This is a genomic window from Pedomonas sp. V897 (assembly GCF_051304405.1).
GTDB lineage: Bacteria > Pseudomonadota > Alphaproteobacteria > Sphingomonadales > Sphingomonadaceae > Pedomonas.
Map to the genome: position 1 here is coordinate 230,134 of NZ_JBPPGG010000003.1, position 115,343 is coordinate 345,476.

Here is a 115,343-nt window from a genome sequence, read left to right on the forward strand (position 1 = left end):
GCACCCAGCGTGGTCGGCGTCTTCAGCGGCGCGAGGTAGAGGTTGCTGTTGGTGTCGATGCCCGGCTCGCGCTGCGCCCAGCAGATGTAGCGGACGCCGTTGTGCACGAACACGGTGGAGTCCAGGTTGAAGCTGTCCCAAGGGGTCTCAAGCTGACCCAGCACCGACCACTCGCCCTTGAACACATCGCCCGAGGGGCCCTGCAGCACGTAGGTGCGGATTTCGAACACGTCGCCGGGGCGCTGACCCGCGTTGCCCGCCGCGAAGTACATGTACCAGCGGCCGTCGATCTCGTGCAGCTCCGGCGCCCAGATGTGGCCGCCCATCTTGCCTTCCGTCGGGCGGCGCCAGATCACCACCTCCTCGGCCGTGCTCAGCCCGGCGAGCGTGGGCGCACGGCGCAGGATGAGCCGGTCGTACTCCGGCACGGAGGCCGTCATGTAATAGTTGCCGTCGGTGTGGCGGAAGATCTGCGCGTCGGCGCGCTGCTTGACCAGCGGGTTCAGGGGCGCGAAGCCGCCCGCCGCAGACCCCTCGCCGGCCTTGTCGCCGGCAGATGTGGAAGAGCCCCGGCCGCCGCAGGCTGCCAGGGTTGTCGCGGCCGCAGCCGCCACAAAGGTCCGTCGTGACATTCGAAGTTTCGCAATCATGTACCGTCCCCTTTGCCGAGCACGCGGGCTGATCGCCCGGTCGTGTTATTTACTCAGACAATTACAGAGCCACTCCGGCAGTGCAAGCCGAAATTGCTCGGCCGCCCGAAGCGGCGGGGAGACAGGACTGCGAAGAAGGTGACCGGCCCGCACGAGGCGGGCCGGTCGATCAGGCCGTTCTTAGAACTCGGCGGTCAGACCGATGAAGATGGTCCGGCCGAGCGGATCGTAGACGCCCGGGTAGGTGTTGCCGTTGCCGAACGACGACAGCAGGTTCTGGGCGATGGCCGGCGGAGCCTTGTCGAACAGGTTGTTGATACCTGCCCGCATCACCATGCCCTGCCACACCTCAACCGTGCCGCTCAGGTCAAAGTAGTTGTAGGCCTTGAGCTTGCGGTTGAACTCGTGCGGCGTGCCCTTCAGGTACTCGTTGTCCTGATTGACGGACAGCTTGGTGCCGCCGAAGTAGCGCCAGTTGAGCGACAGGGTCGCATTGGACCACGGCATCTCCCAGGTGGTGCGGAGATTGTGGCGCCAGTGCGGGGTCGGCTGGCCGCAGGTCGGGCCGAACAGGCCGGCGCAATCAAACGTGCCGAGGCCCGGCAGCTGCTTGGTGACCGACTTGTCGAGGTAGGTGCCGACCAGGTCGATGTTCACGCGGCCCGCGTTCTTGAAGCCGACATCTTCCAGCTCGAAGCGGTAGTTGGCGCTCACGTCGATACCGGAGGTCTTGAGGTAGCCGGTGTTGAGCGTGGTGCCAATCACGTAGCCATCGGTGCCGAACAGCACGCCCGACTTCGGATCGCGGTGGAAGAGGCTGCAGAAGTACGGGTTGCCCGTCTCGACGCACTGGTTGATCGTCAGGTACGGATCAACCGAGCTGATGTAGCCGTCGACCTTGATGTTGTAGTAGTCGAGCGACAGCGACAGGTTCGGCACGAACGTCGGGGTCAGCACCACACCGAAGGTGTAGGTGTCGGCCTCTTCCGGCTTCAGCAGCGGGTTGCCGCCGCTCTGGGCGACGCACATCGCGGCCGGGCATTCCGGAATCTTGCCGTAGCGCTCCGGCGTGACGCCGGTCAGGCGGCACTGCTCCAGGCTGGCAACCGGCGAGGAACCGGCGCACGGGTCGGTCGCCTGCACGTTGCCCAGGCCCTGCGACGCGAACAGCTCGTTGATGTTCGGGGCGCGGATGGCGTGGTTGTAGCTGGCGCGGAAGCGCACGTCACGCGACGGCGCGTAGTCCAGTTCGCCCTTGTAGGTGGACGCGCTGTACTTGGTGACCGTGCCGGTCTGGCTGTCGTTGGTGTACTCCGAGTAACGGAAACCGCCGTTGATGCTCAGCGAGCGGGCGAACGGCATGTTCTCGAGGATCGGCAGGCCGATTTCGGCGTAGAACTCGTTGACCTTGATCTCGCCCTGCGACTCCAGGGTGCCCTTGGCCTGAGCCAGGGCGTCCGCCTCGAAACGGAGGGTTTCGCGGCGGTGTTCGAAGCCGATCGCGAAGCCGACGCCGTTGGAGGCCCACGGGCTGATCAGGCCGTAGTTGCCCAGATCGCCGCTGATCGTCGCGTTGGCGACGGTCATCTTCTGCACGCCGTGGGTGAAGGTCGGCGCGTAGATGTAGTTCAGAGCCTCGGCGGTGGTCCGGTTGTAGCCGAACAGGTCGAGCGGCACGCACTTGGGGTCGGTGCCGTTGACGACCGACATACAGGTCGGCACGCCGTCAACGTCGACCACGAGCAGGGCGTTGCGCGCCTTGGCCGGGTCGATGTCGTTCTTGTAGCTCTCGTCGAAGATCACGGTCGTGTGGACGACGCCGACATCGTAGGAGATGCTGTCGGTGATGTCGCCGCGCACGCCGCCGGTGAAGCGGTAGTTGGTGTGGCGCAGCGAGTCACGACGCGGCGCGGCACCCTCGCCGTCCGGACGGAAGCCGACGAACACGCTGCGGACGTCATCCGTACCGGCAGCGGCGCCGCAGAGCAGGTTGGCCTGCTGCGAGCTCATCAGCGGGTTGTTGCAGTTGATGGCGTAGTTGTCGCCCTGCCACAGACCCGAGTAGGCCGCCTGCGACCAGGTGTGGTCGTCCATGAACATGAAGCTGCCGTACAGCTCGGTCGACGGCGTCAGTTCATAGTGAGCGAACGCACCGGCGGTGTAGCGGACGTCCGAACGCTGGATGTAGTTTTCCGGCGCGTAGTTGAACAGGAACGAGCTGTCGTACGGAACCCAGGTCTTGTCGCCCGACTTCACGTTGTTCCAGGTAACAGCGCCGCCGGTGATCGGGTCATCCAGAACGGTGATGAGACCCCACGGGTTGTTGCTCGAACCACCGCACGCCACGGTCTCGCGGTTGGCACCGGCCGGATCAAGGGCGCAGGCCGAGTAGTCGCGGGACTTCTGGAGCACCGGGCGAACCTTGCGGTAGCCGGCGTACATGGTGACGTTGCCCTTGCCGTCGGCGAAGTTGGTGCCGGCAGCGATCGAGATGTCGTACTTGCTGCCGTCGGTCACCGAGCCCGGGGCGGTCTCGTAACCGTGCGAACGCACCAGGTTCCGCAGGAACTTGTTGTCGTTCTCGTGCTGGTGGAAGCTGTACTGGGCGTCGACGCGGATGCCGTCCAGCTTCTTGCGGGTGATGAAGTTCACGACGCCCGAGATGGCGTCCGAACCGTAAACCGCGGACGCGCCGCCGGTCACGACGTCGATGCGCTCAACCAGGCTGGCCGGAATGAAGTTCACGTCCATCGCCTGGGCCGGCATCACGCGCTGACCGTCGAGGAGGACGAGCACGCGGTTGGAGCCGAGGTCGCGCAGGTTGATCTGGGCGGTACCGTCAGCGCCGTTCGACACGTTCTCGTTGGCGTCCGGCGTGAACTGCGGCATGCGGTTCAGCACGGACTCGACGCCGGTCGCGCCCTGGTACTTGATCTCCGCGTCGTTGACCACGGTGAGCGGGCTGTTGCTCTCCAGATTCGGACGACGGATGCGCGTACCCGTCACCACGATCTGATCCATGGAGATCGCGGCATCATCCCCCACCTGCGCCATTGCAGCGGGAATCGCCAGCGGCGCGACGACCGCCACCAGCGCGCTGCCAGCCAGGCAGCGTAGACGAATAGAGCTTTTTTTCATGATTCCTCCCTGACTCGCGTGCGTGTACGCGAATGGCTCCCCATAGAACAAATCAGACAATATGTTCCAGATAAATTATACGGTTTTTGATCCAAGCGCCTCTGGAGCGGTCAGAGTGAGGCTTGTCTGCCACAGTTGGCGGCAATTTCCGGCAAAAAATGGTGTGTCGCGGCCACACGGCAGGCCGCCTGGCCCGGCTTCCCGGGGGTTTTGGGCCGGAGTGATTCTTAATTAATCAGAGTATAATAGGCCTATATTAGTCCTGAAGGACGGCAGGCGGACGAGGCGCCGGAGCCAGCCTCCCTGGCCCCGTGCGGGGGATAGACTGCCGGGCGCGACCGATCAAGCGTCAGTCGGCCCGGCAGCCCTCCAGGGGCAAATAAAAATTGTGGCCGACCCTCCGCCTCAGTTGGCCGCCTCCGCCGCAACCGGCGTCAGCTCGACAACCGTCGGCCTGGTCGACAGGTCATAGACATAGCTGCCCCGCACCTCCGCGTCGTAGCTCGCCGGCCGGTAGGCAGGCTTGCCCGCCACCGTCGTCTGCACGTTGAGGTAGGCCTTGGGGGCGTGGCGAGTCGCCGAATCGAGGAACACGCGCACCCGCCCGCTGGCGGCGTCATACTCCGCCCGCTGGAACTTGCCCGCATCCAGCGTCAGCCACAGCCCCGCCGGCGCGATGAACAGGCGATTGCGGAAGCTGTCCTTCGGCGTGATGGCAACCGTCGCGCCGCTCTGGTCAACGAGGCCGCCATAGCCCAGCCAGCCGAAGGTGGCATCCTTCACCAGATAGGCGGCGGTCGTATAGGCATGGGCGAAAAAGCTGGTGCCGTAGTCGCCGGTGTAGGGGTCGAACTTCAGCAGGTCCGGATTGGCGTGGAAGGCCGCCGAGCCGAAGCCCTTCTGGTCGATGTTGGTGATCGAGCCGAGGAGGCCGCCGTAGGCGACCCGCAGGAGATAGGTGTCCTCCGGGTTGCGGCGGAAGGCGTCGAACAGCGGAATCGCGTTGTTGGACGAGCCATAGTGATGGAGCTGGCGCTCGATCTGCCGGATCTTGCCGCCGTAGAGGAAGTCCCAGTACCGGCGCGCGTTGCCATTGTACCCCCAGTGCGGGATCGTCGGATCATAGCCGAGGATGACCTCCCGGGTCTGCTCCGCCTTCTCGTCGTGGCCGAAGTAGCGCATCCAGGCATAGACTTCCGGCTGGCCGGTCGAATCCCACGGCATCTCGCTGCCGAAGGGATAGGCGTCCTCGGCCCAGTGCTGGGCGCGCCCGCGCATCACCGCCTCCAGCGCCCGCGCTTCCGCGTTGAATCCCTCGCGCTTCAGGTCATTGAGGATGTCGATGTAGACGTCGCCCTCCATCTGCCCGAACTTGGAATAGTACGGGTCGTGACGGACCATGGCGATGGAGGTCTCGTAGGCGCGGTTCAGGTACCAGCGCCAGTCGTGCGCCTTCACCAGCCCCTCGTGGTAACGGGCCAGGCGATAGAGCACCCACTGGGCGGCCGCCACGTGCACATAGTTGAACGAGCGCGCGAACGAATGGGACTTCTTCTTGTCCCAGGACGCCCAGGTGCTCCAGTCGATGTTCGGGTCGTACGGGAAATCCGGCAGAGCCTCGCGGTCGTGGAAGAACAGGCTCTTGCGGACACCGAAGGCCTCCGGGCCCTGGTTGGCCTGCAGGTGGCCGTCGAGGGTTTCGGTGACGAAGCGCTCGAACTTGGCGACCTCGCCTTCCTCCGGCGCGCCCAGCTGCTTCATGATGGCCGCAAGCCATGCGCCGGCGCCGCCCTCGTCGCTGAGCCCTGCGATCCAGACGCGCCCGTCCTGCAACACCAGGTCGCCGGTCTCGTCGTCGTAGCTCAGGATCGAGGGGCCGCGCTTGAACGGATCATTCGGATCGTCGAACCACTGCCGGGTGGTGAGGAAGCGGCCCATGTCGGCCACCGCCTCCGCCGTCGGCTTGGTGACGAAATAGTGCACCGACTGCACCGAGTTGTCGGCATAGGTGATATCGAGGCGCGCCCGGCCCCAGCTGCGGCCTTCCACCTTGTAGCGGGCCCAGCCCTTGACCGCGCCGGACCGGGTGACCTTCAGCGAACCGGCGGGGTAGGCCGAGACGGATTTCACCTTCTGCGGCGCCTTCAGGAACAGATCGGCCGGCATGTCCATCGGCACCACATAGCCGGGGATGCCCACCGCAACCGGGCGGTCATTGGCCGCGAGGGTCTGCTCGATGTCGCGGATGGCGGGCGACAGCGCGAAGCGGACGCCGATCTCCCGCGTCTCGCCCGGGGCCAGCTGCAGGCTGGTCGGCGGGTTCCACTGCTCGGCCCCGGCCCACTCCTTCTCGGCAAAGCCCTTGCTCGCCACCATCCAGTCGTAGAAGCCCTCGAAGGTCTGCCCGCGCCTGGTGCCGTCATGGAACAGCTTCGGGCGGCCGGTCTCGTCCCGCTCGTCGAGAATCGGCTTGTAGGCCTCGAAGGGGGTGCCCTTCTCCGGCAGCACCAGCAGGGTCGGGCCCTTCCCGTTCAGGCGGGTGACCTGAATGTAGCCGGCGTCGCGGCCGATGTAGGGATCGGCGAAGCTCGCCTGCTCATGCGCCTCTTCAAGCGAGCGGCCGGAGAGGATGTTGTCGAACACCATCGCCAGCCCCAGGCCGCCGATCTCTACCGCGCGGCCGGTCGGGTTGGAAATGCGGAACCGCAGCACCAGCTGGCCCTTGTCCGCAACCCAGCGGCGCTCGATCCTGAGGGGCATGTCGCCGGGCAGCGCCGGGGTGAGGTCGGCCGCCGCCAGCACCGCACCGCCCGCCGCCAGCGGCGCGACCGGTCGGCGCTGATGGGCGGTCGAGAAGTCCCGCCAGGCGTCCTCCCCGGCAAAGCGCAGGCGCAGGTCGATGTCGCCGATGTGATAGAAGCCGTCGCCCTGCCGCTCCGCCAGCCGGCCCGACGGCACGAAGTCAAATCCCGCGGCGCTCCTGGGGGACAGGGAGACCAGCGTGTGGGAGGACCGGTCGAGCACCAGATCGAAATCCTGCGTGCTCAGGCGAAGCTGGCTGTCGGCCGCGCTCACCTCTTGCCCGGCGGAGGCTGCCATCACAGGCATGGCCCCACCCATGGCCGCCGCAACCAGAACGGCCGCAATGCCGGTGCGTACCCAATGCGTGTGCTTCATGCTGACCCCCCCTATGCAAAATCAGACCGGCTTTGGCAGGGCCGGTCTGTATCCAAACTCATTTGTCTGAGTGTATACTGTATTACATTATGGTCAACCCACTCTCGCCGCTTCGGGGATTCGCCCCGGGCAGGGCCGCAAATCGGTCCTTGTCCGGCGCCGGACAGTGGTTCTAAACCGCACCCCGGACATGAAATCCCGTTTGCCGCCCACCTGCAAGAGAGACGATATCGTGAGCACGCCTGCCTTCATCGCCGGGGACTGGGGCACCACCCACGCCCGCCTGTGGTTATGCGCGGCCGACGGCAGCATCTGTGAGGCCCGCAGCGCGCCCGGCGTCAGCCAGCTGGAGGGGCCGGAGGCGGTGGCGGCGGCTTTCGCGGCGGCGGTTGAAGGGTGGAGCCCGGCCCTGCCGGCCGTGCTGTGCGGCATGGTCGGCTCGACCATCGGCTGGGTGGATGCGGGCTATCAGGACTGCCCCTGCCCGCTGGAGCGCATCGGCGGCAAGGCCGTGCGCCTTGAGGCGCAGGGCCGCGCGGTCGCCATTCTCCCGGGCCTGCGCGTCCGCAACGGCTTTGGCCTCACCGATGTGATGCGGGGCGAAGAGACCCAGGTGTTCGGCGCGGCCGCCCTCACCGGCGAGCACCGCTTCGTCGCCGCCCTGCCCGGCACGCACAACAAATGGGTGGTGGTGGACGATGGCGTCGTCACCAACTTTCACACGGCCCTGACCGGCGAGCTGTACCAGGCGATCTCCCGCCACACCGTGCTGCTGGGCGGCGACCCGGCCCCGGTGACGCCGGGGCCCGCCTTCGATGCCGGCATCGAAGCCGTGCGCCGCAACCCGGATGCGGGGGTCGAATCCCTCGTCTTTTCCGTGCGCGCACGGCAGGTGACAGGCGATCTGCCGAAAGCGGAGGCCGCCAGCTACCTGAGCGGCCTGTTGATCGGGGCGGACATCCGCAGCGCCCTCGGCGCGCTCGGCCCGGAGCGCGAGAACGTCCCCATCCGCCTCATTTGCGCGGAGCCGCTGGCGGTGCTCTATGGCCGGGGCCTTGCCGCTTTCGGCCTTGAGGCCCAGGCCCTCTCCGGGGCGGAGACGGTCCGCGCCGGGTTGCACGCCGCCTTCCGCGCCCTCGCGTGACAGCGCCGCCCGGGCAGCGCTGCTGTCCGCCCCGTGCTATCCCTGCACCGCGGCCATGATGGCCCGGGCCTTGGCCCGCACCACCTCCGGCGTGTCGCCGGGGCGGAACAGATCCGTGCCGATGCCAAGGCCGGCGACGCCCGCGTCCATCCACTCCCGCGCGTTGGCGGGGCCAACACCGCCCACCGCCAGCACCCCGGCTGACGCCGGCAGCACGGCCTTGATGGCCTTGTAGTAGCCAAGACCCAGCGAGCCGGCCGGGAACAGCTTGATGTACCGCGCGCCCGCCGCCAGCGCCGCAAAGGCTTCGGTCGGGGTGAGGAAGCCCGGCATGGGCACGAGGCCCCGCTCCAGCGCCCGCGAGATGACGGCGGCATTGGTGTTGGGCGTGACGATGATCTGCCCGCCCGCATCGGCCACGCGGTCCACGTCGGCCGGCTCCAGCACCGTGCCCGCGCCAACCACCGCCGCGTCGCCCACATGCCGGGCCAGCAGGCGGATGCTCTCCAGCGGCTCGGGCGAATTGAGCGGCACCTCGATCAGCCTCACGCCTTCCGCCACCAGCGCCTCGGCCACGGCCGCCACCTCCGCGGGGCGCACGCCCCGCAGGATGGCCACCACCGGCGCCTGTGCCATGGCGTCCGCCACCCGCTTCTCGTTCGTCATTGCTGTCACCACTTGAGCCATGTGCCTGTGTCTGCGGGCTCCCTTACCGCCGTCCGGGCGGCCGGGCCAGCCCCCTGGCGCTGCCGAATGTGCCGCGGCCGAACGACCCGGCCCTGCAATGCGTTGTTCAGCACAGCCGTCTCGCGCTGCCAATCAGGAAAGGTCTGAGCCATGAGCGACACCCACTGGTCCCGCACCACCTGGAAGGACATCCAGCTGCTGATCCGAACCGCCCGCCCGGATGACGCGCCCATTCTGGAAGACCTGTTCCACAACGTGAACCCGGAGGAGCTGCGCTTCCGTTTTCTCACCAGCCTGAGCAAGGTCCAGCCGGAGGAAATCCGCCGAATGACGCACGTGGACCATCAATCGGCCGAAACCTACATCGCCTTCACGGCGGACACCCGCCTGCCCGTCGCGACCGCCATGCTGGCGACCGACACGGAAGGCAAGCGCGGGGAGGTGGCGATTTCCGTGCGCTCCGACCATCGCGATCTCGGCATCGGGCGGGAGCTGCTGGCCTTCGTTGCCGAGCAGGCGGAAGCGCGCGGCCTCGACGTGATCGAATCCATCGAGAGCCGGGCCAACCGGGACGCGCTGGCGGTGGAGCGGGACATGGCGTTCACCATGATCGACATTCCCGGCGACCCGAGCGCCGTGCTGGTCCGCAAGGAACTGGGCGGCCGCCGCACGGGATGAAAACGGGAAAGGGCGAGGCCCTTTCGGAACCTCGCCCTTCCCAGACATGCACTGAATTCAAGGGACGCGACGCAACAACCCGTCAACGCGACCTGCAACGCAACAACGCAACGCGACACAAGGGCTGTGGGGGGCTCGCCTTACTTCCGCACGCGCTGGGGCCGCTCGGCCTTCATGGCCTCCCGCGCCGCCTGACGCTCGGCGGCGGTCAGCACGCCGTCGCGGTCCGTGTCCATCTTGTCGAAGCGGGCAAGGGCGGGCGCCATGAACTCCTCCTTGGTGATAACGCCATCCTTGTTGGCGTCCATCTTGCCCAGCATACCGCCGCGGGCGCCGAAGCCATGGCCGTGCGCCTTGGCGGGGCGGAACTTGCGCTCGCCGTCCTTCATCCTGGCGGCATCCGGGCGCTTGTCGTGCGACGCCTGCATCTCCTCAAGGGTGACCGCGCCGTTGCCATCCGCGTCGAGGCGCTTGAAGCGCTCCGCAATGCGCCCATCCCGCAGCGCCTTGCGCTCCTCCGCCGTCACCTTGCCGTCGCCATTGGTGTCGAGCTTGGCAAAGGCGGCTTCCATGCGGGCGACCAGTTCGGTGCGCTTGAAGTCGGCCTTCGGGTCCGGACGGGCGTCGCCCTGCTGGGCGAAGGCGCTCCCGGCGGCAATCAGGGTGAAGGCAGAAAGGCTGGCAGCGAGGATGGTCTTCTTCATGATGTGATCCTTCCGTGTTGGGACGCTACGGGGGGCGTCGTCAGGATCGGTTATCGCCCGGGGGTGTCGCGAGAGTTTGTCAGGACGCGCCCGAAATTGTCGCAAATTGTCGCAAACGCGGGCGCGGCGTCAGCGGTCGGCGGGCAGGCGCAGGGTCGCGGCGAGGCCGCCTTCCGCCCGGTTTGCCAGATGGAGCGAGCCGCCATGGCTTTCGGCAATCGCCTTGGCGATGGCCAGCCCGAGGCCGCTGCCGCCGGTCTCCCGGTTGCGCGAGGCCTCGACCCGGTAGAAGGGCTCCAGCACCCGGTCCAGCTCGTCCGGCGGCAATCCGGGACCGGAGTCGAGCACGGCGATTTCCACCGCCCCGCCCGCGCGGCGCACCTGAACCTGCGCCGCCCCGGCATATTTCAGCGCATTGTCGATGAGGTTGCGGACGGCGCGGCGGAGGAGAGTCGCCTGCACCGGCGCCACCACCCGCGCCGAGTCCAGCAGGGCCACGTCATGGCCAAGCTCCGCATAGTCCTCGCACAGGGCATCGCACAGCGCCGTCACATCCATGTCGCGCGCCTGCTCCCGCGCCCGGCCCGAGCGGGCCAGCACGAGAATGTCCTCCAGCATCGCGGTCATTTCCTCGATGCTGGCGATCATCCGGGCGCGGTCTTCCTCCGGCTCCATGGATTCGAGGCGAATCCGCATGGAGGCAAGCGGCGTTCGCAGATCATGGCCGATGGCGCCGAGCATCCGGTCCTTTTCGTCCAGCAGCGCGAGGACGCGATGGTTCATGGCATTGAACGCCTCGATCGCCCGGCGCAGATCCTGCGGCCCGCGCGGGGCGACCGGCGCGGGCGCGGTCCGGCCGCCGAACTGCTCGGCGGCCCGGGTCAGGTCTTGCAGGGGCCGGGAGAGCCGGCGGGCGATGAACAGCGCCGCCCCCAGCACGATGAGGTAAAGAACGACGGTCGCCAGCACCAGACGCACGGTGAGCAGCGGGTCGCGCGGCGGCAGGAAGACGCGGGCGTTCAGCCACGCGCCGTCCTCCAGCCGGGCCGACAGGAACAGCACCTCGATCTGGAATTCCGGGCCGGGACCGGAGCCGCGCCGGGCAATCCGGCGGACCGCCGCCCGCACGTCCGCGACCGGCACCTCGACGGCCGTCAACTCCCGCCGCAGCCGCTCCTCCGCCGAGGCGCGGCGCTCGGCCTCCGGCCCGACGCGGGGCAGCGGATCGACCGTGAACCGGGCGCCCCGTCGGGAGGCGTCCTCCAGCACCAGCCGCCGGAATTCGGGCGCGGCCTGCACATAGTCCGCCACCGTGCCGGCAAACCGGGTGATCGCCGGCCCCTCGTTGCGCGCGAGGCCCAGCTTCTGCCGCTCATTGAGAATGAGGCCGAAATTGAACAGCTGGGCAATGAGCAAGGCGCCCCCGATGAGGAGCGCCATCTGTCCGGCAAGGCTCTGGGGCAGGAACCGCTTCATAGGCGCCGCACGTCCACCGCGAGGGTATAGCCGCCGCCCCAGACGGTCTTGATGAACCTGGGGTCTTTCGGGTCTTCCTCGATCTTGCGGCGCAACCGGCTGATGTGATTGTCGATGCTGCGCTCGAACGCGGCCAGCTCCCGCCCCTGGGTGAGGTCGAGCAGCTGGTCACGGGTCAGCACCCGCTTCGGGTGGGTGACGAAGGCCAGCAGCAGATTGTACTCGCCCGTCGAAAGCGGCACGGCAACGCCATCGGCGCCCACCAGTTCGCGCTCACCCGTCTTGAGCACCCACGGGCCGAACGCATAGCCCTCCGCATCGGGCGCGTGGACCGGCGCGCCGCCATTGCCCGCCGTGCGCCGCAGCACCGCCTTGATGCGGGCCAGCAGCTCGCGCGGCGAGAAGGGCTTGGTCACATAGTCGTCCGCGCCGATCTCGAGGCCGACGATGCGGTCGGTCTCCTCCGTCTTGGCGGTGAGCAGGATCACCGGCGTCGCGGAGGTGGCGCGGATGAAGCTGGTCAGCGCCAGCCCGTCCTCGCCCGGCATCATGATGTCGAGCAGCACCAGGTCGATGGCGTGGGCCGCGAGCACCTGGCGGGCGACGGCCGCATTCTCGGCCCGGGAGACCCGTAGCCCGTTGCGCGAAAGATAGGTGGCCAGAGGCTCGCGGATATCCCGCTCGTCATCGACGATGAGGATATGGGGCTCCTTGGTCATGCACCGTCCTTGCGACTGGCAACAGAAAAAGGCTCCGGCGGTTGTCTGCCGGAGCCTTCTCTCCTTAGTTGATCAGAATGCTGGTCACAACGGCGGCGACAATGCCGCTGGCGATGCCGACGAGAACCGCGTCGTTGCCGGAGCGGACCCAGCGATTGCCGCGGGGCGCCTCGTGCAGATGGTAATGGCGCGGATTGTCGATGACCACATAGCGGGGCGCGCGGCGGTGATCGAAGCGGTCGCCCTTGTGCCAGACCGGGCCATGCGCCCTGTGGGGGGCCGGCGCGGGCTTGTAAACCACCCTCTCCTTCACCACGACGGGGCCGCGGCCCCGGTTGTCATGCCGCTCCACATGGGCGGGCCGGCCGGGGCGATGGTCCGGGCCGGGCGCGGCCATGACCGGCGCCGAGGTGGCCAGCAGGGAAACGGCAACGGCGGCAATGACAAACCTCTTCATGGGAACTCTCCTCTCACGCCGTTCAACGCATCGGCGATGAGGGAAGAGTCCCCGGAACCTGTCGCAGGATTTTCCCGGCCAAGCTTCGAATGTGTCGCAAATTGTATCAGCGGTTCGAGCAGCCGGGCCGTCCCTCCCCTCAGCTCGACAGCACGCTGCGGATGGCAAGGCTGGAGTTGATGCGTTTGACGCCCGGCAGGCGGGAGAGGATTTCCTTGTGGATCACCTCATAGGCGGCCGGGCTTTCCGCCACGGTGCGCAGAATATAGTCCTCGTCGCCGGTCATCAGGAAACACTCGACGATCTCGGGATGCCGCCGCACGGCCGCCTCGAAACGGTTGAGATAATCCTCGGTCTGCTTCTCCAGCGTGATCCGCACGATGGCGGTCAGGGTGGTGGGCTCCTCCGGCGCGGACACAAGCGCCGTATAGCCCAGAATGACCCCGGCCTGCTCCATCAGCCGCACCCGCCGGAGGCAGGCCGAGGCGGACAGCCCCACCGCCGCTGCCAGCTCGCTGTTGGGCATGCGCGCATTGCCCCGCAGGAGGCCCAGAATCTTCCGGTCGATCGCGTCCAGCTTCATCGCACAGTCTTCCGCAAGGTTCGCATGATCTGCGATTCCGGTCGCAGAATTCGCATCCTATAGCGTCGTTTGGCAGGCTATTCTAAGAATTTTCATTTATTCTCTGGCGTCTCCGGTCAAGTTGAGTCTGGATCATGCAGGACATCAGTAACGAAGGTGCGGCCGCCCGTCTGACCATCGACCTGCGGGCCCTGTGCGCCAATTATCGCACCATCGCCCGGCACGTGGCCCCGGCGCGGGCGGCGGCGGTGGTGAAGGCGGACGCCTATGGCCTGGGGGCGGCGCGGGTTGCCCCGGCCCTGGCCGCCGAAGGGTGCCGGGACTTTTTCGTGGCGCACCTGTCCGAGGCCGCGGCGCTGCGCCCCCTGCTGCCTGCGGATGCCCGCCTGTTCATTCTCAACGGCCTTCTGCCTGGCGGCGAGAGCGCCTGTGCGGCGCTGGGCGCGATCCCGGTGCTGAACGGGCTTGAGCAGGTTCGCGCCTGGGTCGCCTGCGGCAAGGCGCTGGGCCGGCGGCTTCCGGCGGTGTTGCAGGTGGACAGCGGCATGTCCCGCCTTGGCCTCGCGCCGGAGGATATCGACACGCTCCTCGCCGAAATCGACATGGCGCGGGATCTCGACCTCCAGCTGGTGATGAGCCACCTCGCCTGCGGCGACGAGCCGGAGAACGGCGCCAACCCGGACCAGCTCGCCCGGTTCGAGGCGCTGACGGCGCGGCTGCCCCCCGTTCCGCGCTCCCTCGCCAATTCGGGCGGTTGCTTCCTCACCCCCGGCTTTCACTTCGATCTGGTGCGCCCGGGCATCGCGCTGTACGGCGCTGCGCCCCATCCGGGCCACCCGTCCCCGATCCAGCCGGTGGTGCGGCTGGAGGCGCGCATCATTCAGGTGCGTACCATTCCGGCCGGTCAGGGCGTCGGCTACGGCCTCACCTACGCGCCGGACAAACCCGCCCGCATCGCCACCATCGGCGTCGGCTATGCGGACGGCTGGCCCCGGCACCTCAGCAACAAGGGCGCGGCCTGGTTCGGCGACACCCGCCTGCCGATCGCCGGCCGCGTCTCCATGGACAGCATGACGCTCGACGTCTCGGCCCTGCCGGACGGCACGCTGCACTACGGCGACGTGGTGGAGCTGATCGGCCCGCACCAGCCGCTGGAGGTTGTGGCGGCGGATGCGGGGACCATCCCCTACGAAATCCTGACCAGCCTGGGCCGGCGCTACGCCCGGGTGTGGATCACCGAATAATCCGATCTGGATCCGACTGCAGGACATCCCACAATGCATGTTGCAATTCTCGGCAGCGGCGTCATTGGCGTCACCACCGCCTGGTATCTGGCGAAGGCGGGACACACGGTCACGGTGATCGACCGCCAGCCCGACCCGGCCAGCGAGACCAGCTTCGCCAACGCCGGTCAGGTCTCTCCCGGCTATTCCGCGCCCTGGGCCGCGCCCGGCATTCCGCTCAAGGCGATCAAATGGCTGATGATGGAGCATGCGCCGCTCATCCTCCGCCCGGCTGCCGACCCGGCCATGTACACCTGGCTGTTCGCCATGCTGCGCAACTGCACCTCGGCCCGCTATGCGGTCAACAAGGCGCGGATGGTGCGCCTTGCCGAATACAGCCGCGACCAGCTGATGGCGCTGCGGGCGGAGACCGGCATCCAGTATGACCAGCGCATGCAGGGCACGCTCCAGCTGTTCCGCACCGAGGCGCAGCTGGATGGCATCGGCAAGGACGTGGAAGTGCTGCGCCAGGGCGGCGTGCCGTTCGAGGTGCTGGACCGCGCGGGCTGCATCGCCGTCGAGCCGGGCCTTGCCCATGCGCGCGACCCGTTCGTCGGCGGCCTGCGCCTGCCCAATGACGAAACCGGGGACTGCTTCAAGTTCACCAATGCGCTTGCCGCACTGGCGGCGGAGCGGGGCGTCACCTTCCAGTACGACACCCGCATTCACCGGCTGGTGACGTCCGGCGGCAAGGTCGAGGCGGTGGAGACCAGCCGCGGCGTGGTGAAGGCGGACGCCTACGTGGTGGCGCTGGGCAGCTATTCGCCGTTTCTGGTCAAGCCGCTGGGCCTGCGCCTGCCGGTCTACCCGGTGAAGGGATATTCCATCACCGCGCCGATCCGGGACGCCAGCCGCGCGCCCGAATCGACGCTATTGGACGAGAGCTTCAAGATCGCCATCACCCGGCTGGGCGACCGCATCCGCGTGGGCGGCATGGCCGAAATCTCCGGCTTCACCCACGATCTGCCCGAGCGGCGCCGCAAGACGCTGGAGATGTCGGTGGACAGCCTGTTCCCCGGCGCGGGCGATCTGGCTGCCGCCACCTACTGGACGGGCCTGCGGCCGATGACGCCGGACGGCACGCCGGTCGTGGGCGCGACCGCCCTGCCCAACCTCTACCTCAACACCGGCCACGGCACCCTGGGGTGGACCATGGCCTGCGGTTCGGGCAGCGTTCTGGCCGATCTCATCTCCGGCCGAACGCCGCCCATCGAAACTGCGGACCTCGGGATTTCCCGCTACGCCTGATCGTCAGCCGCGGCGGCGGGTGCGGATCTGCGGCGTCGCGCCAGCGCGATGCCGCCGAGCCCCAGACCCAGGATCGCAATGGCCGCCGGCTCCGGCACCTCGACGATCCTCAGCACCTGTCCACCCCCGGCAAGGATGCTCATGTTGATGACATAGAGCGCGCCGTCAGGCCCGATCTTCAGCCCGCTGGGGAAGAACAGGTCGCTGAAGACGGTCTGGCGTCCGCCGTCCGTCCCGACGCGGATGATCGAGCCGACGCCGCCCTCGACGGCCAGGCCGTTGCTGTCCAGTTGCAGCACGTAGAGATTGCCCAGATCGTCAAAGGCCAGGTCGACGATGGTGGTGAAGCCGTCGAACGCCACCGTCACCTCGCCCGTCGGCGTCACCCGATAGATGCGCGCCTCGCCTTCGGTGAAGGGGAAGCCGGTCAGCTCCGCCACATAATAGTTTCCGTCAGGCCCGACCACCACGCCGGTCGGCACGGAGTCGCTGGGTCCGGGCCCGCCGATGTCCCGCTGCGGGAAGACCGCGTGCACCGACAGGGTGCCGCCCTCGTCCAGAAACAGCAGGGAATTGCCGCCCGCATCGGTGATGAGCAGGTTGTTGCCCACCGATGCCATGTGGAAGGGATTGCTGTCGAGCAACCCGCCGTCCGGGTTCTGGACCGCCTCGAGCCCCGCCGGATCGGCGACCGGGGTCGTGGTGCCGCTGTTGTCGAAGCGGTAGACCGTGCCAAGGCCCTGCCCCTCCGGCCCGAGGGCGTCGCGCACAGCGGGGGGCGAGCCGAGGCCGACCACCACATAGCCGTTGCCGCTGGCGTCGAAGACAACGTCCTGCGCGCCGATCACGTCGTTTCTTGGCGTGTACAACGACGGCAGGCCGGTGACGACGCGGGTGGACGTGCCGCCTTCATAGCGGGTGATGGAGCCCGTGGTATTGTAGCGGTAGGTGCCGCCGTCGATGACCACGGACGGGCTGTCATCCGCCAGGTAACCGGCCTCGGCGATGTAGAGCGCGCCGTCCGGACCGAAGGCAAGGCCGTGAGGGCTGTTCAGCCCGCTGACAATGACCGTACCCACATAGGCAGCCGAGGCAGGACCGGCAGCAGCGATGGCAGCCCCGGCAATACCCAACAACAAGAGGCGCATAACCTTTGCATGGCGCATTGGCTTTCTCCGTCGATCGAAAATGAAAATGGGAGTGTCGACGCAGAACGATACGTCCACGCAACAGAACGGGATGAACCGGGCAAGGGGGAAAATTGGCGAAATAAAAGCAAAATTTGTGCCAGCGATATTTTTCAAATGTATAGCTTAAAGACCTCAGAGCGATTGTAAATTTCGCCGACAGATCGAACAGGTTGCGGAACGGTTGCAAGGCAGGACGGGGTGCGGCAGCGCCCCCCGCGAGAGGCCGCGACACAGGAAATCCGGGACGCGCCGTCAGTGGGCCAGCAGCAGCGGCACCGGGCTGCTCTTGAGCATTTCCCGGGTCACGCCCCCCAGCAGCAATTCGCGCGCCCGGCCCCGGCCATAGGCCCCCATGACCACATAGGCGGCGCGGCGGTCCTCCACGGCCTCGATGAGCGCCGCGCTCACCGACCGGCCCGCGGCGGGCACCGAGACGATCGCGGACGCCAGGTCATGGTGCGCCAGATATTGGGCGGCCTGCTCCGCCGTGATTTCGGTTTTCTCGCCTTCGACGGTCAGAACGAGAATTGACGACGCGCAGCGCAGCGGCTCAAGCGCGCTGTGCAGGGCGAACGCACATTGCGGGCTGCCGTCCCACGCGACGATGACCAGCCCGGCCGGGGTAAACGCCCCCGCCCGCGCGGGCACGGCGAAAACGGGCACCCGCACGCGCGGCAGCAGTTCCCCGGCGGACGGGATGACATTGTTGAGCGGGGACAGCTGGCGCTCGGCGCTGAACACGATCGCATCCACCAGCCGGGACTGCTCGATGACGCACTGGCCGACGTCGCCGTCAAAGGCGCGATAATCCCAGCTGATGCCGGTTGCGGCCATGCGGGTGCGCGTCTCCGCCTCCAGCGCCCGCTTGCGGTGTTCCACCTCCTCCGCCCGCTCCGCCAGCATCTTGGCGGTGCCGAAGGAGCCGGAGGCAATCAGGGCATTGGGCGACGTGGCTTGCAGGCAATGCACGTGCCCGCCGCAGGCGCGGACCAGCGCCACCGCCACCGCGTTGCGGATGGCAAAAGCAGGATCCTCGTCGACATAGAGCAGTATGTTCACGCCTCCCGGCTCCACATTCGGCGACAGGCCCGACGCCCCGAGGGGCGGCTCAAGGCTCAGCGCCGGAACGGGGGTATGGTTCCAGCCGGGCCGGTGCGGCGGCCAGTGCGGCGGCGGGCGCGCTGCGCGGGGCTCAGAGGCTGTCGTCGGCGACGGTCTTGCCGAAGCGGGCGACGATTTTCTCGATGCGCTCGATCCGCAGCGGCCGGGAGTCGCCCAGCGGCTCAAGCGCCGCCTCGGCCCGCTCGAACAACGCGATACAGGGCTGGTTGGAAAAACGGGACGGGTAGAGAATGCCGTCAAGACGCCGCGCGTCGGCATGAATTTTCGCGCCAAGCGCCTGGGTGACGGCATAGTCGCTGGCGGTGAGATCGGTCAGCGAGACGCCCCAGCTGCTCATGCGCTCGTCGTGCAGGGCGGCCAGCACCACGTCGCGCCCCAGCCGGAAGGTCGCCGACGCCAGGGCGTCGATCTCGCTCATCATCACATAGCGCCGCGCCGGGTTGCGCACGAGCACCTCGCCCACCGCGCCGCGCAGGCTGAAGGCGGCGTAGAAAATCTTGTAGCCGCCATCGGGCGAGTCATAGCGGTTGCGCGGCTCCGTACCGGCCGGCCCGAAAAAACGGGCGTCGTACTGCTTCGGATGGAGCCGGGCGAGCCGCTGCCCCGCCGGGACGCGGATGACCTGATTCTGCACCCCCAAGACGGAATTACCCCTGCGCGCCGGGCACTTCGAGCGCGGCGCGGCGGCGCAGCGCGGCGATCACCGCCTTGTCGCCCCCGGCTTCGGCCAGAACCGCAAAGGGCGTGCGGTTGCCGAACTCCGCCAGCGGGGTTGTCAGAAATTCGAGCACAAGCCAGGGCGTCGCCCCGGCCATGGCGGCCAGCACGTCGCGCAGACCGGGCACCACCGCGTTCTGGCGGAACTGGTCCTGCGGGTAGACATAATGCCGCCCCATGGGGACGGCGAACACGTAGCCGCGCTCCCGCCGCCGGTCGAGCGCCGTCGGGGTCGTGCCGAGCAGCGCCGCCGCCTCCTGGCGGGTGAGCACACCCGCCAGACGGTCGATCAGCTCCTGCCGCATCTCCACCCCGGCGAGCTGGGCGCGCCGGATGGCTTCCGCCCGCTCGGGCGGAGGCGGCACCAGATCGCGCCGGGCCAGCGTCAGCGCCTCCAGCGGATCCCGCGCGCCCAGAATCAGCTCAAGCGTATGCGGAGACGCCGACGAGACGGCCTTGGAGACCGCGTCGGTCAGCCGCTCGAAGGCGCGCCGGGCCAGATCGCTCTGGCCGGAGCGCGACCCGCCTGCGCGCGACAGAAAGGATGCGGAAGCCGTTCTGGACATGCCTGCCTCACGATGTTGTACTTGGCAGGATATAGCACTTGGCCGCCAAGTTCAACAGGCCGGGTTCAACAGGAGGGCTCCCGCCCACCCTGGTCCTGCGGCGTGGCCAGCGGCAGCACATGCTGCAACAGGGCGGCAAACACGCGGCCCGGTTCCTCCACCATCGGCAGGTGGGCCGAATGTTCGAACCACACTGTCTGCTTTTTCGGCGCGTCCAGCTGCTCCATCCACTGCGCCGTGATCGACGACGGGGTGGTATAGTCGTGCCGCCCCAGGAACATGATGACCGGCACCTCCATCTTGTGGAGGGTCCTGAAGGACATGTCGGCCAGACGCGGCCACAGGGTCACGACGCTGAAGGCGCTGCCGTCCGCCCAGGCCTTGCGGTCGGCCGGTGTATATTCGGGCGAGAGGCGCGGCGCGCGCAGGTAGAAATTGGCGTTGGCGCGATAGGCCGCGAGCGAGCCGTACTGGATGGCCCATTTGCGCCAGCCGTCCGCATGATCGATGGTGAAGGGGCCGGAGTCGGGATAGGGGCGCAGCGCCTCGATCTCCCGCACCGCCTCCGTGTTGCCGGCCGCGCGGGCGCGCTCCAGCGCCCAGGCCATGCCCACCCGCTCGTTTTCCCGCACGTCCATGAACTGGCCCATGCCCACATAAGCATGGAGCAGGTCGGGCCGGCTGGCCGCCACCGACAGACCCACCGCCGAGCCCCAGCTGTGGCCGAGCACGAAGACCTTGCACTTGCCGTAGCGCTTGCGCAGCAGCTCGATCAGTTCGATGGCATCGTCGCGGTAGCGCTCGGGCGTCAGGGTTGGGGCAATCTCCTTCGGGTCGTTCAGCGCGTAGGATTTGCCGGCGCCGCGCTGATCCCACTGCACCACGGTGAAATAATCCTCCCACGGGCGCTGAAAACTCCAGGCGATGGGCATCTCGACCGCGCCCGGCCCGCCGTGGATGAACAGGAGGATCGGATTGTTGCGGTCCGCGCCGCGCACGCTGACAGCCTGCCGCGCGCCGCCCAGCGTCGCCACGAATTCTTCCTGAATGCCGTTCGGTGTCACGATTTGGGTGAGGTCGCGGATAATTTCCCGCCCCGGTGCGTAAGGGTCGGTCTCGGGAGGGGTTTCGGCCGCCACAACGCCGGGCGCCGCAATCCCGGGCGCCGCCAGGCCGAGGGTCATCAAAACGATACGGAAAAATTGCATGTCGCCTCCCCGCTTGCCGGCCGTTGTTCTGCCGCGCTCCCGAACGGGGGCAAGGGTAGGCGTAAAATTATAGCATTAGAAGATGCGGATCCGGGGAGGCGCACGGCGTGATCCGTTGCCGTGCGCCACGCCGGTTCAGTGCGCGCAGAGCGAGCGCTCGGGAAGCGCCTCGCCCGCCGCGATGGCCTCCAGCCGCTCGGGGTCGAGAATTTCGACCCGCTGGGTGCTGACCAGGCGGATCAGCCCCTGCGCCTTCATGGCGCTGAATTCGCGGCTGATCGTCTCGATGCGCAGGCCGAGATAATCGCCGATGTCTGTGCGGGACATGGGCAGAACCACCATCAGCCTGCCCTCCGGCGACACCGGGACGTCCCGGTCGCGATTGGCCAGCATCATGAGGAAGGAGGCGATCCGCTCCATGGCCGACTTGCGGCCAAGCCGCAGCACCTGCTGGCGGGTTGCCGCCAGCTCGTGCGCCGCGAGGGCGAACAGCCGCCGCTCCAGCTGCGGATGGGTCGTGGCGAAGGCCTGGAAGCGCGCCGTCGAGAACTGGCAGACTTCCACTTCCGTCACAGCCTCGGCCGAGAAGCTGTGCCCTTCCTCAAGGGTCAGGCCCAGAAAATCGCCGGGGAACAGAAAATCCGCGATCTGGCGCCGGCCGTCGGGGAGAATTTTCGTCAGGCGGAGCATGCCGCGCGTCAGGCTGTAGACGCTGCGGGCCGGGTCATCCTCGTAAAACAGGGTTTCACCGGGCGCCAGACGGATCGTTGCGCCGGTGCGGCGAAACGCCTTCAGCTCGTCGCTGTCCAGCACGCTGCAAATGGCTTTGCAGCGCACGATGCAATCACCGCAGGGATGATTCGCCTCCAGAACGGGAGCCGGCTGATCGAACTGGGTGGGGGGGTGCATGATGGACACGGTAAACCGCTGCCTCAACTGATTCGCCGTACGGCCCGAAGGCCTTGGGCGCAGGAACACATAACCTGGGCTTTTTCTGCTCTTATTCAAAAAAAAAGAAAACGGTTCGAAGTGACGCAGCCCCCCTTGGCCGGAAAAGGCCCGCGCCATGATCCAGATCAAGGCAAGCGACCAAGGCCCACCCTATCCAGACCGTGTCATAGGCGAGGAGAATAAGGCCCCATGACCCCCGATGTTGTGTTGCGCTACGCGGATCGCTTGCTTCCCCGCTATACCAGCTACCCCACTGCCCCCCATTTCACGCCGGCCATTACGGCCGACGACTATGCGGGCTGGCTGGCGGCCGTGCCGGATGAGTCCAGACTTTCGCTCTATTTCCATGTGCCGTTCTGCCGGTCGATGTGCTGGTATTGCGGTTGCCACACCACCGTCACCGGCCGGGACGACCCCATCGCCCGCTATGTGGCGACGCTGCGTCAGGAGGTCGCGCTGGTGGCCCGGCATCTGGGCGGCCGCCGCACGGTCACCCACATTCATTTCGGCGGCGGCACGCCGACCCTGATGCAGCCGGACGATTTCCTCGCCCTGATGGAGGACGTGCGGCGTCACTTCGCGGTCGCGAGCGATGCGGAAATCGCCATCGAGATCGACCCCCGCACCCTGACGCAGGACATGGCCGTCGCGCTGAGCGCGGGCGGCGTCACCCGCGCCAGCCTCGGCGTGCAGAGCTTCGACGGCAAGGTGCAGCGGATCATCAACCGGGTGCAGCCCTTCGAGCAGACCCGGAACGCTGTCCGCATGCTGCGCGCCGCCGGCATCCGGTCGATCAACATGGACCTGCTTTATGGCCTGCCGGGGCAGACCCTCACCTCCTGCATCGACACCGCCCAGCGGGTGCTGGAGCTGATGCCCGACCGGCTGGCGGTGTTCGGCTACGCCCACGTGCCCAACTTCAAGCCGCACCAGCGCAAGTTCATGACCGAGGCGCTGCCGGACGGCAAGCAGCGCCACGCCCAGGCCGAATATATCGCCGCCACGCTGGAGGACGCGGGCTACCAGCGGGTCGGGCTCGACCACTATGCCCGCCCGGACGATCCCCTCGCGGTGGCCGCGCGCAACTGCACGCTGCACCGCAATTTCCAGGGCTACACCACCGACAGCGCCGACACGCTCATCGGCCTTGGCGCGTCCTCCATCGGCCGCCTGCCGGGCGGATTCGTGCAGAATACGGTGGTCATCCGCGAATATCTGCAGGCCATCGAGGCCGGTCAACTGGCGACGGTCAAGGGCTATCGCCTCACCGCCGAGGACAGGCTGCGCGCCGCCGTCATCGAGACGGTGATGTGCGACTATGCGGTGGACCTGGATGCGGTGTGCCGGAAATTCGGCGCGGACCCCAATGCGCTGCTGGCGACCGCCGGACCGGTTCTCGACACGCTGGTCACCGACGGTATCGCCGAGCGGCGGCAGCACACCATCCGGGTGCGGCCCGACGCCCGGCCGCTGGTGCGGGCGGTGGCCGCGGCCTTCGATCAATTTCTTGGCAAGGGGCAGGCCCAGCACGCACGCGCGGTGTAGGGCCGTGTCCCTTCGCCGCGCGTTTTCCAGACCCGATTGAAACATCAGAAAATCAGTCAGCGTCCTCAGCCGCGACGTCGGTCCCTCGTCAGGCAGGCATGGGCGCACCCCGGGGCCCCGTCGTCGCGGCGGGGCCCATTTTCGTCGAGCGGCACCTGACGGGCCCCGTCAGCCGTGCAGAGGGTGGTCATGATCCCGCCCTGCGCGGGCGCCGGCCCCAGCGCCAGCATGAGCACGGCCGCGAAGGCGGCAAGGAGCGTGGGGCGCGCTTCCAGCGCGTCGAGCACCGAGGCAGGGGCGCCTCCCGCCCCCGGCAGGCAGCAGGGCGGCAGCAGGGTGGCGCGCTCGGCGACCGGCATGGCCCGCCGCCGCCGCGCCTGTCCCGGTGCTGGTTTTGCTGCGCCCATGGCGACCACTCCCCGCCTCCCGCTCTGTCTACGCGCGCGGCGCGGGGGTGTCGTCGTCCGGCGCCAGAATCCGCAGGGCCGCGCCCTCGGGATCGTCGTACTGGTGCGAGCGCAGGGTCCACATGAACAGGCCGAGCCAGGCAAGGCCCATGGCCAGGGCAAGGATGATGAGCAGCGGAAGCCCGGTCATGCGTTTTCTCCTTTCACCAGCCAGTTGAGGCGCAACGCATTGCTGATCACGAGGATCGATGACCCCGACATGGCGACCGCCGCGATGAGCGGCGTGACCATGCCGAGCATGGCGAGCGGCACGGCAATGACGTTGTAGGCAATGGCAAGGCCGATGTTCTGCCGCACCAGCCGCCGCGCCTGCCGGGCGACGGCCAGCGTCGCCGGCACCGCCGAGAGGCCCTCGCCCAGGAACACGAAATCCGCCGCCGCCTGCCCCACGTCGCTGGCGCTGGAGGGCGCCATGGAGACATGGCCTGCGGCGAGCGCCGGGCCGTCATTGAGACCATCCCCCACCACCAGCACCTTGTGGCCGCGCTCCTGCCGCTGGCGAATGGCCGCCACCTTGCCGGCGGGGCTGCATCTGGCCTGCCAGTCGGCGATGCCGACCGCGCGCGCCACCCTGTCCACCACGTGGGCGTGATCACCGGAGAGGATCGACACGCCCAGCCCCATCTTCATGAGCCGCTGGACGGCAGCCGCCGCATCCGCGCGCGGCTGGTCGTGAAAGTGGATGGAGACCGGCGCCCGCCCCGGCCGCGCGAAGGCGATGACCGGCCCGTTGGCACCGACGGGCGCCGCGCCAGCCCCCGCCCAGTCCGGCCGGCCGAGGCGGATGACGCCGTCCGCGCCGTCCGCTTCCAGCCCCGCCCCCGCCACTTCCCGCACGGCGGACACGTCGGCGGGCGCAACGCCCCGCTTGCGCAATTCCGCCGCGAGCGCGCGGGAGAGCGGATGGGTGCTGCGCTCGGCCAGCGCAAGCGCAAGCGCGCAATCCTCCGGCGCGAGGGCGATGTCGCCGTCGATCTGCGGTCGGCCGAGGGTGATGGTGCCGGTCTTGTCCAGAACCGCGATGTCGGCCTCCGCCATGCGCTCCAGCGCCGAGCCGTCCTTCACCAGCACGCCCCGGCGCATAAGCAGCGTCGAGGCCAGCACCTGCACGGCCGGCACCGCCAGCCCCAGCGCGCACGGGCAGGTGATGATGAGCACGGCAACGGCGGTGAGCATGGCCGCGTGCCAGTCGCCCCCCGCCAGCCACCAGGCAAGGCCGGTGACGGCCGCAAGCGAATGGACCACCGGCGCGTAGTAGCGCGACACCCGGTCGGCGAGGCGCACATAGGAGGCCCGGCCCTGCTCCGCCGCTTCCATGAGGCGGACGAGATCGGCCATGAAGGTGTTCTGCCCGGCGGCGGTGACGCGCACGGTAAGCGCCGCATCGAGCGCCATGGTGCCCGCCAGCACCTTGTCGCCCGCGCCCGCTGTCTCGGGCACGCTCTCGCCGGTGACGAGGGAGCGGTCCACCATGGCCGAGCCGGTGAGCACGACGCCATCGACCGGCACCCGCTCGCCCGCCGCCACCACGATGGACAGGCCCGGCCTGATCTCGGCGATGGGGTGGTATTCGGTCCGGCCGTCCTCCATGAGCACGGTGGCGCCGCGCGGCATCTGCTTCAGGAGCTGGGCGACGCTCGCCCGGGCGCGGTCGCGCATCACGCTGTCGAGCGTGCGGCCGATGAGCAGGAAAAACAGCAGCGACACCGCGCCGTCGAAATAGGCGTGCGGCCCGCTGTTGAGGGTTTCGTAGAGGCTCATCGCCGTCACCAGCAGCACGCCGACCGCGATGGGCACGTCCATGTTGGCGCGGCCGTGGCGCAGCGCGTTCCAGGCGGAGCGGAAGAACGGCCGGCCCGCGTAGGCGACGGTGGGCAGGGCGATAATGGCGGAGATGGCGTGGAACAGGTCGCGCGTCGCCGCCTCCGCCCCCGACCAGACGGAGACGGACAGCAGCATGATGTTCATGGAGGCAAAGCCCGCCACCGCCATGCAGCGGATCAGCTCGCGGGTCGCCTTCCGGCCTTCCGTGGCGCTCACGTCCTCGGGCGCGAAGGGCCGCACCTCGAAGCCGAGATCCTCGACGGTTGCGACGATGCGCGCCGCCTCGAGCGCGCCGTCCTCCCAGTCGACCGAGAGGCGGCGGGTGGAGAAATTCACCCGCGCCGTCCTGACGCCCGGCAGCTTGCGCACCGCGCCTTCGATGCGGCTGATGCAATTGGCGCAGTGGATGGTCGGCACATGTAGGTCAATGTGGCGCAGGCCGTCCCGTTCGGTGGTCCAGAGATCGAGCGCCCCGGCCGTGGTCGCGGTGCTGGTCATGACGCCTGCTCCTGGCTGACAAAGAGGCGCTGGCGCAGCATCACCACCTCGCCCTCCCGTTCGAGGCGGATGTTCGCCTCCCACTGGCCGCGGGTCAGGGAATGGGCCGCCACATAGGTGCCCGGCTCCGCCTCGACGGGATAGATCCAGCGCGTCTCGCCGGCGCGGAACGGATGGATGAGGTGCACGCTCACCGTCGCGCCCGTCAGCGGCGCGCCTGTCCGGTCGGTGGCGACAATCGACAGGCTGTCCGCCTTCACCTCGGCGCGGGCGGCCCAGCCGATTTGCGCCTGCCGTTTGCCGCGCTCGATCCAGGCGTTGAAATCCTGATTGGCCACGTAGCCGTTCTGCACCACCGCGCCGGAGAAGGTTCTGCTCGCCAGCGTCGCCATGGTGAAATTGACCGCCATCACCACCGCGAACATCGCGCAGAGGATGGTTGCGAACTGGCGTCCGGTGAACGGGCGGGGTTGGCGCGTGGTCATGCCATCACCTCTCGGGACCATCGAAGCGGGTTTCCTGTTCAACTGCGAGCCCTTCGGCGGTGCGGGCGACGAAGCGGATCGTCGCGCCGCTGCCGCTCAGGGCCTCGGGCGTTGCCCGCACGTAGATCTGGCGGGCTTCCAGCTGGTCGGGGCCGACCGTGATCGTCAGCGTGCGGGCGGCGGCGCTTTCGGTGGCGTGGCTGTCCCACATCACCGCGCCGTCCAGCCCTTCGAGCGACAGGGTGAAATCGCGGGGGCGCGGCTCCATGTTGAGCAGCTTGATCGTGTAGCCGTTGCGGATCGAGCCGTCCGACAGCTGCACGTAGAGCGGGTTGCGCTGGCGGCTGACGGAGAGGTCCACCCGGTCGCGCATCAGGAGCGCGGTCAGCATGGCGAGGCCAATGATCGCCCAGACGCTGAAATAGAGGAAGGTGCGCGGCCGCACGACCGATTTCCATTTGGGCGGCAGCGCCGCGCCCGCCGCCTCTGCCCGGTCGCGCTTCTCGGTGGTGTAGTCGATGAGGCCGCGCGGGCGGCCCACCTTGTCCATCATGGAGTCGCAGGCGTCGATGCACAGGGCGCAGGTGATGCACTCCAGCTGCGGGCCGTTGCGGATGTCGATGCCGGTGGGGCACACGGCAACACAGGCGTTGCAGTCGATGCAGTCGCCCGCCTTCACCCCTTCCTGCGCCGCCTTCTTGAGGCCGCGCGTGCGCGGCTCGCCGCGCCAGGCCTTGTAGGTGACGATGAGGGAATTCTCGTCCAGCATGGCGGACTGGATGCGCGGCCACGGGCACATGTAGGTGCACACCTGTTCGCGCAGCAGACCGCCGAACACGTAGGTAGTCGCCGTCAGCACGCCGATGGTGGCGTAGGCGACGCTGGGTGCCTCGCCCGTGATGACGTTCCGCACCAGCGAGGGCGCGTCGGCGAAGTAGAGAATGAAAAAGCCGCCCGTTGCCACCGCGATCAGCAGCCAGATGCCATGCACAGCCACGCGCTTGAAGATCTTCTCCGCGCTCCAGGGGGCGCGGTCCAGCTTCATCCGCGCGTTGCGGTCGCCCTCGATCAGGCGCTCGACCGCCATGAACAGGTCCGTCCACACGGTTTGCGGGCAGGCATAGCCGCACCAGGCCCGCCCCACGGTGGAGGTGATGAGAAACAGGCCGATGCCCGCCATGACGAGCAGGCCCGCCACATAATAGAATTCCTGCGGCCAGATCTCGATGGCCGCCAGATAGAAGCGCCGGTTGGCCAGGTCGATGAGCAGGAACTGGTCCGGCGCGTAGGGGCCGCGATCCCAGCGCAGCCACGGCAGCAGGTAGTAGACCCCGAGCGCGATCGCCAGAAGGGTCCACTTCAGGCGGCGGAACCGGCCATGAACGGACTGCGGAAACACCTTCGCCCGCCCCTTGAAGAGGCGGGCTTCGGGTTGCGCGGCTGGGACGGGGGACTGTGGCATTGAACCAGGCCTTGACGCTGCTACTCGGGGGGACACTGCTACGCTAGGGCCGATCGTCGGGATGGCTGCGGCGGGCCGGCCCTCCTGCCCGCCGCTGCGTGCGGCCGCGTTATTCGCCGCCGCCCAGACTGTGGACGTAAACCGCCAGCTGCTTCACCGTGACCGGCTCCAGCCGCCCGCCCCACGCCGGCATGACGCCGAAGCGGGAATTGGTGACGGTCTCGAGGATGCTCTCGGTGTCGCCGCCGTAGAGCCAGATGGCGTCCGTCAGGTTGGGCGCGCCCTGGGTGCGGTCGCCCTGGCCGGTCTCGCCATGGCAGCTCACGCAGTTGTCCGCGAACACCTTGGCGCCGCGCCGGCTGGCGGCCGAGGGCGCATCCTGCTTCGAGATGACGCGCACGTAGGCGGTTACGTCGCGCAGCTGCTGCGCATCCAGCAGCCCGTCGCGCCCGAAGGCGGGCATCATGGACAGGCGGGTGTTCTCGTCCGCCTCGAAGCGGATGCCGTGCTGGATGGTCTGGTGGATGGTGGCCAGATCGCCGCCCCACAGCCAGTCGTCGTCATTGAGGTTGGGGTAGCCCTTGCCGCCCTGCGCGCCGGAGCCGTGGCACTGGGCGCAGTAGACCTTGAACGCCGAGCGGCCGCCCTCGATCGCGAAGCTCATCAGCTTCTCGTTCTGCGGGATCTGCTCCACCGGCGTCGCCTCGATGGCGGCGAGGATGTCGGCCCGCCGGGCGTCCACCGCCTTCATCTCGGCGGCCAGCTGGCCACGGCTGGACCAGCCGGAGGTGCCGCGGGTTGCCCCCTGCCAGAGCGGGATCGCCGGGTAGACGATGCAGTAGCCGATCGCCCAGACGATCGTGCCGAACAGCAGGTACAGCCACCAGCGCGGCAACGGCTTGTCATACTCACGGATGCCGTCCCACTCGTGCCCGGTGGTGGGCACCCCGTCGACATCGAACTTGGGATCCTGTTTCGGGTTGCTCATGGAAATCAGTCCTCGTCACGCAGAGGCAGGTGCCGCAGGGTTTCGTGGGTGCGCTTCGCGCCCGGCCGGAAGGTCCAGCCCACGGCGGCGACGAAGAAAATCACCAGCCCCAGCAGACCCCAGCTGTCGGCGAAGTGGCGGAAGGCTTCGTAGCTCATCGCGCACCCCGCTCGTTTTCCTCGGCCTGCACGTAGGTGGAGAAGTCCACCAGCGTGCCGAGCATCTGGAGATAGGCCACCAGCGCATCCATCTCGGTGAGTTTGGTCGGGTCGCCGTCGAAGGCGCGCACCTGGGCCTTGGGATAGCGGCGCAGCAGATCCTCCGTGTCCGCGTTCGGGTCGGCCTGGATGCGGATGTCGACCGCCGCCTTCTCGATATCCTCGTCGGTATAGGGCACGCCCGCCGCCCGGTTGGCCTTCAGGCTGGCGGCGATATTCCTGGTGTTCAGCTCCTTCTCCGCGAGGAAGGCATAGGCCGGCATGATGGACTCCGGCACCACCGAGCGCGGGTCCTTCAGGTGCTGGACGTGCCACTCATCCGAGTAGCGGCCGCCGACGCGGGCAAGGTCCGGCCCGGTGCGCTTGGAGCCCCACTGGAACGGATGGTCGTACATGGACTCCGCCGCCAGGCTGTAGTGGCCGTAGCGTTCGATCTCGTCGCGGAAGGGGCGGATCATCTGGGAGTGGCAGGCATAGCAGCCCTCCCGGATGTAGATATCGCGCCCGGCCAGTTCGAGCGGGGTGTAGGGGCGAACCCCGTCCACCTTCTCGATGGTGTTCTGCACGTAGAACAGCGGTGCGATCTCGACGATGCCGCCGACCGTGACCACCAGCAGCGACAGCACGAACAGCAGCGTGACGTTCCGCTCGATGGTGCCGTGATTGAATTTCTTGAAACGCATGTCTTGTGTCTCCAATCACTCGGCCGGAGCAGGCCGGGGCTGTGCGGCCGTGGGGCCGAGCGGCACGTCCTTCCGGGCGTCGTACTCGGGCATCCGGGCGAGCGGCTCCTCGTTGCGCAGGTCGCCGCAAATGGTGCGCCACACGTTGATGACCATCATCACGCCGCCGGCGAGGTAGAGCACGCCGCCCAGAGCGCGGATCAGGTAGAAGATCCACATGGCGTCGATGACTTCGGCGAAGCCGTAGACCAGGAAGCCGTCCGCATTGTACTCGCGCCACATCAGGCCCTGCATGATGCCCGCCACCCACATGGAGGAGACGTAGAGCACGATGCCGAGGGTCGCGGCCCAGAAGTGCCAGTTGACCATGCGGATCGAGTACAGCCGCTCGCGGCCCCACAGGCGCGGCACCAGGAAGTAGACCGCCGCGAAGATGATCATGCCGTTCCAGCCCAGCGCGCCGCCATGGACGTGGCCCACGGTCCAGTCCGTGTAGTGGCTGAGGGAGTTGACGGTCTTGATGGACATCATCGGCCCCTCGAAGGTGGCCATGCCGTAGAAGGCCAGCGCCAGCACCATCATACGGATGATGGGGTCGGTGCGGATCTTGTCCCACGCGCCCTCGAGGGTCATCAGCAGGTTGACCATGCCGCCCCAGCTCGGCACCCACAGCATGACGGAGAACACCATGCCCAGCGTCTGCGCCCAGTCGGGCAGCGCGGTGTAGTGCAGGTGGTGCGGACCCGCCCAGATGTACATGAAGGCGAGCGCCCAGAAGTGGATGATGGACAGGCGGTAGGAGTAGACCGGCCGCTCCGCCTGCTTCGGCACGAAGTAGTAGGCCATACCGAGGAAGCTGACGGTGAGGAAGAAGCCCACCGCGTTGTGGCCGTACCACCACTGGGTCAGCGCGTCCTGCACGCCCGCGAACAGCGCGTAGCTCTTGCCCGACCAGCCCGCCGGAATGGCCAGGTTGTTCACGATGTGCAGCATCGCGATGGTGATCATGAACGAGAGGTAGAACCAGTTGGCCACATAGATGTGCGGCTCGGACCGGCGCAGGATGGTGCCGAGGTAGACCGCGATGTAGGCCACCCACACCACCGTCAGCCACAGGTCGGCGTACCACTCGGGCTCGGCGTATTCCTTCGACTGGGTGATGCCGAGGATGTACCCGCTCGCCGCCAGGATGAGGAAGAGCTGGTAGCCCCAGAACACGAACCAGGCGAGGCCGCCGAAGGCGAGCCGGGCGCGGCAGGTGCGCTGCACCACGTAGAAGGAAGTGGCGATGAGGGCGTTGCCGCAGAAGGCGAAGATCACCGCCGAGGTGTGCACAGGCCGCAGGCGGCCGAAGGTGCCGTATTCCCCGATGTTCAGCGCCGGAAACGCCATCTGCAGGGCGACATAGAGCCCGGCGGCGAAGCCGACCACCGCCCAGAAGACGGTGGCGATGACGCCGGCCCGGACCACGTCGTCCTGGTAGCGGCCGTCATCGGTCTTCGGCCGGAGCAGCGTGCCGTCGCTCGCGAACTTCATCGACCGGATGGTGAGCGCAATGGCCCCGAAGCAGGCGGCCATGACGATGAAGGCATGGACCGCATAGGCGGGCTCCACCGCCTTGGCGGCGGCGACCAGCGCCGCCAGCGCCACCAGCAGATAAATTGGAATTGTTATTGCAGAACTCATTGGGTGACATCCCTTGCCCGAACTACCCCGCGCATACGGAGCCGCTATCGGCGGGGGGACCGGACGGGGCATTGATCGAGATCAATCCGGGCCGGGGGCGCGTCGCCCTGTCGCGGCCATGGCTGGCCGGGCTCGGGGCGCGCCTGCGGGGCAGGCCGGGTTCAGGGCAGGCGAATCAATCGCCAGCGCAGACGGGACGCGCGCGGCGGACTCAGGAAGACCGAGAACGCCGCGATCAACGCGGCGGGGGGGCCGGGCGGCTTGCCCCGTCGGCCAGCGCGGCGTCCCGCGCCGCCGCAGGCGCCTCCGCCGGGTCGGGTCGGCCGGCCTCGCTCAGCAGATTCTGGAGGCTGTCCGGCAAAGGGACGGAGGCCAGCGTCGCCCGCTTCGGCGCGGCCAGGGTCACGCAGGCCGTGATGCCTCCGGCGATGGCGCAGAGAATGGCCAGGGCGGGCACGAGGCGCACTTTGATCATGGGGCCTGGTCTCCTGTGCTGACGAGAAGGGGCAAGAAAAATGGGCAAGAAGCGGACGCCCGGTTCGGGGCGAGTCAGGCCTGAAACCGCCGCTGTCAGCGCGGATGCGGCCGCCCGTGCAGCCGGCGCAGCAGCGAGGATTGTCTTCGGCATCAGGCACCCTCAGCAATAAAATTGCTGCACCACGAGCAGCAGACAGAGTGCAGAATATCAACGTGCGTCGCATTTGTGAAATGATGAAATGCAATGACTTTAATCGAAAACAACGATTATATTTTTTGACGTTCTTTTATTACTTAGACGACAGAGTTTATCGGGAATCTATTCAATCGGTGCGGACGGCGGCATCCTCCGCACCGCGTGGCGGAAAAATTTTCGGCCTCCCCGCTCCTTTTGCGCCGGATCAATTCGTTGCGCTTACGCGCCGCCTACAACGCCCCCATCAGGTTTGTGGGAGCGAAAGACCATGACAATGAAACACGCCCTTTGCGCAGCGCTGCTCGGACTGGCGGCGGCCGCCCCGGCCCATGCCGAGGCGGGAGACTGGCTGGTGCGGGCCCGCGCCATCTGGGTCAGCCCGACCGAAAGCTCCTCCGGCATCGAGCCCGCCTTCCCCAACGACCGGGTCGGCGTTGGCGGCGACGTGATGCCCGAGCTGGACTTCACCTATTTCGTCACCAGGAACGTCGGCGTCGAGCTGATCCTCGGCACCACCAAGCATAACGTGACCGGGCGGCGCGGCCTCGCCGGCCTCGGCGAACTGGCGGACACCTGGGTGCTGCCGCCGACGCTGACGGCGCAATACCACTTCGTCCCGGACGGCAAGGTGCGCCCCTACGTCGGCGTGGGCGTGAACTACACCACCTTCTACAACGAGGACGCCAGCAAGTCGCTGAACGCGGCCATCGGCAAGACCCGCGTCTCGCTGAAGGACAGCTGGGGCCTGGCGCTTCAGGCGGGCGTGGACATCGACCTGACCCAGAAGGTGTTCTTCAACCTCGACGTCAAGTACATCGATATGGACACCACCGCCAAGCTGCGGACCGGAAACATGATCAACAAGGTGGATGTGAGCATCGACCCGATCGTCGCGGGCATTGGCCTTGGCATGCGCTTCTAGCGCCAGCGCCCGGCACCACCCGGATTTCCGTCTCGAGCCTCCGCGGCGCTGCTGCGGGGGCTCGAGTTCGTATTCGGCCTCTGCCCCGCGCGCTCCATGACTCCGCACGATGAACAGGACTCGGGCGTTCCACCAACCGGCTTGATAACCGACACAATTTTCTGCTGTTCTCGACCCATGTTCCCGTTGAGGTCATCGCTGCCATGAAATCCGCCGCAACGACACCCCGGACGGCCGACCGTCCCACCTTCGCCGAACTGTTCACGCCCAAGCTGGTGACGGTCCTGCGTGAAGGCTACAGGCTGGCGCACCTGCGCTCCGACGCCATCGCCGGACTGACCGTCGCCATCGTTGCCCTGCCGCTTTCCATGGCCATCGCCATCGCCTCCGGCGCAACCCCGGCGCAGGGGCTCTACACGGCGATCATCGGCGGCTTTCTGGTCTCGGCCCTCGGCGGCAGCCGCTTCCAGATCGGCGGGCCGGCCGGCGCCTTCATCGTGCTGGTGGCGGCAACCGTCGCCCAGCACGGCATGGAGGGGCTGCTGCTGGCGACCATCCTCTCGGGCATCATTTTGCTCGCCATCGGCTTCTTGCGGCTGGGCACCTACATCAAGTTCATCCCCTACCCCGTGACCGTGGGGTTCACGGCAGGCATTGCCGTCATCATCTTCTCCAGCCAGATCAAGGAGCTGCTGGGCCTCACCCTCGCCCGGCCCGAGCCCGGCCCCCTGCTCGAGAAGCTGCCCGTGCTGTGGGAGAGCCTGCCCACGGCCAACCCCGCCGCCCTCGCCCTCTCCGCCGGGACCATCGCCGTCATCGTCGGGCTGAAGCGCCTGCGCCCCACCTGGCCGGGCATGTTGATCGCGGTGGCCGCCGCCTCGGCAGCGGCAGCGCTCCTCGACCTTCCGGTCGCCACCATCGGCTCGGCCTATGGCGGCATCCCCGCAACCCTGCCGACGCCGCGCCTGCCGGACCTCTCCTTCGAGCGGGTGATGGCCGTGCTGCCCAACGCCGTCTCGTTCGCGCTGCTCGGGTCCATCGAGTCCCTGCTCTCGGCCGTGGTGGCCGACGGCATGACCGGCCGCCGCCACCGCTCCAACTGCGAACTGGTGGCGCAGGGCGTCGCCAACATCGGCTCGGGCCTGTTCGGCGGCATCTGCGTGACCGGCACCATCGCCCGCACCGCCACCAACGTGCGCGCCGGGGCGCACGGCCCGGTGGCCGGGATGCTCCATGCGGTGTTCCTGCTGCTGTTCATCCTGGTGGCGGCGCCGCTCGCCCGCTTCATCCCGCTGGCGAGCCTCGCCGGAGTGCTCGCCGTGGTGGCCTGGAACATGGCCGAGAAGCACGCCTTCGCCACGCTCCTGCGCGCCTCGCGCGGGGCGGCGGTGGTGCTCCTTGCCACCTTCCTGCTCACCATCTTCCGCGATCTCACCGAGGCCATCGTCGTGGGCTTTGCGCTGGGCTCGGTCATGTTCATCCACCGCATGTCGGAGGCAGCGGCCGTCGAGACCCGCACCCCCTTCGTGCCGGAGGACCGGGCCGACACCGCCGACGGCGAGCGCACGCCCTACGACGAAACTGCGGCGGCCAACCCGGACGTGGTGATCTACCGCATCTCGGGTGCCTTCTTCTTCGGCTCCGCCGCCAGCATCGGCTCGGTGCTGGACCGCATCTCGGGCCGCCACCGGGCGCTCATCATCGACCTCGCCGCCGTGCCGTTCCTCGATTCCACCGCCGCCCACACGCTGGAGAGCCTGGCGCGCAAGGCCGGGCAGCGCCACGTGCGGGTCTATGTGACCGGCGCGTCCCACGACATCCTCAAGGCGCTGTTCGCCCACGAGATCAAGCCGCCGCTGGTGCACATCGAGCGCACGCCCGAGGATGCCCTGCGCAAGCTGCGCCGCGCGGCATCGGGCGGCTGACCGCCGGACCGGTTGACAGATTGTTGCGCGGACTTCTAGGGGTAAGCCGATCAAGGTTTAAACCACGAGGCCGAGATGCAAAATAATTCCAAGTATCGCCCCGAGACGCTGGCCGTGCATGCCGGCTGGCGCGCCGACCCGGCAACGGGCGCTGTTGCGGTGCCGATCTACCAGACCACCTCCTACCAGTTCCGCGATACCGAACATGCCGCCAACCTGTTCGCGCTGAAGGAGCTGGGCAACATCTACACCCGTCTCGGCAACCCCACGGTGGATGTGCTGGAGCAGCGCGTCGCGGCGCTGGAGGGCGGCGTCGCCGCCGCGGCGACCGCCTCGGGACAGGCGGCCTCCACCTATGCGGTGCTGAACCTGGCCAAGGCGGGCGACAACATCGTCTCCTCCACCGATCTCTATGGCGGCACCTGGAACCTGTGGGCCAACACACTGAAGGATCTGGGCATCGAGGTGCGCTTCGCCGACCCGTCCGACCCGGAGAACTTCCGCCGCCTGACCGATGACCGCACCCGCGCCTACTATGCGGAGTCGCTCCCGAACCCCAAGCTGAACGTGTTCCCGATTGCGGAAGTGGCCGCCATCGGCCGCGAATACGGCATTCCGCTGATCGTGGACAACACCGCCGCCCCGGTGCTGCTGCGCCCGCTGGAGCACGGCGCGGCGATCGTGGTCTACTCCGCCACCAAGTTCATCGGTGGCCACGGCACCTCCATCGGCGGCCTGATCGTGGACGGCGGCAACTTTGACTGGGCGGCCCACAAGGAGCGCCAGCCCATGCTCAACACGCCCGACCCCAGCTACCACGGCGCCATCTGGACCGAGGCCACCAGGGAAATGGGGCCGGTCGCCTACATCATCCGCGTCCGCACCAACCTGCTGCGCGACATCGGCGCGGCCCTCTCGCCCTTCAACGCCTTCCAGCTGATCCAGGGCGTCGAGACCCTGCCGCTGCGGATGAAGCAGCACTGCGAGAACGCAGCCGCCGTCGCCGCCTGGCTGGCGAAACACCCCAAGGTGACCAAGGTCATCCACCCGTCCCTCCAGACCGGCCAGGCTCGCGAACGCGCCGACAAATACCTGAAGGGCAGCTACGGCAGCCTGCTCGGCTTCGAGCTGGAAGGCGGACTGGAAGCAGGCCGCCGCTTCATCGACGCGCTCAAGCTGTTCTACCACGTGGCCAACATCGGCGACGCCCGCAGCCTCGCCATCCACCCGGCCTCGACCACCCACTCCCAGCTGAGCCCGGAAGAACAGCTGGCAACCGGCGTGACGCCGGGCTACGTGCGCCTCTCCATCGGCATCGAGCACATCGACGATATCCTCGCCGATCTGGAACAGGCCCTCGCCGCCGCCTGAGGCGGGAGGTTATGGGTCTCGGGTTTTTGCAGGAGGGGCTTGCCCCTCCTGCACCTCCCGTTCGATTTAAAGGGACGTGCGCGTGATGACGGGCGCGGCCCTTTTTTTATGCCAGGGATTATGCGGCCGTGTTTCCCGTGCGCATCGGAAACGCGGCCCGAAAAACGAAGGGAGTGCAGAGGGTCCGAGACCCTCTGCAAAAAATCCCGAAAACGAAAATCTGAAACCCGGCGTTACATGCAGAACGCCACGATGGCGTTCCATGCCACCAGGAACCCATGTTCCAGCCACAGCCATATGCCGAACAGGACCAGCGCCAGTCCGGCGAGGAGCACGAGCAGGTGGCCGCGCGCGCTCATCCCGCGGTCCCCGGTCCGGCGGCCGCCCGGCGCGCCACCGGCGTCTCGCGGATCGGCAGGTGGAGCACCGTTGCGAAGAGGCCCAACAGGATCGCGCTGATCCAGGCGGCGTCGTAGGAGCCGCGCAGGTCGTAGGCGTAGCCTGCCGCCCACGCGCCGAAGAAGCTGCCCACCTGATGGCTGAGAAAGACGATGCCGAACAGGGTGGAGAGGTAGCGCGTGCCGAACATGGACCCGACGATGCCGCTGGTGAGCGGCACGGTGCCCAGCCACAGGAAGCCCATGACGGAGGCGAAGATGAGCGCGGACGCGGCGGAGATGGGCGCGAGCAAAAAGGCGACGGTGGCAACCGTGCGGGCGAAATAGATGCCCGCCAGCAGCAGGTTCTTCGGCCAGCGCCCGCCCCATACGCCGAACAGGTAGGAGCCGAAGATGTTGAACAGGCCGACCAGCGCCAGCGACATCGCGCCGACGCCCGGCGGCAGGCCCTTGTCCGCCAGATACGCCGGCAGGTGCGTGGCGATGAAGGCGAGGTGCAGGCCGCAGACGAAGAACCCGACGACGAGCAGCAGGTAATCCCGGTGGCCGCCCGCCTCCCTTAGCGCCTCGGTCATGGACTGGGGCATGGCGCCGGCCTGTTCCTGCGGCTTGCCGGCGACGCCCGCCGCCAGCGCGACGGCGACGGCGAGAACGGCCGCCAGCACCATGAGGGCCACGCGCCAGCCCAGCTCCCCGATCAGCGCCTGCGCGCCCGGCACCACCAGGAACTGGCCGAGCGAGCCGCCCGCTGTGGTGATACCGAAGGCGAGGCTGCGCTGGTGCTCCGGCACCACGCGGCCGACCGCGCCGAGCAGCACCACGAAGGTGGTGGAGGAGAGCGCAAGGCCGATCATCACCCCGAGCGACAGGTGCAGGCCTAAGGTGCCGCCGATGTGGGCGGCGAGGAACAGCCCCGCCCCGTAGAGCGCCGCGCCAAACGCGACGAGGCGGCCCGCGCCGTGCCGGTCCGCCAGCGCGCCGACGAACGGCTGGGCCAGCCCCCACAGCAGGTTCTGAAGGGCGATGGCCATGCCGAAGGCCTCGCGCCCGCTGCCCAGATCCAGGCTGATTGGTTGCAGGAACAGGCCGAAGCTTTGCCGCACGCCCATGCTGAGCGTCACGATGATGGCGGCGCAGGCAACGGTGATCCAGGCCGTGCGTGCCGGGGATGCGGAGGGGCTCGTCTGGCGCATGGGGGGTCTCGCTTCGGTTACGGCAGGCGCCGCATTGTATACTCTTACACGGTCGAGAAAAATGCGGCGCACGCGCGGAAAACGGCAACGGACCGTTCACCGCGCGGAAACTCCTCACTCGAAGCGGTACGGCACCACGGCGCGGTTGTGCAGGTCGATGAGGGTGCGGCGGTCGGCGGGCGGGAAGGCGCGCTGGGCGCAGCGCTCGCGCGGGCAGATGCGGCACGAGGCCCCGATGGGCGTGGGCGCGGCGGTGCTGCCCTCCAGTCGGGCGGCGTAGATGAACTGGGAGGCGTAGGTCACCTCGCAGCCCAGCGCCACCGCGTAGCGGCGCGCAGGCTTCAGGAAGCTGCCGGACTGCTTGATGATCCCCCGGGCCATGCAGACGTAGCGCACACCGTCGGGCATCTCCAGCGCCTGCACCTTGATCTCGCCCGGCAGCGCCACCGCCTCGTGCACCACCCACAGCGGGCAGGTGCCGCCGTAGCGGGCGAACTGGAGGCGCGTTGCCGAGTGGCGCTTGGTGATGTTTCCCGCCATGTCCACCCGCACGAAGAAGAACGGCACGCCGCGCGCCCCCGGCCGTTGCAGGTTGGACAGCCGGTGGCACACCTGCTCGAAGCTGGTGCCGAACTGCTGCTGGAGCTGCTCCACATCGTGCCGCAGCGCCCGCGCCGCCTCGATGAAGCGGCCGTAGGGCATGAGCAGCGCGCCCGCCGCATAGTTGGCCAGGCCGACGCGCAGGATCTGGCGGGCATCCTCCGTGCGCAGCGGCGCGGCGGCTGCGATGGCGTCGATGAGCGGCGCGAACTCCACCAGCGCCAGCTGGTGGGCGACGAGGAAGGCCCGGCTGTCCGGGCTGAGGTGGGCGTCGATGATGACCTCGCGGCGCTGGGGGTCATACCGCCGCATGGTGAAGTCGTCCGGCGCGGCCGCGCGCAGCCGCACCGCGATGCCGTGGCGCTCCTGCAGCAGGGTTTCCAGCTGGGGGCCGATCACGCCCTCCGGGTTGGCCAGTGTCTGCACCAGGCTCTCGGCCGCCTCGTCCAGCTCGCCCACATAGTTGTCGCGGTAGTGGAAGTAGTCCCGCACCTCCTCCCACGGCAGCAGGTGGCCATCGGGACGGTTGGCGCTGATCGCCTCGTCCATGGTTTGCAGCCGCTCGTTCAGCTGGCGGTAGGCCTGGTGCAGGGCGGTGAAGCTGCGGGCCAGGTTGGGGGCCTGGCTGACCATGCGCTTGATTTCCTGCACGCCCGGCGCGTGCCCGGCGAACAGGGGGTCGGCCAGGGCCTCGCGCAGGTCGGCGGCCAGCCGCGAGGCATCGTCCTGCGCGAACTCGGACAGATCGACCGCGAACTCCCGCCCCAGCGCCAGCAGCACCGAGACGGTGATCGGGCGCACGTCCGTTTCCATCTGGCTGAGATAGCTCACGGAGACGCCGAGCCGGGCGGCGAATGCCCCTTGTGAAAGTCCGTGACGTTCGCGTACCGCTCTCAGGCGGTTTCCCGCAAAGATCTTGTCTGCCCGCGCCAATGGTGCCACCCTTCGCAAAGCCACTGTTTGCGAAATAGCATAGAGCCGTTTTCACAACTTGGCCAGTTTTTGCGTGCCAGGCGCACGGCAGTGACGCTATCGGATGACAGATTTCGCGCAGACTGTTTCCAAAGCGGCGAGATGGTACCATTTCCCGCGGCGGGAACAGACAGTTCAAAGTTCAAGAGGCCGGATTTAGCCATGCCAGAGATCATCGAGGAACTGGAACGCCGCCGCGCCGCCGCCCGCCTGGGTGGTGGCCAGAAGCGCATCGACGCCCAGCACGCCAAGGGTCGCCTGACAGCGCGGGAGCGCATCGACCTGCTGCTGGACCCCGGCACGTTCGAAGAAATCGACATGTACGTCGAGCACAACTGCATCGACTTCGGCATGGCCGACCAGAAGATCCCCGGTGACGGCGTCGTCACCGGCTCGGGCACCATCAACGGCCGTCTGGTCTATGTGTTCAGCCAGGACTTCACCGTGTTCGGCGGCTCGCTCTCCGAGCGCCACGCGCAGAAGATCTGCAAGATCATGGACATGGCGATGAAGGTGGGCGCACCGGTCATCGGCCTCAACGACTCCGGCGGCGCGCGCATCCAGGAGGGCGTCGCCTCCCTCGCCGGCTACGCCGAGGTGTTCCAGCGCAACGTGCTGGCCTCGGGCGTCATTCCGCAGCTTTCGGTCATCATGGGCCCGTGCGCGGGCGGCGCGGTCTACTCGCCGGCCATGACCGACTTCATCTTCATGGTGAAGGACAGCTCCTACATGTTCGTCACCGGCCCGGACGTGGTGAAGACCGTGACCGCCGAGGTGGTGACGCAGGAGGAGCTGGGCGGCGCCTCCACCCACACGGTGAAGTCGGGCGTTGCCGACCTCGCCTTCGAGAACGACGTGGAAGCCATCGCCCAGGTGCGCCGCTTCTTCGACTTCCTGCCGCTCAACAACCGCGAGGAAGTGCCGTTCCGCCCGACCCGGGACGACGGCGAGCGCATCGAGATGAGCCTCGACACCCTGGTGCCGCCGAACCCGAACAAGCCCTACGACATCAAGGAGCTGATCACCAAGGTCTGCGACGAGGGCGACTTCTTCGAGCTTCAGCCGAACCACGCCGCCAACATTGTCATCGGCTTCGGCCGCATCGAGGGGCGGACCGTGGGCTTTGTCGCCAACCAGCCGATGGTGCTGGCCGGCTGCCTTGACATCAACTCGTCCAAGAAGGCCGCCCGCTTCGTGCGCTTCTGCGACGCCTTCAACATTCCCATCGTCACGTTCGTGGACGTGCCGGGCTTCCTGCCGGGCGTCGCCCAGGAGCACAACGGCATCATCAAGCACGGCGCGAAGCTGCTGTTCGCCTATGCGGAGGCGACCGTGCCGAAGATCACCGTCATCACCCGCAAGGCCTATGGCGGCGCCTATGACGTGATGGCCTCCAAGCACCTGCGCGGCGACCTGAACTACGCCTGGCCCACCGCCGAAATCGCGGTGATGGGCGCCAAGGGCGCGGTGGAGATCATCTTCCGCAAGGACATCGGCGATGCGGAGAAGATCGCCGAGCGCACGAAGGAGTACGAGGAGCGTTTCGCCAACCCGTTCGTCGCGGCCTCCAAGGGCTTCATCGACGAGGTGATCATGCCGCATTCCACGCGCCGCCGCATCGCCATCGGCCTGCGCAAGCTGCGGAACAAGCAGCTCGAGAACCCGTGGAAGAAGCACGACAACATTCCGCTGTAAGCTGGGGAGGCGGAGGAGAGCAACGATGATTGGCCGTTTGAACCACGTCGGCATCGCCACGCCCTCGATCGAGGAGAGCGTGAAGATCTATCGCGATCTCTTGGGCGCGACGAAAATTCACGAGAAGTTCGCCATGCCCGAGCAGGGCGTTTGGGTGTGCTTCGTCGATACGCCCAACAGCCAGATCGAGCTGATCGAGCCCTATGGCGAGACGTCGCCGATCCGCAAGTTCCTTGAGAAGAACCCGCTCGGCGGTCAGCACCACGTGTGCTTCGAGGTGGAGGACATCCACGCCGCCGCTGCCGACATGAAGGCGAAGGGCGCAACCGTGCTGGGCGAGCCGCGCATCGGCGCGCACGGCACGCCGGTGATCTTCGTGCACCCGAAGAACATGGGCGGCGTGCTCGTCGAGCTGATGGAAACGCCGAAGTCGGGGGGAGCCCACTGATGAGCCGCAAGACCGTGAAAGACTGGGAAGAGCTTGCCCAGAAGGAGCTGAAGGACAAGCCGCTCGCCGACCTGACCTGGCAGACGCCCGAAGGCATCGCGGTGAAGCCGCTGTACACCAGCGAGGACACGGCGGACATCGAGGAAACCCTGCCCGGCTTCTTCCCCTTCACCCGCGGCGTGCGCGCGACCATGTACGCCAACCGGCCGTGGACGGTGCGCCAGTACGCGGGCTTCTCGACGGCGGAGGAATCCAACGCCTTCTACAAGCGCAACCTGGCGGCGGGTCAGATGGGCCTGTCGGTGGCGTTCGACCTGGCGACCCATCGCGGCTATGACTCCGACCACCCGCGCGTCGTCGGCGACGTGGGCAAGGCGGGCGTCGCCATCGATTCCGTCGAGGACATGAAGATCCTGTTCGACGGCATCCCGCTCGACAAGATGTCCGTCTCCATGACCATGAACGGCGCGGTCATTCCGTGCCTTGCGTTCTACATCGTGGCGGCGGAAGAACAGGGCGTCTCCCAGGATCAGCTCTCGGGCACCATCCAGAACGACATCCTGAAGGAGTTCATGGTCCGCAACACCTACATCTATCCGCCCGAGCCCTCGATGCGGATCATTGCGGACATCATCGCCTACACTTCGGGCAACATGCCGAAGTTCAACTCCATCTCCATCTCCGGCTACCACATGCAGGAAGCCGGCGCGACGCAGGTGCAGGAGCTGGCCTTCACCCTCGCCGACGGCATGGAGTATGTGCGCGCGGCCCTCGCCAAGGGTCTCGACGTGGACGCCTTCGCCGGCCGCCTGTCGTTCTTCTTCGCCATCGGCATGAACTTCTTCATGGAAGTGGCGAAGCTGCGCGCTGCCCGCCAGCTGTGGGCGCGGATCATGAAGGATTTCGGCGCGAAGAAGCCGTCCTCCCTCATGCTGCGGACCCACTGCCAGACCTCCGGCGTCTCGCTGACGGAAAAGGACCCCTACAACAACGTCATCCGCACCACGCTGGAGGCGCTGGCGGCGGCGCTGGGCGGCACCCAGTCGCTGCACACCAACGCGCTGGACGAGGCCATCGCCCTGCCGACCGACTTCTCGGCGCGCATCGCCCGCAACACCCAGCTCATCCTTCAGGAAGAGACGGGCATCACCAGGGTGGTCGATCCCCTGGGCGGCTCCTACTACGTGGAGGCGCTCACCAAGGAGCTGGCGGACAAGGCCTGGGCCCTCATCCAGGAAGTCGAAGCGATGGGCGGCATGACCAAGGCGGTCGAGGCCGGCCTGCCCAAGCTGAAGATCGAGGAAGCCTCCGCCGCCCGTCAGGCCCGCATCGACCGGGGCGAGGAAGTGGTCGTCGGCGTCAACAAGTACAAGCTGGCGCAGGAAGACCCGATCGAAATCCTGGAGGTGGACAACACCAAGGTCCGCGAAGCCCAGATCGCGCGCATCAACGCCGTCAAGGCGTCGCGTGACGAGGCGCGCGCCCAGGCGGCGCTCGACGCCATCCGCAAGGGCGCGGCGGGCGATGCGAACCTGCTGGCGCTGGCGGTGGAAGCGGCCCGCGCCCGCTGCACGCTGGGCGAGATCTCCAGCGCGATGGAAGACGTGTTCGGCCGCCATGCCGCCGAGGTGAAGTCGGTCACCGGCGTCTACAGCGCGGTCTACGGTCAGGACAGCGCCTTCCTGCGCGTGAAGGACGGCATCGAGGCCTTCGCCCGCCGCAAGGGCCGGCCGCCGCGCATCCTCATCGCCAAGATGGGCCAGGACGGCCACGATCGCGGCGCCAAGGTGGTGGGCAGCGCCTTCACCGACCTCGGCTTCGAGGTCACCGTCGGCCCGCTGTTCCAGACGCCGCAGGAAGCGGCCAAGCTGGCCCTCGAGAAGGACGTGGACGTGGTCGGCGCCTCGTCGCTGGCGGCCGGTCACAAGACGCTGATCCCCGAGCTGGTGCGCGAGCTGAAGGCCGCCGGACGCCCGGACATCAAGGTGGTGGCGGGCGGCGTCATCCCGCCGCAGGATTACGACTTCCTGCGCGAGCATGGCGTGCAGGCCATTTTCGGCCCCGGCACCAACATTCTGGACTCGGCGGCCGAGACCCTGCGTCTGCTCGGCCACAACATGCCGCCGCTGGGTGAGGAGGAAGCCGGTGACTGACGGCTTCTCCCTTCCGCCCCACAGCCTTAACGCCAATTCGTGAGCGCTTTTATGTTCAAGAAAATCCTGATTGCGAACCGTGGTGAGATCGCCTGCCGCGTCATCAAGACCGCGCGGCGCATGGGCATCAAGACGGTGGCGGTGTATTCGGACGCGGACGCCGGCGCGCTGCACGTGGAAATGGCGGACGAAGCCTTCCACCTCGGCCCGCCGCCCGCCGCCCAGTCCTACCTGCTCGGCGAGAAGATCGTCGAGATCTGCAAGCAGACCGGGGCCGAAGCGGTGCACCCGGGCTACGGCTTCCTCTCCGAGCGCGAGTGGTTCGCCAAGGCGCTGGCGGATGCGGGCATAGCCTTCATCGGCCCGAACCCCAACGCCATCGCCGCCATGGGCGACAAGATCGAGTCCAAGAAGCTGGCCAAGGCCGCGGGCGTCTCCGTGGTGCCGGGCTTCGTCGGCGAGATCGAGGACGCCGACCACGCCGTGCGCATCGCCGACGAGATCGGCTACCCGGTGATGATCAAGGCCTCCGCCGGCGGCGGCGGCAAGGGCATGCGCATCGCCTACAACCAGCAGGAAGTGCGCGAGGGCTTCCAGTCCGCCCGCAACGAGGCCAAGTCGTCGTTCGGCGATGACCGCGTGTTCATCGAGAAGTTCGTCGAGGAGCCGCGCCACATCGAAATCCAGGTGATCGGCGACAACCACGGCAACGTGATTTACCTGGGCGAGCGCGAGTGCTCCATTCAGCGCCGCCACCAGAAGGTGGTGGAGGAGGCCCCCTCGCCGTTCGTCACACCGGAAATGCGCAAGGCGATGGGCGAGCAGGCGGTGCAGCTGGCCAAGGCGGTCGGCTACAACTCCGCCGGTACGGTGGAGTTCATCGCGGGCAAGGACCGCAGCTTCTACTTCCTCGAGATGAACACCCGTCTCCAGGTGGAGCACCCGGTCACCGAGCAGATCACCGGCCTTGACCTTGTGGAGCTGATGATCCGCTCCGCCGCGGGCGAGCCGCTGCCGCTGCGTCAGGAAGACGTGAAGCTGAACGGCTGGGCGATCGAGACCCGCGTCTACGCGGAAGACCCCTACCGCAGCTTCCTGCCCTCCATCGGCCGCCTGGCCCGCTACCGGCAGCCGGAGGAGCGCGAAGGCGTGCGCGTCGACACGGGCGTGGTCGAGGGCTCGGAAATTTCCATGTTCTACGACCCGATGATCGCCAAGCTCATCACCTACGGCGCGACCCGCGACGAGGCGATCCGGCTCCAGATCGAGGCGCTGGACGAGTATTACATTCGCGGCATCGGCCATAACATCCACTTCCTCTCCTCGGTGATGCAGCACCCGCGCTTCCAGGAAGGCCGCCTCACCACCGGCTTCATCGCGGAGGAATATCCCGAAGGCTTCGCCGGCAGCCCGCTGACGCCGGAGAAGCGCGAGCGCCTGATCGTGGCGGCCGCCGTGATGAACGTCATCGAGAAGGAGCGCGAGGGGCTGATCGACAACCAGCTGAGCGGCCATGGCGCGGTCTATGGCGAGGACTGGGTCATCAGCATCGACAAGGAACAGGTGCCGGTGCGCGTCGAGGACCTGGGCGGCCAGTACACCGTCCATGTGAACGGCCGGGCCGTCAGCGTCGATACGGACTGGACCCCGGCGGAGCCGGTGTTCCACGCGTCGCTCGGCGGCCAGAAGGTCGCCATCGAGGTGGACCGCCGCGCCCTCGGCTATGCCCTCTCCCACATGGGCTCCAGCCACCACGTCATCGCCTACACGCCGCGCGCGGCGGAGCTGGCGGGTTACATGATCGAGAAGGAAGCGCCGGACCTCTCCCGCTTCCTGCTCTGCCCGATGCCGGGCCTCGTCGTCTCCATCGACGTGGAGGTCGGCCAGAAGGTGGAAGCGGGCCAGCCGCTCGCCGTCATCGAGGCGATGAAGATGGAAAACATCCTGCGCGCCGAAAAGGCGGCGGTGGTGAAGTCCATCAACGCCAAGAAGGGCGACTCCCTGGCGGTGGACGCAGTCATCCTCGAATTCGAGTGATTGTTTGGAAGGGATTTTTGCCAGGAGGGTCGCGGACCCTCCTGGCAACCTCCCTTTCGATTTAAAGGGACGTGCGCGTGATGACGGGCACGTCCCTTTTTATATGCCGGGGATTCTGCGGCCGTGTTTCCCGTGCGCGCCGGAAACGCGGCCCGAAAAACGAAAGGGGCGCAGGGGTCCGAGACCCCTGCAAAAAAATCCCCCCAATTCTCCCTGAAGCGAACCCACTCAGTCCGGCTGGCCCAGCGTCTGCATCAGCGTCAGCATGTTCTTGATGTAGCCGGAGATGGAGATGCCCATCACCGGGGTGTCGGTGATGTAGGGCGAGGTATCGGTTTCGTCTCCCACGCGGGTGGTGGCGTAGTCGCCCGGCCTGGGCGTGGCGCTGCCCGGCCCGCGGTAGGGATTGCTGGTCGCCACCAGCGGCGTCGGCCACCAGCCCTCCGGCGTCAGGCTGGCGAGCACCGCCTGCGGGTCGGTGGGCAGGCTGCGGCTGTTGAGGTCGGAGCCGTCGATGTTCGCGCCGACGAAGAAGCGCGGCAGCGGTTTGGGATCGGGCGAGAGCAGCGGCGAGTCCTTCGTCGCCTCCTCCACCGGCAACTTGATCAGCGCTTCATACTCCCGCCGGATCGCCGCCACGTCGATGGCGCGGGTGGAGGAATAGTGGCCGATGGTTTTCTCCGAGTTGTAATCCACGTAGTAGCGGCCGTTGACCACGTTGGAGCCGTGCCGGTGCACGAACAGCGGCCGGTTGGTGCCGATCTCGACAAACGTGGGATAGGGCCTGTCGCTGCGCCCGAGCGCGCCCTTGAGGCGGGTGGACTCGATCCAGTCCAGCGCTTCGGGGATGCGGGCGAGGAAGCGCCGGTCGCCGGTCAGGCGGTAGAAGGTCATCAGGTTGCGCACGTTGGCGGCGGTCACCTCCGGCGACAGCGACGCCGGCTCGTAGGTGCGCGCGGCGGCGGGCTTCAGGTCATCGGGCGTGTATTGCAGCCCCCACCCCGCCTGCGGCGCGGCCTGCTGGGTGGCGAGCACCATGTTCATCGCCCGGCGGATGGCGTCCAGCACGCGGGTGTCGCCGAGCGTCTGGTAGCACATCAGCAGGAAGCGGATATTCTCCGCCGCCACGTCGTCGTTGAAGGTGATGTAGGACGTGTAGTCGGCCTGGCCGTGGTGCACGAACTCGTGGCGCAGCGGATAGCGCTGCGGCCAGCCGCCGTTGGGATACTGGCTCTCCAGCACGAAGTTGATCGCCTTGTCGAGCGCCGGGCGGTATTTGGGGTCGAGCTTTTCCAGATAGAGCCGCAGCAGGAACTGGGCGGCCTCGGAGGTGACACTGTCATCGAAGGTGGCGTTGCCCCAGTAGTGCTGGAACTCCTCCATCCGCCAGGCATTGGCGCCGATGGTCTCGTACCAGTGCCGGGTCGAGGCCTCGCCCGCGAAGTCGATGAAATAATGCCAGCCGCCGCTGGGGTGCTGGCCCCAGATGAGCGCGGCCCCCACCTTCTCGGCGGCCTCGTAGTAGTACTCGTCGCCGGTGGCGTGATAGGCGTCGAGGAACAGGTGGCCCATGGTGGACGTGCCCGGCGACTGCACCCAGATCATGGACGGCCGCGCCTCCAGCTCGCCCCAGCGGCGGGACATGTCCGGGAGGTACGACCAGACATAGCCGCCGTTGGTGGAGACCTTCTCCACCATGAACCGGGTGGCCCGCTTCATCGCCGCGAGCACCGCCTCGCGCGACGGCTGCGCCGCTGCGGAGGCAGACGCCGGATCAGCCTCCGCCGCCGCCGCGCCCGCCGGCAGCATCACGGTCAACGCCAGCGCCAGCGCCGTGCCCGCCGCCGCACGCAACAGAATACCCCGTTCTCCGCTCATCGCGCCGTCCCTTTACCGGTGAGGGGATAGGCAATGGCCAGCACCAGATCATCCGATCCCGCCTGACGGATGCCCACATTGTTCCCCGTGTAGATGTAAACCGCCGTGCCCTGGGCGATGCGCGTGACCACGCCGTCGGCGATGAGGTCGCCCTCGCCGGAGAGCACGTAATAAATCTCGTCGTGGCTGAGCACATGCTCGCCGATGGACGCGCCCGGATGGAGCGCCCGCACCCGGAACTCCATGGACCGCCCCGCGACGCCGTCCGAATAGCGATAGGCCGTGCTCGTGCCCGTGCCGTTGTGGGGCGGCGTCTCCCGCGCCACGACCGCCTGCTGCGGCACGATCACCACCGGTCGCGCCGGCGCGGCCCCGGCGGCCATCGCCGCGCCGGATGCACCGGTGCCAGTGCCCACACCCACGACGGCGACTCCGGCGGCAAGCGCCCGCAGCGCCGCAATTCTGGCGGATTCCTTCATTCTCGCCTCCCCGGTTTCCGGCCGTTCTGTCAGGCCTGTTTCCCTGCCCGCGTCGTTTTTGCGTGGGCCTGTGTTGTCAATGACACCGGTTTCCTTTAGAGAAGTCAAGAATAGACATAAAAAACCAGACGGGGAGGAAACCAATGGCGGAGGCAAGCCTGGAGCGCGCCGCAACAGAGGCGTCCACCGGTGCGCACAGTGCGCCCAAACCTGGCGGCCGGCTGCGGTGGACCATCTGCGGCCTGCTGTTTTTCGCAACCACCATCAACTACATCGACCGCCAGATGATCAGCGTGCTCAAGCCCACGCTGACCGCGGAATTCGGCTGGAGCGAGACCACCTACGCCGACATCGTCTTCTGGTTTCAGACCGCCTATGCGCTTGGCTATTTCGTGTTCGGCCGCCTGATGGACCGGCTGGGCGCGCGCTTCGGCTATTCGCTGGCGGCGTGCATCTGGGGTCTGGCCGCCATGGGCACCGGCCTTGCCCGCTCGGCCGTGGATTTCATGTTCGCCCGCGCCGTGCTGGGCCTGGGCGAGTCGGGCAACTTCCCGGCCGGCATCAAGGCGGTGGCGGAGTGGTTCCCCAAGAAGGAGCGGGCCTTCGCCATCGGCATCTTCAACGCCGGGGCCAACGTGGGCGCCATCCTCACGCCGATCATCGCCCCGTTCCTCGTCTATCACTTCGGCTGGCAGACCGCGTTCTATGTCTCCGGCGCGCTGGTGCTGGTGTGGCTGGCGACCTGGCTCGGCATCTACCGCCGCCCGCGCGAGCACAAACGGCTCACGGCCTCCGAGCTGGCCTATATCGAGAGTGACCCGGCCGACACGCCCGGCCGCACGCCGTGGCTGGCGCTGCTCCGCCATCGCCAGACCTGGGCCTACGCCATCGGCAAGTTCCTCACCGACCCCATCTGGTGGATGTTCCTGTTCTGGCTGCCGGACTTCTTCGCCAAACAGTATGGGCTCGACCTGATGAGCTTCGGCCCGCCGCTGGTGGCCATCTACGTGCTCTCCGATCTGGGCAGCATCGCAGGCGGCTGGCTCTCCTCCCGCCTCATCAAGCGGGGCTGGAGCGTCAACGCAGGCCGCAAGACCGCCATGCTCACCTGCGCCCTGTGCGTGCTGCCGGTGTGCCTTGCCATCGGTGCGGACAGCCTGTGGCTGGCGGTCGCCATCATCGGCCTTGCCACCGCCGCGCATCAGGGCTGGTCCGCCAACCTCTACACCCTGCCGTCCGACCTGTTCCCGCGCCGCGCCGTCGGCTCGATCGTGGGCATCGGCGGCACGCTCGGCGCGGTGGGCGGCATGTGCATGGCCAAGTTCGCGGGCTGGATCCTGGAGACCACCGGCAGCTACATGCCCATGTTCATTCTGGCCGGGTCCACCTATCTGCTGGCGCTCGCCATCATCCACCTGCTGGTGCCCGATATGCGCCAGGCGGCGCTGGAGTAGCCGCCGCGCACCACGCCCCTGTTTCCGCACCCGCTGAAATGACACCGGTTTACTTCACCCAAGGTATCAGGACGTAACATGACAGTCACCGAGGCGTTTTCTCCCTCCTCCTCCAGCCGATCCGCCATCGCCCGGGCCTTTACCGACGCGCGGCGGGACGGGGCTGCCCTGCCGGGCTTCCCGGGCGGCCGCCTGCCCGACTCCCTTGCCGAGGCCTACGCGGTGCAGGATGCCGCCATTGCGCTGTGGCCGCACCGGATCGTCGGCTGGAAGGTGGGGCGCATCGTCGAGCCCGCCGCCAGCCAGGTGGGCGCGGACCGGCTGATGGGCCCGATCTTCGCCCCCCGCCTGTGGCAGGCCGGGGCCGCGCCCACGGCGGTGCCCGTGTTTGCGGGCGGCTTCGCGGCGGTGGAGGCGGAGTTCGTGATCCGCATCGGCCAGGACGCCGATCCCGCCAGGACCGCCTACACGCTGGAGGAGGCGGCGGCCCTCGTCGGCGGCTTCCATGTGGGCATTGAAATGGCGGGCAGCCCGCTCGCCACCATCAATGCGCTGGGGCCGATTGCCGTTGTCTCCGACTTCGGCAACAACAACGGCCTCATCCTCGGCCCGGAACTGATGGGCTGGCAGGAGCGCCCGTGGGAGACGCTGCGCTGCGAGACCTTCGTCGAGGGCGTCTCCGTCGGCACCGGCACCGCGGCCGACCTGCCGGGCGGGCCCATCTCCGCCCTGCGCTTTGCGCTGGAGACCGGAGCCCGGCGCGGCCGCCCCTTGCGCGCGGGCGACCTCATCTCGACCGGCGCCGTCACCGGCATCCACGACATCACGGCAGGCCAGCGCGCCCGTGTGACCTTCCCGAACGGGCACGAAATCCACTGCGTCACCGAGCCCGCCGCGGGGATGGTTTGATTTTCTGATTTTGTTTTCATTTTGCAGGAGGGTCTCGGACCCTCCTGCACCCTTCCCTTCTTTCAAAACGATCGCACCCGGCCCTGCCCGCACCCCCCGCTGGCGAAAGGGCGCGGCCCGATAAATAACGTCCAGCGGAGCGCCGGAAACACGGCCCGAAAAACGAATGGGGGTGCAGGGGGTCCGCGACCCCCTGCTTTTTTTTAAAATCCAGTCAAATACTCAACCCCGCCCTCACAGCGCCTGATAGGTGAAGTTGGCGAAGCAGGCCTCGCCCGTACCGGCGGCGTAAAGCGCCGGGCGCAGGCTGAGAAAATCCCCGGCGACGTTGTGGTGGTAGCCGGAGACTTCCATCTGCACGCCGAATTTCCGCCACGTGGCGCCGCCGTCGTGGCTGGTGTGGATGGTGAGGATGTTGCGGTCGTTGGTGAGGCGCAGGCGGCAGATGCGGCCCATCCCTTGGGGCTTGGCGGCTTTGCGCCCGAGCCCCGCGCGGTGCATCACGAAATTGCCGGCCGCCAGCCCCAGCCCGGCGTAGAGGCGGCGGTTGTAGAACAGCAGCAGCCCCGCCTCCGCCCCTTCGTCGATCGCCACGTCGCACTCGATGCGGTAGGCGAGATCCCCCGCGATGCAGGTGAGGGGCACGCTGTCGGCGGGGCTGGTGCCCAGGGCTTTCAGGTGCAGCACGCCGCCCGCGCGGCGCACCCGTGCGGCTTCGCCGGGCGCGGGATCATGGAACGCCCACTGGAGGCCGAGGCGGTCGGTGGAAAAATCGTCGCTCAGCGCCAGGCCGTGGGGCTGCTCGCCGAGATCGACCGGCTTGGTGATGGGCGCGGAGAGGTCGCCGCCCAGCGGCCGGAACCAGCCGTCCGGCGTCCACTCGATCGGCTCCAGCAGGGTCTGGCGGCCGAGCGTCCAGAAGCCGTTCTCGTAGCCGTGGTAGACCATCCACCACCGGCCGTCCGGCCCCTCGAACGGGGTGGCGTGGCCCCGCGACCACCATTTCTCGGAGACCGACCAGGTTCTGACTATGGGGTTGCCGGGATCATGCTCCCACGGCCCGTCGAGGGAGCGGGCGCGGGCAACGATCACCATATGCCCGGTGGGCGGGCCCGCCGTGCCGCCCACAGCGGTGATCATGTAGAACCACTTGCCCCGGCGCACGATCTTGGGCCCCTCCGGCGAGAAGGACTCCACCACCCAGTCCTCCGGGTAGCGCCAGGGGTCATAGACATGCTCCACCGCCCCGGCGCGGGCGAGGCCGTCCGGCGTCAGCCGCACCCGGTCGCCGCCGCTGAGAAAGAGGTAGCGCGTGCCGTCTTCCGCCACCGCGTGGCCGGGGTCGATGTGGTCCGGCAGATCGAGGTCGATGGGCGCGCTCCACGGCCCTTCGATGGACGGGGCGTGGAGGACGTAAATCGACCGGCGGCCCGGGCGGCGCGCGTGAAAATACAGGAAGTAGCGCCCGCCGTGCCGGGTGAGTTCGGGCGCCCACACCGAGCCGACGGGCGTGTGCAGCGCCGCCGTCACCGGCCGCCAGTTCACCAGATCGCGCGAGTGCCAGAGAAGCAGTCCCGGGTAGGCGTCGAAGCTGCTGTGGGTCATGTAATAGTCGTCGCCATCGCGCAGGAGGGTGGGGTCCGGCCGGTCGCCCGCCAGAATGGGGTTGAGGTAGGTGCCGTCGCCCAGGTCCGCGCGGCGCTGGCCGTCGAGGCCGGGCCGCCAGCGCAGGTCCGCCCGGTTTGCGCAGGCGCTGCTGGCGCGGGCGGGCGGCGGCAGAGCGGCGGACGCGGTGCCCGCGGCAAGGGCGGCGATGAACCGGCGGCGGCTGACATCGATCATGACCGGGCTCCCTCTGTTTTTTTCGGCGGCCTTTTTCCGGGCGGCCTTTTTTTTTGCATGGGACGCAGGGGCAAAAAAAATGGGCGGGCAACCGTGTGATTGCCCGCCCGAGGGACTGTGAGACGCAGTTACATCTTGTACCGGGCGCCGAAAATGATCGTGCGGCCGAAGTGGTTGTACTCGTAGTTCCGGTCCGCGAAGATATCGACAAACCGGTCGCGGTAATCGTCGGTGAGGTTGATGCCCTCCAGCGACAGCTCGAGGTTTTCGGTGACCTTGTAGCGCATGGAGGCGTCCACGTTCACCGAGCTGTTGTAGCCCTCGAAGATGTTGCCGGTGGCGCTGTTGCCGTCGATGAAGCCGCTGCGGTAGCTGACCGACGCGCGGGCGCTGAACCGGCTGTCCTCGTAGTAGAGGGTGGCGTTGTAGGCCCGCTTGGAGAGGTTGTTCAGCCGCTCCTTGTAGATGATCGGCTTGTCCTCCGTGCCGAAGTTGTACTTCACGTCGGAGTCGACGAAGGTGGCGTTGACGATGCCGCCGAAGTTGGACCAGAAGCCCGGCAGGAAGCGGAACGGCCCCTGCAGCGAGATTTCCATGCCCTTCAGCTTGCCGCCCTTGCCGTTGCCGATGCTGCGGATCTCCCACTCCCGGCCTTCGGGATTGCTGGCCGCCGGCGAGCTCGGCAGGATGACCGAGAGCGGCAGGCCGGTGGAGGCGAAGGTGCCGGTGGTGATGGTGTTGATCGGGAAGCTGGCGATGTCCTTGGCGAACAGGGCCACCGAGAAGATCGACTGCGGCGCGAAATACCACTCGAACGCCAGGTCGTAGGCCGTGGCCTTGAACGGCTCCAGGTTCGGGTTGCCGAAGTTGATGCGGTAGTTGAAGCCGTCCACCGAGCCGCCCGGCGTCAGGTTGCCGAGGCTCGGGCGCGTCATCACCTTGGCGACCGCGCCGCGGATGATGATGTCATCCGTCGGGAACAGCGCCAGGTTGGCCGAAGGCAGCCAGTTGTTGTAGTCGCGCTTGGCGGTCAGCGCGACGCCGCTGGTCAGGCCCACCGACTTCTGGTCGGTGTGCATGTAGCGCAGGCCGAAATTGGCGGCATAGCCCATGCCGAAAATCTCGCTGCGGATGTTGGCCTGGAGGTAACCGCCGGTTGCCTCCTCCACCACCGAGCGGGTGTTGCCCGCATCCAGCGTCAGCTCGCGGTCGTAGAGGCCGGTGTAGGCGGCCGCCGCGTCGATATTGGGCACCAGCCAGTCGGTGGTGGTGCCGGCGGGCTGACCGGCCTTGCGCAGGTGGAACAGGTTGGCCAGCGAGCTGTTGACCGGCAGGCCGTAGACGGCGCCCGGCCCGGTGACGTTGGACGGCGTGCAGGTAACCTCGCCCAGCACCGCGTCCGGCCGCGCCACGTTGCTGGTGGGGCACACCACCGCGTCGCGGGTGTAGGCCTCGCTCGCGAAGCTGAAGCGGCGGTAGACCGCGCCCGCTTCCAGCTGGATGGCGTCGGTCACGTCCCACTCGGTCTTGAGCGAGAGGGTGCGGAACTTGTTGACCACGCTCGACGGGCGGTCACGAATTTCCGCGAGCTGGAAGTTGGCCGGATCGGTGACGCTGGTGCCGAAGGTCAGCACCGGGTGGCGCGAGTCCGTGTAGTCGTAGCTGTAGCCCATCGCGTCGCGATCATCGAAGATCATCGTGGTCTCGCGCGAGATGCTGGCGTCGGACTTGGAGAAGCCGCCCAGAAGCTCGACCCGGAACACGTCCGAGAACTCGTGCTTCAGGTTGGCGCTCAGCTGGTAGAACTCGGTCTTGGAGTCGCGCTCGTAGCTTTCCGTGCGGACCCAGGCGTTGTCGAAGGTGCCCTTGATGAGGTTGTTCTTGTCGTCGATCACGTAATCGACGACATCCATGCCCTTCTCGTTGCTGCGGAACAGCACCTCGCCCCAGGACTCCGAGCGGGTTTCCTTGAAGTTGGAATAGAGGCCGTCGATCGACAGCACGGTGCTGTCGGTGGGCGCCCACTGAATGCTGCCGGTGAGGCCGAGGCGCTTGCGGTCGTGCCCCACCTCGCCATAGCGCGGAATGCGCGGGTGGAAGGCGTTGGCCACTTCCTTGCACGCGGCGGATTCGCCCGCGCCGCCGCAGGGCTGCCCGCGCACCGAGCGGAACGGCGCCTGCGCCCAGCGCACCGTGTTGTTGCCCAGCTCATCCGTGTTGGACGCCTGGTAGGCCGCCGAGAACGACACGCCGAACGTGCCCTCGTCGTTCTTCCAGGAAACGAGGCCCGCGAGGCGCGGCCCCAGGTCCTTGCTGAGCGTGTTGTACTGCCCCTGCACCGAGGCGACGGCGGTAAGGCCGGTCTTGCCCGCGAGCGGGTTGCCGGTGTTCAGGTCCACCACCGCGCCGAGCGAGCCTTCGTCCAGCGAGGCTTCCGCCGTCTTGTGCACGACGATGGAGTTGAACAGCTCGGAGGCGAACACGTTGAAGTCGAACGCGCGGTCGCGGTTGGGGCTGGCGCCGTCGGTGGAGGTGGTGATGGTCTCCATGCCGTTGACGCGCACGCGCGTGAACTGGGAGCCAAGGCCGCGCACCGTGATGGAGCGGCCCTCGCCGCCGTCGCGCAGGATCGAGATGCCCGGAATGCGTTGCAGCGATTCCGCCAGGTTCTGATCCGGGAACTTGGCGATGTCTTCCGCGACGATCACATCAACGGAGGAGACCGCATTGCGCTTCGCATCCAGCGCCACTTCCAGAGACTGGCGGAAGCCGGTGACGACGATTTCATCGAGCGGAATTTCCCCGGCCCCGCCGGCCGTGGTCGCCGTCTCTTCCGAGGCCGCGAAACCGTCCCCGGTGGTGGCGGCCGTCTGGGCGAACGTCGGCGTTGCCGTCAACAGCGCCAGGGCCAGCGCCCGGGTCGAGATGCCGCACGGCGATGGGCGGCCGGCAACACCGACCTTCCTGTATTTGATCATTTCATCCTCCCCTCACGGCCCTGCACGTGTTCCCGGGCCGCAGACACACTTCCCCGGCTTTTCTGATGATACCGGTGGACAGAACGCGACGCTAAAACCGGTGCCTGTGCAGCACCACGCACAAAAAAGCAGGGAAAGGAGCCAGGTCTCAGGCCGCGGTCGCGCGGCACGGCGATGGGTCCCCCTCCCGGCGCAGGCCTGTTCTCGTTCTGGTGCCCGCCCCCACCGGCTCTGGTTCTTCGGCAAGTAACCGGTGTCATTTATTAGAATGACAAGATTATACGGAACTGTCAATGCGCGCCGTGCGGCCTGCCGCTGCGGCCGGCAAGCCCCTGTCAGGTGCCTGGCTGCACGTAGGGCACCTTGGCAAACAGGCGGCGTTCCGCAGCGCGCGGGTCGTTTTCGACGCGCGGGTTGGCGTCGAAAATCAGGGTGGCCCGCTCAGGCAGGCGATAAGGGGGCCACATCCCCCCCGTCGCGCCGTTGGGGTCACCGTGGCGGGCGAAGTCGACAAACGCCCGCTGCATGGCGTCGCTGACAGCCCGCGCCTCCGGCCCGGTGCCGGTGCGCGAGTCCCTTGCCTCCAGCGTGCCGAAGACGAGGCCGATGTCGAGGCTGTGGAACGCGCCCCAGCGGCCGCCGTCCACCGGCGAGCGGTAGTTGAGCTGGTAGACCCAGGTGGGCGCGGGCACCGCGTCCCGCATCTCCGCCTCGATCACCTGCCCGCGCCAGGAGCGCCCCGCCGTGGTGGCGGCGAAGTAGATGTCGCTCGGCCCGTAGGCGGGGAACAGGCGGCGGTATTCGGCGATCACATGCTCGGGCAGGATGTCCACCACCAGCCCCTTGGCCAGCGCCTCGGGCAGCTGCTCCCAGGTGAGGGAGAAGCGCGGGTCGTCCGGCCCGCGCACGAAGGCGCGGGTTTCGTCCAGCGTGTTGCCGAGGATCATGGGGATGTGGGCGGAGAGCGGGTTGGCATCCGGCCAGAAGGGGTGGCGCGTCAGCCAGGTCTCGTCGAGCACCGGGCCGAAGTAGACCGGCCCGTCCAGCACCGGGTCGGCCGCCGAGAGGCCCTCGACCAGCGCCTCCGCCGGCAGCTCCAGCAGCCGCTCGGGCGCGGTCTCCGGCACCTTCAGCGCCGCCAGCCAGGCGCGCGCCCGGGCCGTGGCGTGGAGCGGGCCGGATGCGGTCACCTGCTGGCCGCTCATGGTGGCGGCGCGGTGGAACAGGCCCTGTGCCGCCGGCATCCCCATGAGCGTTGCGATCTTGGCCCCGCCGCCCGACTGGCCGAACAGCATCACCCGGTCCGGGTCGCCGCCGAAGGCGGCGATGTTGTCCCGCACCCACCGGAGCGCGAGCACGATGTCCAGCATTCCGGCGTTGCCCGAGTCGGGGAAGCGGGGCGAGAGGCGGGCGAGGTAGGCATAACCGAAGGCGTTCAGCCGGTGGTTGACCGTCACCACCACCACGTCGCCGCTGGCGGCGAGCCGCGCGCCGTCGGTGAGCGGATGGGCGCCCGAGCCCGAGGCGTAGGCGCCGCCGTGGAGGTAGACCATCACCGGGCGGCGCGCCCCGTCCAGACCCGGCGTCCAGACGTTGAGGAACAGGCAGTCCTCGCTGGTGGGCTCGTCGATGCGGGTCTGCGGGCAGGCGGGGCCGAAGGCCAGCGCGTCGCGCACGTCCGTCCACGGCGCGGGCGGGCGCGGTGCCTGGAAGCGGGCGGGGCGCGTGTCCGCCCCGTAGCGGATGCCCTTGAACACGCAAAGGCCGTCCTGCCGCAGGCCGCGCACCCGGCCATGGCGCGTGGCGGCCACGGGATCGCCGCCCGCGCGGGCGAGCGCCGGTGCGGCGGCAAGCGATAGCCCCGCGCCCAGCACGGCGCGGCGGGTCAGGTACAGGTCTGCCATGTCCTCTCCCCCTCCCCCGGTCTTGCGATGGATGACCTTCCGATGGCTGGCCCGTCAGCGGCGCACGTCGAACGCGCCGCCCTCCAGAAACCCTTCCATGTCCCCCGCGCTCACCAGCGCCAGATCCCCCGGCACGCCGTGCTTCAGCGCGGCGGCGGCGAGGCCGAGGCGCACCACGTCCCGCTCGGGGCGGCCGGTGAGCAGCCCGTGCAGGATGCCCGCCGCGAAGGCGTCCCCGCCGCCGATGCGGTCAACGATGGGGGCCACGTGCACCGGGTCGGCGATGTGGCTGGCGTCGCGCGTGAACAGGCGGGCGGAGAGAATGTGGTGATCGACCGTCACCTGCTCGCGGGTGGTGCTGGCGATCCAGCGCGCCTGCGGGAAGGCCGCGAAGGCGGCGTCCGCTGCCGCGCGCGGCGAGTCCGGGCCCTCGAAGGTCCGGCCGAGCACCAGGCCGAAGTCGCGCCGCCCGCCGAAGATCACGTCCGCGTGGGAGAGCAGCGCGCCGATGATGGCGGGCGCGTCGCCGCCCCATTCGGCCCACAGCTTGGCGCGGTAGTTGCAGTCGAAGGAGACGGCAATGCCCTTCGCCCTGGCCGCCTGCACCGCCCGCAGGGCGGCCTTCGCGCCGTTCTCGCCCAGCGCCGCGTTGATGCCCGAGAGATGGAGCAGCGTTGCGCCCGCCAGCGCCGTGTCCCAGTCCACCGCCTCCGGCTCGGCGAGGGCGAAGGTGGAGCCCGCCCGGTCGTAGAGCACGTCAGACGGGCGATGGATCGCGCCGGTCGTCAGGAAATAGAGCCCCATGCGCCCCGGCCGAAGCACGGCGTGGTCGGTGGAGACGCCGTAGCGGCGCAGCTCGCCGAGCGCGGCGTGGCCGAGCGCGTTGTCCGCCGCCACCGTCGCCATGGCGACGCGGTGGCCGAGCCGGGCCAGCCCCACCGCCACATTGGCCTCCGCCCCGCCGACGAACACGTCGAGGTGGGGGCGCTGGAGCAGCTGCTCGCGCCCCGGCGCGCCGAGGCGCAGCAGCACCTCGCCGAAGCAGACGACCGTGCCGCCCTGTTTCCCGAGATCGGCCGTCATCAGCGGGCGAGCCATCCGCCGTCCACCGCCAGGATATGGCCGTGGACGTAGTCCGATGCCCGGCTGGCGAGGAACACCGCCGCGCCGCCCAGATCCGCCGGCTGGCCCCAGCGCCCGGCCGGGATGCGCTCCAGGATGGCGCGGTTGCGGGTCTCGTCCGCCTGGAGGGCCGCCGTGTTGTTGGTGGCGAAGTAGCCCGGGGCGATGGCGTTGACGTTCACCCCGCGCCCGGCCCACTCGTTGGCGAGCAGCCGGGTGAGCCCGGCGACGCCCGACTTGGAGGCGGTGTAGCTGGGCACACGGATGCCGCCCTGGAAGCTGAGCATGGAGGCGATGTTGATGATCTTGCCCGCCCCCTGCGCCAGCATGTGGCGGCCCGCCGCCTGGCACAGGAAGAACACGGACTTCAGGTTGGTGTCGATGACCGCGTCCCAGTCCTCCTCGGTGAAGTCCACCGCGTCGGCGCGGCGGATGATGCCCGCGTTGTTGACGAGGATGTCCAGCCGGCCGAACGTCGCCAGCGTCTCCTCGACGATGGCGGAGACGGGCGCGATGGTGGAGAGATCAGCCTTGATGGCGTGGCAGCGGCGGCCGGCCGCCGCCACCAGCCCCCGCGTTTCGTCCATGGCGCTGCGGCCGACGGCGACGATGTCCGCCCCCGCCTGGGCCAGTGCCACGGCCAGCGCCTGGCCGAGCCCCGTGTTCGCGCCGGTGACGATCGCCGCCCGGCCGCTCAGGTCAAACGGATTGCCCATGGCTCCGGCCTCTTATTTCAGCTGGCAGATGTCGAGGACATTCATGTCCGTGTAGTCGAGGTTCTCGCCGCCCATCGCCCAGATGAAGGCGTAGGCGCGGGTGCCCGAGCCCATGTGCACCGACCACGGCGGGGAGATCACCGCCTCCTCGTTGCCGACGACGATGTGGCGCAGCGAGTCCGGCTCGCCCATGTAGTGGAACACCCGGTCGTCCGCCCCCAGGTCGAAGTAGAAGTAGATCTCCGAGCGGCGGTCATGCAGGTGCGGCGGCATGGTGTTCCACACCGAGCCCGGCCGCAGAATGGTGAGGCCCATCAGCAGCTGGGCGCTGTCGCACACGCCCGGAATCACCAGCTGGTAGATGGTGCGCTCGTTCGAGCCCTCGAGGCTGCCGCGCTCCAGCGGGTTGGCCTCGGCGATGGAAATCTTCTTCAGCGCCTTGGCCACGTGGGCGGGCGTCGAGGCCAGGTAGTAGCGGGCGGCCTCGCCCTCGAACACCACCTCCTTGCATCCCATTGGGATGTAGAGGCAATCGCGCGGCTCCATCTCGAAGGTCTGGCCGTCCACGGTGATGCGGCCCCGGCCCATGCCGACGTTGACCGCTCCCAGCTCGCGCCGCTCCAGGAACGGGTGGCCCTTGGCGGAGGCCGGCTCGGTCTGCTCGGGCAGGCGCACCGCCTTGCCCGCCGGGGCGACGCCGCCGATCACGAACCGCTCGTTGTGCGAATAGTTGAGAACGATCTCGCCCTCACGGAACAGGCCGGTGATGAGATAGCGCTGGCGCAGCTCCTCGTTGGTGACGCTGTTCATCATGTCCGGGTGGGTGGCGTGGTAGACCTTCTGGAACATGCAAATCCTTCCCCTCAAGGCGCTGTTGCGGCCGGCATCGCCCGCCTGCCGCGCCCGTTTTCTGTGTGTCCGGTGCCCTGGCACCCGTGTCGCCCCCGTCGGTGCGGCGCGTGCCATCGCGTGTCCTGCCCTAGTGGTAACCGGTGTCAAAAGCGGATGCAAGCCCCCCGGGTCGAGCCCCCGTGCGGGGGCGCCTCCGCACGCCGCGCGCTTGCCGGGATGTCAGGGCTGCGGGATCAGCCGCGCGCCGGGCCGGTCGAGCCCCGGATGACGAGGCGCGGTTCAATGGGCTTGGCCGGGCGCTGCACCGTGCCGTCGCGGGCCTGCGCCAGCAGCAGCTGGGCGGCGGTGCGGCCCATGTCGCGGATCGGCCAGCGCACGGTGGTCAGCGGCGGCCACATGCGGGCGGCGAGCGGCGTATCGTCGAAGCCGATGACCGAAAGCTCGTCCGGGATGCGGATGCCGCGCTGGTTGGCCACGTGGTAGACACCCGCCGCCATTTCGTCGTTGGAGGCGAAGATCGCCGTCGGCCGGGGCTCCAGCCCCAGCAGATATTCGGCGCAGGCAACGCCCGATTCGAAATTGTAGCCGCCTTCCACCACATAGTCGGACGGCGGCTCCAGCCCCGCCTTGCGGAGCACGTCGCGAAAGCCGCTCCAGCGCTCGGCGGCGGAGCGGTATCCGTTGGGGCCGGTGATGACGCCGATGCGGCGGTGGCCAAGGGAGATGAGGTGCTGGGCCGCTTCGCCCGTGCCGATCTGGTCGTTGGAGGCGATCATGTGCTCCGGCTCGTCAAGCGCGGCGGAGGCGACGCGCACATAGGCGCAGCCCAGATCCTTCAGCAGCTCCACCAGCGCATCGTTCTCCGAGACCGGCGGCAGCAGCACCACGCCGAACAGGCGCTGGCGCTCGACAAAGGCGCGCACGTCCGCGAACAGCGAGGGGCTGCCCCGGTCGCACGGATAGACCACCAGCTCGAAGCCGCTGCCGCGCAGGCCATCGAGAATGCCGTACTGCGAGTTGACGATGAACTGGGCGTTGGGATTGTCGTAGATCAGCCCGATGAGGAACGAGCGGCGGAAGGCAAGGCCGCGGGCCTGCGGGTCCGGCGTGAAGCCCAGTTCGTTGATGACCGCGTTCACCCGGTCCCGGGTTTCCGGGCGCACCAGCGGCGACTGGTTGATGACCCGCGAGACCGTCTTTTTCGACACCTTGGCGATCCGGGCGATGTCATTGATGGTCACCCGCCGCCGAAGAAGGTTGCGCTCCTGTTCCGCCCCCCTGGCCTGTTCCGCACCCTTGATCTGCTCGACGTCCTTCACGTTCCCTGAACTCACCGCCCATCCCCATCTCAACGCCGTGAACCAGCGCCCTATCCTCGCACCCCACCATTGCGAACCCTTTTGGATAGCGCAAGCGCAGTCGTGCGCCCTGATTTGATGACACCGGTTGCACCCGGTGTCCACCATTGGTTGTGACAGCCCCCAGCCGCCGGTGCCGGGGCCCAAAACAGCGAAACGCCGCCCTGTCTGGCTCTTGACACCGGTATCATTGCGTTGCTTGATGCGTAACATCCATTTCAAACCCTTCACGTTGAACCCATAATCACTCAACCCACAGGTGCCCGGATGTCTGTTGATCCCGCCGCAGTTGCCGCTGTCCTCACCCGCGCGCCGGTTATCCCGGTGCTGGCGATCGAGGAGGTCCGCCACGCCGTCCCGCTGGCCGAGGCGCTGGTGGCAGGCGGCCTGCCGGTCATCGAGGTGACGCTGCGCACCCCCGCCGCGCTGGAGGCCATCCGCGCCATGGCGCAGGTGGAGGGCGCGATCGTCGGCGCCGGCACAGTGCTGGACCCGGACGGCCTCGCCCGCGCGGTTGACGCGGGCGCGCGGTTCATCGTCAGCCCCGGCCTCACCGACCGGCTGGCGCAGGCGGCGAACCGGGTGGGCGTGCCGTTCCTGCCGGGCGTCGCCACCGCGGGCGAGATCATGCGCGCGCTCGACCACGGCCTCACCCATCTGAAATTCTTCCCGGCCGAGACCAGCGGCGGCGCGGCGGCGGTGAAGGCGTTCGCCGGTCCGTTCGGGGCGGTGCGCTTCTGCCCGACCGGCGGCATCACCCCGGAGACGGCGCCCGGCTATCTCGCCCTGCCGAACGTGCTGTGCGTTGGGGGCACGTGGATCGCGCCCCGGGACGCGCTCGCCCGGCAGGACTGGGCCGCCATCCGCCGTCTGGCTGCCGGGGCCGCCGCGCTGCGCCCGGCCGCCGGCTAGCCTGCCGGACCGGACAGGGAGCAGCCGCCAAGGGAAGGGAAAGGAGCCCGCCATGAACCCGTCCGCCGCCCGCGAGGATGTGCGTTATCTTGGCCGCCTGCTGGGTGACGCCATCCGCCTGTTCGACGGCCAGGCGCTGTTCGAGCAGATCGAGTCCATCCGCCGCGCCTCGGTCGAGGCCCACCGCAACCCCGGCTCGGAGCGGGACGCGGCCCTTGCCGCCCGCCTCAACGCGCTGAGCCTTGAGGACATGCTCGCCTTCGTGCGCGGCTTCCTGTGCTTCTCTCTCCTCTCCAACCTGGCGGAAGACCGGCAGGCACGCCGCGCGGCGGCGCTCTCGGACGACAGCGCGGACGAAGCCTCCGGCCGGCCGGACACGCTCGCCCGGGCGATCCGCACGCTGGAGGCGAAGGGCATCGACCGCGCTGCCATCCGCGCAACGCTCGAGGGCGCGCTCATCGCCCCGGTGCTCACCGCCCACCCCACCGAAGTGCGGCGCAAGAGTGTCATCGACCGCGAGGCCGCCATTTCCCGCCTGCTGGCCGCGCTCGACCGGGAGAGCGACCCGGCCGCCCGCGCCGAGCTGGAGGCGGACCTGTTCCGCGAGATCGTGGTACTGTGGAAGACGCGGCCGCTGCGCGCCGTCGGCATCACCGTGGCGGACGAGATCGAGAACGCCCTTTCCTATTTCCGCCTCACCTTTCTTGAGGTGCTGCCGCGCCTCACCCTGCGCTGGCAGGCGCTGCTGGGGGCAAATCTCCCCGCCTTCGTGCGGGTGGGCAGCTGGATCGGCGGCGACCGGGACGGCAACCCCAACGTCACCGCCGAGACGCTGGCGCTGGCGCTGCGCCAGCAGGCCCGCGTCGCCCTTGGCCATTATCTGGAGGAGCTGCACGCGCTGGGCGGGGCCCTCTCCCTCTCCGACACGCTGATCACGGCCACGCCCGATCTGGAGCGGCTGGCGGCGCGCAGCGGCGACACCTCCCCCCACCGGGCGGACGAGCCCTATCGCCGCGCGGTCTCCGGCATCTATGCCCGGCTTGCCGCCAGCTTCGAGGTGCTGACCGGCGAGGCCCCGCCCCGCCGCGCCCATGTGGCGGCGGCCCCTTATGCCTGCGCCGGGGACCTTCTCGCCGATCTACAGGTGGTGCGCGCGTCCCTGGCCTCGGGCCGTGCGCCGCTGCCCAACCGGCGGCTGGAGGCGCTCATCGCCGCCGTCGAGACCTTCGGCTTTCACCTGGCGACGCTCGACCTGCGCCAGAACGCGGACGTGCACAACCGGGTGGTGGCGGACCTGTTGCGCGCGGCGGGCGTCGAGGCAGACTACCTGGCGCTGGACGAGGACGCGCGCATCGCCCTTCTGCGCCGGGAGCTGGGCCACAACCGCCTGCTCTACAACCCCCACCTCGCCTATGCGGACGAGACCGGGCGGGAGATGGACATCCTGCGGACGCTCGCCGACGCCCACGCCCGCTTCGGGCGGGCGTGCGTGCGCAACTACATCGTCTCCAAGACCAGCGGCGTCTCCAACCTGCTGGAAGTCTATGTGCTGCTGAAGGAGGTGGGCCTCTACCGGCCCGGCCCGCCGCCGCGCTGCCCGGTGATGGCCGTGCCCCTGTTCGAGACCATCGAGGATCTGGAGCGCGCGCCCGCCGTCATGGACCGCTTCCTCGGCCTGCCGGAGATGGCGGCACTCGCCCGCGCGGGCGACGGCATGCAGGAGGTGATGCTCGGCTATTCCGACAGCAACAAGGACGGCGGCTACCTCACCTCCACCTGGTCGCTGCATGAGGCCGCCTGCGCGCTGGTGGACGTGTTCGCCCGCCACGGCGTGCGCATGCAACTGTTCCACGGCCGGGGCGGCGCGGTCGGCCGGGGCGGCGGCTCCGCCTTCGCCGCCATCCGCGCCCAGCCGGCCGGCACGGTCGGCGGACGCATCCGCATCACAGAACAGGGCGAAGTCATTGCCGCCAAATACGGCAACCCGGCCGTGGGCGCGGCCAGCCTCGAGACCATGGCCGCCGCCACCCTGCTGGCGACGCTCGACCCGCCCGCGCTCAACGGCGATCTCCGGCGCTTCCGCCCCGCGCTCGCCCGCCTCAGCGAGACGGCCTTCCGCGCCTATCGCGCGCTGGTCTACGAGACGCCCGGCTTCACCCAATTCTTCCGCGCGGCAACGCCCATTGCGGAAATCGCCGACCTCAAGATCGGCTCGCGTCCGGCCAGCCGCACCACCTCCGAGAAGATCGAGGACCTGCGGGCCATTCCATGGGTGTTCTCGTGGGGGCAGGCGCGCATCATGCTGCCCGGCTGGTATGGCGTTGGCGCGGCGCTCGAGGCCTTCCCGGACCGGGGTCTGCTCGCCGCAATGCTGGCCGCGTGGCCGTTCCTTCAGGCCACCTTTTCCAATCTGGAGATGGTGCTGGCCAAGTCCGACATGGCCGTCGCCGCCGACTACGCCGCACTGGTGCCGGACGCCGATCTCTCCGGGCGCATCTTCGGGCAGATCCGCGACGAGTGGCAGCGCACCCGCGACCAGCTTCTCGCCCTCACCGGTCAGACGGACCTGCTGGAGCGCGCGCCCGACACCCAGCGCGCCATCCGCCTGCGCCTGCCCTATATCGAGCCGCTCAACACCCTTCAGGTGGAGCTGATCCGCCGCCGCCGCGCCGGGGACGACCGCCCCGCCATCCGCGAGGGCATACTGCTCACCATCAACGGCATCGCCGCCGGCCTGCGCAACACCGGTTGAGGGCGGCAGACTTCCAGGGGCGGCCATACCCCCCCCGACGGCCCGCAGCCTGGGGGTTGACGCAAGGATGATACCGGTGTCAGATCATGAACCCATGAACCTAAGTGGCATCTCCCTGTGCCTGCCGCGCCTCCGGCCCTGGGGCGCGGCAGGATTTTCTCGCCGCATGGTTCTGGCCGGATTGGGCAGCGCCGCCATCGCCCTGACGGCGAACAGGAGCCTCGGCGCGACCGACGCCCCCGCCGCAGACACGGCCCCGGCAGATGCCCGCCTCCAGCGCCTCCTCGATGATCTTGCCGCCGTGCTGGCGGACGCGCCCGCGCTTCCGGCCGCCGGGCACGCGCCTGCCCGCGCCGCCCTTGCCGACGCGGCGGCGCGGCTGGACGCGGTGGACCCGGCCCGTCTCTCCCCCGCCCTGCGCCTGCTGTTCGCCGCCGTGCGGGATGGCGTTGCGACGGAAGCCGCCCTCCTCGCCGCTGCGGACGGCAGGGCGGACGGCAGCGCGGACCGCCGCGCCGCCTACCCCTTCCACCTGCGCCTTCATGCCGGGCCCGATGCCGCGCCCCGCGCCGCCCACGCGTGGGGGCTGGCAGAGGCGCGCGCCCTCCACACGGAAGCCGATGCGCTCCTGCGCGCCGAGGGGCTGCGGGACGGTTCGGTCCCGGCGCGTCTGCGCACCTTCTGGCGCGACCCCCGCCACCTCTACCCCGACAGTGCGGACGGCCGCCGCGCGGCGGTCGCGGCCATGAACGACCGCCTCGCCCGCACCCGCCAGCGCCTGGGCGAGGCGTTCCGCGATCTCCCGCCCGCCGGACTTGCGGTCTCCACCCTGCCGCCGGGCGAGGCGACCGACGCCACCGTCGGCCGGCGCATCGCGCCCCCGGCGGACGGCAGCCTCCCCGGCGGCTATGTGGTCGACCTGCGCCGCATCGACCGCCGCCCCGCCTGGACCCTGCCCTCGGTTGTCCACCACGAGCTGGTCCCCGGCCACCTGCTGCAAGCGCCGGTGGCGGAGCGGGCCCGGCCGCACCCGCTGCAACGGCGCTACGCCCCCGGCTTTGAGGAAGGCTGGGCCATCTACGCCGAGCAGCTGGCGGCGGAACTGGGCTGGCTGGGGGAGGATCCGCGCGCCCGCCTCGGCTTTGTCCACTGGCGCCTGTTCCGCATCGCCCGGCTGGTGGCGGACACCGGCCTCCACGGGCTCGGGTGGAGCCAGGAGCAGGCCATCGAGGCCATGCGCGCGATCCAGGGCGAGTCGGTCGCCTTCGTCTCCATCGAGGAAGACGTCCGGCGCATCAGCGCCCGGCCCGGCGCGGCGGCGGGCCAGATGCTCACCGCCGCCGCCCTCTCCCGCCTGCGGGATGCCGCCCGGGCAGCGCTCGGCCCCCGTTTTTCGCTTGCCGGATTTCACGAGGCCGTGCTGCGCGCCGGGCCGCTCTCGGTGCCCGGCCTTGAGGCGGCCGTGCGCGCATGGGGAGAGACACAGTCATGACCGCACATTCTGCCCCCCCACATCTCGACCGCCGCGCACTCCTCGCGCTCGGCGGCGCGGCGACCCTGGGCGCTGGCCTTGCCGGCTCAGGGGTTACCGCCCCCCGCCCCGCCGCCGCGCAAGGGCTGGTGCAGCCGGACGACCCGGCCGAGACGGTGCGGCTCTGGCCCGGCCTGCCGCCCGGCGCACCGGCGTCCCTGCCGCGCGAGGTCATCGTCAACCGCTTCACCGAGTCCGGCTTTCAGGACCGCATCGCCACCGGCATCGGCACACCGGCCATGACCGTGTTCCGCCCGGCGCGGCCGAACGGCGCGGCGCTGCTCATCATCCCCGGCGGCGGCTACGTCCGCGTCGTCATCGACCGGGAGGGCTTCGAGTGCGCCCGCCATTGGGCAGCGGCGGGCGTTACCTGCTTCGTGCTGCGCTATCGCCTGCCGGTCGACGGCTGGGCCGACCGCTCCCGCGCCGCCTTGCAGGACGCCCAGCGCGCCCTGCGGCTGATCCGCGCGACTGCCGCCGCCTACGGCATCGACCCGGCACGCATCGGCGTCATGGGCTTCTCCGCAGGCGGGCACCTGGCGGCGAGCCTTGCCACCCGCCACGGGGAGGAGACCTACGCGCCGGTTGACGCCGCCGACCGGCTCTCCGCCCGCCCGGACGTGGCGGCCCTCCTCTACCCGGTCATCGCCATGGCCGCGCCGCACTCCCACCCGGGCTCCCGCGCGGCGCTCCTTGGGGCAAGCCCCGACCCCGCCACGGAGGCAGCCAACAGCCCTCACACCCGGGTAACGACCGGGACGCCGCCCACCTTCCTGCTGCACGCGGGGGACGATCCGGCCGTTCCCGTCGAGAACAGCCTGATGATGTACGCCGCCCTGCGCGCCGCCCGCATTCCCGCTGCCCTGCACCTGTTCGAGACCGGCGGCCACGGCTTCGGCCTGCGCCGCACCGAGGGCCTGCCGGTGGCGGCCTGGCCCGCCCTTTTCGACCGCTGGGCCGCCGCTCACGGCCAGATGTGAGCCTTTTCCGGCAACCGACATTGCGCCCCGGACCCCAAGGGTCTAGGAGAGACGGACGCAGTCTTTTAAGAACTTCTTAAGATTGCGGATTGTTGCTTTTTGTGTTGCGGTGGAACCATGATTTGCAATCGGACGGCGGCGCAGCGGCCCCGGCTGTTATCCCGGTATCCCGGGCAACGGGCCCGGACAGGCGCATCCTTCCCTGTCCGGACAGCGGAGGCCCGGCCTTGACTCCCCCGATCCTGCCCTCTCCCGACACGACCGCGCCGACCATGACGCCGCTGCCCCACCCGGGCCTGTCCTGCTGGCTGACCCTGACCGACGCCGAGAAACAGGCGGCGCGGGCCTACATTCATGCCATTGTCACGGAGCACGGCCCGGTTCTGGTTGACGCCTTCTACGCCGCCTTCCTCAACGACAGCACGAGCGCCGCCTTCCTCTCGCACACCGTGGTGCAGGAGCGGCTGGCCTCTGCTCTCGCGAACTGGCTGCGCACGCTGATCGAAACCGACCCGGTGGCCGACGTCGAGGCCTTCCAGCAGCAGCAGATCCGCATCGGCAAGGTCCACGCCCGCATCGGCATTCCGACCCACCTGGTGCTGGCCGGAGCGACCATTCTCAAGACCGAGATCGGCCGCCGCATTGCCGGCCAGTGTCAGGACCCCCAGGTGCTGACCCACAGCCTCCTGCTGCTGGTCGAGCTGATCGACGCGGCCATGCAGCACATGACCACGGCCTACGAGACCAGCACCCGCGAGGTGACGCGGGACAACGAGGCCTACCGCTTCCTCGCCCTTGCCGAGGACATGGATCTGGAGCGGGAGAGCCAGCGCGCCGCGCTGATGGAATGGAGCCACGGCGTGCTGTTCGGCCTGCTGGCGGAGCCGGACGCCGGCAGCAGCACGATCAGCCTGGGCGCGTCCTCGTTCGGCCTGTGGGTGCGCCACCGCGCCCGCCATTTGTTCTCGGGGGCGGACCTCCTGCGCAAGATCGAGGAGGCCATCACGGAGATCGACAACACCCTGCTGCCCGAGGTGCGCTCGTCCCGGGGCGGCGCCGGGCAGACCGCCGCCATCACCGCGCTGCATGACCGGGTGGAGGAGATCAAGTTCCTCCTCGGCTCGCTGTTCCAGGCGGCATCTTCCGTGGAAAACGGGCGCGACCCGCTGACCCGCACGCTCAACCGCCGCTTCCTGCCCGGGCTGCTCAGCCGGGAGTTCGCGCTGGTGAAGTCGGGCAACGTGCCGCTGAGCCTGCTCATGGTGGACGTGGACCACTTCAAGAGCATCAACGACACCTTCGGCCACAGCGCGGGCGACACGGTCCTGAAGCGGGTGGCGGAGACCGTGCTGGATTCCGTGCGCGCCAGCGATTTCGTGTTCCGCTACGGCGGCGAGGAATTCCTGGTGGTGCTGGTCGAGACCGAGCGGGAGAAGGCGCTGGTGATCGCCGAGCGGCTGCGCAGCAAGGTGGAGGAGATGCGGGTTCCCCTCGACGGGGCGCCGCCCGTCACCGTGACCGTCTCGATCGGCCTTGCCACCCATGAAGGCCACCCGGACCCCCAGTATCTCATCGACCGGGCCGACCAGGCGCTCTACAAGGCCAAGGCGGAAGGCCGCAACCGGGTGGTCATGACCTAAGGCGCGTGGTCATGGCGTAAGGAAAACCGCAGCGGAAAATCCGCAGCGGCGGCCAAACGCGAGGCGCGGGAGGTCCAGCCTCCCGCGCCCCCCGTTTCAGGTTCTGCTGACGGAACCCCTGCCGCTCAGCGCGGCGCCATGCGGATTGCGCCGTCGAGGCGGATCACCTCGCCGTTCAGCATGGGGTTGGCGAGGATGCTCTCCACCAGCATGGCGTATTCCTCCGGCTTGCCGAGGCGGCTGGGGAAGGGCACCTGCTTGCCGAGCGCTTCCTGCACATGCTCGGGGAAGCCCTGCATCATCGGGGTCATGAAAATGCCCGGCGCGATGGTGACGACGCGGATGGCGTGCTGGGCCAGCTCGCGCGCAATCGGCAGGGTCATGCCGACCACGCCGCCCTTGGAGGCGGAATAGGCCGCCTGGCCGATCTGGCCGTCATAGGCGGCAACGCTCGCCGTGTTGACGATGACCCCGCGCTCCTCGCCCAGCGGCGCGGCGGTCGCAAGGCGCGCCGCGAATTTCGAGAGCACGTTGAAGCTGCCGATGAGGTTGATCTCGATGGCCTTGCGGAAGGCGTCGAGCGGGTGGGGCTGGCCTTCCCGGCCCACCACCTTGATGGCCGGGGCGATGCCGGCGCAGTTCACCAGCACGCGGGCGATGCCGTGGCGCGCCTCCGCCTGCGCCACCGCCTCGGCGACGCCCGCGTCATCGGTCACGTCCACCTTGAAGTACGCGCCGCCGATCTCCCGCGCCGTCGCCTCGCCCACCTCGGCGTTGAGGTCGAAGATGGCAACCTTCGCGCCGCGTGCGGCCAGCAGCCGCGCGGTCGCGCCGCCAAGGCCCGATGCGCCGCCGGTGACGATGGCGGCAATGCCGTTCACTTCCATAAAGCTCCCCATAAGCTGATCGCAGACAGTCCGCCCGGCGGCCGCCCTCCCCGGGCCGGACGCGCTGAGCAATATTATTGCTCCTGCCTATTGCGCCTTCCGTGCGGGGGCAAGCCCCCTTGAGGCTCCCCTCCCGAAGGCCCCGGCGCAGGAAAGGCCCGCTATTCCCTGCGCCCAAACCATGGTCTGATCCGCCGCATCCGAACAAAACCGCAAAAGACCCGGATCTGATTAAAAACGCCAAGAAACGAAACACATTACTGATTAATTCAATAATTGTTTATGAGTTAAATAGTTCGATTTTTACTTTCCACATCTCCACTTTTTCATTGCGACTCCGGCTTGTCTGTCTTTTACTCTGGCCGATCCCCTTGCCCCCGGTGTTTGCACCAGCGTGCGTCTCGCTGCACCGGGGCTTGATCCGTCCGGCGGAAAGGAGCCGACCAGCGGAAATCCCGGGATCTGGAAAGGAGGTATCATCCATAAGACTCTTCGAACTGCTATCGATCACCTTGTCGGTCGTCGCGCTGGTCATTGCCTCAATTCGCCTCGGATTGACCATTGGCCGGCACGATCGCGACTAGACCGGTAGCGCAGGGTTCAACCAGGCGGTGCCAACAGACGCCTCTGCGCACCGCCTGGTGGCCCGCAACCTCTGGCGTTCAACAGGTGGGAAGCTCGCAGTCTTCAGGCCGAGCAAAGAACCGGCCCAAAAATAATGACCCCGCGGTTTGCACGCCGCAGGGTCTGGATTTTGAAAGGAGGATAGCAATCCATCTCTTCGAACTGCGGATACCATACACCCCGGCCCCGTTCCCTTCAACGCCCTCAGGGTCGTAGCCGCCGGCAGCCCGCAGGACCGCGCGCCGCCTTTTCTCAGGCGGGCGTCTCTCCGGTGCAGTGGGGGCAGCCGGGCTGCGTCTCGGCGTAGGGGCGGCCGCAGTCCCGGCACATGCGGTGACGGCCGGGCGCGAGGCCGTGGCCGACCGCGACGCGCTCATCGAACACGAAGCACTCGCCCTTCCAGCGGCTCTCCGTCTCTTCCACCGTCTCCAGATATTTGAGGATGCCACCCTCCAGGTGGTATACCTCGTCGAAGCCCTGGCTCTTGACGAACGCCGTCGCCTTCTCGCAGCGGATGCCGCCGGTGCAGAACATGGCGATGCGCGGCTTCCTGGCGCTGTTTTCGAACTGGCGGGAGAAGTCGCGGAACCATTCGGGGAACTGGCGGAAGGTCCGGGTTTCGGGATTGATCGCCCGCTCGAAGGTGCCGATTTCCACCTCGTAGTCGTTGCGGGTGTCGATCACCACCACGTCCTCTGCCGCGATGAGGTCGTTCCACTGCGCGGGCGGCACGTAGGTGCCCACCACCTGCGTCGGGTCGATGCCCTCGACGCCCATGGTGACGATTTCCTTCTTGAGCCGCACCTTCATCCGCCGGAACGGCATGTCGGGGGCGCGGGAGAACTTCACCTCCAGCGCCTCGCAGCCGGGCAGCGCGCGGATCACGTCGAGCACCGCCGTGATGCCGTCGTCCGTGCCCGCGATGGTGCCATTCAGCCCCTCGGGCGCGACCAGCAGGGTGCCGCGGATGCCGTGCGCGGCGCAGGCGTCCGTCAGGCGCGTCTGGATGGCGGGGCAGTCGTCGAACGGCGTGAACTTGTACAGCGCCGCCACGAGGATGGGCAGCGATTGGGTGGTCATGGGCAAAAGGCTCCGGCTTGGCACACTCTGTGCGGCGGCCGCAGCCATAAGCGCAGGAGGCGGCCCCTGGCAAGGGGGCCGCGCGCGCCGTCTCTAGAACACCGCGAACAGCACCAGCGCCACAATGAGCCCGAGGGTGGGCACGACCACGGTCAGTGCCGCCACCGGGCCGTAGGCGCGGCGGTGGGTCTCGCCGCACACGGCGCGGATGGTGGTCACCACGTAACCGTTGTGCGGCAGGCTGTCGAGCGCGCCGGAGGAGATGGCCACCACCCTGTGCAGCGCCTCCGGGTCGACGCCCATGGCCATGTAGTGCGGGGCGAGGAGCGGCAGGGCGATGGTCTGGCCGCCCGAGGCCGAGCCGGTGAGGCCGGCGATCACGGTCACGGCGATGGCGGCACCGATCAGCGGGCTGCCCGGCATGGCCAGCACCGCGTCCACCGCCGCCTGGAAGGCGGGCGAGAGCTGGGCAACCGCGCCGAAGCCCACAACCGCGCAGGTATTGGTGATGGCGACGACCGCGCCTGTCGCGCCGCGCGAGAAGGCGTCGGGCATCTGGGCGCGGCGGGAGAGACCCACCAGCAGCGCGGTCACGATCCCCGCGCCCAGCGCCGCCAGCAGGGCGTATTTGCCAAGGGACTGGGCCGGCAGCAGCGGGCGAAGCAGGCCGGGCGCGCTCTCGGGATACTGGCAGGCGAGGAACACCCCCAGTACCGCCGCCAGCGGCAGGAGGCTCAGCAGCGGGTTCGGCAGGGTGGCGGCGTCGTGGCGGTCCGCGTCGTCCGGCCGGGCCTCGAACCGCTCGCCCCGGGCCACGGCGCGGCGCACCATGGCGTTCAGCCACAGGTAGCCCAGCACCGCCATCAGCACGGCAACGACCAGGCTCACCTCCCACGCGGCGTAGGCGTCGGTGCCGAGGTACTGCATGGGGATCAGGTTCTGGATTTCCGGCGAGCCCGCCGAGGTCATGGTGAAGGTCACCGAGCCGAAGGTCATCGCCCCGGGGATGAACCGGCGCGGCAGGTCCGCCTCGCGAAACAGGTGCACCGCCAGCGCATAGACGGAGAAGGCGACGATAAACACGCTGACGCCGCCATAGGTCAGCAGGGCGCAGGCAGCGACCACCGCCAGCACCGCGTGGCGGATGCCGATCTTGCGGATGGTCCAGTGGGCAACGCTCGCCGCCGCGCCGGACGCGCCCATCACCTCGCCGAAGATCGCCCCCATCAGGAACATGAAGAACCAGTCGCGGAAGAAGCTGGTGAAGCCGTCCGTATAGGCGCCGACGAAGTTCGCCGCCGCGCCTCCGGCCGCGTCCGTGGCGACCGGCAGCCAGGCGAGGCCGCTGGTGCCCGCGACGATAGCCGCGCACACGGGCGCGGCGATGAGGATGTTGAGGCCGCGCACCGTCAGCCAGATCAGAAGACCCAGGCCAGCGACCAGACCCACCGTGCTCAGAAGCGACAAGCTCATAACTCCCCCGTCATTTCATGGCGGCGGCAGACTGTAAACCTGTCGTTCGTCGGAGGGTCGAGGCGCTTCCGCCCTTCTGCAAATCACCCCCCGCTGGTCCCCCGCCTTTTTATGTTTTACGCACATGTGCCCGGGTTCTGCGCCCCAGCCGCCCGGTTTGTCTATTTTTCCCGGCTACAGCGAAAGAACATAAGGCCTCAGCGCGTTCACCGTCTCCATTAATCCGCTTGCCTCCATGTCGACCAGCAAAGCCTCGGCTGACTTTTCGGGCTTCTGGAAACGCTCGCGCATTTTTCTGATGACTGCGACGGCCCGGCCGGGATTGAGCGCAATCGTGTCTGCCAGGAAGTCATCGGCACAGCGCGCCTCCAGATTGAACGGTGCAAGCACCTCCGCCGGAAAATCCTTCAGATTGTCCGTGACGATCACCGCCGCCTGGGTCTTGATCGCAGCGGCAAGGACGTGCGCATCCCCGGGATCGGGCAGGCAGACCGCCGCCGGCATGAAGGCCTCATACCCGCTCACCAGGGCATCCTCGAAGGCCTGTTCCATCCGGTAGCGCTGGAGGCGGGCCTTTCCTTCGGGATCCTCCAGGCCCCTGGCGGCAAACAGACCGGCGATCGCCCGCTCCGTTTCGTCGAGCACGTCTGCCGACCATCGTATTCTGAAGAATTCCGCCTCGGCCAGGGTCAGCAGCAGATTCCGCTTCAGGACTCCGGCGAGGCAACAGGCATCCACGAAAGCGGTGTAGCGGTTGGCGAACAAGGTCAGAGCAGCTCGCCGTCCAGGGCCGCCAGCTCCGACAGGGCATTGCTGCGCCGTTCGTCGCGCCGCCGCTTGTATTCGAAGAGATCGGATGCCTTGATCCGGCGATGCCTGCCCACCCGTGTGAAGGGAATCTCGCCCTTCTCCAGCAACGCCACCAGAAACGGCCGGGAGACATTCAGAATGTCCGCCGCCTGCTGGGTCGTCAGCTCCTGCGTGACCGGCACGAGCGTGACCGCGTCACCCCGGCTGATATGCCGCAACAGCTCCATGAGAAGATGGGACAGACCCGGCGTCAGCGTGATCTCCACCGGAGCCTTCGCGTCGTTCAGAACCTTGAGCTTGGCCGCGCCAGCGGCATTGGTCGCCAGAATCTGACGCAGCTGATCCGCTGCCTGCCGGTCCGTGGCATCCGGCAGGCCCGCGCTAACCTTCTCGGCGTAGGCGGGCAACGTCATGGCGTCCTCCTGATCTCTCAGGGCCGATTATAGCAAGACTGCACTAAACGCAACATTCGAAATAAACGAAATATTCGAAAGTTGGTTCCCCGCTTGCCCGTCACCCGCATGCCATCGCGCCATGCGGGGCCCGGCCGGGGGCTAGGTGCGCGGGGCGTCAGGCGCGGGGCGCGCCGGCGCCCCCGTCGTTGGTGCGCAGGCGGCGCGCCAGTTCCTCCGAGCCCGCCTCGGCGGCCTTGTTCACATACTGGGACGCGACGATCCAGCCCTTCAGCGGGCGCAGCGTGGCAACGCAGCTGCCCAGAATCAGCGGCCCGGAGGTGAGCAGATGCACCCACCAGCCGGGCGCGTAGGTCATCTCCAGCCAGATGGCGAAGCCCACCAGCGGGAAGGACGCAATCGTCATGGCGAAAAACGCGGGTCCGTCGTCCGGCGAAGCGAAGCTGAAGTCCAGGCCGCACACGTCGCAGCGCCTGGCGAGCTTCAGCCAGCTGGCGAACAGATGCCCCTTCCCGCAATGGGGACACCGGCCGCGCCAACCCGTCTTGAGGATCCAGTTCAGCTTCTGCTTGCCCTCGAGCTCCATGATCAACTGCCTTCATGCCAAGTTTGAGGGCAATGTAGGCCTTTATGAGCGCAATAACATGGACCGTAGTGACGCACCATCGCCAGACGGCCGCCGCCAACCGCTCTCCGCAAGCCCCTGAAACGGTTGCGATAGACATAACGGACAGCGCCGCCGCCATGACCCCCTCCCCCGGTGCGGCCTGACGGCCGTCGTTTTCTCTGGAGAGCAGGGTAATAGCAGACGCCGCACCCCGTCAATAGGCAAAAACCTTTTCTCGGCAGGAACGGGACGCTTCCCGCCCCGCCCTGCCTGCCCTCCCTTGTCCCGGGCTTAATCCGCGGCGTTGACGGCTTGCGCCTCCGCCCGCACGAGGCTGCGCTCGCGGTTGCGCAGCCAGTGGCCGGTCTGCACGGGCCAGGCGCTGAAGTCCGTGCGGTCGCCGCCCAGCGCGCGGAAGGCATGGTGCGGCCACGCCGCATCGTAGAGCGCCTCGCGGGCAATCGCCACCAGATCCGCCCGGCCCTCCGCCACCACCGCTTCGGCCAGCTGCGGCTCGGTGATCATGCCCACCGCCATGGTGGCGATCTCCGCCTCTTTGCGCACCCGCTCGGCAAACGGCACCTGGAAGCCGGGGCCGGCCTTGATCGCCCCCGGCGGCACGGCCATGCCGCCCGAGGAGCAGTCGATCACGTCAACCCCGAGCGCCTTCGCCCGGGCGGCGAAGGCCACCGTGTCCTCGAGGGTCCAGCCGTTCTCCACCCAGTCGGTGGCGGAGACGCGCACGAACAGCGGCTTGTCCTCCGGCCAGGCGGCCCGCACCGTCTCGATCACCTCCAGCGGGAACCGCATGCGGTTGGCGAGCGAGCCGCCGTAGTCATCGTCGCGCTGGTTGGAGAGCGGCGAGAGGAATTCGTGCAGCAGATAGCCGTGGGCGGCGTGGATCTCGACGATATCGAAGCCTGCCGCCAGCGCCCGCCGGGTCGCCTGCCGCCAGGAGTCGAGATGGTTGCGCAGGTCATCCACGGTCAGCGCCGCCGGGGTCGGCCACCCCTCGGTGTGGGGAATGGCGCTGGGGGCGACCACTTGCCAGGCCTTGTCGCCGCGCACCTTTTCATCCTCGGGCGTCAGCGGCAGATCCCCATGCCAGGGCCGCTGGCAGGAGGCCTTGCGTCCCGCATGGCCCAGCTGGATGCCGGGCACGCTGCCGTTCTCCCGCAGGAAGCGGGCGATGCGCGCCAGCGGCTCGATCTGGGCGTCGTCCCACAGGCCCACGTCTCCCGGCGTGATGCGCCCTTCCGGCCGCACCGCCGTTGCCTCCGCGATCACGATGCCGAAGCCGCCCAACGCAAACCGCCCCAGATGCACCAGATGCCATTCGTTGGCGAAACCGTCGATGGCCGAATACTGGCACATGGGTGAGACCACCAGCCGGTTGCGGCTCTCGATGCCGCGAAGCTGAATCGGGCTGAACAGCTTGAACGAAGACATGACGCTGCCACTCCTGTGAAATCGGGTTGCACGAAACTCAGGTTGCACAAGGTACGGTCGGCGGAACGCCTTGCGACAGTCCGCCAGGCACGCGTTGCCCGGAAAAATTAACAGCGTCCCCCGCTCCCGAATATCCGCCATTGTGGAAACGGAGGGTTCACACCCGCGCGCCTATACCGCCGCCAGTCCGCGCACCTCCGCCAGCGCCCGGTCGATGTCCGCAGGGCTGTTGTAGAGGCACGGCGTGAGCCGCACGTGCCGGGTGGCGTAGGGCGCAACCGACGCGACGATGCGGCGCTGGCGCAGCCTGTCCGCCGCCGCGTCCGCCGACAGTCCCGCCACGTCGAACGAGACGATACCCGCCGAAAGCTCCGGCCGCCGCGGCGTGTGCAGCGTGATATGGCGCATGCGGGCCAGCCCTTCCTTCAGCTGGGCCGCCAGCTCTTCGGTGCGGGCCTGAATGCGCTGCGGGCCGATGCTTTCGTGAAAGGCAAAGGCCACGGCCAGCGCCCACTGGTGCTCATAGGGCTTGAAACCGCCCGGCGTCAGGCGCGGGCCGCTGGCAACCCCTTGCGGCTCGCGCCCCGCAATCCATGCCGACCAGCTCTCCCCGTCGATGAAGCTGGGGATGGTGGGGCGCAGGGCGGCCCAGCCGCGCGGGCTGGCAATGACGATGCCGGTGCCGCGCGGGCCGAACAGCCACTTGTGGCACCCGGCCATGAAGAAATCGCACCCCAGGCTGCCGAACATCTGGTTCTGGTTGCCGAAGCCATGGACGCCGTCCAGCCCGAACAGCACCTGGCTCCCGGGCGGGCGGCTGGCGTTGATCCGCGCCAGCCCGTCGGCAATCCCGCGCACCGGGATTTTCAGGCCGGTGCTGGAGTGCACCCAGGTGAGCGCGACCACCCGCGTCTCGGGGCGCACCTCCCGCAGCACCCGGTCCGCCAGCATGTCCGGGGAGACCTGCCGGATGTCCTCGAACAGCGCGATCCGGCGCACCCGCGCCCCGCTGCGCGCCGCCGCCAGCCGCAGGGATTCGTGGGTCACGTAATAGTCCTGATCCGTCGTCAGCACCTCCTCGCCCGGGCGCAGCATCAGGCCGTGGTAGACCATCGCCACGCCCATGGTGGTGCTGTCGGTCAGCGCAATGTCCCTCGGGTCCACGCCCATGTAGCGCCCGGCCGCCGCCAGGGCTTCGCCGCGCAGGCGGCCGTTGTTGTCCTCAAGAAAGGAGGCGGGGCGGGCGTCCAGTTCGCGGCGGAAGGCCTCGATCGCCCGCCGCACCGGCTCCGGGTGGGCGGCAATCAGCATGGCGCTGAGGTGCACCTCGTCGGGGCTCAGCGGGAACTGCCGGCGGATCCCGGCCCAGTAGGCCTCCCACGCCGCCCGGGCGTCTCCGGCAACCGCCGCTCCCTCGCCCTGCCCGCAGGAAACACCTATAGACCCCGCACCCAGCGCACACGCTGTGCGGGCAAGAACCGTCCGTCTGTCCAGATCCATGCCGCTGTCCCGCACCTGCCCCGGCCACGCCCCGGCGCGGCCGCCTCCAGGGAGGCAACGCCCGAAAGCGGCCCCCGTTCAGAACGCCCCCTGTCAGGGGCGAACCGGTGGCGGCCCCGGTTGTGGCGGGACTTGCGGTTGCGGCGGGATCCCGCCCGCCTGCCCGCCGCCGAGGATGTTCTTGAACAGGCTGAACGGCAGCGGAAACACGATGGTCGAGCTTTTCTCCGTGGCGATATCCTGCAAGGTCGAGAGGTAGCGCAGCTGCATGGCCTCCGGCACCACCGACAGCAGGTTGGCTGCGTCCACCAGCTTGCGCGCGGCCTGCTCCTCTGCCTCGGCGCTGATGATGCGGGCGCGCCGGGCCCGCTCGGCCTCCGCCTGCCGGGCGATGGCGCGCACCATGCTCTCGTCGATGTCCACGTGCTTGATTTCCACGTTGGTCACCTTGATGCCCCACGCATCGGTCTGGCTGTCGAGGATTTCCTGGATATCCCGGTTGAGCTTGTCCCGTTCGGCCAGCATCTCGTCCAGCTCGTGCTTGCCCAGTACCGACCGCAGGGTGGTCTGGGCAAGCTGGCTGGTCGCCATCATGAAATTCTCCACCTGGATGATGGCCCGGTCCGCGTCCACCACCCGGAAGTAGATAACCGCGTTCACCTTCACCGAGACGTTGTCCCGCGAGATCACGTCCTGGCTCGGCACGTCCAGCACCAGCATCCGCAGGTCCACCCGCACCATCTGCTGGACGATGGGGACGAGCAGGATCAGCCCCGGGCCCCTCACGCCAGAGAAGCGCCCCAGCGTGAACACCACGGCCCGCTCGTATTCCCGGAGAATGCGGATGGCGGACGACAGAACGAACAGCACCAGCAAGACCAGAAAACCGTAAGACACGATGGAATACATGGCTCACCTCCTCGCCTGCGGCGGCGAATCCGCCTGCGGACCGGCATCGGCCGCGGCCACGAACAGCACCAGACCATCCCGGCCGTGAATGAAAACCCTCTGCCCCGGCGCCAGCGGCCCGCCCGCGCGCGCCTGCCAGCGCTCGCCATGCCACAGCACCTCACCCGCGTTGCCCGACCATTCCAGCACCTGCCCCGTCGCGCCGCGCAGGGCGGCATCACCAGTGGCCGCCCGGCGGCGATGGGCGCGCCACCCCACCCTCACCACCAGCGCGAGGAACCCGGCGCTGAGCAGCGTGACAGCCACCACCACGCCCGGCGACAGGCGAAAGCCCGGCACATCCCCATCGAACAGCAGCAGCGAACCGACGGCGATGGCGGCAATGCCGCCGATCCCCAGAATGCCGAAGGAGGCGGCGAAGGCCTCCGCCACCAGGAGGGCGATGCCCGCCAGCAGCAGCAGAATGCCCGCTGCGTTGATGGGCAGCAGGTTGAGGGCGAACAGGCCCACCAGCAGGCACAGGCCGCCGATCACCCCGGGCACGAACGTGCCGGGGGAGAAAAATTCGAAGATCAGCCCATAGAAGCCGACCATCAGCAGCAGGTAGGCGATGTTGGGATCCGTAATGGCTCCGAGCGCCCGGGTGCGCCAATCCGGCGCGATCTGCACGAGCGCCAGACCCCTGGTTTGCAGGCGCTGGCGACCCCCGGCGACCTGCACTTCCCGGCCATCCATCTGGGCCAGCAGGTCAGCCGTATCCCGGGCCATGAGGTCGATCACCCCTTGCGCGAGCGCCTCGCGTGCGGGCAGGCTCGCCGCCTCGCGCACGGCCTGCTCCGCCCATGCGGCGTTGCGGCCGCGCAGGTCGGCGAGGCTGCGGATATAGGCCACTGCGTCGTTGATCGCCTTGCGCTCGCCCGCGCCAAGTCCCTGTTGGCCTTCCTGCCCCCCTTGACCTCCCTGCCCGCCTTGCCCCCCCTGTCCCGGCGCGGGGCGGTCAGGGACGTCCTCGGGACCGGCCCCTCTGCCTCCCTCTCCGCCTCCTCGGGCTCCTCCGCCGCCACCGCCGCCCCCAATCGCCACGGGCGTTGCCGCGCCCACGTTGGTTCCCGGTGCCATCGCCGCCACATGGCAGGCATAGAGGATGAACGTGCCGGCGCTGGCCGCCCGCGCGCCGCTTGGGCTCACGTAGCAGGCGACCGGAATGGGCGAGGCGAGAATATCGCGGATGATGACCCGCATCACCGTGTCGAGCCCGCCCGGTGTATCCATGCGCAGGATCAGCAGGGCGGCGCGGCGACGCTGCGCTTCCGCCATGCCCTTGGCGAGGTAATCGGAGGTGGCCGGGCCGATTGCCCCGTCGATCTGCAAGACCACCGCTACGGCGTGCTCTGCGATGGCGCGATCGGCTATACCCCCGCCTGTCCCGTCCTCACGTGCCAGGCCGTGCCCCGCGGGCGGCGCGCGCAACGCCGGTGCCGCCTGTCCCTGCTGTCCCTGCTGCCCCTGCTGACCCTGCTGACCCTGCTGACCCTGCTGTCCGCCAGCGGGAACCGGGGAAGCCGCAAACGCAACCAGCATCAGGAGAAACACCGCCCACGCCGCCACAGTGCGCAGGCGGCGCCACACGCGCTGCCCACAATCACTGCGACGTCTTTCGGGCCACACCCGCAAGGCTCTTCCTCCTGCAACCGGCACCAACTGGGGGCACGCCCCTTGGGGAAAAAGCGAGGACTTGTCCGGAACCAGGTCATGCTCCCTGTTTCCCCTGCTCCCTGTTTCCGCCCTCATACGAACGGCAGCCATTCCCACCTGTTCCCGCGCAGAGCCGATCCGCGAGCAAACGTCCCCAACAAGCACGGTGACGATCCGATCGGGTTGCCGGACCTTGACCTCCCTGAATTTTCTTTCCCTGATTTCGTATTTCGTGACCTTGCGCCGCTGAGTGCCCGCCCCGAGGCAGACAGGCGAAAACGATACAGCGGTTACGGCACAGCGGTTACGGCGAGGGTTGAAAAAGACGTTTTGCGGGGTCCATCCCATACAAATCAGGACGAGAATACACTTGATAAAAATCGCCCTTTCAGGGCGAAGAAATTCAGGGCAAAGAAATTGAGGCCCGCCCAGCGCCAGAGCGGGCCTCCAGGTAAGACCAGCATTGCGTTTTCCGCTTTTTGGGGATCTTCCACCGCGCCCAAGATTGGGCGCGCCCCGCTGGTCTTTTTGTCTCGTCGTGCCGTACCGTGTCCGGCGTTACGGCGTCTTCCGGTGTGACGACTGCCGTCGTTTCTTTTCCCGGCGTCGTTCCTTTATCCGGCGTTGTTCCGTGCCTCCGGCATTGGTACGGCTGTAGTGGTACAAGACGTGGTGGTACGAGATGGGTGGTACGAGCAGTGGCCGGGAACCTGTGCTATCCGCGCCGGCTTCCTTCGGCCTTTTTCTGTCACTTCACTTTTTTATCACTTAACGTTTTGTGCCACTTCACTCTGTGAGTCACTTCACTTTGTGAGTCACTTACCGAGTATCACTTATCCCCTCTACTTTCGCATGCCCCTTGCGGCCCTTCGGGCATCCATGAAATCCGGAGGCCGGGTGGCAGGCTTTTTTCAAGAGACCCCGTCTTCATCCCCTTGACTGGTCTCTGCTGAAAGAGACGGATCACAGGCCGTTTTGTCCGAATATTTTTTCACAATACGTAAAATCTTTTTTCCCGGCACAAAAAGGCGCGCCCCCCGGCGAAACCAGCGCGCCCAGGGTGGCGCAGACGATCGCCATTGAGCCGAGAGTTGACGATGACGAGCGCGCCGCCTTCCGGCGGGCCGTGCGCCTTTTTTCCCGATAGGTCTCCAGCCGCTCCAGGGCCTCTCCCACATTGGCGGAGAGGTCAGGCCAGCTTGCCAGTTCGGACAGCCCCTCCCAGATCGAAAGTGTCAGCGGATCGGGCTTGCGCCCCTTGTTCACGCGTCTTGCCATGGTGCCCCCTTTGGTTTTCTGCCCCCAACCTCATGCCACTCGCCGGTGCGGGCCGCCCCACCCGCGCCCCTTCACACATCAAGGTAAGGCTGGACGGCGCGTGCCAGGCGTTCCAGAACCTGACTGAGTTGCGTGTGCACGGTGGAGCGCGGCAGCCTGTATTGCTCCGCCAGCTCCCGATACGTGGCATCACCGAACCGATATTGCAGGAACATCTCGAGCGTCCTTGGCGGCGTGCGGGCCAGCTCGCTGGCAATCGCCTGCCACGCCTCGCGCCCGATCGCGATCCGCTCGGGCGACGCCGCTTCGTCCGGCACCGCACGCAGATCCTCCTCCGCCACAAATTCCAGAACACAGGGCGCGCGGTAGCGGTCGAACACCAGATTCCGCACCGTGGATCGCAGGAAGGCCGCGATATTGCCGATCGCGCCCTTCTGCGCGTCCCGGCTGTAGAGGCGGAGGAGCGCGTCCTGCACAATGTCTTCCATATCCTGCCGCGAAAGGCGGAACCGGCCATGGCGGCGTACCTCCGCCGCCGCCGCCCGCATGACGACGCCGGTGTCGATAGACTGATCCCCGGAGACAGGCGGACATGGCGGCTCCGCCATCGGTGCGCGAGTCTCCCCGGACCAATCGATCTGTTTGAAATTGAAGGTCATTGGCGCCCCGTCGCTCGGATTTCTGGAAATGTCCGCCTGCCCTCGCCTCGGCTCCCGGGATGTCAGGCTCCCGGAGGGGATCTGGCGTGCGCGGCGCAACAGCGCTCCCGCCCGGCCGCTTCCCAGGGATCGAGGCAGGCCTGCCAGACGGCTTATTTCGTCCCGAATTTCCCTCCTTGCTTCGCGGCAAGAGTCTCGGCCCCGGCCCCGTCAGAGGCCGGCCCGAAAATGTCTCCAAGGCAGGGAGAAAATATCCACCGGAAGATGCCAGGCATAAAACCCCAGGTGATCTTATTGAGTGCGGAACTCTTGCTTTTTTTGACCGCGACGGGGCTTCACAACAGGTGGCCGGGCCGCCTTGTCAGACACGACGCCCTGACGGAAAAAAGCAGCCCGGCCATTGTCCAGTGCGGCGGTCCACCCCTAGGCCAGGGCCTGCTCGGGAAGACCGGCCTCCGGAAGGCCGGCAAGGTGGGCAACCGGCAGTTCGATCACGGCGTGACGAGGCGCTTCAGCGGGCCATGGTGCCACGTCCACACCCTCCTCCTCGCCGTGCGGCCCGCCCTGGATGATGCTGGCGGCCATGGCCACGGTCTCCCGCACCAGGTTTTCCTTTATCTCCATCAGGTTGTGACAGCCGAGCGCCACCATGCAGCTGCGGTCGAGATGACTTGAGACCGTCAGCAGAAACAGACAGGCATTGCCGACCCGGAGACGCAGCACGGCCGGCTCCGTCTCCGCACAGTAGGGCGCAATGGCGTCGTAAATGGCATTCAGCCGCGCACTGAGGAAGGCCGTCGCCGCCGCCGACGTCTCCGGGTCGTCATCCATCGCCAGGCGGCTGAGGAATTTCACGACCGTATTGCCCCATTGGGAAGCCCGCTTCAGATCATCCAGCCCCAGGATGAAGGCATGAAGAATCTGGAAAATACCGGCACGCTGGGCGTAGGCTGGCACGTCCACGGCCCAATGCCGGTCGATCATCTGGAGAATGGCCGTCAGCAGTCCTCCGCGGCTCTTGAAGTGATAGTGCACGGCGCTGATGTTGTGGCATTCGGCCCGTTCCACCACTTCCCGTAGTGGAACATTCGAGAACCCGCGCTGCGCACTGAGTGCAATCGCGGCCAGAATCAGCCGCTCCTTGGTCGAGCCTCCCCGCTCTCTTCTGACCCGGACTCGGGTCTTTTCCCTTTTCTTTGCTTTGGTCCCATTCGGCTCAGACACATCGCACGAGGCCATCGGACAGTCCTTTCTCGCCTGCTGGTTCTCACGTGACGACCGGCGCAACAGCACTGGCGCGGCGCAGCGGCCGTCCGTGATGTCCACAAGTCAGTTGAATGTGATGAACTTCTGGAAACGCCGACTCATCGCGGCGCCTGGGGTCCCCGCTTGAAGTCGGGACCATCGGAGAGATCAGGGCAGAACGCATATACCGTCACGGCCCGATCGCCCCACGGCGCGACGCATATCGCAACAGAACGACACCCTGTCCCCAGAAGTGGCGCTGGCGTGATAATGTCATTGATGAATATCGGACGCAACTCTCTACAATAATTTTTTGATCTAATATATTCGCCTAAAAATCATCTAATTTTATTAATTTAGCCAGATCTCCGGTGCGGCATTTCTTTTTGATTTTTCCAACAATAAATGTTTACGAATCGCTCCTTTATACCACTATTAGATGGATAATCTCCCCAATATTACAATATTTGGGCACTACATCTGCAAAACCCGATGTACACCGGGACCGCGATTTCTTCTCTCCGTGGGCCACGATGGGCTCACAGCCTTCCGCCCTTTATCGGCACGATGCGGAGACAAGGCGGCACGGTTGAATTCACACGCCGCCCTGGCGCCTTTTTTCTGCGCGCCCCGGGGCCGGATGCGGCATCGCCGCACGTCCGGACCAAGCCGCAGCCATCCCCTTCGACCAGAAGGCCCCCCGATATTTTTCGTCGATATTGCGGACTGCGCACATCGGCGCGCTGGCACAAAGACCAGGGGAAGACGCGCCCGCCTCCCGGGGCCTTCACCGCATGGCGGATTGGCCGGTGCGGCGCTGCGCCCTGGCGGCCATGGCCAACAGGCGGTCGAGCTGATTGTCGATCAGCTGATGCTGCTCGGCGAACTGCTTGTAGAGGCGTCTGGCGTCTGCTTCCGAGGAAGCGGCGGACAGCCGCTCGCGAATGGCGGCGAGCTTCTGCATGTCGCGGTAGAGCCGATTGACGGTGTCGCCGCCAACCTGGTCCTCCCCCTTGACGCGAAGAATGCCGCCGTGCGCTGCGAGCAGGTCCTGCAATTCGGCATAGCGGCGGTAATCCCGCGCGAGGCGGGAGTCGGCCCGGCTGAGCAGACGCAGCACCTCCGGCGCAGGCGCATTGCGATGGCTCGCCACCGCCGGCCGGTCCGTGCCCTCCAGCAGGCTGCGGAGGCCCTTCTCCGTCTCCGTCACCTCAAGCAGTGCTGCCTGTAATTGCGGGCCGCGCAGGTCGGGCGTCCCGAGCACGATGCGCTCCAGCCCTGCCAGCCGCCGGTTCGCCTCCCTGACCTTCTGCAACGCCTCGACGCGCCGCTCGCCGGTCAGGACAACGCCTTCGCTCTCCCGCCCGCTGGCGGCCCGCTCCACCGCCGCCGCCGTGCGACGGGCCGCCGCGAGCGCCGCACGGAAGTCCCTGCGCTCCCGCGCCTGGTCGCTGATCGCGTCGTTGCGCTCGGCGGCGTGCGCCTGCCCCGTCCGCAACGCCTCCCGGATCGTCGCCGCCTGGGACTGCACCTCGCCGAAGGCCGCCGAGATCGCGGCGAGCTGCCGGCTGGCGGCAATGGGGTTGGTCGGGGCCTCGGCGTTGGCGGCCGCCTTCAGCCGTTCCGAGGCACCCGCCAGAAGGTCGTAGGCCGTGGTGGCCGTGCTCTTGAGCAGGGTTGACTCGCTCCGGCCGTCCTTCGCCAGAATTTTTGTCAAAGCCCGGTAGTTTGCATCCGCATTGACGCGCAGCCGTTCGGCGGTCTCCACATATCCGGCAACGCTCGTCTCCCACGCTTCCCGGAGGGAGGCGCGCACGGCATTGCCCTGCTGCTCCAGCACGGACAGGAAGGAGGGCGCGACCGCTCTGCGCTGCGCCACGTCTGGCGCGGCGTAGAGCGCTTGCATCTCGGCGATGGCCCGCGCCACCTTCTCCGAGATCCGGCGCAAGGCCTCCTGCTGCTGCTCCGGCCACTCCAGCGCTTCGGCCTCCCGCACCTGCGCGTCGATGTGTTTTTGCGTATCGTGGGCCATGGCCAGCTCATGATCCAGCAGTAGCAGCGGCGCGGAGAGGGCCTGGCCGTCGGCGTTGCTCTCCGTTTGCAGGATGCGGCCGGGCGGCATGGCGACGCCCGTTGCCTCGGCCTTGTCCGGCAGGAACGTGCGGGCCTGGGACAGCGCCAGCAGGATTCCGCCCGCCATGGCCACGCCCCCGAGGCACGGCAGGATCATCGGCCCGGAGAGACGGGCCAGCAACCAGCGGGGGCGCGAGGGGAAGGACAGGCCCGCCGGCTCCGGCCCATCGGCGAGCAAACCGGTCGCCGGCGGCAGCACGCCCGGCGCAACCAGCATGCGCCCCGGCCGCGGCGCTTGCAGCAGCGGCTCGCCATTGTCCGGCCAGGCGGCGCACCATGCGCGGATCGTCTGGGGACGCTCCGACGGCACGCACGACAGGGCCGCGATGACGGCCTCCCGAAACACCGGGCTGTAGTCGCCCGCGCAGTCTGGCGGGAAATCCACGTCCCCGAGCTGCGAGACCGCCTCCGGCGGCGGCGCGCCCGTCATGCAATGGTAGAGAACGGCGGCGAGGGCGTAGATGTCGCTCCAGGGCCCGGGCGCCGCCACCGGCACCAGCAGTTCGATCGGGCTGTAGGCGCTATTGGCTTCGTCGTTCCATTTGCCGGAGGCAAAGCCCCCGGCAAACCCGGTGAGCAGCAGGCCATGCTCCTGACGCACGATCGCGCCCGGGTGGATACGCAGGTGGCAGATGCCCGCCGTGTGCAACTGGTGCAGCGCCATGGCCATCGGCCGGAACAGCGCGATGAGACTTTCCTCCGGGAACCGGGCGCCCGACGCCAGTTCAGCCGAAAGCGGCACGCCGTCATACCGCTCCATCACCATGTAGGCGGCGGCGCCCCGGGCGAACACGGTCTGCACCCGGGGCAGATGGTCTGTCGCCCGGGACGCCCAGAGCCCGGCCAGTGCCGCACCCTGCATGAGGAAGGTCTCGCGCCCCGCAGCGAAATCCTCCGCCGCGCCGCTGCGGGGGATGACGGCGCCGTCCGCCTGCCGCATGGCGAGGCTGGCGGGGAAGTATTCCTGCAAAAACGCCCCCTCCCCGGTTTGCAGATGCCGGGCCGCGTAGAGAACGGCGTCTTCGCTCATGCCGAGAACGCCCTCCACCTGCCAGTCGCGCACGATGGCACCGTCAGGCAAGGTCCGGGCGCAAACAGCCAGAGTCATGGATCCCCCAGAGTTCGTGACAGGTCCGCAAGCATGGCGCCGTAAAGGAACGGCCGGAACGATCGCCGGTTGCCTCACCGTCCAAGTCTGGTTTCCGCCCTGCGGCAAGAGAAGCGCTCGTCTGGCCGGTTTTCCGCCATTTTCCCGCGTCTGCCGGCATAAATTCAATTGCTTGTATTAACCAGTGCTGAATAGACCAGCGTCCGCAACTCCCGGCGAACGGGATAGGTGGAGGAGGGGATGAGCTGGCTAATGAAGAGGACGATCATGTCCTCCCGGGGATCGATCCAGAAGTAGGTGCTGGCCATACCGCCCCAGAAGAAATCGCCCGCACTGCCCGGCAGCAGTGTGAGCGCGGGGTTGAGGGTGGTGGCGAAGCCGAGGCCGAAGCCGACGCCCGCATAGGTGGACTCGCTGAACATGGACCGGGACAGGCTGTGGATGTCCTTGCCCCCCGGCAGATGGTTGGCCGTCATCAGCTCCAGGGTCTTCGGCGCGAGCAGACGCACGCCATCCAGCACGCCGCCTTGCAGCAGCATGCGGCAGAAGCGCAGGTAGTCATCGGTGGTCGAGACCAGCCCCCCGCCGCCGCTGGCCATGACCGGCGGGGACAGGAAGGGGCTCGCGGCGGGGTCATCCTGCAAGGTGAAGCCCCCGTCCGCTGTGGCCTGGTAGCAGGCCGCGAGGCGGCCTTCCTCACCCTTCCTCACCGAAAAGCCGGTGTCTTTCATGCCGAGCGGGGTGAGGATGCGGTCCTGAATGACGTCCTCGAACGGCTTGTCCGCGATCTTGCCGATCAGATAGCCCAGCACGTCGGTCGAGACCGAATAGTTCCAGGCCGTGCCGGGGGAGAATTCCAGCGGAAGATCGGCGAGCGCGGTGATCATGTCCTCGAGGCTTCCGCCCGGGGCAATGCCGCCGATACGCCGCGCCCGGTAGGCGGCATCGACCGGCGTTCGCTGCTGGAAGCCATAGGTCAGGCCCGAGGTGTGGCGCAGCAGGTCGATCATCTGCATCGGGCGCTCCGGCGGGCGGGTGCGAAAGGCGCCAGGTCCGCCGCCGTCGTAGACGCCCAGCCCCTCCCATGCGGGAATGAAGCGGTGCACCGGGTCGTCCAGCGCCACCAGCCCCTCCTCCACCAGCATCATGAAGGCGACGCTCGTGATGGGCTTGGTCATGGAATAGATGCGGAACAGCGTATCCTCGGCCAGAGGCCGGCCGCGCTCCACATCCGCCAGCCCGAGGCGGCTGCGGTGGACGATCTCCCCATGGCGGTAGATCAGCGTCTCGGCACAGGGCAGCTTGCCGGTCTCGATGTAGCGCGTCTGCAGGAACCGGTCCAAACGCGCCAGCCGCTCCGTGCAGAATCCCATGCGCCCGACCCGCTGGCTCATCGTTCTTCCCCTCGTGACCGCCACACAAAGGCGCGACTTCCTTGCCGCCTACCCAACGATCTTATACACCCCCCGCCTGATACACATCCTTTATTGATCTGCGACGGAGTTTGGTACCCTGCGTTGGAAGTCTCTCATGAGTATTGCTTTTCTCGTTGCTGCCGGCCTTGCCGCCGCCGTTGCAGACGGGAATTTCCTGAACCGAAGCAGCGCGGAGGATGCCCTGGTTGGTGTGCCGTCGGTGATTGATGGCGACACGCTGGACCTGCGCGGCACCCGCATTCGCCTCCATGGCATCGACGCGCCGGAGTCCCGCCAGCTCTGCCATGTCTCCGGCCGGGCCGTGCGCTGCGGCCAGAAGGCAGCGCTGGCGCTGGACGAACTCATCGGCCGCCGCACGATCCGCTGCGAACAGAAGGACAAGGACCGCTACGGCCGCATCGTCGCCGTCTGCAAACTGGGCGGTACGGACATCAACGGCTGGATGGTGGCGCAGGGTCATGCCCTCGCCTACCGGTCCTACTCCAAGGACTATGTCACCGAGGAAATGGAGGCCCAGCGTGCTCGGCGCGGGGTCTGGGCCGGGTCCTTCGACTACCCGTGGGACTGGCGGAAGGGCAAGCGCCTGCCCCTGACGGAGACGCCGCCCGTGCAAACCGTCACGGCGGGCGACTGCCCGATCAAGGGCAACATCACCGCCAAGGGCGAGAAGGTCTACCACACCCCCGCCAGCCCCTGGTATGAGCGCGTGACCATCAACACCGCCAAGGGCGAGCGCTGGTTCTGCACCGAGCAGGAGGCCAGGGCCGCCGGGTGGCGCGCCGCGCAATACTGACGGCCCTCAACGCCGCCGCAGGATCACGGAGAGGTTGTTGGCAGGCATTTCAACAACCTCCTCGAGGTCGAAACCGTGGCGCGATGCCAGCGCGGCCACATCCTCCAGGTTGCGCACGCCCCACGCCGGGTTCTGCTGCCGCAGGCTCTCGTCGAACGCGGCGTTGCCTGGCGCGGTGTGTGCACCGCCGCGTTTGTAAGGGCCATAGAGATAGAGCACGCCGCCCGGCGGCAGCAGCCGCTCCGCCCCGCGCATGAGCCCGATGGAGGCATCCCACGGGCTGATGTGGATCATGTTGATGCAGACGATCGCATTCGCCCGCTCCAGCGGCCAGGGCTCCTGCGTCACGTCGAGCGTGAGAGGCGGGCGCACATTGGAGAGCCCGCCATGCGCCGCCCATGCGGTGATGGAGGCGTGCGCGCCCGCATCCCGATCGCTCGGCTGCCACACCAGCCCCGGCAGGTGCGCCGCGCAGTGAGCCGCGTGCTGGCCGGTGCCGCTGGCGATTTCCAGCACCAGCCCCTGCGGTGGCAACACGCGGCGCAGCACCTCAAGGATCGGCCCCTTGTTGCGCTCGGCCGCCGGGGCGATCCGGCGGTCATCCTCCTCTTCCGGCACGGGAAGCCTCCTCACGACAGGAACGGGCGCAAGCGCTCCATCGCTTCGCGGAGCAGATCGGGCGAGCGGCAGAAGCACAGGCGCACAAAGCTCTCCGAGCCCTTGCCGAAGTAGAGGCCGGGCGCAAGCCCCACTTGCGTTGCGTTCAGGATATCGAGGCAGGCGGCGCGGCTGTCCGTCATGCCCTCGATTTCGAAGAACACATACATGGCCGCCTCCGGCCGGGCGCGCAGACGCACGCGCGGCATTTGCTCCAGCGCATCGCAGACGATTTCCATGCCCTGCTGGCAATAGCGGTTCATCTCCGCCACGAACGGCTCGCCCTGGCGAATGGCGGCGATGGCGGCGTGTTGCAGGAAGGTGGCGGTGCCGCTGGTGGTATATTGCACCATCATGGCAAGGCGCGGCCCCAGCGACGGCGGATGCACCAGCCAGCCCAGCCGCCAGCCGGTCATGGCCCAGGCCTTGGAGAAGCTGTTGATGATCAGCACCCGGTCCTCCGGCTCGCTGATGTCGAGGATGGTATCGCCGGCCTCCCGCCCGAACACGAGGCGGTAATACACCTCGTCCGCGATCAGCCAGATGCCGCGCGGACGGGCGAACGCAAGCAACTCCCGCTGGACCTCGAGCGGAACCATGGCCCCCGTGGGGTTGCCGGGCGAGGCATAGAAGATTGCCCGGGTGCGGGCGTCGCACGCGGCGGCGACCTTTTCCAGATCGAGCGTCCAGCCGCCCTCGCCCAGATCCATGCGGACCGAGCGCACCTCTCCGCCCAGCAGCCGGGTGATGCCGCCGATGTTCGGCCACACGGGGTCGATGACAACGATATTATCCCCCGGCTCCAGCACCAGCTGCACCGCGAGCATGATGGCGGGCATGCCGCCCGAGGTCACCGTGATCCGCTCCGGCCCGACCGTCGTGTTGCACAGGCGGGTGTGATAGTCGGCGAGGGTCTGGCGCAGTTCGGGAATGCCGTTCTGGTAGGTGTAGAACACATGCCCGTCGCGGATGGCCTGCGCGGCAGCCTCGCCCACAAACGCCGGGGTGGGCAGGTCGCCTTCGCCAAACCACAACGGCACCACGTTGGCCTTGTCGAACGCCTGCTTGGCAATGTTGGCGATGTTGTCCAGCGAGACAGCCGCCACATGCGGCGCGACACCTGCCAGCGGGTCGATCGGTTTGCCTGCCGTGTCAGCCATGCGCACTCTCCTCCTTCTTTACAAACGCGGCACGGGCAGCGGCGAACCCTTGCCGCAGCAGGCCGACATCATCTCCCGCAATGACAAACCGGAATCCCTGGCGGGCGCGGGCGCGCGCCGCCTCCGCATGTGGCGTGTAGATGCCGCAGGGAACGCCCGCCGCCGCGCAGGCCGCGCGAATTGTCTCAAGGGCGTGCTCGAGCGCCGCGCCGTCATCGCCAATCGACAGGGACAGGTCGCCCGCGCCGATGAACACCATGTCGATGCCCGGCGTCGCGGCAATGGCCGCCGCATTGGCAAGGCCGGTAGCCGTCTCGATCATCACGCACACCAGTGTCCCGGACCGGCTGCGCTCGACATAGCCCTTCATGTCCCGCAGCGGGCGGACCCCGCCGCCGCTGCGTTCTCCGTCCGGCGGATAGCGCGAGGCGGCAACGGCGGCGGCGGCCTCAGCCGCTGTCTCCACAAGCGGCACGATCACGCCCTCGGCCCCCGCATCGAGCGCGGCGCCGATCAGCTCCGGCCGGTTGCGGGCCACCCGCACCAGCACCGGGCAGGGGCTCGCCAGCCGGACAGCCCATTCCAGCGTGGCACGCTCCCACAGGCCATGCTGCGCATCCAGCACGATGGCGTCGGCCCCGCTCTCTGCGGCCAGTTCCGCCACCGCCGGCGTGCCGAGACTGAGCCACAAGCCGGCTGTCGACTCCCCTGCCCGCCAGCGCGGGCCAAGACTGCAATTCATGGCAGTACTTCTCCCCTTTTTGCGGCAATCTGCCACACCACGGGATGAAGTCCACCGCACATTCCGGCATGCTGCCCCGAAATTGCCCGACCCGTCGCAAGCCTCTCTTTTTCCTGCTACTATCGGTTGATTTTTACGCGCTCTGATAGCAATCCTGCGCAAAGCGATGTAATGTTCAGAAATTAACCAGCAGCCGGTGGCAGCAACACTGCCGGGGATCGGGCATTTGCCGGTTGCTTGCCTTGCCCAGTGACAGCGCGGGCAAGGAAAACGGGGGGAGACAACATGGAATCCGGTACAGCTCAACCATCCGTCTGGTCCGGCCTGATTGCGCGGATCAAGTCCATTCTGCTGACCCCGGGCGCGGCCTGGGACCAGATCGACGCCGAGCCCGTATCGGCCAGCCAGATCTACCGCAATTTCGTCCTGCCCGTCGCGGCCATTCCCGCGGTTGCAGGGTTCATCGGCTCGCAGGTGTTCGGCACGTCGATTCTCGGCGTCACCTTCCGGCCCAGTTTCGGCAGCGCACTGGTCGGCGCCCTGCTGCAATATGTGCTGACCCTCGCCGGCGTTTACGTGCTGGCGCTGATCATCGATGCCCTTGCGCCCACCTTCAATGGTGTGCGCGATCGCATCCAGGCCCTCAAGGTTGCGGCCTATTCCGCGACCGCCGCCTGGGTTGCCGGCATCTTCAACCTGATCCCGGCCATTGCCCTGTTGTCCATCCTTGGACTGTACAGCCTTTACCTGCTCTATCTCGGCCTGCCCAAGCTCATGAAGGCACCCGAGGAGAAGGCCATGGCCTATACGGTGGTGACAATCATCGCGGCCGTTGTGGTGTGGCTGGTCATCGGGGCGCTTGTGGGCGCGATGACCCCCCGTTTCGGGGACGGCACCGTGAAGATCGGGTCGGAGGCCTCGGTTGATCTCGGCAAGCTCGACGAAGCCAGCCGCCAGGTTCAGGCCGTCGCGGAAGCGCTGGAGAAAAGCCAGAATGCCGAGCCCATCGCTCCCAGCCGCCTCGAAGCCCTGCTGCCTGCCTCATTCGCCAGCATGGAACGGGTGAGCCTTGAGTCTGCCTCGGGCGGGATCGGCGGCATTGGCGGATCGTCCGTCACCGCCAGATACGACAGGGACGACGCAAGCGTCACGGTGCAGATCACCGACCTTGCGGCCATGGGCGGATTTGCGGCGTTGGGGTCGGGCCTCAACATCGAGAGCAACCGGACCACCGCCAATGGCTACGAGCGCGTGGGCAAGGTGGACGGCCGCATGGTCACCGAGACCTGGGACGAGCCCTCGCGCAGCGGCAGCTACAGCGTGATCGTCGCCAACCGCTTTGTGGTGCAGGCGGATGCCCGGGGGGTCGACATGGACACGCTCAAGAAGGCCGTGTCCCGCATCGATTACAAGACGCTGGAAAAACTGGCGTCCCGCTGAGTTCTTTTCCTGAAGAACCTGCCGCCCGGCCGGTGCCGGGACATGCCCGGGAGCAGGAGATAACGCGGGCGGGCGGTTGAGCCGCCCGCAAGTCTTCTCCTCTCAGGCGCGCACTTCGCACAGAACGGCGTTCTTGAATTTCTGGGCCGTGGGCGAGAGATCCGTGTTGTGGATCAGCCACAACCGGCTCTTGACCGGCGTTGCGAAGGGCCGGAACACCAGGCTGTCCGGGCGCAGCCGCGCGAGCGAGCGGGCAAGAAGCGTCACCCCCAGTCCCGCCGCCACGAAGCCGAGAAGGGTGGCAAGACCGCTCGCCCGATAGGCGACATGCGGCGTGAAGCCCGCTTGCTGGCACAGGGCGATGAATTGCTCGTTGATGCCGGCCCCGCTGGCCTGGTTGTAGAGCACGAGCGGTTGTCCGGCGAGATCCGCAATTTCCGGGTCGGCCTCGGCTTGCGCGAGCGGATGTTCGGCGCGGAGCACCAGCAGCATGTGCTCCTCCTGCAAGCATGCGCACTCCATGCCGTCGGGCAGGATCGGCCGGTCGAAACCGCGGATGAGACCGAGATCGAGCTTGCCGCTGCGGATCAGTTCGATGAGCTGGCTCCCGCCCGCCTCTTCCAGAGTCAGCTCCACCTCCGGGTATGCGCGCCGGAATTCATACAAGGCATCGGCGACGCGCGGCACGAAGGGACCGGAGGCCGGGAAGCCGAATCCCAGGTGACCAAGCTCCCCCCTCTGCGCCAGCCGGGCCTTTTGCATGGCCCGCTCCGCCTGCTGCAACGTCAGCCGGGCTTCCGGCTCGAATTGCTTGCCCGCCTCCGTCAGATAAACGCGGCGGCTGGTGCGCTCGAACAGCTTGACCCCCAGTTCCTCCTCCAGCGCGCGGATCTGCTGGCTGAGCGGCGGCTGGGTGATGCCGAGCCTCATGGCGGCACGACCGAAGTGCATCTCCTCGGCCACACAAAGGAAGTAACGCAGGTGTCGGAGATCCAAGATCAAGTCTCACATCGTATCGATCATGCCATATTATATATTAGACGCAAAAAGGCCAAGGCGGCATCAATGCGCCAGAGACGGTCATCGGCTCGGTCACCTGTAGCGCCCGAACGATCCGTCCTCCCGGAAGAAAAATAAGCGGTTTGGCACCTGAGGCGGTCCGGAGAGGCCCGCCGTCGCCTCGGACAAAGTCGCCTCGGACAAAGAGGTACGAATGATCGGGATCGTTAAAGTTGCATTGCGTCGCCCGCTTACATTCATCGTGATGGCCATCGTCATCGCGATCGCGGGTCTGTTGGCGGCGCTGCGAACACCGGTCGATATTTTCCCGGATATCCGCATCCCCGTCGTGGGGGTCGCCTGGCAATACGCAGGCCTTCCCGCCGAGGACATGGCCAGCCGCATCATCACCCCCTACGAACGCATTCTCACCACCACCGTCAACGATATCGAGCACATCGAAAGCCAGTCGCTTCAGGGCATCGGCGTCGTCAAGATCTTCTTCCAGCCGGGCGCAGACATCCGCACCGCCACCGCGCAGGTCACCTCCGTCTCGCAGACCATCCTCAAGCGCCTGCCACCCGGCATCACGCCGCCGCTCATCATCAACTACAGCGCCTCCACGGTCCCGATCATCCAGCTCGCCCTCTCCGGCAAGGGCCTCTCCGAACAGCAGCTGTTCGACATCGGCCAGAACCAGATCCGCCCGCAGCTGGTGACCGTCAAGGGTCTCGCCATGCCGCAGCCCTCCGGCGGCAAGGAGCGACAGGTCCAGATCGACCTCAACCCCATCGCCCTGCAATCGAAGGGCCTCTCCGCGCAGGACATCGGCAACGCCATCGCCGCCCAGAACCAGATCAACCCCGCGGGCTTCGTCAAGATCGGCCCCAACCAGTACAGCGTGCGCCTCAACAACTCGCCCGCCACCATCGAGGGGCTGAACGACATTCCCGTGAAGGTGGTCAATGGCGCCACCATTTACATGCGCGACGTGGCCTTCGTGCGCGACGGCAACGCGCCGCAAACCAACATCGTGCACGTGGACGGCCAGCGCTCCGCCTTGCTCACCATCCTCAAGAACGGCGCAACCTCCACGCTCGCCATCATCGACGGCGTGAAGGACAAGCTGCCGCGCATCCTAGAGACCCTGCCCGAGGGCCTCAAGGTGCTGCCCGTCGGCGACCAGTCGATGTTCGTGAAGGCGGCGGTTGCGGGCGTGGTGCACGAGGGCCTCATCGCCGCGGCGCTCACGTCGCTCATGATCCTGCTGTTCCTCGGCTCGCTGCGCTCCACCTTCATCATCGCCCTGTCCATTCCGCTGGCCATTCTCGCGGCCATCGCGGCACTGGCCGCTTTTGGCCAGACGCTGAACGTGATGACGCTGGGCGGCCTGGCGCTGGCCGTGGGCATCCTCGTCGATGACGCCACCGTCACCATCGAGAACATCAACTGGCACCTTGAGCAGGGCAAGAGCGTGCACGACGCCATCATGGACGGCGCCATGCAGATCGTCACGCCCGCCTTTGTCTCGCTGCTGTGCATCTGCATCGTGTTCGTACCGATGTTCTTCCTGCCGGGCGTGGCCGGCTTCCTGTTCGTGCCGATGGCGCTGTCGGTAGTGTTCGCCATGATCGCCTCGTTCATCCTGTCGCGCACGCTGGTGCCGACCATGGCCATGTACCTGCTGCGCCCGCATGTGCCGGACGGCGAGAACCGCCATCTGGCGGGCACTCCCGCCACCCGCAATGCCTTCGTGCGCTTCCAGCGGGCGTTCGAGCTGCGCTTCGAGCGCATCCGCACTCGCTACCTCGGCCTGCTGCGTCAGGCCCTGCAAGCCCGCAAGCCCTTCCTGATCGGGTTCATGGCGGTGGTGATCCTGTCGTTCGGCCTCTTGCCGCTTCTGGGAAGCAATTTCTTCCCGAGCGTCGACTCCGGCCAGATCGCCATGCACGTGCGCGTGCCCGCCGGCACCCGCATCGAGCAGACCGCCGCCCGCTTCGACCAGATCGGCCGCGCCGTCCGCGAGATCATCCCGGCGCACGAGCTGGGCGCCATCACCGACAACATCGGCCTGCCGGTCAGCGCCATCAACACCGTCTACGCCAACAGCGGCACCATCGGCCCGCAGGACGGCGACGTGATGATCTCCCTCCAGAAGGGCCACCGCCCGACGGAGGAGGTGGTCGCCGAGCTGCGCCGCGAGCTGCCCAAGCGGTTCCCTGGCGTCTCCTTCGCGTTCCTGCCCGCCGACATCACCAGCCAGATCCTGAACTTCGGCGCGCCCGCTCCGATCGACATCCAGATCTCCGGCAAGAACGTGGCCGAAAACCGCGCCTACGCGCAGAAGCTGATGCGCAAGCTCGCCACCATTCCGGGCCTGGTGGACGTGCGCCTCCAGCAGCCGGCCAACGCCCCGCAGCTCTACGTGGACGTGAACCGCACCCGCATCGGCCAGTACGGCCTGACCGAACGGGACGTGACCACCAGCCTGTCCAGCTCGCTGGCGGGCACCGCGCAGACCTCGCCGGTGTTTTTCGTCGATCCCAAGTCCGGCGTGTCCTACGCCGTGGTGGCGCAGACGCCCGAGTATCTGGTGAAGTCGCTCGATGAGCTGGCCAACATGCCGATCTCCGGCGCGGGTGCGTCCATGCCGCAGCCGCTGGGCGGCCTTGCCACCATCTCGCGCTCCAGCTCTCCGCCGGTGGTCAGCCACTACAACATGCAGATGGTGCTCAACATCTACGGCACCACCCACGGCCGCGACCTCGGTGCCGTGGCCGCCGACATCGAAAAGGCCATCGCTGAACTGGAAGCCGAGCAGCCCAAGGGTACGGACGTCACCATCCGCGGCCAGTACGAAACGATGAACACCGCCTTCTCCGGCCTCGGCTGGGGCCTCATCGGCGCGATCCTGCTCATCTATCTGCTGATCGTCGTCAACTTCCAGAGCTGGGTCGATCCGTTCGTCATCATCACGGCTCTGCCCGCCGCTCTGGCCGGGATCGTGTGGATGCTGTTCGTCACCGGCACCACGCTGTCCGTGCCCGCGCTCACCGGCGCCATCATGTGCATGGGCGTCGCCACGGCCAACTCGATCCTCGTCGTCAGCTTCGCCCGCGAGAAGCTGGCCGAACTGGGCGACGCCACCGAAGCCGCCATGCAGGCCGGTCTCGTCCGCTTCCGCCCGGTGCTGATGACCGCCCTGGCCATGATCATCGGCATGGCGCCCATGGCCTTCGGCCTCGGCGAGGGCGGCGAGCAGAACGCCCCGCTCGGCCGCGCCGTGATCGGCGGCCTCATCTGCGCGACCATCGCCACCCTGTTCTTCGTGCCAACCGTCTTCAGCTTCGTCCACCGGCATCACCGTGCCGCGAAGCCTCAGGTAGAAATGCAGCCCAGCCATGTCTGAGATCATGCCCGTTGACGCCCCACCCGCCGCCAAGGCGAACTCCCGCACCCTGAAGCGTTATGGCATCGCCGCAGCGGTTGTTGCGCTCGGCATTGTCGCCATCGGCACGGCGTCCCGCCTCCAGGCGACCAATCACCTGCGCGAGGTGGCGGCCGAGGCTGCCATCCCCGTGGTGGCGGTGGTCACGCCGGAGACCGACATCAAGGGCAACGTCCTGACGCTGCCGGGCAACGTGGAAGCATTCAACACCGCGCCCATCTATGCGCGCACCAACGGCTACGTGCGCCGCTGGCTCGTGAACATCGGCGATCGCGTCAAGGCGGGCCAGACGCTTGCGGTTCTTGATGCGCCCGAGATCGAGCAGCAGCTCGCCCAGGCCCTGGCCGATTATCAAACCGCCAAGGCCAATCAGCAGCTTGCCGCGACCACGGCGGAGCGTTGGCGCGCTCTGGTGGCGGAAGATGCGGTCTCCCGGCAGGAAGCGGACGAAAAGGCCGGCGACCTTGCCGCCAAGACCGCGCTCGCCGAGGCGGCGCAGGCCAATGTGCGGCGCTTGCAGGCGCTGCATGGCTTCACCCAGCTGGTCGCGCCCTTTGACGGCGTGATCACCAGCCGGTCGGCCCAGATCGGCGCGCTGGTGGTGGCCGGAGCATCGGCCGAGCCGCTGTTCACCGTGTCCGACACCCACCGCATGCGCATCTACGTGCGGGTGCCGCAGAATTATTCGGCTCAGGTCAAGACCGGCACGTCCGCGAACCTGACATTGCCGGAATTTCCGGGCCGCACGTTCCCGGCCAAGGTGACCCGCAGCGCCGGGGCCGTCGATCCGCAGTCCGGGGCCGTGCTGGTGGAATTGCAGGCGGACAATGCGGACGGCGCGCTCAAGCCTGGCGCCTTCGCCCAGGTGCAGTTCGACCTCGATGACGGCGGCACGCAGGGTCTGCGTCTGCCGGGCAGCACCGTGCTGTACAGCATCAATGGTCCGGTCGTCGCCGTCGTGGACGACAAGGGGAAGGTGACAATCAAACCGGTCACCATCGCGCGGGACGAAGGCCGCACGGTGATTGTCTCCGCCGGTGTCGAGCCCACCGACCGCGTCATCGACTCGCCGCCGGATGCCATTCAGTCCGGCGACGAGGTGAAGGTTCAGGCCGCAACGGCCACCCCTGCGAAGGGCGCTGCTCATGCGGGCTAAGGGGATGGCGGCGCTGGCGCTGGCGGCGCTGGCAGGATGCTCGATGGCGCCCGACTACCGTCCGCAGGAGACGCCCCTCCCCGCGCAGTTCCGCGAGGCGGACGGCTGGGTGGCGGCGGAGCCGATGGACCACGTCGAGCGCGGAGCCTGGTGGGAAGCCTTCGGCGACCCGGTGCTGAACGATCTCATGGCGCGGGCCGAGCAGGCCAGCCCGACCCTGGCGGCCGCGCTGGCGCGCTACGACCAGGCGCGCGCCGCAGCCGGGATCGACGAAGCGGACCTCTATCCCTCGATTTCCGTCGGTGCCAGGGCGGGCCGCCAGCGGGTCTCGGGCAACCGGCCGCAGGGCACGGGCGAGCCGCGCACCTACAGCGATTATGTCGTCGGCGGCGCGCTCGATTACGAACTGGACCTCTGGGGGCGGATCCGCAACAGCGTGCGCGCCTCCCGCGCGGAAGCCGCCGCGAGCGCGGCGGATCTGGCCTCGGCGCGTCTCAGCCTGCAAGCGGCGGTGGCGGATGCCTACATGCGCTTGCGGGGCCTGGACGAGCAGGCGGACATGCTGCGTCAGACCGTCGAGGCCTATGACCAGGCCCTGGCGCTCACGCTCAAGCGGTACAATGGCGGCATCGCCTCCTCCATCGACGTCAACCGCGCTCGGACGGTGCTGGCCAACGCCCGGGCCGAGGTTTCCGCCATTGCCAGCGAGCGGGCGGCAACCGAGCATGAGATCGCGGCCCTGATCGGCGCCGTCGCCTCCGACTTCCGCATTACGCCGCGCGTCGGGCCGTTGACGGCGCCCGATCTGCCGGCGGGCCTGCCCTCGGAACTGCTGCAACGCCGCCCGGACGTGGCGGCGGCGGAGCGGCGCATGTTCGCCGCCAATGCGCGCATCGGCGTGGCCAAGGCCGCCTTCTTCCCGTCCCTGACGCTCGGGCTGAGCGGCGGCTGGGAGACCACCCACGGCAAGCTGCTGGAAAGGCCCAACAGCTTCTGGGGCCTGGGGCCGCTGTCTGCGGCGCTGTCCATTTTCGACGGCGGCCGCCGCACGGCGCAGGTGAAGCTGTCCCGCGCCGACTATGAGGAACAGGCCGCGCGCTATCGCGAGACGGTGCTGACCGCCTTCCGGCAGGTGGAGGACGCGCTGGCCGCCAGCCGCCATCTCGCGGCACAGCTCGTCGATCAGCGCACCGCGGCGGAAGCAGCAGGCCGGACGGCGGAGCTGGCCCTCACCCGCTACCGCAACGGCGCTTCGGACTATCTGGCGGTTGTCACGGCCCAGACGGACGAGCTGAACGCCCGGCGCGCCGTGATCGCCCTCGAGACCCAGCGTCTGCGCACCCGGATTGCGCTGGTTCGGGCCCTGGGCGGCGATGTTGCCACCACGCAGCCCTGAGCGGGACGCACCCGCAAACCGTTATCCGGCGGCGGCGAGATGGGGGCCGAGAACGGTGGCGACCCAGTCGACGAATACCCGCACGCGCGGGGAGAGATGACGCTTGCTCGGGTAGAGAATGGAGACGGGTGTGGGCTCCGGGCGGAAATCTGCCAGCACCTCCATCAGCGCACCGGCGGCAAGATCGTCCTCGAAGCGATGGTACGGCGCCTGCACGAGACCCAGCCCCAGACGCGCCGCCACCGCATAGGCATCCGCGCCTGAAACCAGCACACGGGAGGGGAGCATGACGTCCAGGCTCTCCCCCTCCACCAGGAACTCCAGCGGCAACGCCCGGCCGGTGCGCGACGACACAAATCCCACCATCCTGTGGCCGGCAAGGTCGCGGGGCGATACGGGCGTGCCGTACCGGGCGAGATAGTCGGGGCTGGCACAGGTGATTTCCTGCATGACGCCCAGCGGCCTGACAATCATGTCGCTGTCGTCGAGCTTGCCTGCGCGAACGACGCAATCCACACCCTCGCGCACCAGATCGACAAAGCGTTCGCTCTCCCCGATATGGACCGTCAGCCCCGGATGCTCGGCCAGAAACGCGGGCAAGGCCGGCAGCAGGAGCCTGCGGGCCAGGTTCCCGGGGACATCGACACGCAGCAATCCGCCGACACCGCCCCCTGCGTTCCGGTCCGCGTCCTCCAGATCCGCGAGAATCGAGACACAGCGACGGTAATAGGCCTCCCCTTCCGCTGTCGGCTGCACATGCCGCGTCGTCCGCTGCAACAGGCGCGTGCCCAGCCGCCGTTCCAGATCCTTGATGGCAGCGGTCGCCACAGGTCGCGAAATACCCATGTCCGCCGCCGCCGCACTGAAGCTGGCGCGCTCGACAACCCGCACGAATAATTCGAGAGTAGAGAGGCGGTCCATACGGACTATTCTGTAGGGCAGAATAGAGATGACGGCAAAGGCGATCTAATCCGCCGTGGGTCCGGGATCTATGTTGGGGCTCCCGAACAAGGAGACCTGCCATGACACATCTTCCCCACATTGCCCTCGTGACCGGTGGCAGCCGCGGCCTTGGCCGCGCGACGGTCGAAGCCCTTGCCCGTCGCGGCGTCGCCAGCATCTTCACCTACAACGCGAACAAGGCCGAGGCGGAGAAGGTCGTTGGCCTGGTCGAGCAGGCCGGGAGCAAAGCCGTCGCGCTTCGGCTGGATACCGGCGACACCGCCTCGTTCGACGCCTTCGTCGAGACGGTGAAGGAGACCCTTCCCACCCTGGGCGCGGATAAATTCAGCTCCCTCGTCAACAACGCCGGGAACTCCAGCGGCATGGGATTCCTGACGGCCGAGGAGAACGAGTTCGACACACTGTACAGAATTCACGTCAAGGGCGTGTTCTTCCTGAGCCAGAAGCTGGTCCCCTTGATGCACGACGGCGGGCGCATCGTGAACATTTCGTCCGGCCTCACCCGGTTTGCCATGGCGAACCGCGCGGCTTACGCCACGATGAAGGGTGCCGTCGAGACGATGACCAAATACATGGCCTTCGAGCTTGGCCCGCGGCAGATTGCGGTCAACTGCGTGGCGCCGGGCGCGATCGCCACCGATTTCAGCGGCGGTGTCGTCCGCGACAACCAGGAGGTTGCCAAGGCGATTGGCGCCATGACGGCGCTTGGCCGGCCGGGCGTGCCCGAGGATATCGGGCCGATGATCGCCTCCCTCCTCTCCGAGGACAATCGGTGGGTGAACGCGCAGCGGATCGAGGTCTCGGGCGGCATGCGCGTCTGACGGCCCTGCCCGATGCTGAGAGGAAGCGCTGCTGACCGCCTTCGGTCAGCAATGATCGGGACATGAAAAAGGCGAGGCTTCGTCTGAAGCCTCGCCCAGGTTCTTACGCTGCTTTGCGGGTCAGAAACGCACTCTCATGCCGACGCGCCAGCCGAAGCCTTCCGCATTGGCGCGATCGAGCGAGAAGTTGTAGTCGCCCGACGCGAAGGCGCTGACCGTCGGCGTGAGCTCTCCCGAGATCGCCAGCTGGGCCTGCCCCCAGGTGCCGCCCAGGCTGGTTCCCAGATTGACCGGATACAGGTCAGACAGGGTGCTGATCCGGGTCACGGCCTTCTGCTCGAAGTCATGCCACACGTTGAAGCGGCCCCACGCCGTCATCCGGCGATCGCCCGAGGCCGTCCAGCTTCGGACAAGGCGCGCACCGAGCCGGCCGTAGGTCGAGCGGCTGCTGTCGTAATGAATGCGGGCGACGCGATCCTGGCCATTCTCGAACGTCACGTACTGGTGGATGATCTGCGCCTGCGGCTCGAGAACCCAGCCATCGCCAACAACAAACGGCGTACCGCCCTCGATCGACGCGCTGATGCCCCAGCCATCGGGGCTGAACCCGTCGGCCGTCGCCGTCTCCACCGTGCTCTTGTAGCGCGTGCCCTGAAGCACAAAGTCCACATAGCTGCCCTTGCTGCCGGTGTGGGTCCAATACCCGCCAAAGCTGTACCCGGTCAGCTTGGCCTTGCCGGAGCGGCCCCCATAGACGGCGTCCACAGTGCCGGTGATCTCGCCGACACCTGCGTACAAGCCCGCCGCCAGACGCGACCCCTTCGGCCCGGTGACGCGGTGCAGGTCGAAGCCGAGCTGGAGACCCTGCGAATGACGGTTGTACGACGCGCCGCGCTTCTGGAACTTGTCGTACTGCGTGGCGACGCTGCCGTTGTTGTTGCCGAAGTCCCCCCGGAAGCCGAAGATGCGGCCCCACATCGAGGTCTCGCGGCGCAGGGTGTTCTGCTGCGCGGACGTATCGGCAAGGGCCGGGTTGGCGACCGGCAGGTGGATGTAATCCTGCCCCACGCGGTCGTGGTAGTTGCCCAGCATCTCCATGCCGAAACGGTGCGCCAGAGCCGGAAGCGCCACATAGGTGGGGATTTCCGGACGATAATTGGGATATTCAGGCTGAGGCTCAGGGTCCGGCTGCGGCGTTCCCCCCTTATCCGGATCGCCCGGCGGCACCGGATCCGTGCCCGGCTCCAGGGTTTCCACGAGGGTGTTGCGCAGGTACCAGTTGCCGTCGGCGGCGTCGCCCTCCAGCCCGTTGTGGAAGAGCTCATATTCATAGGCGCCGGCCACGATCCGGTTCTCGAGGACGAAAACCCCTGCCGCCGAGGCCGCCTTGTTCCGCACCTCGACCAGCTGGATACCGTTGCCGGTCGTCAGCGCACCGAGGAGCGCCGGATCGTAGCCCACCTCGATCGCCGTGGGCGCGCTCCCCAGCCGGGTGCTGTCCACAATCAGCATGTCCGCATGGCTGTTGGAAGCGCCGCCCGGCGCCAGGCCCTCGTTCAAAACAGCATTGACGTAAAGCTTGCCGCCGTTGGAGACGAAGACAGCCGGATCGCCGGCCCCGCCGGTGATCACCAACGTATTGCCGATGGCGTTGCCACGCAGATCGATCACGCCGGCGTGATTGAACGTGCCCAGATTCACCAGCTGCGCCTGCACGATGCCGGTCCGGTTCATATCATAGAAGGTGGGCTCGAGCTGGCGGCTGTCGGCGCCTGTGGTGGGCGCATAATAACCGGCCGCATCGGTCGTGGTCTCACCCGTCACCGGCACCAGGCGAACCGTGCCCTCGTTGTTGAACACGGAGTCCGGCCCGCCAAAATCGGAAATGGCAACGCGCTTGGTATCCCGCGCGCCGTCCCCATCCGTGTCGGCGAAATGGCGCAGCTCCAGTACGCCGCTTGACGTATTGTTGAAGCTGTTGCCTGCGACTTCGGCGTACTCCACAAAGCCCGTGATGGTGCCGGCGTTGCGGATTTCGAGAGCGCCGCCCGAGCCGCTGCCGCGATTGGCATCGGCGATGGCGCGATCCGACGCCGCACCGATCCGGCCCGCAGTGTCAACCAGGCCGGACGTGGCGGCCCCGATCATCACGCCGGCCGCAGGAGTGGCGGGGCCACCGGCATCGTTCTGCCAGCCGCCCGTAACCACTGCACTCGCGCCAAGGGCAACGGTCGCAGCATCATCCGAAGACGTTGCATATATGCCAACGCCAGATGCGCCCGTCGCCTGCACGACCCCTGCAATCCCCACCACCGAGGCACCCTTTGCCTCTGCAAGGACGCCGTAGGCCTCTTCGCCCGCCACGGCGATGGTTGATCCTGCCTCCTGGATCACCGTTGAAGCGCCGTTGCTTGTCGCTTGCACCCAGACACCGTGTGCACGATCGCCAGCGGTTGTCACCTGGCTTGCGTCTTTCAGATAAACCTCGGCCTTGCCACTGCCGGCGTGATCGACATTGATACCGATCGCATCATCGCCATGCGTTGTAACGCTGCCATTGCCGGTCAGGGTTACGGAATGAATAGCGTCGTTGGCCGCATTGGCACTTTTAGAGAAAATGCCGTGAGCACTTGCGCCGAACGTCTCGATTGTACCGGCGTTCGTCATCGTCGTCGCCCCACGGCCCGTCTGATACAACCACGCGCCGTATCCCATGCCGTGCACTGTCACCCGCGCCGTTTCGGTAAAGCGGAATGTCATATCAGCGGTCGAGGCGGTATTCCCTATAAACGCCATTACGCCATCTGCATAAACTCCATTTGTTTCAATGGAACCACTGATCTCTGCCTCGACCGAACCCAGACCATAGGTCAAAAGGTAGGCGCCTATGCCCAACTCCCCAAACGTCGAGATTGTGGCGCCGGCAGTCTGTACGAAACGGAGTGCGCCCGTGGAATTCGCGTTGGAGGTGTAAATATTGATACCATATCCCAGGTCGCCCTTGGTCTCGATCTTGCCCGACGACGTGATTGTCGCGTCGCCTAACCCTGCATGGTAGGCATAGAGGCCGACGACCTCTTCGCCTTCGACGTCAATCGTGCTTTCGGCTCGCTGCGTTATCGAGATCGAGGCGGCACTGTCCGTATTGGACGCTCTGCCAATGATGCCACCAGCGCCAGCGCCCCCGGAAACAGGCCCATTGTAAGAGTAGGAGATGTTGCCGGCGAAATCGATGGTGACGTCACTGGTGCTGGTTGCCCCGGCATGCACCTGAACGTTGTAGGCCCCATCGCCGCTGGTCGTCAGCTCGACCCCTTGGTCAACCTTGAGGTGGAGCGGACCAGCGCCGCTGCTGGAGAGCTGGATGGAATAGGCGCTCGGCCCGGGCGTGCGGTTGACGACAACACCATTGCGGACCTCGAGCGACAGTCCATCCGGCTCATGATAATTGATACCACCGCTATACGGGTTCCCGGCATCGGTACACACGACAGTCTGGGGTGAGCCGGACGGAGCTCCGCACTCATTGGCCGCACGGGCTGGCGTGGCGGGCACCAAAAGCGCCATCGCGAACGTCGCACCGACATACGGGCCAGCGCCCGTCCAGCAAGAGGACTGGAGCAAGGCGCGTTTGAACTTGAAGCGCGTCAGCATGGCGTGAAACACTCTCCCCCAAATAATGAATAATGTGGTGAGAGTGTGCTGTAATGAAATTCGGTTATCTAGAAAAATAACAAGGTTAACATGGCGTTAACTTGTTGCCGGTAGGAACTAACACGCAAAATAAAATCAGACAATTCAAATTTTTTGCCCAGTTTGACGAACTTTAGCGACCATGTGGCACCCTTGCCACAATCATTATTGAAAAGTATCGCACCTCTGTTTCCAGAAGCAACAATATCCGGTTTTAAACGGCGGCGCGTATCCCGCCCATCCCCGCCACCATCAGCGCGCCCTCCTGCCCGATGGATGCGATTTGCCTAGTGCGGAAAGGGATCCGAGGGCCTCGTATTTCCCGGCACAATTGCTCTTCAGGCCTGGCGAATGTCATCAAAAATGACAAAAAATCGACGATGGCGGCGGGTAACACAATCTAACAGTGGACTTCGGCCGCAGAAAGCATTTTAGCAACCAACGTTTCTACCGGCCTTCAACTGATTTTTCGATATTCCCTCTTTAGGCATCTACGCCGTTCTACAAACCGCCACAAAATCAATACATTCAAAAAAACGAAAACTATCATAAAAAAATATTTTTTCTTTACTCTAAAATAACCCTCCTCCGCCGTTTTTCCATAAACACCTCTCCATCACTAAATTATTTATTATATTTCTTATCTTATGACGAATTTTTATATGCCACCCACTCCAGTCTATCACCCCTTTCTCAACATATTAGCTCAACGCAGCAACATTTTACCGATAAAATAAAAATTATTAATTATTTCAAAAACCATTTTCGTTGACAAAGACATCTTTGTAGAACAGAATTCTCTTCTTTAAATCACCCGGTTACATTGGCTACATTTTACCCACGCGGCAAGGGCCAGACCCGTGACGATGCAACAATTCATTTACTACTTTGCGAACGGTAAGCTCTAACAAATCTGGATCCTATATAATTGCATGCAACACTATGCATTCAACCGCAGACAGGCGCATATCTCCGTCGACGTAATTGAACAAATAGAAAACCTGAGCACACTTTCTCGATACTGCTTCGAGTTGCTGCCGGTTGTAGCAGGGTCAATCCGCCACTTCATCGTCGCCTGTGCTAACGTGCCCCCTGGCATTTTAAACTCTGATCTCTATACAGCCCAATGGGCCCGCCTATAACCTCTACAATCCGCGACAAACCACCAAGGAAAGCCACAATTCCAATTGCCATGTCATCCACCCCGATATGGCTTCCATCAACTTAGCCTTCTATAAAAATTGCCCTCAAGACACACCAGCAAGAATCTGTTTGTCTGTATGCACGAAATCTAATTGCAGCAAAACTTCAAGATCGGCCGCCACCGCATCGTTACCTTCCCATAAACACTTTACATTTATCACCATAGATAGAAAACGAATTAAATTATTTTTTATTTATAAAAAAAATCTTCTCTGCGTATTTATCTAAATTTCAAGACAATTATTGTCCGCGGCATTGAACAATAAATCAAATATAGGTTTGAAAATATTTTCCCACTGTGGTGTTATCATTGTGCCGGATAATCCGGTATATTTCAAATTAGGAGACCAAGCATGAAAACTCTTGGAAAAGCGTCTTCTTTGACCCTTAGCATTAACAAACCGAATACCCTCGATGGTGGAACTGTCGGTGAATATCTCTTCAAACAGTAATAATTAGATTAATTATTCGAGCGCGCAGATCGCCGAATCTGCGCGCTCTTTGATTAACGAAATCGATTATTACACATCATCTCACCAGATAAAAAGCCTCTTTCTTTCCCACATCTACGCAGAATGGGAAGTCGAAATGCAAACATTATACTGGTTATCTCCTACCGCCTTCTGTTGTGAAGATAACGGTCACTGCATCATGCTTGATATCAGAAAGGACCAGTATTACCTAATAGAAAGGGATGACTGGACAATCATTTCGCCTTTTATCGCCAAACTGCAAACACCGCATGTGGGCCACTGTTCAGCATCCCCAGAGAAAGTCCAAAAATTAGTACAAACACTAATATGCCGAGGATTACTCACACCGGACGGCCGTCAAGGCAAACCGCTCGTTTATTGCAAACCACACCCCCCCAACAGTTTGTTTGAACAGATTGAATGTGATACCCCCCCTTCCATTCGATGGTATCACCCTATTTCTATATTTTTTGTGGGAATATTTGCTCAATTTTTACTCACCTGCATACCACTTAGAATCATTATAAAATTAATTAAATCCGGAAAGAGGGGCAGCACAACGTATACCGATAACTACATCCACGCCGCAAGGGTTTTCCAGCATCTTCGTCCTTTTCTTCCTAAAAGTACAGTTTGCTTGTACGATTCTTTATCATTTTTTTTCTTTTGTCGCCTCCATGGCCTTCGGCCTGATGTGGTGATCGGAATTCGAGCAGAACCATTTGCCGCCCATTGCTGGACGCAAATTGAGGGAATCATCCTGAACGACGTACCCGCTAATATTCTGCAATACCGACCCATTATGTTAATATAATGGAGGCACACATGTATAGCTTTGCTGCGCTCTTTCATGCCCATCATCGGCCAAACTCGAAAGAAGTTTGGCACTCCCTTAAATCAAAAATCGAAGGTCATTTTTCCAACGGGATAAGAATATACGACAATCACAATATGATTGTTTTTGAGCATCCGGATCCCGCTACAGGATTTCAGAGCCATCGTTTGGCAAATGGGGCTGGCATAGTTATCGGAACGATCTTTTATCCCAAGCCCGATGGACAGACGCATGTTGAATCACGCCGAGCACCTGACGTTATTGGCCTACGCGAAAGCCGCGAAATTGTGAAGAGCGGATGCCGCATATTAAGAGACCATTATTGGGGCTCTTTTATTTCAATTGTACATGACGTCGAAAATAAATCAGCAATTATCTACCGAAGCCCCGGCGCCAGTTTACCTTGCTTCTGCTTTGAACGAAATGGGGTCTATCTTATATTCTCTTCACCAGAGATCTTCGAAGTTGTTGGCAAACAAAGCTTCGAAATTGACTGGGACTTCACCGCTCTTCTTGCGAAACGACAGCACTTTTATCATCAGCGGACCGGCATACTCGGCGTTGATCGCTTAAGATCCGCTCAATGTCTTATTATTAATGATGAGACACATGAATATAAATGGTTCTGGGATCCATTAAAAGTCGCTCAGAATGCCGATTTGACCGAGCCTTCTAAAGCGTCAATGGCAATGAGATTAGCCGCCTTCGATTGCACAGAGGCCTGGTCTACAGTTCATCCTAAGCCATTGATAAGTCTGTCTGGGGGGTTCGACTCTTCACTCGTGGTTGGCTTGACTTCTAGATTCTTAAATCCATCTAACATTTGCTGTGTCACTTGGTTCAATAATTCACCACTGCTCGATGAGCGAGCTTATGCACGTGCAACAACACGACAGTTTGGCGTTGAATTAATTGAATACAAGCTGAGGTTAGAACAATTTTCTAATTATGATGCTTATGATAATATTGAATACTCGCCATTACCTTTTTCCTTGAACTATGACATGGAACGATCTCCATTTTTGTCAAAGATATTAAAAGAAAGAGAATTATCTGCTGTTTATTATGGGAATGGCGGCGATGGGCTCTTTTTCAACCTTGCCAACAATCTTTCACTAATTGATTATCTCCACCGTCGAGGTTGGAGACGGGAATTATTGTCAGTCGCACTTAGCTCAGCGCAAATTTCTCAAACATCCCTAATACGGTCTTTTTGGGCTGCCCTAAGAGCCTGGGCCGGTTACTATTCCGACAATGATTCCCTCCCTCCAGAACATGGCTGGGGCCTTTGTCCCGAGATCGCCAACAGTTTCAGTCAGGAAGAAGAGTTTCTCGCGCCATGGGAGCTGTCGCACCCATTGATCCCTCACGGCAAACGCACTCAGATTTGGGGGATCATGGGAGAATCCCTCTACATGAATCTAATCAAAGGCGTAACGCCGCTTCCAGTGGTCGATCTCTTTTTAGCGCAACCGCTAGTCGAAGTTAGCTTAAGGATACCGACCTATGTCTTGCAATATAATGGTCGCGAGCGCGGCCTTGCACGCCAAGCATTTAAAGATTGCCTAACACCTGAAGTTCGACTCCGCCGGTTCAAGAGCCATTTGACGGATTACCTAAACGAATATATTCGTGCTCGATCACCGGTGTTGAAGGAATATCTCCTGGACGGGCTACTGGCTCAAAAGGGGTTATTGAATAGAACGAAAATCGAAGGGTTCTTCGCCGAGCCAGCTGCGGCCTCCGAGTACCACTTTGTCCGGATAGGGCAGCTTGTTGACACGGAGGCCTGGGCTCGAAGATGGAGTTAATTAGAAACTCGCTGCTCGTACTTGTCATCCAATTCGTTATTGCAGGTCATGTGGCTCATTGGCGTATAGGGGCGAACCGACGGGTTCATCGCAGCAAGCTTTCTCTTCAGGTCCATCCACCGCCTGTATTGGTCAGCCTTTGCCGTATCGTCGACAGTACGATTATTGAGCCAAAAATCGAACCAGTCCACATTTGCCTCTTGGGATTGAAAGACTGCATCAGGATGCTGGGAGGGATGCTTTCCCGTTGTGTATATCACATATTCGACAGGAGCATTTAAACGTCGCAAACCAGCGAAAATATCCCACCATCCACTTGGCATCCCATGGTGATCCTCGATCCGAACTGGTGTTCTCAATCTATCAATGTTGTGAAGTGGGCTCCGCTCTACCCAAGCTTGAACCGTCTCACCCCAAGGTTGGGCACCGCAGTAGAGAAGTTCGATCTCTTTCATACCCATACCGGGGCTTCCATAAAGATACGCATAACCCATCTCGGATTGGCTAAACGCGTCAACAATTGTCACCGCAGCAGGCACGAAATCCGGGAAAAGCGCCATGTTAAATACTAACGACCCAGTCGCGCTATACCCAATGAGCCCTACCTTCGAGATGTCGATCTTGCCTTGATCATATAACAACTTTACCCCAGCAGAAATACCGGCGGCAGTACCCGAATGCTCGTCACTATATGCATCAAATTTCTCGTCTGGAATATTAAGAACGAACATACCCTTATTGGCCAGCGCCTGGCCAGCATAAGGTGCAGTCAGATTCGGTGGTCCGTCAAAGACATAATGCCCCGGATCGAAGCCATGGGTTTGAACCACAATTGGATATCGCCTTCCCGGACGATAATTGGTTGGATAAATAAGGCTCCCTTGCCAGGTTTTTCCATTTGCATCTGTCCACTGCATTAGCTCAACGGCGCCAAAAAGTTTTCCCTTGAACTCCGGGTTTAGCTCAAAGAAAATTTTTATCTGGCCAGTGATCAGATCTTTTACATACAGATTTGGTTGGCTTCGATATGATTCGCCCGTAGTGATATAAACTCTGTAATGAGGGATTTCGAGACGGCAGTGTTCATTAACACTATTCAGATCAATTGGCTGGTACTGGTTGCAGCGTGCAACTACTGAGGCTGTCACGTTCCGCCGATTATCAGGCTTCGAATCGTTCACGACTTTCCATGACGCTCGGTCGTTATATTGAAAAAAGTCTTTTACGTAGAAACGGTCACGATCGACCCCGATGTTAACTACAACCCCCCGGTCGTAGCGATCTGTTCCTGAGACGGAATGACTGATAAATCGATGTTCAGCATTACTCTCAACATTAGTCGATAGAACATCGCTAATGATGCTATCACCTAGTAAGATCGAGTTGTCCGTTAACCAACGAGGAGTCTCGGGCTCAGACGTTCTATCGATGGGAAATTTTTTCAACTCATAATAATTTCCATTCTCCAAATCAACTACCGCATAGTGTGTTTTGATTGCAAATTTTTTTCCGACATTTTCATCGTAATCTTCATAGAATTTATCTTTTAATGGCCCATCAATTTTTCCCGGCGTGTACATATCCGAGTAAATGGGTGCGAGTGCCTTAGCGCCATCCGGCGAAATAACAAAATCATCAAAAGGCAGAGATACAGGGAAATCTTTTATTATAAGAGACTCTAATCTATTTTTATTTATTCTTACACGATAGATATTGGAAAAGTAAAGAGGAAAATTCGACTTAATTTTATTCTGATAGTAATTTGAACCGTCCGCCAAGCATTGGGAATTAAATATACCCTCTACACCAACAATAAAACTAACTCTCTCACAGCTCCTATCCAGCTTGTAGGACTTTTCGAAAAAAATTATTTCACCTTTTTTTTCATTAATAAAATACTGAATCACCCCTCTCGAGCTATTCGTAAGCCGTGATATCTTTCCTGAAGCCAGCTCTATCGCATAAACTTGACCTCTCTCGTCGTTATCATGTCCGATAAATGTTAAAAAACGTCCTTCATCAAAAAATTTTATTTCCTTGATTCCCGCGCTATGAAGCGCCGATGTGTCAGGATTATTTTGATTATAATATAATGAGATCCAAATACGCTCTTTCGGTGGCGAATTTTTTTTATTACGGACATAATCGACGATGTCAGGCACATGAAAAGAAATTAACTTAAATTTATAGGTTGATTTTTCCGGGAGCCCCGCGCCAACCACAACAAAAAGTTCTAAGCCATCAGGACTTAGGATAAAAGGCGTACGCGTATTCCAGGAATCCATATACACAACATCGTAAAGTCTATTTCGGGAAATACTATCTAATACAGTAAAGGGCGCATTTGCCTTAACACCGCCAACCAGAAATAGAAAATTAAGTATTAATAAAGTAGTTATTGTTTTATTTATCATATCTGGATAATCCAGTTTTAAACTGCCTTTCAAATGAAATGAAAATATTTCCTTCCTTCTTAATACTAATACTATTTTACCAAGAAATGCGAATCTCTGCTGCAATAAATCGTCCCAATGGGTCAACGTTGTTTGGATCGTATCCAATACCTAATGGATTATCTGCAAAGGGTGGATTATTTGCAAAGACATTTAATGCGCTCAATGATAGGCTCATCGCTGGTAATTTCTGTTTCGAAAGAATATCATTTATGTTTATTAATAGATTGAAATCCATAGTGGTATAGGATCGTATTTTATCCTGCCGATTTGAGACATCGTTTCGATAAGAATCCGTATAATTTAGCGTGACGGTAGCGGTCAGGGCATTCCAGCTATTCGACAAATATGCACGGGCTCGAAAGTCCACGGGCTGACCCAGTCGGTCAACAGCATCAAATCGGGGAGCTGTATCTGTTGATTGCCGAATATGATCAATGAGATAGGTTGCGGAGGCCCCAAGAGAAAGGTGTCCAAACGAAGAATTAATGGAAAAATCTACCGAAAAATCCAGGCCACGCACAATATTTTTTGCAATGTTCTTTTTTCGAAAATCTAGAATTGCGCCTACAATACTTGGTACACACTCAGCAGGATTACCCAAGAAATTAGAATCCGCACAGAGGTCATTTAAAATGGTACTACTTGGGAATCTTTGAATAAGGCTTTGATATTCCTCCTCATTAAATAAAACTGTCGCCAGAGAATCTGGTTGAACTATTCTGTCTTTGAAAACTGTCTTAAAATAGGTTATTCTACCTGAAAGGCCAGGAATCAAGGTTGGCTCGAGAGTAATGCCTGCTGTCCATGTCTCTGCCGTTTCGTGAGTCATTTCAGGGTCATTGCCGAATAAAACAAGCGTTGCGGTCTGACCAGTAGCTGAACTTGGATCGGGGAGTCTGGTGATCATGGAGTAATTGCCGGTAATTACCCGTTCCCGCAAGTGTGGCGCCCGGAACGAAGTTCCATAAGTCGCATTAAGTGAGAAATGGCGGATTGGGCGCCATCTCATTCCAATTTTTGGGTTCGTTGTACTACCTTCTTCGTCGTACTTTTCGTATCGTCCAGCCAGTGAAAGATCCAAGGAATAAACCAAGGGAGTGTCAACTTCGGGTGCAACCAAAGGGACGAAAAGCTCCCCAAAAATAGAATACACCTTCCGACTGAGGGAACTTTCAGAAGAGAGTTCCCCGTTTTCGCTAAAGGTGGATGAGAAACTTTCCGAGCGATAATCAGCGCCAATAGCCGCAAATACTTGGTGTCCATTCACGGAAAAGACAGGGCCATCTAATTTAGAATTTATTGTCGTTATTTTTGAATTTGGCTTTTCGGCGTATTTGGACCAGAGTTTCGCAATAGTATTTTGATTATTTACTTTTCCGTCTCCAAACGGATTAAACGCTGTTTCTGGGTTGGGGTCCGCGAGAGCTTCAAACAGTGCAGCAAAATTTGGGCTGAATGAAATAAAGCGGGACTTCTCCTGGCCGTAATTTATGTAGGTCTCCCACCTCCAGCTGGCCAGTGCTAGTCTTACACCGGCAGTGGCACTTCCCGTTCGCAGCCGTCCGTGTCCGGTCATCTGCCCCAACTCCGGCTCCAATGAATATGCTATCATCAGAGGCGCATCGCCAAACGGGTTGATGTAGAATGGGTTTGTGCTCGGCACAATCAGCGTGGTTCCCGGCGCAGTGACGATGTTATCATTTTTCCTTTCTGAATACCTGAGTTCCGCAAATAGATCCAGATTTTCGAGGACACGGAGTTCTAATGCCGAAAAAAGGCTGTGCCGTTTTTGCTTGGGCAGGATATCAACATTACTTAGATTATCGCCATAATTAATTTGCCCAGGCAGAAGATCTGCAACCGTAAGATTTCGACCGTCTTGGTTTTTAGGAATTGCAAAGGCCGGTTGACCGGTCATTGGATCAAGAATATTTCCTGGATTACCAAGATTCGAACGGTAATCGGTTCCGCCAAATCGACGAAGATCTGACGTAGCGGCGTATGATCGATATTTATTTAAAAGATTGTCCCGTTTATAAAACTCATAACTTATGATGAAATTTCCAGTCTCCCAATTTGTCCCGAAAGCCTGCGCTGCGCGATATTCATCCAGATTTCCTTTTGTCACTGTTCCGTAGCGGGCACGCGTCTCAAAACCTTCAAAATCTTTTCGCAGAATTATGTTGACGACACCGCCCACGGCGTCGGATCCGTAAAGCGCAGAAGCACCATCAGATAGCACTTCTACCCTCTCCACGGCGGCCTGAGGAATATTTGATATATCAACAAAATCCCCCTCAAGTCCCGATGAAGGCAAGCGCCTGCCGTTAATCAACACCAATGTGGCGTCAGCTCCCAGACCCCGAAGATTGACAGTCGTCCCATTGAAGGCATTTGAACTCAAAAGAGGTCCAGCGAACGCATCTTCGCTTCCCCCGCCGCCTTGAAAGTTTTGGGGAAGGGTCTGCAGAAAATCATGCACCGTTGCATATCCAGAGCGATCAATTGTCTGCTTGTCATAAACATCTAAAGCGGCGCCAGCAGGAGCAGCCCCCCTTATGTGCGAGCCAGTTACAGTTATTGGGTCAAGCTCAGCAGAATGGAGCTTCGTCCGAGCGCGATCGGTCGTATTGCTACTGGTATCAGGGGCTGCTGTTCCAGAATCTTGAACTTCCTTGGTTGGCTTACTTGGGTCCTCCATAGGGAGGGACCGGTCGTCTTGATCTCTATGTCCCCGCGCACT

The 115,343-nt window shown here is 65.8% G+C and carries 87 protein-coding genes (2 of these 87 only partly in view); 27 read left to right on the forward strand and 60 right to left on the reverse strand.

Going from position 1 to position 115,343, the window contains the following annotated elements; all coding sequences use genetic code 11:
* The 3 genes from ACSJJU_RS10040 to ACSJJU_RS10050 form a co-directional block, all read right to left on the reverse strand.
* A protein-coding gene (locus ACSJJU_RS10040; RefSeq protein WP_435915270.1) for a family 43 glycosylhydrolase crosses the window boundary here: on the reverse strand, positions 1-632 show its beginning. 832 nt of this gene lie to the left of the window's left edge; 632 of the gene's 1,464 nt are visible here — the first part of the coding sequence; it begins with the start codon at positions 630-632; its stop codon lies off the left edge, out of view.
* A gap of 198 nt (positions 633-830) precedes the next feature.
* Positions 831-3,788, reverse strand: coding sequence for a TonB-dependent receptor domain-containing protein (locus ACSJJU_RS10045; RefSeq protein WP_435915271.1), 2,958 nt, complete (start codon positions 3,786-3,788; stop codon positions 831-833).
* Positions 3,789-4,193: 405 nt separating this feature from the next.
* Entirely contained in the window at positions 4,194-6,965 is a 2,772-nt protein-coding gene (locus ACSJJU_RS10050; protein WP_435915272.1) for a DUF5695 domain-containing protein, read from the reverse strand.
* A 232-nt stretch (positions 6,966-7,197) separates the two neighbouring features.
* Here ACSJJU_RS10050 and ACSJJU_RS10055 point away from each other — a divergent pair, with 232 nt between their 5' ends.
* The gene (locus ACSJJU_RS10055; protein ID WP_435915274.1) at positions 7,198-8,109 is read left to right on the forward strand and encodes a 2-dehydro-3-deoxygalactonokinase; all 912 of its coding nucleotides are present in this window, start codon (positions 7,198-7,200) and stop codon (positions 8,107-8,109) included.
* A gap of 36 nt (positions 8,110-8,145) precedes the next feature.
* On the opposite strand, the gene ACSJJU_RS10060 is transcribed toward ACSJJU_RS10055, so the two are convergent.
* A complete protein-coding gene (locus ACSJJU_RS10060; RefSeq protein ID WP_435915276.1) occupies positions 8,146-8,775 on the reverse strand; it encodes a 2-dehydro-3-deoxy-6-phosphogalactonate aldolase in 630 nt (209 codons plus the stop codon).
* Positions 8,776-8,946: 171 nt separating this feature from the next.
* On the opposite strand from ACSJJU_RS10060, the gene ACSJJU_RS10065 reads away from it, so the two are divergent.
* On the forward strand, positions 8,947-9,474 hold the full coding sequence (locus ACSJJU_RS10065) for an N-acetyltransferase family protein (protein WP_435915277.1): 528 nt from the start codon (positions 8,947-8,949) through the stop codon (positions 9,472-9,474).
* 140 nt (positions 9,475-9,614) lie between these two features.
* Here ACSJJU_RS10065 and ACSJJU_RS10070 read toward each other — a convergent pair whose 3' ends face one another.
* From ACSJJU_RS10070 to ACSJJU_RS10090, 5 genes are all read right to left on the reverse strand, one after another.
* Positions 9,615-10,178, reverse strand: a complete 564-nt coding sequence (locus tag ACSJJU_RS10070) for an EF-hand domain-containing protein (protein WP_435915279.1) — start codon at positions 10,176-10,178, stop codon at positions 9,615-9,617.
* Between the two features lie 129 nt (positions 10,179-10,307).
* Complete coding sequence (locus tag ACSJJU_RS10075; protein WP_435915281.1) at positions 10,308-11,654, reverse strand: sensor histidine kinase; 1,347 nt, start codon at positions 11,652-11,654, stop codon at positions 10,308-10,310.
* Entirely contained in the window at positions 11,651-12,373 is a 723-nt protein-coding gene (locus tag ACSJJU_RS10080; protein WP_435915283.1) for a response regulator, read from the reverse strand. The genes ACSJJU_RS10075 and ACSJJU_RS10080 overlap by 4 nt, the downstream gene beginning before the upstream one ends.
* 64 nt (positions 12,374-12,437) lie before the next feature.
* Positions 12,438-12,830, reverse strand: coding sequence for an RcnB family protein (locus tag ACSJJU_RS10085; protein ID WP_435915284.1), 393 nt, complete (start codon positions 12,828-12,830; stop codon positions 12,438-12,440).
* Between the two features lie 139 nt (positions 12,831-12,969).
* Positions 12,970-13,413 (reverse strand): Lrp/AsnC family transcriptional regulator, encoded by a 444-nt coding sequence (locus tag ACSJJU_RS10090; protein WP_435915285.1) that lies wholly within the window; start codon positions 13,411-13,413, stop codon positions 12,970-12,972.
* Between the two features lie 134 nt (positions 13,414-13,547).
* Between ACSJJU_RS10090 and alr the strand changes: the two genes are divergently transcribed.
* Positions 13,548-14,657 (forward strand): alanine racemase, encoded by a 1,110-nt coding sequence (alr, locus tag ACSJJU_RS10095; RefSeq protein ID WP_435915286.1) that lies wholly within the window; start codon positions 13,548-13,550, stop codon positions 14,655-14,657.
* 33 nt (positions 14,658-14,690) lie between these two features.
* Positions 14,691-15,944, forward strand: coding sequence for a D-amino acid dehydrogenase (locus ACSJJU_RS10100; protein WP_435915288.1), 1,254 nt, complete (start codon positions 14,691-14,693; stop codon positions 15,942-15,944).
* On the opposite strand, the gene ACSJJU_RS10105 is transcribed toward ACSJJU_RS10100, so the two are convergent.
* The 6 genes from ACSJJU_RS10105 to ACSJJU_RS10130 form a co-directional block, all read right to left on the reverse strand.
* Positions 15,935-17,083, reverse strand: a complete 1,149-nt coding sequence (locus ACSJJU_RS10105) for a ScyD/ScyE family protein (RefSeq protein WP_435915289.1) — start codon at positions 17,081-17,083, stop codon at positions 15,935-15,937. The two genes, ACSJJU_RS10100 and ACSJJU_RS10105, sit on opposite strands and share 10 nt — an antisense overlap.
* A 303-nt stretch (positions 17,084-17,386) precedes the next feature.
* The gene (locus ACSJJU_RS10110; RefSeq protein WP_435915291.1) at positions 17,387-18,193 is read right to left on the reverse strand and encodes a universal stress protein; all 807 of its coding nucleotides are present in this window, start codon (positions 18,191-18,193) and stop codon (positions 17,387-17,389) included.
* Between the two features lie 133 nt (positions 18,194-18,326).
* Positions 18,327-18,890 (reverse strand): RES family NAD+ phosphorylase, encoded by a 564-nt coding sequence (locus ACSJJU_RS10115; RefSeq protein ID WP_435915436.1) that lies wholly within the window; start codon positions 18,888-18,890, stop codon positions 18,327-18,329.
* 13 nt (positions 18,891-18,903) lie between these two features.
* Complete coding sequence (locus ACSJJU_RS10120; RefSeq protein ID WP_435915292.1) at positions 18,904-19,539, reverse strand: hypothetical protein; 636 nt, start codon at positions 19,537-19,539, stop codon at positions 18,904-18,906.
* Between the two features lie 65 nt (positions 19,540-19,604).
* Positions 19,605-20,747 carry an alpha/beta fold hydrolase gene (locus ACSJJU_RS10125; protein ID WP_435915293.1) on the reverse strand — a complete coding sequence of 381 codons (1,143 nt, stop codon included), beginning with the start codon at positions 20,745-20,747 and terminating at the stop codon, positions 19,605-19,607.
* A gap of 135 nt (positions 20,748-20,882) precedes the next feature.
* The gene (locus tag ACSJJU_RS10130) at positions 20,883-21,656 is read right to left on the reverse strand and encodes a Crp/Fnr family transcriptional regulator (protein WP_435915438.1); all 774 of its coding nucleotides are present in this window, start codon (positions 21,654-21,656) and stop codon (positions 20,883-20,885) included.
* Positions 21,657-21,887: 231 nt separating this feature from the next.
* On the opposite strand from ACSJJU_RS10130, the gene hemN reads away from it, so the two are divergent.
* Positions 21,888-23,243, forward strand: a complete 1,356-nt coding sequence (gene hemN / locus ACSJJU_RS10135) for an oxygen-independent coproporphyrinogen III oxidase (protein WP_435915294.1) — start codon at positions 21,888-21,890, stop codon at positions 23,241-23,243.
* Positions 23,244-23,308: 65 nt separating this feature from the next.
* On the opposite strand, the gene ACSJJU_RS10140 is transcribed toward hemN, so the two are convergent.
* The 10 genes from ACSJJU_RS10140 to ACSJJU_RS10185 form a co-directional block, all read right to left on the reverse strand.
* Positions 23,309-23,650 (reverse strand): hypothetical protein, encoded by a 342-nt coding sequence (locus tag ACSJJU_RS10140; RefSeq protein ID WP_435915295.1) that lies wholly within the window; start codon positions 23,648-23,650, stop codon positions 23,309-23,311.
* Positions 23,651-23,678: 28 nt separating this feature from the next.
* Positions 23,679-23,840: a cbb3-type cytochrome oxidase assembly protein CcoS gene (ccoS, locus tag ACSJJU_RS10145; RefSeq protein ID WP_435915296.1), complete on the reverse strand. Its 162-nt coding sequence runs from the start codon at positions 23,838-23,840 to the stop codon at positions 23,679-23,681.
* Entirely contained in the window at positions 23,837-26,032 is a 2,196-nt protein-coding gene (locus ACSJJU_RS10150; protein ID WP_435915297.1) for a heavy metal translocating P-type ATPase, read from the reverse strand. Before ACSJJU_RS10150 ends, ccoS begins: the two co-directional genes overlap by 4 nt.
* Entirely contained in the window at positions 26,029-26,517 is a 489-nt protein-coding gene (locus ACSJJU_RS10155; RefSeq protein ID WP_435915298.1) for a FixH family protein, read from the reverse strand. The genes ACSJJU_RS10150 and ACSJJU_RS10155 overlap by 4 nt, the downstream gene beginning before the upstream one ends.
* Before the next feature lie 4 nt (positions 26,518-26,521).
* Entirely contained in the window at positions 26,522-27,916 is a 1,395-nt protein-coding gene (gene ccoG, locus ACSJJU_RS10160; RefSeq protein WP_435915299.1) for a cytochrome c oxidase accessory protein CcoG, read from the reverse strand.
* A 172-nt stretch (positions 27,917-28,088) separates the two neighbouring features.
* Positions 28,089-28,967, reverse strand: a complete 879-nt coding sequence (ccoP, locus tag ACSJJU_RS10165) for a cytochrome-c oxidase, cbb3-type subunit III (RefSeq protein ID WP_435915301.1) — start codon at positions 28,965-28,967, stop codon at positions 28,089-28,091.
* A gap of 5 nt (positions 28,968-28,972) precedes the next feature.
* On the reverse strand, positions 28,973-29,125 hold the full coding sequence (locus tag ACSJJU_RS10170) for a cbb3-type cytochrome c oxidase subunit 3 (RefSeq protein WP_435915302.1): 153 nt from the start codon (positions 29,123-29,125) through the stop codon (positions 28,973-28,975).
* Positions 29,122-29,868: a cytochrome-c oxidase, cbb3-type subunit II gene (gene ccoO, locus ACSJJU_RS10175; protein ID WP_435915304.1), complete on the reverse strand. Its 747-nt coding sequence runs from the start codon at positions 29,866-29,868 to the stop codon at positions 29,122-29,124. Before ccoO ends, ACSJJU_RS10170 begins: the two co-directional genes overlap by 4 nt.
* A gap of 15 nt (positions 29,869-29,883) precedes the next feature.
* Positions 29,884-31,554 (reverse strand): cytochrome-c oxidase, cbb3-type subunit I, encoded by a 1,671-nt coding sequence (ccoN, locus tag ACSJJU_RS10180; RefSeq protein ID WP_435915306.1) that lies wholly within the window; start codon positions 31,552-31,554, stop codon positions 29,884-29,886.
* Positions 31,555-31,789: 235 nt separating this feature from the next.
* A complete protein-coding gene (locus ACSJJU_RS10185; RefSeq protein ID WP_435915307.1) occupies positions 31,790-32,029 on the reverse strand; it encodes a hypothetical protein in 240 nt (79 codons plus the stop codon).
* A 466-nt stretch (positions 32,030-32,495) separates the two neighbouring features.
* On the opposite strand from ACSJJU_RS10185, the gene ACSJJU_RS10190 reads away from it, so the two are divergent.
* From ACSJJU_RS10190 to ACSJJU_RS10200, 3 genes are all read left to right on the forward strand, one after another.
* Positions 32,496-33,149, forward strand: a complete 654-nt coding sequence (locus tag ACSJJU_RS10190; protein WP_435915308.1) for an OmpW/AlkL family protein — start codon at positions 32,496-32,498, stop codon at positions 33,147-33,149.
* 203 nt (positions 33,150-33,352) lie between these two features.
* Positions 33,353-35,074 carry a SulP family inorganic anion transporter gene (locus tag ACSJJU_RS10195; RefSeq protein WP_435915310.1) on the forward strand — a complete coding sequence of 574 codons (1,722 nt, stop codon included), beginning with the start codon at positions 33,353-33,355 and terminating at the stop codon, positions 35,072-35,074.
* A gap of 75 nt (positions 35,075-35,149) precedes the next feature.
* Entirely contained in the window at positions 35,150-36,445 is a 1,296-nt protein-coding gene (locus tag ACSJJU_RS10200; RefSeq protein WP_435915311.1) for an O-acetylhomoserine aminocarboxypropyltransferase/cysteine synthase family protein, read from the forward strand.
* A gap of 233 nt (positions 36,446-36,678) precedes the next feature.
* Here the strand turns inward: ACSJJU_RS10200 and ACSJJU_RS10205 are convergent, their stop codons facing one another.
* The 3 genes from ACSJJU_RS10205 to ACSJJU_RS10215 all read right to left on the reverse strand — a co-directional run bounded on the left by ACSJJU_RS10205 (position 36,679) and on the right by ACSJJU_RS10215 (position 39,593).
* Positions 36,679-36,804, reverse strand: coding sequence for a hypothetical protein (locus ACSJJU_RS10205; protein WP_435915312.1), 126 nt, complete (start codon positions 36,802-36,804; stop codon positions 36,679-36,681).
* Positions 36,801-38,036: an MFS transporter gene (locus ACSJJU_RS10210; RefSeq protein ID WP_435915314.1), complete on the reverse strand. Its 1,236-nt coding sequence runs from the start codon at positions 38,034-38,036 to the stop codon at positions 36,801-36,803. The genes ACSJJU_RS10205 and ACSJJU_RS10210 overlap by 4 nt, the downstream gene beginning before the upstream one ends.
* A gap of 114 nt (positions 38,037-38,150) precedes the next feature.
* Positions 38,151-39,593 carry a helix-turn-helix domain-containing protein gene (locus tag ACSJJU_RS10215; protein WP_435915315.1) on the reverse strand — a complete coding sequence of 481 codons (1,443 nt, stop codon included), beginning with the start codon at positions 39,591-39,593 and terminating at the stop codon, positions 38,151-38,153.
* A 177-nt stretch (positions 39,594-39,770) separates the two neighbouring features.
* Here ACSJJU_RS10215 and ACSJJU_RS10220 point away from each other — a divergent pair, with 177 nt between their 5' ends.
* From ACSJJU_RS10220 to ACSJJU_RS10235, 4 genes are read left to right on the forward strand one after another with little or no spacing between them, the layout of a single operon-like run.
* A complete protein-coding gene (locus ACSJJU_RS10220; protein WP_435915316.1) occupies positions 39,771-41,303 on the forward strand; it encodes an acyl-CoA carboxylase subunit beta in 1,533 nt (510 codons plus the stop codon).
* Positions 41,304-41,328: 25 nt separating this feature from the next.
* Entirely contained in the window at positions 41,329-41,751 is a 423-nt protein-coding gene (gene mce, locus ACSJJU_RS10225) for a methylmalonyl-CoA epimerase (protein ID WP_435915317.1), read from the forward strand.
* The gene (scpA, locus tag ACSJJU_RS10230) at positions 41,751-43,904 is read left to right on the forward strand and encodes a methylmalonyl-CoA mutase (RefSeq protein WP_435915318.1); all 2,154 of its coding nucleotides are present in this window, start codon (positions 41,751-41,753) and stop codon (positions 43,902-43,904) included. The genes mce and scpA overlap by 1 nt, the downstream gene beginning before the upstream one ends.
* A 51-nt stretch (positions 43,905-43,955) precedes the next feature.
* On the forward strand, positions 43,956-45,941 hold the full coding sequence (locus tag ACSJJU_RS10235) for an acetyl-CoA carboxylase biotin carboxylase subunit (RefSeq protein WP_435915319.1): 1,986 nt from the start codon (positions 43,956-43,958) through the stop codon (positions 45,939-45,941).
* Between the two features lie 228 nt (positions 45,942-46,169).
* Here ACSJJU_RS10235 and ACSJJU_RS10240 read toward each other — a convergent pair whose 3' ends face one another.
* Together ACSJJU_RS10240 and ACSJJU_RS10245 are read right to left on the reverse strand one after the other, a co-directional pair.
* Entirely contained in the window at positions 46,170-47,819 is a 1,650-nt protein-coding gene (locus ACSJJU_RS10240; RefSeq protein ID WP_435915320.1) for a pectate lyase, read from the reverse strand.
* Positions 47,816-48,298 carry a cupin domain-containing protein gene (locus ACSJJU_RS10245; protein ID WP_435915321.1) on the reverse strand — a complete coding sequence of 161 codons (483 nt, stop codon included), beginning with the start codon at positions 48,296-48,298 and terminating at the stop codon, positions 47,816-47,818. The genes ACSJJU_RS10240 and ACSJJU_RS10245 overlap by 4 nt, the downstream gene beginning before the upstream one ends.
* A gap of 143 nt (positions 48,299-48,441) precedes the next feature.
* Between ACSJJU_RS10245 and ACSJJU_RS10250 the strand changes: the two genes are divergently transcribed.
* Both ACSJJU_RS10250 and ACSJJU_RS10255 read left to right on the forward strand, forming a co-directional pair.
* Positions 48,442-49,752, forward strand: coding sequence for an MFS transporter (locus tag ACSJJU_RS10250; protein ID WP_435915322.1), 1,311 nt, complete (start codon positions 48,442-48,444; stop codon positions 49,750-49,752).
* A 78-nt stretch (positions 49,753-49,830) separates the two neighbouring features.
* Positions 49,831-50,661, forward strand: a complete 831-nt coding sequence (locus tag ACSJJU_RS10255) for a 2-keto-4-pentenoate hydratase (RefSeq protein ID WP_435915323.1) — start codon at positions 49,831-49,833, stop codon at positions 50,659-50,661.
* 234 nt (positions 50,662-50,895) lie between these two features.
* Here ACSJJU_RS10255 and ACSJJU_RS10260 read toward each other — a convergent pair whose 3' ends face one another.
* The 7 genes from ACSJJU_RS10260 to ACSJJU_RS10290 all read right to left on the reverse strand — a co-directional run bounded on the left by ACSJJU_RS10260 (position 50,896) and on the right by ACSJJU_RS10290 (position 61,316).
* Positions 50,896-52,503, reverse strand: coding sequence for a family 43 glycosylhydrolase (locus ACSJJU_RS10260; RefSeq protein ID WP_435915324.1), 1,608 nt, complete (start codon positions 52,501-52,503; stop codon positions 50,896-50,898).
* A gap of 128 nt (positions 52,504-52,631) precedes the next feature.
* Positions 52,632-55,481, reverse strand: coding sequence for a TonB-dependent receptor (locus tag ACSJJU_RS10265; RefSeq protein ID WP_435915325.1), 2,850 nt, complete (start codon positions 55,479-55,481; stop codon positions 52,632-52,634).
* Between the two features lie 335 nt (positions 55,482-55,816).
* Entirely contained in the window at positions 55,817-57,385 is a 1,569-nt protein-coding gene (locus ACSJJU_RS10270) for a carboxylesterase/lipase family protein (RefSeq protein ID WP_435915327.1), read from the reverse strand.
* A gap of 54 nt (positions 57,386-57,439) precedes the next feature.
* Positions 57,440-58,483: a PfkB family carbohydrate kinase gene (locus ACSJJU_RS10275; RefSeq protein WP_435915329.1), complete on the reverse strand. Its 1,044-nt coding sequence runs from the start codon at positions 58,481-58,483 to the stop codon at positions 57,440-57,442.
* On the reverse strand, positions 58,468-59,223 hold the full coding sequence (gene kduD / locus ACSJJU_RS10280) for a 2-dehydro-3-deoxy-D-gluconate 5-dehydrogenase KduD (RefSeq protein ID WP_435915330.1): 756 nt from the start codon (positions 59,221-59,223) through the stop codon (positions 58,468-58,470). Before kduD ends, ACSJJU_RS10275 begins: the two co-directional genes overlap by 16 nt.
* Positions 59,224-59,235: 12 nt before the next feature.
* Positions 59,236-60,072 carry a 5-dehydro-4-deoxy-D-glucuronate isomerase gene (gene kduI, locus ACSJJU_RS10285; RefSeq protein WP_435915331.1) on the reverse strand — a complete coding sequence of 279 codons (837 nt, stop codon included), beginning with the start codon at positions 60,070-60,072 and terminating at the stop codon, positions 59,236-59,238.
* Between the two features lie 236 nt (positions 60,073-60,308).
* On the reverse strand, positions 60,309-61,316 hold the full coding sequence (locus ACSJJU_RS10290) for a LacI family DNA-binding transcriptional regulator (RefSeq protein ID WP_435915439.1): 1,008 nt from the start codon (positions 61,314-61,316) through the stop codon (positions 60,309-60,311).
* Positions 61,317-61,700: 384 nt separating this feature from the next.
* On the opposite strand from ACSJJU_RS10290, the gene eda reads away from it, so the two are divergent.
* From eda to ACSJJU_RS10315, 5 genes are all read left to right on the forward strand, one after another.
* Positions 61,701-62,345: a bifunctional 4-hydroxy-2-oxoglutarate aldolase/2-dehydro-3-deoxy-phosphogluconate aldolase gene (gene eda / locus ACSJJU_RS10295; protein WP_435915332.1), complete on the forward strand. Its 645-nt coding sequence runs from the start codon at positions 61,701-61,703 to the stop codon at positions 62,343-62,345.
* Between the two features lie 52 nt (positions 62,346-62,397).
* Complete coding sequence (gene ppc / locus ACSJJU_RS10300; RefSeq protein WP_435915334.1) at positions 62,398-65,097, forward strand: phosphoenolpyruvate carboxylase; 2,700 nt, start codon at positions 62,398-62,400, stop codon at positions 65,095-65,097.
* Between the two features lie 166 nt (positions 65,098-65,263).
* Positions 65,264-66,589, forward strand: coding sequence for a DUF885 family protein (locus tag ACSJJU_RS10305; RefSeq protein WP_435915335.1), 1,326 nt, complete (start codon positions 65,264-65,266; stop codon positions 66,587-66,589).
* Positions 66,586-67,608, forward strand: coding sequence for an alpha/beta hydrolase (locus tag ACSJJU_RS10310; protein ID WP_435915336.1), 1,023 nt, complete (start codon positions 66,586-66,588; stop codon positions 67,606-67,608). Before ACSJJU_RS10305 ends, ACSJJU_RS10310 begins: the two co-directional genes overlap by 4 nt.
* Before the next feature lie 227 nt (positions 67,609-67,835).
* Positions 67,836-69,248 carry a diguanylate cyclase gene (locus ACSJJU_RS10315; RefSeq protein WP_435915337.1) on the forward strand — a complete coding sequence of 471 codons (1,413 nt, stop codon included), beginning with the start codon at positions 67,836-67,838 and terminating at the stop codon, positions 69,246-69,248.
* A gap of 125 nt (positions 69,249-69,373) precedes the next feature.
* Here the strand turns inward: ACSJJU_RS10315 and ACSJJU_RS10320 are convergent, their stop codons facing one another.
* The 15 genes from ACSJJU_RS10320 to ACSJJU_RS10390 form a co-directional block, all read right to left on the reverse strand.
* On the reverse strand, positions 69,374-70,135 hold the full coding sequence (locus ACSJJU_RS10320) for an SDR family NAD(P)-dependent oxidoreductase (RefSeq protein ID WP_435915338.1): 762 nt from the start codon (positions 70,133-70,135) through the stop codon (positions 69,374-69,376).
* 876 nt (positions 70,136-71,011) lie between these two features.
* Entirely contained in the window at positions 71,012-71,839 is an 828-nt protein-coding gene (gene trhO / locus ACSJJU_RS10325; RefSeq protein ID WP_435915339.1) for an oxygen-dependent tRNA uridine(34) hydroxylase TrhO, read from the reverse strand.
* Positions 71,840-71,932: 93 nt separating this feature from the next.
* The gene (locus tag ACSJJU_RS10330; RefSeq protein WP_435915340.1) at positions 71,933-73,312 is read right to left on the reverse strand and encodes a GntP family permease; all 1,380 of its coding nucleotides are present in this window, start codon (positions 73,310-73,312) and stop codon (positions 71,933-71,935) included.
* A gap of 174 nt (positions 73,313-73,486) precedes the next feature.
* The gene (locus ACSJJU_RS10335) at positions 73,487-74,077 is read right to left on the reverse strand and encodes a PIN domain-containing protein (RefSeq protein WP_435915342.1); all 591 of its coding nucleotides are present in this window, start codon (positions 74,075-74,077) and stop codon (positions 73,487-73,489) included.
* A gap of 2 nt (positions 74,078-74,079) precedes the next feature.
* Positions 74,080-74,535 carry a helix-turn-helix domain-containing protein gene (locus ACSJJU_RS10340; RefSeq protein WP_435915343.1) on the reverse strand — a complete coding sequence of 152 codons (456 nt, stop codon included), beginning with the start codon at positions 74,533-74,535 and terminating at the stop codon, positions 74,080-74,082.
* Positions 74,536-74,692: 157 nt separating this feature from the next.
* Entirely contained in the window at positions 74,693-75,121 is a 429-nt protein-coding gene (locus ACSJJU_RS10345) for a DUF983 domain-containing protein (RefSeq protein ID WP_435915344.1), read from the reverse strand.
* Between the two features lie 312 nt (positions 75,122-75,433).
* Positions 75,434-76,591 (reverse strand): NADH:flavin oxidoreductase/NADH oxidase, encoded by a 1,158-nt coding sequence (locus tag ACSJJU_RS10350; RefSeq protein WP_435915346.1) that lies wholly within the window; start codon positions 76,589-76,591, stop codon positions 75,434-75,436.
* Positions 76,592-76,762: 171 nt separating this feature from the next.
* On the reverse strand, positions 76,763-78,091 hold the full coding sequence (locus tag ACSJJU_RS10355; protein WP_435915347.1) for an aminotransferase class V-fold PLP-dependent enzyme: 1,329 nt from the start codon (positions 78,089-78,091) through the stop codon (positions 76,763-76,765).
* Positions 78,092-78,184: 93 nt separating this feature from the next.
* Entirely contained in the window at positions 78,185-79,000 is an 816-nt protein-coding gene (locus ACSJJU_RS10360; RefSeq protein ID WP_435915348.1) for a slipin family protein, read from the reverse strand.
* A 3-nt stretch (positions 79,001-79,003) separates the two neighbouring features.
* On the reverse strand, positions 79,004-80,377 hold the full coding sequence (locus ACSJJU_RS10365; RefSeq protein ID WP_435915349.1) for an NfeD family protein: 1,374 nt from the start codon (positions 80,375-80,377) through the stop codon (positions 79,004-79,006).
* Between the two features lie 1,281 nt (positions 80,378-81,658).
* Complete coding sequence (locus ACSJJU_RS10370; RefSeq protein WP_435915350.1) at positions 81,659-81,973, reverse strand: hypothetical protein; 315 nt, start codon at positions 81,971-81,973, stop codon at positions 81,659-81,661.
* A 71-nt stretch (positions 81,974-82,044) separates the two neighbouring features.
* Positions 82,045-82,632, reverse strand: a complete 588-nt coding sequence (locus tag ACSJJU_RS10375) for an RNA polymerase sigma factor (RefSeq protein WP_435915351.1) — start codon at positions 82,630-82,632, stop codon at positions 82,045-82,047.
* Between the two features lie 423 nt (positions 82,633-83,055).
* Positions 83,056-83,871 carry a TetR/AcrR family transcriptional regulator gene (locus ACSJJU_RS10380; protein WP_435915352.1) on the reverse strand — a complete coding sequence of 272 codons (816 nt, stop codon included), beginning with the start codon at positions 83,869-83,871 and terminating at the stop codon, positions 83,056-83,058.
* A gap of 793 nt (positions 83,872-84,664) precedes the next feature.
* On the reverse strand, positions 84,665-87,118 hold the full coding sequence (locus tag ACSJJU_RS10385; protein WP_435915353.1) for a hypothetical protein: 2,454 nt from the start codon (positions 87,116-87,118) through the stop codon (positions 84,665-84,667).
* A gap of 164 nt (positions 87,119-87,282) precedes the next feature.
* Positions 87,283-88,512, reverse strand: a complete 1,230-nt coding sequence (locus ACSJJU_RS10390; protein ID WP_435915354.1) for a serine hydrolase domain-containing protein — start codon at positions 88,510-88,512, stop codon at positions 87,283-87,285.
* A 136-nt stretch (positions 88,513-88,648) separates the two neighbouring features.
* On the opposite strand from ACSJJU_RS10390, the gene ACSJJU_RS10395 reads away from it, so the two are divergent.
* A complete protein-coding gene (locus ACSJJU_RS10395; protein WP_435915355.1) occupies positions 88,649-89,347 on the forward strand; it encodes a thermonuclease family protein in 699 nt (232 codons plus the stop codon).
* 6 nt (positions 89,348-89,353) lie between these two features.
* Here the strand turns inward: ACSJJU_RS10395 and ACSJJU_RS10400 are convergent, their stop codons facing one another.
* Genes ACSJJU_RS10400 through ACSJJU_RS10410 form a run of 3 tightly spaced genes read right to left on the reverse strand, consistent with a single transcriptional unit; the run spans position 89,354 to position 91,906 of the window.
* Entirely contained in the window at positions 89,354-89,965 is a 612-nt protein-coding gene (locus ACSJJU_RS10400) for a DUF938 domain-containing protein (protein ID WP_435915356.1), read from the reverse strand.
* An 11-nt stretch (positions 89,966-89,976) separates the two neighbouring features.
* Positions 89,977-91,164, reverse strand: a complete 1,188-nt coding sequence (locus tag ACSJJU_RS10405) for a pyridoxal phosphate-dependent aminotransferase (protein ID WP_435915357.1) — start codon at positions 91,162-91,164, stop codon at positions 89,977-89,979.
* A complete protein-coding gene (locus tag ACSJJU_RS10410; RefSeq protein ID WP_435915358.1) occupies positions 91,157-91,906 on the reverse strand; it encodes an HpcH/HpaI aldolase family protein in 750 nt (249 codons plus the stop codon). The genes ACSJJU_RS10405 and ACSJJU_RS10410 overlap by 8 nt, the downstream gene beginning before the upstream one ends.
* Positions 91,907-92,191: 285 nt before the next feature.
* On the opposite strand from ACSJJU_RS10410, the gene ACSJJU_RS10415 reads away from it, so the two are divergent.
* Complete coding sequence (locus tag ACSJJU_RS10415; RefSeq protein ID WP_435915360.1) at positions 92,192-93,346, forward strand: Yip1 family protein; 1,155 nt, start codon at positions 92,192-92,194, stop codon at positions 93,344-93,346.
* A gap of 102 nt (positions 93,347-93,448) precedes the next feature.
* On the opposite strand, the gene ACSJJU_RS10420 is transcribed toward ACSJJU_RS10415, so the two are convergent.
* Entirely contained in the window at positions 93,449-94,348 is a 900-nt protein-coding gene (locus ACSJJU_RS10420; RefSeq protein WP_435915361.1) for a LysR substrate-binding domain-containing protein, read from the reverse strand.
* A 211-nt stretch (positions 94,349-94,559) separates the two neighbouring features.
* Here ACSJJU_RS10420 and ACSJJU_RS10425 point away from each other — a divergent pair, with 211 nt between their 5' ends.
* From ACSJJU_RS10425 to ACSJJU_RS10435, 3 genes are read left to right on the forward strand one after another with little or no spacing between them, the layout of a single operon-like run.
* Positions 94,560-97,754: an efflux RND transporter permease subunit gene (locus ACSJJU_RS10425; protein WP_435915363.1), complete on the forward strand. Its 3,195-nt coding sequence runs from the start codon at positions 94,560-94,562 to the stop codon at positions 97,752-97,754.
* Positions 97,747-98,949, forward strand: coding sequence for an efflux RND transporter periplasmic adaptor subunit (locus ACSJJU_RS10430; RefSeq protein ID WP_435915364.1), 1,203 nt, complete (start codon positions 97,747-97,749; stop codon positions 98,947-98,949). Before ACSJJU_RS10425 ends, ACSJJU_RS10430 begins: the two co-directional genes overlap by 8 nt.
* Positions 98,939-100,345, forward strand: coding sequence for an efflux transporter outer membrane subunit (locus ACSJJU_RS10435; protein ID WP_435915365.1), 1,407 nt, complete (start codon positions 98,939-98,941; stop codon positions 100,343-100,345). The genes ACSJJU_RS10430 and ACSJJU_RS10435 overlap by 11 nt, the downstream gene beginning before the upstream one ends.
* 21 nt (positions 100,346-100,366) lie before the next feature.
* Here the strand turns inward: ACSJJU_RS10435 and ACSJJU_RS10440 are convergent, their stop codons facing one another.
* Positions 100,367-101,266, reverse strand: a complete 900-nt coding sequence (locus ACSJJU_RS10440; protein WP_435915366.1) for a LysR family transcriptional regulator — start codon at positions 101,264-101,266, stop codon at positions 100,367-100,369.
* Between the two features lie 101 nt (positions 101,267-101,367).
* On the opposite strand from ACSJJU_RS10440, the gene ACSJJU_RS10445 reads away from it, so the two are divergent.
* Positions 101,368-102,129, forward strand: coding sequence for an SDR family NAD(P)-dependent oxidoreductase (locus ACSJJU_RS10445; protein ID WP_435915368.1), 762 nt, complete (start codon positions 101,368-101,370; stop codon positions 102,127-102,129).
* Between the two features lie 120 nt (positions 102,130-102,249).
* Here ACSJJU_RS10445 and ACSJJU_RS10450 read toward each other — a convergent pair whose 3' ends face one another.
* Positions 102,250-105,783 (reverse strand): autotransporter outer membrane beta-barrel domain-containing protein, encoded by a 3,534-nt coding sequence (locus ACSJJU_RS10450; RefSeq protein WP_435915369.1) that lies wholly within the window; start codon positions 105,781-105,783, stop codon positions 102,250-102,252.
* Between the two features lie 1,893 nt (positions 105,784-107,676).
* Between ACSJJU_RS10450 and ACSJJU_RS10455 the strand changes: the two genes are divergently transcribed.
* Both ACSJJU_RS10455 and ACSJJU_RS10460 read left to right on the forward strand, forming a co-directional pair.
* Complete coding sequence (locus ACSJJU_RS10455; protein ID WP_435915440.1) at positions 107,677-108,312, forward strand: lasso peptide biosynthesis B2 protein; 636 nt, start codon at positions 107,677-107,679, stop codon at positions 108,310-108,312.
* Between the two features lie 11 nt (positions 108,313-108,323).
* Positions 108,324-110,144 carry an asparagine synthase-related protein gene (locus tag ACSJJU_RS10460; RefSeq protein ID WP_435915370.1) on the forward strand — a complete coding sequence of 607 codons (1,821 nt, stop codon included), beginning with the start codon at positions 108,324-108,326 and terminating at the stop codon, positions 110,142-110,144.
* Here the strand turns inward: ACSJJU_RS10460 and ACSJJU_RS10465 are convergent.
* Positions 110,141-112,663 carry a hypothetical protein gene (locus ACSJJU_RS10465; protein WP_435915371.1) on the reverse strand — a complete coding sequence of 841 codons (2,523 nt, stop codon included), beginning with the start codon at positions 112,661-112,663 and terminating at the stop codon, positions 110,141-110,143. The two genes, ACSJJU_RS10460 and ACSJJU_RS10465, sit on opposite strands and share 4 nt — an antisense overlap.
* On the reverse strand, positions 112,635-115,343 hold the 3' portion of the coding sequence (locus ACSJJU_RS10470; RefSeq protein WP_435915372.1) for a TonB-dependent receptor plug domain-containing protein. 129 nt of this gene lie beyond the right edge of the window; 2,709 of the gene's 2,838 nt are visible here — the last part of the coding sequence; its start codon lies beyond the right edge, outside the window — the gene reads right to left on this strand; its stop codon occupies positions 112,635-112,637. Before ACSJJU_RS10470 ends, ACSJJU_RS10465 begins: the two co-directional genes overlap by 29 nt.

Coding starts and splice junctions, on each gene's coding strand:
- eda (WP_435915332.1), top strand. CDS start 61,701: ATGTCTGTTGATCCCGCCGCAGTTGCCGCTGTCCTCACCCGCGCGCCG.
- scpA (WP_435915318.1), top strand. CDS start 41,751: ATGAGCCGCAAGACCGTGAAAGACTGGGAAGAGCTTGCCCAGAAGGAG.
- ACSJJU_RS10275 (WP_435915329.1), bottom strand. CDS start 58,483: ATGGCTCGCCCGCTGATGACGGCCGATCTCGGGAAACAGGGCGGCACG.
- ACSJJU_RS10085 (WP_435915284.1), bottom strand. CDS start 12,830: ATGAAGAGGTTTGTCATTGCCGCCGTTGCCGTTTCCCTGCTGGCCACC.
- ACSJJU_RS10220 (WP_435915316.1), top strand. CDS start 39,771: ATGCCAGAGATCATCGAGGAACTGGAACGCCGCCGCGCCGCCGCCCGC.
- ACSJJU_RS10440 (WP_435915366.1), bottom strand. CDS start 101,266: ATGGACCGCCTCTCTACTCTCGAATTATTCGTGCGGGTTGTCGAGCGC.
- ACSJJU_RS10170 (WP_435915302.1), bottom strand. CDS start 29,125: ATGAGCTACGAAGCCTTCCGCCACTTCGCCGACAGCTGGGGTCTGCTG.
- ACSJJU_RS10450 (WP_435915369.1), bottom strand. CDS start 105,783: ATGCTGACGCGCTTCAAGTTCAAACGCGCCTTGCTCCAGTCCTCTTGC.
- ACSJJU_RS10305 (WP_435915335.1), top strand. CDS start 65,264: ATGGTTCTGGCCGGATTGGGCAGCGCCGCCATCGCCCTGACGGCGAAC.
- ACSJJU_RS10270 (WP_435915327.1), bottom strand. CDS start 57,385: ATGGCAGACCTGTACCTGACCCGCCGCGCCGTGCTGGGCGCGGGGCTA.
- trhO (WP_435915339.1), bottom strand. CDS start 71,839: ATGACCACCCAATCGCTGCCCATCCTCGTGGCGGCGCTGTACAAGTTC.
- ccoP (WP_435915301.1), bottom strand. CDS start 28,967: ATGAGCAACCCGAAACAGGATCCCAAGTTCGATGTCGACGGGGTGCCC.
- ACSJJU_RS10140 (WP_435915295.1), bottom strand. CDS start 23,650: ATGGGCGCAGCAAAACCAGCACCGGGACAGGCGCGGCGGCGGCGGGCC.
- ACSJJU_RS10340 (WP_435915343.1), bottom strand. CDS start 74,535: ATGACGTTGCCCGCCTACGCCGAGAAGGTTAGCGCGGGCCTGCCGGAT.
- ACSJJU_RS10185 (WP_435915307.1), bottom strand. CDS start 32,029: ATGATCAAAGTGCGCCTCGTGCCCGCCCTGGCCATTCTCTGCGCCATC.
- ACSJJU_RS10430 (WP_435915364.1), top strand. CDS start 97,747: ATGTCTGAGATCATGCCCGTTGACGCCCCACCCGCCGCCAAGGCGAAC.
- ACSJJU_RS10190 (WP_435915308.1), top strand. CDS start 32,496: ATGACAATGAAACACGCCCTTTGCGCAGCGCTGCTCGGACTGGCGGCG.
- ACSJJU_RS10195 (WP_435915310.1), top strand. CDS start 33,353: ATGAAATCCGCCGCAACGACACCCCGGACGGCCGACCGTCCCACCTTC.
- ACSJJU_RS10255 (WP_435915323.1), top strand. CDS start 49,831: ATGACAGTCACCGAGGCGTTTTCTCCCTCCTCCTCCAGCCGATCCGCC.
- ACSJJU_RS10080 (WP_435915283.1), bottom strand. CDS start 12,373: ATGACCAAGGAGCCCCATATCCTCATCGTCGATGACGAGCGGGATATC.
- ACSJJU_RS10235 (WP_435915319.1), top strand. CDS start 43,956: ATGTTCAAGAAAATCCTGATTGCGAACCGTGGTGAGATCGCCTGCCGC.
- ACSJJU_RS10385 (WP_435915353.1), bottom strand. CDS start 87,118: ATGACTCTGGCTGTTTGCGCCCGGACCTTGCCTGACGGTGCCATCGTG.
- ACSJJU_RS10350 (WP_435915346.1), bottom strand. CDS start 76,591: ATGTCTTCGTTCAAGCTGTTCAGCCCGATTCAGCTTCGCGGCATCGAG.
- ACSJJU_RS10260 (WP_435915324.1), bottom strand. CDS start 52,503: ATGATCGATGTCAGCCGCCGCCGGTTCATCGCCGCCCTTGCCGCGGGC.
- ACSJJU_RS10050 (WP_435915272.1), bottom strand. CDS start 6,965: ATGAAGCACACGCATTGGGTACGCACCGGCATTGCGGCCGTTCTGGTT.
- hemN (WP_435915294.1), top strand. CDS start 21,888: ATGACCCCCGATGTTGTGTTGCGCTACGCGGATCGCTTGCTTCCCCGC.
- ACSJJU_RS10240 (WP_435915320.1), bottom strand. CDS start 47,819: ATGAGCGGAGAACGGGGTATTCTGTTGCGTGCGGCGGCGGGCACGGCG.
- ACSJJU_RS10390 (WP_435915354.1), bottom strand. CDS start 88,512: ATGAGCCAGCGGGTCGGGCGCATGGGATTCTGCACGGAGCGGCTGGCG.
- ACSJJU_RS10075 (WP_435915281.1), bottom strand. CDS start 11,654: ATGAAGCGGTTCCTGCCCCAGAGCCTTGCCGGACAGATGGCGCTCCTC.
- ACSJJU_RS10375 (WP_435915351.1), bottom strand. CDS start 82,632: ATGACCTTCAATTTCAAACAGATCGATTGGTCCGGGGAGACTCGCGCA.
- ACSJJU_RS10355 (WP_435915347.1), bottom strand. CDS start 78,091: ATGGATCTGGACAGACGGACGGTTCTTGCCCGCACAGCGTGTGCGCTG.
- ACSJJU_RS10415 (WP_435915360.1), top strand. CDS start 92,192: ATGGAATCCGGTACAGCTCAACCATCCGTCTGGTCCGGCCTGATTGCG.
- ACSJJU_RS10200 (WP_435915311.1), top strand. CDS start 35,150: ATGCAAAATAATTCCAAGTATCGCCCCGAGACGCTGGCCGTGCATGCC.
- ACSJJU_RS10090 (WP_435915285.1), bottom strand. CDS start 13,413: ATGAAGCTGGACGCGATCGACCGGAAGATTCTGGGCCTCCTGCGGGGC.
- ACSJJU_RS10405 (WP_435915357.1), bottom strand. CDS start 91,164: ATGGCTGACACGGCAGGCAAACCGATCGACCCGCTGGCAGGTGTCGCG.
- ACSJJU_RS10370 (WP_435915350.1), bottom strand. CDS start 81,973: ATGGCAAGACGCGTGAACAAGGGGCGCAAGCCCGATCCGCTGACACTT.
- ACSJJU_RS10210 (WP_435915314.1), bottom strand. CDS start 38,036: ATGCGCCAGACGAGCCCCTCCGCATCCCCGGCACGCACGGCCTGGATC.
- ACSJJU_RS10410 (WP_435915358.1), bottom strand. CDS start 91,906: ATGAATTGCAGTCTTGGCCCGCGCTGGCGGGCAGGGGAGTCGACAGCC.
- ACSJJU_RS10205 (WP_435915312.1), bottom strand. CDS start 36,804: ATGAGCGCGCGCGGCCACCTGCTCGTGCTCCTCGCCGGACTGGCGCTG.
- ACSJJU_RS10310 (WP_435915336.1), top strand. CDS start 66,586: ATGACCGCACATTCTGCCCCCCCACATCTCGACCGCCGCGCACTCCTC.
- ACSJJU_RS10155 (WP_435915298.1), bottom strand. CDS start 26,517: ATGACCACGCGCCAACCCCGCCCGTTCACCGGACGCCAGTTCGCAACC.
- ACSJJU_RS10435 (WP_435915365.1), top strand. CDS start 98,939: ATGCGGGCTAAGGGGATGGCGGCGCTGGCGCTGGCGGCGCTGGCAGGA.
- alr (WP_435915286.1), top strand. CDS start 13,548: ATGCAGGACATCAGTAACGAAGGTGCGGCCGCCCGTCTGACCATCGAC.
- ACSJJU_RS10070 (WP_435915279.1), bottom strand. CDS start 10,178: ATGAAGAAGACCATCCTCGCTGCCAGCCTTTCTGCCTTCACCCTGATT.
- mce (WP_435915317.1), top strand. CDS start 41,329: ATGATTGGCCGTTTGAACCACGTCGGCATCGCCACGCCCTCGATCGAG.
- ACSJJU_RS10445 (WP_435915368.1), top strand. CDS start 101,368: ATGACACATCTTCCCCACATTGCCCTCGTGACCGGTGGCAGCCGCGGC.
- ACSJJU_RS10330 (WP_435915340.1), bottom strand. CDS start 73,312: ATGAGCTTGTCGCTTCTGAGCACGGTGGGTCTGGTCGCTGGCCTGGGT.
- ACSJJU_RS10045 (WP_435915271.1), bottom strand. CDS start 3,788: ATGAAAAAAAGCTCTATTCGTCTACGCTGCCTGGCTGGCAGCGCGCTG.
- ACSJJU_RS10060 (WP_435915276.1), bottom strand. CDS start 8,775: ATGACGAACGAGAAGCGGGTGGCGGACGCCATGGCACAGGCGCCGGTG.
- ACSJJU_RS10455 (WP_435915440.1), top strand. CDS start 107,677: ATGCTTGATATCAGAAAGGACCAGTATTACCTAATAGAAAGGGATGAC.
- ACSJJU_RS10120 (WP_435915292.1), bottom strand. CDS start 19,539: ATGTCCAGAACGGCTTCCGCATCCTTTCTGTCGCGCGCAGGCGGGTCG.
- ACSJJU_RS10150 (WP_435915297.1), bottom strand. CDS start 26,032: ATGACCAGCACCGCGACCACGGCCGGGGCGCTCGATCTCTGGACCACC.
- ppc (WP_435915334.1), top strand. CDS start 62,398: ATGAACCCGTCCGCCGCCCGCGAGGATGTGCGTTATCTTGGCCGCCTG.
- ACSJJU_RS10125 (WP_435915293.1), bottom strand. CDS start 20,747: ATGCAATTTTTCCGTATCGTTTTGATGACCCTCGGCCTGGCGGCGCCC.
- kduD (WP_435915330.1), bottom strand. CDS start 59,223: ATGGGCAATCCGTTTGACCTGAGCGGCCGGGCGGCGATCGTCACCGGC.
- ccoO (WP_435915304.1), bottom strand. CDS start 29,868: ATGCGTTTCAAGAAATTCAATCACGGCACCATCGAGCGGAACGTCACG.
- ACSJJU_RS10395 (WP_435915355.1), top strand. CDS start 88,649: ATGAGTATTGCTTTTCTCGTTGCTGCCGGCCTTGCCGCCGCCGTTGCA.
- ccoS (WP_435915296.1), bottom strand. CDS start 23,840: ATGACCGGGCTTCCGCTGCTCATCATCCTTGCCCTGGCCATGGGCCTT.
- ACSJJU_RS10380 (WP_435915352.1), bottom strand. CDS start 83,871: ATGGCCTCGTGCGATGTGTCTGAGCCGAATGGGACCAAAGCAAAGAAA.
- ACSJJU_RS10360 (WP_435915348.1), bottom strand. CDS start 79,000: ATGTATTCCATCGTGTCTTACGGTTTTCTGGTCTTGCTGGTGCTGTTC.
- ACSJJU_RS10130 (WP_435915438.1), bottom strand. CDS start 21,656: ATGCACCCCCCCACCCAGTTCGATCAGCCGGCTCCCGTTCTGGAGGCG.
- ACSJJU_RS10245 (WP_435915321.1), bottom strand. CDS start 48,298: ATGAAGGAATCCGCCAGAATTGCGGCGCTGCGGGCGCTTGCCGCCGGA.
- ACSJJU_RS10265 (WP_435915325.1), bottom strand. CDS start 55,481: ATGATCAAATACAGGAAGGTCGGTGTTGCCGGCCGCCCATCGCCGTGC.
- ACSJJU_RS10065 (WP_435915277.1), top strand. CDS start 8,947: ATGAGCGACACCCACTGGTCCCGCACCACCTGGAAGGACATCCAGCTG.
- ACSJJU_RS10250 (WP_435915322.1), top strand. CDS start 48,442: ATGGCGGAGGCAAGCCTGGAGCGCGCCGCAACAGAGGCGTCCACCGGT.
- ACSJJU_RS10425 (WP_435915363.1), top strand. CDS start 94,560: ATGATCGGGATCGTTAAAGTTGCATTGCGTCGCCCGCTTACATTCATC.
- ACSJJU_RS10460 (WP_435915370.1), top strand. CDS start 108,324: ATGTATAGCTTTGCTGCGCTCTTTCATGCCCATCATCGGCCAAACTCG.
- ACSJJU_RS10320 (WP_435915338.1), bottom strand. CDS start 70,135: ATGGAAGTGAACGGCATTGCCGCCATCGTCACCGGCGGCGCATCGGGC.
- ccoN (WP_435915306.1), bottom strand. CDS start 31,554: ATGAGTTCTGCAATAACAATTCCAATTTATCTGCTGGTGGCGCTGGCG.
- ACSJJU_RS10100 (WP_435915288.1), top strand. CDS start 14,691: ATGCATGTTGCAATTCTCGGCAGCGGCGTCATTGGCGTCACCACCGCC.
- ACSJJU_RS10345 (WP_435915344.1), bottom strand. CDS start 75,121: ATGGAGCTCGAGGGCAAGCAGAAGCTGAACTGGATCCTCAAGACGGGT.
- kduI (WP_435915331.1), bottom strand. CDS start 60,072: ATGTTCCAGAAGGTCTACCACGCCACCCACCCGGACATGATGAACAGC.